The following is a 92,236-nucleotide window of genomic DNA, read 5'->3' on the forward strand; positions in this document are numbered from 1 at the left end:
TGCAATAATCTGACGCCTAATCAGGCTCATTTAGCCAGTGGAGCATTAAAGCGAAGATGGATCGCTAAAAAGAAGGTAAAAACAACAGAAATAGCAGTGTAAAGCTTAATTTGCACATCTGTAAAGCTTAATTTGCGCATCTGTAAAGCAAATAATGAATTATTTCAATAACCTGTAAAGTCAATCCTGAAACTTCTTGCAAAAACTGTAAAGTTTTTCTGTACTAAGACAGATACCGTCTTGATACCGCTTTGATACCCATTATCCTACGTTAATCCTACGTTTTAAAACGTAGGATTAACGTAGGATAATGGGTATCAAAGCGGTATCAAGACGGTATTTATAACCACAATAGAGAAAAACTTTACAGTTTTTCCATCGTAAAGGCAGGATTGACTTTACATGGTACGGTTTAACCCTAAATTACTCCGTTTTTTTAAAATGGTATTTTTCTTCGGAATATCAAAATACATTACCTTCGTAATCAAATAGCTATTAACGACCCCCAATTAACCACATTATTTCTTTTTTTGAATTTGCCAGGTAACCGTAAGATTGGAATACACCATTATCGCTCAATAACCAAATTTTTGCTATGTAATAAAAGCAGTGTCTTATTGTTCAAGTGATTTTGCAGTCAATTATCTATTCCCATGTCCATGAATGAACTTTCATGCCCGGTGAAGTTTTGTCTTGTATTTAGCACCTGGAAGGATTTACAACAAGTGTCAGTGTACTATTTCAGATAACCAGACATCCCTTTAAAAAGAATGCAATAAGTACTTGTGCAAAGCATGCACATAGATATTTATCGGCCTGACTTACTCCCCAGACGGCATTCCCGCTCTGAAAATGTTTCTTTATCCTTAATCTAAAATAAATAAAATGAAAAGAACACCTATCCTTTTCCTTGCTTCGTTCACTATGGCGTGCCTGGCAACTGCCGCACATGCACAGGAAACGGCTTCCGCAACGGCAACAGCTACTATTGTCACCCCCATCAGCATTACGAAAGATGTTGACATGAACTTTGGGAACGTAGCAGTGCAATCTACTACCGGCGGAACAGTGGTACTGACCCCTGCCGGTACACGTTCAGCTACAGGTGGAGTGACGCTACCCACTACTGCAACAGGAACAGTGACCGCTGCCTCTTTTACAGTAAGCGGTACTTCCGGTTATTCGTATGCTATCACACTACCAAGTACGGCGCTGACCATTACCAGTGGATCGAACACGATGACTGTCACTACCTTCACCAGCGATCCTTCCGGTACGGGCACACTGACAGGCGGATCTGAAGTAGTGAACGTTGGCGCCACACTGAATGTAAGTGCAGCACAAGCGGCCGGAACGTACGTATCAGCCACTCCCTTCGATGTAACGGTCAACTATAACTGACCTTGCATTATTTTCTCCCAAAGGCCCTCCCGGTATACTGTACATAGCCGGGTTGGGGCTTATTGGGCCCCAATTATCCAACATTGTTTATGCGCCATATCCATTATCTGATATTCGTTACATGTTTATCTCCCCTCCTTTCATCGGCACAGGGTAATCTCCTGATCACACCTATGAGGGTTGTTTTCGAGGGACAAAAAAAAGTACAGGAACTTAATCTTGCCAATACCGGCCACGATACGGCCCGGTATCTGATCTCTCTTATTGAGATCCGCATGAACAGCAATGGCTCTTTCGAAAGGATCAGTGAACCCGATTCGGGGCAATTGTTTGCAAGCAAATTCGTCCGTTTCTTTCCGAGAAGCGTTACACTTGCTCCTGGTGAGGCGCAGCTGGTAAAAGTGCAGCTCTCAAAAACAGGACAGTTACAGGAAGGAGAATATCGCTCACATATCTATTTCAGGGCTGTGCCCGATATCATCGTACAGGGAGACCTTCCCAGGGCAAAAGATTCTACCACTATTTCCGTAATGCTGACACCTGTTTTTGGGATAAGCATACCTGTGATCATCAGGATTGGTGCACCGGATCTGAAGGTAAGCCTGACCGACATTTCGCTTGAAACCAAAGAGAATGTCCGGCCCCACCTGAGCATGATTCTGCGCCGTACAGGCAATCATTCAGTATATGGCGATATCAACATTGACTACGTTTCAGAAAAGGGAAAAGTGACCTCTGTAGGTACTGTAAAAGGACTCGCTGTTTATACCCCGAATCCGTTCAGAGCATTCAACATGGAACTCGAGAAGAAACCAGGCATTAATTATCACCATGGCAAACTAAGGATCACATATACCGCACAGTCAAAAGGGGCTGTGACCGATCCACTGGCGCAGGCTGAGTTACAACTGCATTGATCAGTCGCGGGTGCTTATCCGGCACGAAGCATATGCCGTCAGATAATATTCAAACACATGAATACTGATAGACAATTTATACGTGTTTGTTTTACGCTCCTTATCTTTTTGTCAAGCCTGCCTGTATCCCTTTGGGCACAGACAAGCTGGAAAGGTACTGTCAGTACAGCATGGAACGATGCGGCCAACTGGACTGCAGGTGTTCCTACATCCACAATCGATGCGGTGATCGGAGACGCTTCTTTTACAGGCTCTTTTCAGCCTACCGTCAATGCTACCGGCAGTTGTAACGCTCTTACACTCGTAATGAGCGCCCAAAACCCCGTTTTGACAGTTTCGAAAAGCTTAACAGTAGCCGGTATACTCACCATCAACTCCGGTTGTACAATTTCGCAAAGAGGTGTTGCCCTTACTGTAAAAGGCAACTGGGTAAATAATGGCACTTATACAATTACCCAGAATAATGCGAAAGTTATTATGGGTGGCACCAGTCAGACAATCGGCGGCACCACTGCTACCGCTTTCAGGCGACTCACCATCGCTTCAGGTGCCGTCGTTACACTAAATGCTAACATCTCTGTAACCAGTCTTTTTACAGTAAACGGTACTTTTATACCATCAGAAAGCACCAACCCGATAGTGTCGGGCGCTGGCAATACCAGCGTAGACGCTACCGGTATCTTACATGTCAACGCTACGACTTTTGCAGGCAACTACACTTTATCAGGAACCTACACGTTCCTTGCAGGTAGTACGGTCGATTACAGTGCGACCCTTGCCAATCAAACCATCCGTCACGATCTTACCTATTCCACACTCAGGATCAGCGGGGCATTGGTCAAAACCCTGGCAGGTAACCTTAATGCGCTGAACTCAACTACCAGTACTGCCGGCAGAATTGATGTAACCGCCGCCACACTGGACCTGTCCACTTTTACAGCCAACCGGGGCACTACGGAAGCGGGTGGAGCAATCACCATAGCCAATGGTGCTACCCTCAGGATCGGAGGAACTAATACATTCCCCACCAACTACGGCACACATTCACTCTCCCTGACAAGTACCGTGGAATATAATGGTCTTGACCAGACAGTGTCGGCAGAGACGTATGGTAACCTGACCCTGACCGGTTCCAGCGGCGCCGTTGTGAAAACAATGCCTGCGACTGCCTTTACCATAGCAGGCACCCTTACCAGTACCTTAGGGTCGGCCACCAGTGTGAGCTATACTGCTGCCTCAAATATACTGATCAGTGGCGGTGTCAATATCGGCGCCTCCACTACATTTAACGGTGGCAGCTTTACCCACGAAATAACGGGAAACTGGGTGAACAATGGCACATTCACCGGCGCCACCAGCACCATTAATTTCGGAGGCCCCGGTTCGTCTATCAGTGGTACCGGTACACACAATTTCAATAATATGGGTTTCCTTGCTACCAATGTTACGGCGGCCGCCACCAGCTCCCTCACAGTATCTGGCAACATGTCAACTTCAGGACCAGGTACATTCAACCATCTGGCTGGCGGCACACTAACGATGACAGGAACATCCAAGACTATTACAGGCGCAGGTTTCATCTTTGATAACTTGACCATTTCGGGCAGCGTTAGTGTCAGCACGAGTATCATTGTAACAGGCAACTTTGCCGTCGGCGGTACCTTTAATGGCCTTGGAGGTACCCTTACCATGCAGGGAACATCCAAGACTATTTCCGGCGCAGGAAGTATCAGTTTCGGAACACTGATCATCTCAGGCACGGTCTCTACGGCGGTATCTTTCTCAGCGATCAATACTTCACTTGACGTCAGCGGTTCGCTTACAGCTACCGCTGGAACAGTCACCTTTACCGGTACCAGTACATTAAATGGAACGGCTAATCTGTTCAATGTTACCCTGAATGGAACATCCTTACAATTGTCTGCCAACTCGGTACTAGGTATTGCCGGCACCTTTACTGTCATCAGTGGTACGCTGAATGTGACTTCCACTCCCCCCAATACCGTCAACTTTAATGGTACAGGCGCACAGACAATCAACGCACTGACCTATGACAGACTATTACTATCGGGCGGTGGTACGAAAACAGCAGCCGGCGCCATTACTACCAGCTATTTTACGGTTTCAGGCGGAACTACCTTTGCTGCAGGCTCTTTCACCCACCAGGTGCAGGATGATTTTGTCAACAACGGTACATTCACCGCCGGTAGCAGTACGATATCATTTACCGGCAGCCATGCATCCACTATAACAGGTACTACAACCTTTAATATTCTTACGCTGAATAAAACTGCAACGACTACACATGTTGACATTAACAATAATATTCAGGTCGGTACCATTAACATGACCAGTGGCACCATGAACACCGGCAGCAATATCCTGACAATGACTGTTGACAGGACCGGCAACGGCGTTATACTGGGCAATGTCCGCAGAAATCACGCTTTCATTCTGGGTGTTGCCTATGCATTTGAAAGCCCTAACACTTCAATAGCTTTTTCGGTGGCGGTACCACTTACCAGTTCTATTACTGTTTCCGCCATTGTAGCGCCCGTCAGCGATTTCCCACAGGGTAGCGCCATCAACCGGGAGTATACTATCAGCGGCGTTTCAACATTAGGATTTAGCACCTTACGATTGCATTACGAGGATGCAGAACTGAATGGTAGCAATGAATCTACCATGGCGCTATGGTTCAATAGCGGCAGCAGCTGGAGTTCTTCAGGAAAAACAACTAACAGTACCACTTCCAATTATGTAGAACTGAACGGACAGACAACCGTCAATGGACGATGGACTATTTCTGACAATGCCAGTGTTGTACGCTGGAATGGTACTGTCAGCGGTGACTGGTTTACCGCTGCAAACTGGACGACCATTGCAGGCAGTCCTTCTCTCCCTCCCGGCGTTAATGACATCGTCGAGATCGGCACTGCCGCGTTTACCAATCAACCTGTGATCAACAACACCGCCAATGTAAAGGCCATACGATTTGGCAGCACGCAGGCAGGCACGCTGACGCTTACTACAGGCGGCAGTCTGACTACGCAAGGAAATATCAGTGGCGCATGGTCTGCCAATGCCACACACACCATCAATGCAGCTGATCAAACGCTGACAGTAAACGGTGACCTCGTGCTAAGCGACGGTACCAGCGGTCATGCCATCAACCTCAATGCAGGCACAGGCACGATCACAGTGGTTGGCTCACTCACCGAATCAGGAGGCGCCAATGTCACCTTCACCGGGGCAACCACACTCAATGTAGGCAACGACTATTCTTACACCGGTGGTACTTTTACAGCCGGCAGCAGCACAGTGATTTACAATGGCACAGTTACGCAAACAGTAGCCGGACTGACTTATAATCATCTGCAGGTAAATAAGTCTGCCGGCACCGCAGTAACGCACGATGCAGCAACGGTAGCCGGTAATCTGAGTATTACAACAGGGGCCATGACACTGGAGGCGGCTATGACAGTAAGCGGCAATGTCAACATATCTTCCGGCGCCACGCTGAACAGCGACGCCATTACACTGACAACAGGCGGTAACTGGAATAACAGCGGTACATTCACCGCCTCCGGCGGTACCGTCGTACTCAATGGCTCCGGCACACAAACCGTTTCAGCCACCACCTTCAATAACCTGACTATTGCGAAAACCGCAGGTACCGCCTCACTTACCGGCAACTGTCCGGTGAATGGCAATCTTACAATCACCAGCGGAACTATGGATCTTTCTACGTTCAGTGCCAGCAGATCATCGGCGGGGGGCACATTTACGCTCTCAGGTAGCGCTGCTTTATTCGCTGGTGGAGCCAACAATTTCCCTTCGGGATTTACCGTCTATACTGTCAGCACTACGAGTACCGTAAACTACAATGGTACCGTAGCACAGACAGTAGCTGGTATCCCTTACGGCCACCTCACCTGCACTAATGGCGGTACCAAAACACTCGCCGCCACCTGTACCGTAAACGGAGATCTCACCATCGGAAGCGGTGCTACCTTCAACGGCGCCAGCTTTACCATCAATCTATATGGCAACTGGAGCAATAGCGGTACTTTCACTCCTGCCAGTAGTACGGTAACACTAAATGGAGCCAGTAAAACAATTACTGGTACTACTACCTTCAACAGGCTCACTGTATATGGCAGCTATGCTGTAAGCGGTAGCGATATTACTTACAATGGCCTGCTCACCATCGCCACCGGCGGTTCTTATGATGGTGGAAGCGGTAATGCTACGGTGAACGGAGACCTTACCAATAATGGTTCTTTGGTCAGTAACGGCGTAACCACCTTTACCGGTACTGCAGTACAAACCATACGCTTTGTAAATGCAGTTGTCTCCAATTCGAGCGGTGTCATTAATTTTAACGGCACTGTGCCGCCTGTACTCAATTCAACCAGTACGCCCACCTACGCTACCTTAAACGTGAACAATACCGGAGGCGTCACCGCCAGTGTGGGGTGGCGGGTCTTCATCGCATTCAATATCGGCAGCGGCGCTACCTTTAATGGCGGTGTTTCTACCCATACTATATTCGGATCATTTACGAACAATGGCACGGTGACCAGCAGCGGCACCATGAACTTTACGCCGACAGCAGCGCAGACCATCAAGCTGACCGGAACCGGTTTTACAAGTACGGGGACTGTCACCTTCGGCGGAACCGGCGCCATCAGTGTAACAGGCACGCCTACCGCATTGAACGAAGTGATTATCAGTAATACCGCCGGTGTAACGCCAGGCGCCAACTGGAGCATAAATGGCGATTTTTCCATCGCCAACAATGCAATATTTAATGCCGGCAGCTTTACCTATACAATAGGAGACGATCTTGAAAGCAGTGGTACATTGAACGGAGGAACGTCCACCTTCACAATGACATCAGCTGATGGAACACTCGCAGGTACACCGAACACTACCTTCTATGATCTGACCATGACCGGAACAATAGCCGCACTCTCAGATTATCGCGTTAGTCACAATTTCACCAACAACGGCACCTATGACGGCACCATCGGTACGCTGATCATGACCGGCAGTCAGCCGTCAGTCATTACCAGTTCAGCTGCATCATTCGCTCTTTCCCAGGTAACCAACCTGAAAGATGCAGGCGTTACGACTTCACTTGCAAAGGCCATCACCGCGGTGGATGATATTACTATTACCACCGGTATATTTGATGCAGCGGGTTTCGCCATTACACATTCCGGAGCCAGTTCATTAACCATTGAGGACAATGCAAAACTCATCCTCAAAGGCACGCAGACATTACCCACATTCACCACTTACACACTGGATACTTTAAGTACTGTTGAATATGCGGGCAGTACACAGGCTGTCTCCTCCGCTACAACATACGGCAACCTTGTCATATCCACCACAGGTAGTAAAACAGCTTCTGCTGTATTGAAAATGCTGAACGACTTTACGTTGACCAACGGCACATTTGTACAGGGCAGTTTTACAGACACCATCGGCGGCAACTGGACAATGTCCAGTGGTACTTATACGAACACCGGCGCTACCGTTTACTTCAACGGTACAGGTACGCAAACCATCTCTTCGACCGGGGCTTTTAACAACCTGACGGTAAATAAGACTGCAGGTATCGTTGCACTCGGCACTAACATCACCGTGAGCGGTGTATTGAATTTCGTGCTGAATAAGATCCGCACCGGCGCAACATTTGCCGTTATACTACCATCAACAGGCTCCCTTACCGGTGCTTCTCAGGGTACGGGATGGGTATCCGGAAGACTGCAGAAAGCAGTGGCTACCGGCACTAATGTAACGAGAACATATGAAGTAGGCGATGATCAGTATTATACACCAGCTACTGTTACCATGGCGAGCGTCACCACTGCCGGTAACTTGCTGACAGGCGTCACCGCCGGAGATCATCCCAATATCAATACTTCCGCGCTAAGCGCTACCAGCACGGTGAACAGATACTGGTCTTTCACCAATACCGGTACTGTATTCACTACTTCGTCCGTTACCCTGAACTGGAATGCTGCCGATGTGGACGCAGGATCTACTACCAGCAATTTTAAGGTGGCCAGTTATGATGGCAGCACCTGGACAACTCCCACTACTGTCAGCCCGCTGGCCACTTCCATACAGGCAACAGGCCTGAGCAACATGAGCGTTGCTTTAGCGGTAGGTGAGCTCGTGTCAAATAACACCTGGACCGGCGCAGTAAGCACAAACTGGGCGCTGGCGGGCAACTGGTCTACCAACGCAGTGCCCACCAACACCATGAATGTCATCATACCAACAGGTCTGGGAAATTATCCCACTGTCAGCTCTACTGCTACTACCGCCAATATCACCATACAAACCGGCGCCGCTGTTACAGTAAGCGCCGCAACACTACAGATCTACGGTACCATCAGCAACAGCGGGACATTCACTGCAACGAATGGTACGGTGGAATTGGCCGGCAGTACGGCGCAGACGATACCTGCCAGTACATTTGCCGGTAATACTATACTGAACCTTACTATCAATAATGCCAGTGGCGTAACACTTGCCGGTGCATTAGATGTGTCAGGCATACTGAGAGTTACAACGGGAACATTTGCGACGGGCAATAATCTGACCCTGCTTTCAACAGCAACACGCACAGCATTGATCGACGGCAGTGGCAGCGGGACAGTAACAGGCAATGTGACGATACAGCGTTACCGGCCTACAGGCTTTGGCTATGTCTATCTCAGTTCTCCGTTCCAGTCGGCAACCGTCAATGAGTTTTCTGATGATATTGATCTCAGCGCTACCTTCCCTACTTTCTACCGTTATGTAGAGAACCGTACATCTTCAGGATGGACAGCGTATACTGCTACTTCCGGAGCACTCGCGCCAATGGTGGGATATGCGGGTAATCTTGGTACGTCTACCTCACCGGTAACGATAGATATGACGGGAGTGGTAAATAACGGCACTATCGTCACCCCTGCCCTCACAAACAACGATCAGCCGTATACGCTCGGCTTCAACCTGGTGGGCAACCCTTATCCATCTCCGGTAGATTGGGACGCTACCAGCGGATGGATACGCAACAATGTGGATATAGCCGTCTATTACTTTAACGCAGGTACCATCAATCAATATACAGGTACCTACAGTTCCTACATCAACGGCGTTTCCAGCGATGGTATAGCCAGCAACATCATACCGGCTATGCAGGGTTTCTTCGTACACGTCACGAATGGCAGCTTCCCCGTATCAGGTTCCCTCACCGTCAACAACACCGCGAGAGTGAATAACCTGACACCTGACTTCCATAGAGAAAGACCGCTGACAGAACCCCTGTTACGCCTGGGCGCCGGCTTTACTGATGAAGGATACCGTCCAGACATGGCCGTTATCTACTTTGGCAGCACCAGCACCAGGGATTTTGAGATAGAAACGGATGCCCTGAAACTACTGAATACAGATCCGACCGTTCCCAGTCTGTATGTACTGGCAGGCAAGCAGCAGCTCTCCATAGCTGCATGGCCGGACAATATAGACAGCACAGAAAGCATTCCCCTCGGACTGACCACGGAACGGGATGGATATGTCAGCTTCAGCATGCCGGTTATGGAGCGCATACCTGCCGGATGGCATGTTTATCTCTATGATAAGGAAGCCGCCATCACCCATGATCTGCATAAGACAACGCCTTACCGCCTGATGCTGCGTAAAGGCATTTATAACAACAGGTTCTTCCTTGTGTTTAAAGCTGATGATGATGTCATTAGCGGCAATACCGCCTCCTATCATGCATTTTATACAGGTAATAACCTGTACGGGCAATTTGACAAGGTACCCGGTGAGAAATGCACTATTGCGGTCAGCAACATGGCCGGACAGGTCATGTTCCGGAAAGACTTTAAAGGCAACGGACGCTACCTGCTCGGATCCAACTACAGCAGTGGGGTGTATGTCGTCACATTCCAGTCGGATAAAGACCGGGTATCGAAGAAAGTGTTTATAAGCAATCAATGATCATTACATGCGACCAGCACTGTTAAAATACTACCTCCTTTGCATCGGCCTGCTGGTCGTGCTACTCCATGCCCCATCACCAGTGAAAGGGCAAGAGCCCCCGCCCCGGCCTATATCGGTATATGTAAATCCTGCGCAGGGACTCATCTTTGGCGCCTTTTTCCAGGGAGCTACAGGCGGTACGGTAACGGTTTTCCCCGATGGTTCGCGCTCCGTTACGGGAAGTATTGTACAGGCCAACCTCGGATTTCCTTTCTCTCCGGCCATTTTCGAAGTAGATGCAAATCCGGGTACCCTGATCCAGATCCTGAACGGGCCCGATGTAACACTGACTGGTAGTAACGGAGGAACCTTGTCGCTGCACATCGGTTCTTCCAGTACCGGAAGTCCCTTCGTTGCTACCGCCACCTCTCCCGCCAGGACACTGGTACGCATTGGCGGCACACTCACTGTAGGACCGCCTCTGGCCAATCCTTCGGGAAGCTATAGTGGTCTATTCTCAGTCACGTTCATCCAGGAATAACAACTGATGACAGGCAGTACTATACATATCGCTCCTCTCCTCCGGCACTGCTGCAAACTAGTGTGTATCTTACTATTGGCCTGCTGCATCAGTCCTGTCTTCGCAAAAGACGGAGATAAGGATGGCGACAACGATGAAGATCCGAAATTTGACGAGACCTCTATCCTCGTCGTACTGCAGGGTCTGGGAGGCACAGAAATACCTGCGGTGGTAAAAGACGAAACAGCCTATCTGTCTATCACAGATGTATTTAACTTCCTGAAGATACGGAACAACCTGTCGGAGAGTATGGATACTCTTAGTGGCTTCTATATCAGTCAGGATGCGATTTTCCTGATCGATAAGAAGAATAACAGGATACGTTTCCGCGATAAGGTATTCAACCTTGGACCGGAAGATCTGGTGAAGATGGAAACAGGATTGTACCTCCGTACAGATTATTTCAATAAGGTATTTGATCTGAGTTGTCAGTTCAATTTCCGGAGCTTGTCAGTGAATGTGATATCTAAAGCAGAACTACCTGCCATCAGGGAGATGCGGCAACAGGTCATTTACCGTAACCTGAATAAGCTCAAGGGAAATATAGCAGCAGATACTACGATAGGAAGAAGTAAGCAGCTGTTTAAATTCGGGATGGCCAATTGGTCAGTCGTATCTACCCAACGCCTGCAGAATGTCAGCGACACCTGGTTCAACCTCATGATGGGCGGAACACTGGCCGGTGGAGAAGCCACGGTATCACTGAACTACAACAACTTCGCAAAGCAACAGCTATCAGCTACGCATCCGGATAGTAATATTGTCCGCCCCTTCGACCAGCGGCAGCAATATTACCGTCTACGCTTCGTAAACAACGACAGGCCATGGCTGCGGCAGATCATTGCAGGAAAGATATTTACACCCACGATTGCATCCCTCTTCGCTCCGATAGTAGGCGTACAGATCACCAATACACCGACTACACATCGCCGCGCTTACGGCACTTACACACTAAGTAACTTCACTGACCCCGGCTGGACGGTGGAACTGTATATCAACAATGCACTGGTGGACTATACGGTGGCAGATGCGGCAGGCTTTTATACGTTCCAGGTACCGCTGATGTATGGCAATTCCCAGATCAGGCTACGGTTCTATGGTCCGTGGGGAGAAGAACGATTCCAGGAAGAAAGCATCAACATTCCCTTTAACTTCCTGCCGGCCGGGGAATTTGAATATACTGCCAGTGCCGGCGTAGCGGAAGATACTGCACATAGTAAACTGGGAAGGGTCCAGGTCAACTACGGCCTTTCCGGCAAGCTCACTGTTGGCGCCGGGCTGGAGTATCTGTCCTCCATCCGCGGAGCCAATACATTGCCGTTTGTGACTACTTCGATGCGTCTTGTATCGAACCTGTTGTTTTCCGGTGAGTATACATACGGCGTCAGGGCAAGAGGGATCCTTAGCTATCGGACGCGTACAAACTTCCAGGCAGAACTGAATTATACGAGGTATAGAAGAGACCAGAAAGCCATTATCTACAACTGGCTCGAAGAGCGCAAGGCGATTATATCAAAGCCGTTCTTCAGAAAGAATTTTTCGCTGTTCGCAAGACTTACCGTTGATCAGATTATTTTACCCGGTTCCTACTATACCACCACAGAATGGCTGTTGTCAGGTTCTCTCTATAAAGTCGGCACGAGCCTTTCCACCTACGCCATTTTTATAAAGGACGAAAATCCTTTCGTATACAGTAATCTGGCACTCACATTCCCCATCCCTGGCAGGATCATGCTGACCCCGCAAGCGCAGTATGAATATAACAGCAACCGCTTTATAGCAGTACGCTGCGAGGCAGGAAAGTACCTGTTTAAAAACGGCTATCTGAATGTTTCTTATGAGAAGAACTACAGGACGGGCATTACAAACTATGGCATCGGATTGCGGTATGACTTTTCATTCGCACAGATCGGCTTCTCCGTTTGGAGGAATAACAATGTCACTACTCTGGTGGAATCTGCCCGCGGCAGTGTGATCCATGATGGGAAGGCAGGATATACCGGGGTTGACAACCGCAGCAGCGTCGGTTCCGGTGGCGTTGCATTTGTACCATTCCTCGACATCAACAACAACGAACGTTATGATGCTGGAGAGCCCCGTGTTGACGGATTACAGCTGAAACATAATGGAGGAAGACTGATCCGTAGTCTGCGGGACACCAGCATTGCTATTCTTGACCTGGAACCGTATGCGCCTTACCTGTTTGAGCTGGAGCCAACGGGTTTTGAAAGCGTGTCATGGCGGATCCGGAAACCTGCCATCCGGGTGATCATTGAGCCTAACCAGCTGCACAGAATTGATGTACCCGTCGCTGTTCAGGGAGAGGTATCAGGTGTTGTATACCTGAAAGAAGATACCGTGCTGAAGGAACAGGCCGGCATCAAGATCTGCATATACCGGTCAGACAGTACACTGGTAAAATGTATCCTCACAGAAACTGATGGATACTTTAACTACATGGGACTTCCTCCGGGCGACTATGTGATCCAGCCTGACCCTGCACAGTTGAAGAAGTTGAAATTAAAAACACTACAGCCGGCATATAACCTGCATATCAGCAGCAGGAAGGAGGGCGATGTGATCGATGATATTGAATTCATTTTGGAGAGAAAGTGACCATTACGCTGAGTAAGCGCTTTAATGTATAACACAGGTGCTTTACCAGAAACGGCAGCACGCCGGAAGTATATGCTGTAGAGGTATACGCTAGTCCATATGGAAGATCTGTATCAGCGGTGTTGTCACAGGTGAATGATCTTCATTCGTATCCATGATATCAGCCATATAAGCCCACCAGCGTTGCACGATAGGCAGCTTTCCCAGGTCCTGGGATGACTGTTCGCCGTCCTGTTGCTGCACTGCAAACAGGATATTTGTTTCCTCATCCAGGAAGATGGTATAATCGCTCACGCCATTATCCTTCAACAGCTGTTTCAGCTCCGGCCAGATCTCATCGTGGCGTTTACGGTATTCTTCTTTACAGCCCGGTTTCAGGCGCATTTTAAAAGCGGTCTTCATAACGGGAATATAAGTTTAGGACTTAGGAGTATAGAGAAAGACTGTCAGGCTTTTAGCGCCGTGCGCACCCAGTACCAATGACTGCTCAATATCCGCCGTTTTGGACGGCCCGGCAATGAAAACACCAAATCCGCCACCCGGGTGGGCGATACGTTCCTCGTACGCATCATGCATAGTAGATACGATATCCTGTGAGGAAACCACAATAGCAAGATGCTGGGTAATGAAGGGTAACACTCGTTCCTTTATTTCAAGATCTGTGATCCATATAGCGCCATTCTCCGCTACACCAAATTGTCCGGGGATAATAGCCAGGTCAACATCTTCCAACTGGCGGCCGCCGTCACCGGCTTCCCATTCGGTTATTGCGCCGGGCAGGTATTGTTCCTGCAGGGAAATGATCTTCCGTGCATCCGGTTGATGTTCCGCAACGAGCGCTTTTATTTCTGTATATGAGCTGATCTCGAAAACCTGTCCGCCGAGTGTTTCTATTACTTTCCTGAAAGCTGCAGCATCGCCGGGACCTGTACGCCTGAAAACGTTCAGATCAGGTAATGCCTGCTGTTCCGGTTGATTCTTTTTTATGGCGGCGAGAATACTTTCGCGGGACATATACGTTGGTTTGATATTGTTGAAACAACATGGTTTAACATGCTGCTGAAAATGTTGGTATTGTTGAACCGTTGTTATTGCCGACCCGGGGTTATCACCCCGGGCTACAAACACACAACTCCTAACGGAGTTGACCGGAAGTTGTTGTTAGTATTGTTATTGCTTTCTGTTCTTCCTGTACCAGTCAGCAAATGACTCTTTGGGCGGCGCCGGCATTTCACGTTGTTTGAACCATGGGTTCAGACCATTGTTCACAACAGCAGGGAATGTTCTCATCACCCAACGGCCCACACCTCCGGCGGTTTTAAACAAACCCGGTTTGGATAAAACAATATTCATGGCGTGCATGCCAGCAGCTTTAGTCTTCTTCGTATGTCCTTCCTGTGTAATAACCTGTCTCCATTTATAGAGCTGCTGGTGGATATCAATCTTCACCGGACATACATTCGAGCATGAACCACACAGGGTAGAAGCAAACGGCAGGTCTGCATACTCCTTCATATCGAGGTTGGGCGCTAAGATGGCGCCGATCGGACCGGCGATAGCGTTATGATAACTATGTCCACCACTACGACGGTATACCGGACAGGTATTCATACAGGCTCCGCACCGGATGCATTTCAGTGAATTACGGAAATCCTCGCGCCCCAACTGACGGCTACGACCGTTATCAACCAGCACAATATGCAGCTGCTGTCCTTTCTTAGGTGCACGGAAATGACTGCTGTAAGTGGTAATAGGCTGTCCCGTAGCACTTCTGGCCAGCAAGCGAAGGAACACACCTAAATGTTTCCTCTGAGGAATGATCTTTTCAATACCCATACAGGCAATGTGTACATCTGCCAGGTGAGCGCCCATATCAGCGTTTCCCTCATTTGTACAAACCACCATCTCTCCTGTCTCTGCCACGGCGAAATTTACACCTGTGATGGCTACCCGTGACTGAATAAATTCTGCCCTCAGGTGCTGGCGGGCGGCAGCAGTCAGGAACTTGGGATCTGCATTACCTGCAGGCGTGCCCAGGTGCTCATGAAACAAGTCGCCTATCTCCTCTTTCTTTTTATGAATGCAGGGTAACACGATATGACTTGGCGGCTCTTTCGCCAGCTGTACGATACGTTCACCCAGATCAGTATCGATCACTTCAATTCCATGTTCAGCGAGGTATGGATTCAGATGGCACTCTTCTGTGAGCATAGATTTACTCTTCACCATCCGTTTTACGCCCTGCTCCTGCAAGAGTTGCAGCACGATCTTATTGTGCTCTGCGGCATCAGCTGCCCAGTGTACCACCGCGCCATTAGCCTGTGCATTCTTTTCGAATTCAAGCAGGTAATCGTGCAGGTTGCCCAGCACATTATGTTTGATGCGTGAAGCAGCTTCTCTCAGATCTTCCCATTCGGGAATGGTCCAGGCCATTTTATCCCTCTTCTGACGAACCCACCAGAGTGTCTCATCATGCCAGTTCACACGGGGCTCATTGGCGTTAAATTCTTCCGCGAGCAGTGAATGTTCTTTATGTTGATGTTCCATACCTTAAAAATTGAACCAGGCGATCCCTGGGCTATCGCCGCTACAAACACAGAGGCTCCGTCAGTAGCCTATCGGGCATTTTGCTATGACCTTCTTAAATAGCATTCAGTATCTCCGCTATATGCAGCACCTTCACATTGCTTTTCTGACGGCGTAAGATACCTTCCAGGTGCATCAGGCAGCTGACATCATTTCCTGTAATATATTCCGCACCGTTATTGACATGATCCGCAATACGGTCTTTCCCCATCTTCACAGAAACTGCTTCCTCAAAAACACAGAAAGTTCCGCCGAAACCACAGCACTCATCTGTCCGTTTCAATTCCACCAGCTCCAGTCCTTCCACCAGCTGCAACAGCTGCTGGGGTTTGGAGAACGGAGCCGCCACCAGTTCACTCATCTGGGCAAGCCCTAATCCACGCTGACCATGGCAGCTCTGGTGTATACCTACTTTATGTGGGAATTTCGCTTTGAGCTTATCGACTTTCAATACATCTGTCAGGAATTCTGCCAGTTCGTATATACGCTGACGGATATGCGTAGCTGCCTGCTCTTTTCCATCCACATGCAGATGGTCTTTGATATGCAGCACGCAACTGCCGGAAGGCGCTACGATATAGTCAAAATCCTCAAAATGATCTACGAAAAGTTCATTGCAACCGTGGGTCAGGTGTTCAAATCCGGAGTTGGCCATGGGTTGTCCGCAACAGGTTTGTCCCTGTGGATATACCACATCACAGCCCAGTTTCTCCAGTAGTGATAAGGTGGCAATGCCTACCTGCGGATAAAACTGGTCTATGTAACAGGGTATGAAGAGTCCTACTTTCATCTTTTTCAAATATAAATCGAGCCGTGGCTATAATGTCTCATCTCTACGAGGTCGGCCGGTAAAGGCTGTGTATTCCAGTGGCGATGAATAGCGAGGGCGGCTCCTATAGCCGTAGCCTGTGCTACTGAGGCAGCATAGACCTCCATTTGAGGAAAGGCTGCTGCCAGCAGGTGCATATATACGGTGTTCCTGCTAAACCCACCATCCACGAAAATACGTTTTACCGGTGTACCATCTATTACCAGCGATGAAGAGAACTGCTGTTGTTCCATGATGTCCATCAGTAAACGATGATAGGCAATTTCATAGCTGGTAAAGTCGTTCAATGACCTTTCTGCAAAACGGGATGCCTGCAACAAACGGTTACCGGATACCGGCTCTTCCTGTTGCGGAACTTCCGCCAGCAATCTGGCAAATATAGCGGGGTCGAAGGCTACTTGCTGGTAGTAATTTACCGGTGTCTGATAATATTCTGCCAGCCTTTTCACCTGCTGCTCATGCTCATTGCCGGCAAAGAGCCTTGCGGCCTTCACAGGACGGTTTTCATAGGTCAGATAGCAGAGACAGTCAGACGCCAGTTCCCTGGCCGTTAAAGGGCTGTTATTAAACGGATTAAGGGTAATACACCAGGTACCTGTGGAAATGAGTGCAAAAGGCGCTGAGAAACTGGCAAGGTAAGGGATCAATGCGGCAGAGCTATCATGCAGTCCGACGCCTGCAATACCGGTATACCCGTCAATATTTGCTGGCAATACATGATTGCCGGGGAAAACAGGCGGCAATTTCTCTGCCAGTCCTTCTCTCAACACCCAATCATGGTAACATTGCCTGGTAAAGTCCCACAGCATCGTATGACAACCAATACTGGTAATATCAGACAGGGGCTGACCTGTCACCAGAAAACTGATATACTGCGGCAAATGCAGGGCATATTTCACCCTGTTGAAGAGCGCAGGCTGCAGTTGTTTTAACCGGTAGAACTGCAGACCGGCATTCAGGCTGCCCAATGCGGGAGAGGCAGTATCCGCACACAGTCTTTCAGAGCCGCCGGAGGCCTTCTGCAAGGCCTCCTCCATACCGGCGGGATAAGGTTTCAGATAGTTATATAAAGGCGCCAGCACCTGTCCCTGTTCATCCAGATATACCAGGCTGGCGCCATAAGTACTGAAATTAAATGCAACAACCGTATAGCCGGGCAGCTGCAACAGTTCACGCAGGCTGTCCTTCACCCAGTTCGTAAGCAGCTCAATATTCTCACAGGCGTCCCCGTCTTCATCAACCGTTTCTTCGAAACAGGCGCCTCTTTCCCATACGATCCGGTAGTGCTCGTCGATCAGGAATATCTTCTTGTTTGTCTTACCAATGTCGAGTATTGCAATACAGCGCATCCGGTGGAAAATTAGAAATTACAATCCCGTTGCTACGGTTTTCAGCCCTCTTTCCTTTATCAGTTGTTCTCTTACCTTGAATTGCCTGTAAAAAGCAACCGGCTGTAAAACACCCCCTGCCTCCAGGCGCGCCTGGGCTACCAGCGGACGAACGTCAGTGCGGTAAGCGTATTGCAATATTTCCTGTGCGGCCACGGCATCGTTGTTCTGCTGAGCCGCCTGCAAAGCTTTGGTATCTACCAGCAAGGCTTGTGCATAGGCAATCATGATCGCTTCTACTGATTGTAACAGGTCTTCCAGTGGATCCTTTACATTATGAGAAGCATCTATCATCCAGCCCAGGTCATTGGCATGGTTCATTCCACGGGCATCCATGCCTTCCACCAGTTCATTGAAAATAAGGAACAGCTGATAAGGATTGATGCTACCTACGGTGAGGTCATCGTCGCCATATTTGGAATCATTGAAATGAAATCCTGCCAGTTTTCCTTCCATTAACAGCAACGCCACGATCTGCTCGATATTGGCATTGGGTAGATGATGCCCCAGGTCGACCAGTGTATACGCTTTCGGACCCAGTTTATTAGCGAACAGCAATGATTGTCCCCAGTCTCCTATTGTGGTAGAATAGAAATTAGGCTCGTATGCTTTGTATTCAATGTAAAGCTTCCAGGCCTCAGGAAGCGCAGCATATATTTCCTGCAGACTGTCCAGCGTGCGTTTAAAAGCACCTCTGAAATTCAGCTGACCGGGAAAGCAGGAGCCATCTGCCAGCCAGAGGCTCAGCGCATTGGAACCTAGTTCCACCCCGTATTTAATCACTTCAATATTGTGCTCTATAGCCAATTTCCGCACGCCTTTATCTGTATGATGCAGGGAACCGAACTTGTAGCTCAATGCCTGACCTGGCTGGTCCTGGAAGGTATTGGAATTCACTGCATCAAAACGGATATCGTGTTGCGCCGCGAGGGCTTTTATGTTAGCCGCATTCTCAGGAATATCCCAGGGAATATGCAGGGAGATAGCGCCACTGCTCCGGTTCAGGGCATGCAGCAGGCCTATATCGGTGATCTTTTCCTCCAGGTTGCGGGGCTCTCCCCCACCGGAAAAACGGCCAAAGCGGGTACCACCTGTCCCTAAAGCCCAGCTGGGAATTGCCACCTGGAAGTCCTGCAATTTCTGTAGGATGTCTTTTACATGCGGGATTGTTCCTGCTATATATTCGAAGCTGCGCTCATGTGCCTGCCGGTGGGAATCATTGAATTCTGCTATCTGGAATTTCTCAATATTCATAACGGGAAATTTGGGTCATTAGTAAATTAGGAAAAGTTTTTGTTACTGACACATCTTCTTCACATTGTCAACACATGCCGGCCTGGCCGGAGCCAGGAGCATGTGTTGACAATGTGTAACTGGTATTTAACTGATGAAAGAATTTATCTATGAAAATCCGGACAACACCAGGCCAACATTGTTTGCCGGCTTTTAACTGATGATGTACTTATCTCACAAAAGCTGCAGCAACACCACCATCAACGTTGATCACGTTGCCGGTCGACTTACTCAGCAATCCTCCAGTAATGGCAAAACATGCATTGGCGATATCTTCCGGCAGGATCACCTGGTTCAGTAAGGTACGTTTTGCATAATAAGCAGGCAGCTCTTCTACAGTGACGCCATAGGCCTTAGCACGGCCCGCGGCCCAGTCGCCTTCCCATATCTTACTGTCAGCAATCACAGCATCCGGGTTTACCACATTGACGCGTATGCCATCCTTGCCCAGTTCTGCCGCATTCAGACGGCTGAGATGTAATTGTGCCGCTTTGGCGGAGCCATAACCCGCGTTATTCGGTCCACTCATCAGGGCGTTCTTGCTCACAATATTGATCACATCACCTCCCAGGTCCTGCTTGCGCATTACTTCCACACCCAGTTGTGTGACCAGGAACTGGCCTTTCACCAATACATCGTACAACAGGTCCCAGTCTTTTTCTGTATGTGCCTCGAGTGGTTTGGAAATAGACAGGCCCGCACAGTTGATCACCATGTCCACGCCTCCGAAAGCCAGGCTGGCCACATCATATGCTTCTTTTATATCGCTGCTTTTTGTAACGTCCAGAATAGCGGTTGTGAAAACGTCCTGTCCATATTGTTTTGCGAATTCCTCCTTTGCGGATTGCAGACGGGTGGCATCATTGTCGTTGATCACCACACAGGCGCCTTCATCTGCAAATCGCTTAGCGATCGCTTTACCGATACCACCGGCGCTTCCGGTAATGAGTGCAATACGACCGGATAAGGCCTTTGGCTTCGGCATACGTTGCAGCTTCGCTTCTTCCAGCAGCCAGTACTCAATGTCAAAAGCCTCCTGGCGGGGTAAAGCGGTATACTCAGAAATGGCCTCAGCACCTTTCATCACATTGATCGCATTGGTATAAAACTCTGCCGCTACCCTTGCGGTTTGTTTGTCTTTTGAGAAAGTGAACATACCAACACCGGGATATAAGATCACTACCGGATTAGGATCACGTAACGCAGGACTGTTCGGATGGCGGCAGGTATTGTAGTAGTCGGTATACATCTGCCGGTAGGCAGCGAATAAAGGCTCCAGTTGTTGTTTTACTGCGGCTGCATCATCCAGTACAGCCTGTGGTTCCAATGGCAATACCAGGGGACTGATCTTTGTACGCAGGAAGTGGTCCGGACAACTGGTACCCAGTGGCGCCAGTCTGTCAAGATCTTTGGAGTTAATAAACTCAAGCACACGGGGATCATCGGTAAAATGACCCACCATCCGCGTATGTGCAGAACATAATCCACGCAATACAGGCGCCAGTGCGGCAGCCTGTTTCCTGCGCACTTCAGGAGCCGGAGAAGTGATGCGCGCTCCGCCGAAAACGGGACCTTTCTTTCCGTAATGCTCTTCAAGGTAAGCAGCACAACGCTCTATGACCTCCAGGGTGTTCACATAACTTTCGTAAGCTGTATCGCCCCAGGTAAATAGACCATGAGAGCCCAGCATAATACCCCTGATACCCGGATTATCGCGCAGGCATTGTCTCAGTTGCAAACCAAGATCAAAACCGGGACGCTGCCAGGGTACCCAGCCGATGGTGCCGCCAAAGAGTTCTTTGGTAATACGCTCACCATTCCTGGCAGCAGCAATAGCGATGGCTGCATCGGGGTGTAAATGGTCGATATGTTTGAATGGCAGGAAACCATGCAGTGGTGTGTCAATAGAAGGTGCTTTGGAGCTGAGGTCAAAAATACAGTGATTGAAAAGCTCCACCATTTCATCTTCCTGTTCAATACCCTTGTAGATATTCTCCAGGCTGTGCAGCCGCTCTACATATAATGCCGCCAGACCGCTACGTTTCAAGGTGCCCAGATCACCACCTGAACCCTTGACCCACATTACTTCGGTTTGTTTACCCGTCAGCGGATCTTTCGCCATCACCTTACAGGATGTGTTGCCACCACCATAATTGGTGAGCCGGAGATCGGCGCCCAGCAGGTTAGAACGGTAAATCAGCAATGCTACCTCGTCACCGGCTAATGCAGCAGCTTTCTGCTCGTCCCAGAGATAACTTACATGTTTGAAATTTGTTAAGGAAGAAACCGACATATATTCTTTTTTAAATTTTTATAATGTTACAGGCACTGCGCTGCTAATAGGCACTGATCTGCTCCTACAAAGAGTTACCATAGCCAACCAGCATCACAGACGCCATGATCGTAGCCACGCCCAATATGATCGTTCCAAATGTCTTTTGGCTCACCCCTTTCCATTCCCTCAATGTGATACCCCACAGGCTTGAGATCATGATAATAAATGCCATGTGCAATATCCAGGAACTGGCTCCGTTACCCAGCTTGCTCTCGCCCATGCCATAAAAGAAGAACTGGAAGAACCAGGTCGTACCTGCCAGCGCAGCAAAGAAGTAATTGCCTGCCAGCGGTGTTTCTTTATTGACATAATCGCCGAATGTTTTGTTGCGGAAATTTAGCAGCAAACACCACAGGAGATTGGTGGTAAGTCCCCCCCAGAGTAATACAACAAATATCACGTTGTTCTGGAACAAGGGATTACTCCCCTGCTCTATCGCAATGGCCGCCATTGGTTTCCCTGCCTCTATACCGAAGTTGAAACAGGCGCTCAGGATGCCGGAAACCGTTGCTACTATCAGTCCTTTTTTAAGGTCAAATTCCTGTATGCTTTCTTTTTTCTGATCTTCGGATAATTCCCGTTCCTTCATCACACCCGCAGCACCGCAGATCGCGATACCAAGCAGACATACTATAACGCCACTCAGGACTAACAATCCACCGGGACTCTTCAGCATAGCTGAAAATGTATGTGTTGTATCAGAAGTGAACAGGTCTCTGTAGATGGGAGGAATGAGCGAACCAAAGGCGGAGGTGTATCCAAGCGCTACTGACATCCCCAGGGACATACCCAGGTAACGCATAGCCAGCCCAAAAGTAAGACCGCCGATCCCCCATAATACGCCCATAAAATATGTCCAGAAGATGGTAGAACTGTCTGTTTTACTGATGATGCTCAGGAAATCTGGTACAGTGATCCAGGCAGCCAGGAAGGGTACTATTAACCAGGAAAAAAAGCCGCCCACTATCCAATAACTTTCCCAGGCCCAGTTCTTTACTTTTTTGAAAGGGATATAAAAACTACCGGAAGCAAAGCCTCCAATGAAATGAAAAAAGACGCCTAAAATAGCTTGCATAATTGTGGAATTGTGTGTTTAATCGTGGAACCTTTCAAATTTAAACAAAGGCAGCGGGGCAACTGTCCTACACATTCCTATTGGGGCTAAAATAAAGAAAGGCCATCCGCATTACGGCGGACAGCCTTATTCTCTCTGCATAAATATCTTAATATCAGTACATTACTTTCACATCGGCAACAATATAATCTGCTGTTATTGCCGTCACCTTAATGATACCTTTCTTAGCGAAACCATTCTGGAAGAATACTACCAGCGGCATATCCGATGAAGCGAAGCTTTGATTATCCGTAGTAATGGTCAGCTTTTTAAGAGTAGAGGCGTGGGTGATAGTATCAAACGAATTAACGTTGAAAGTATCTGCGGGCACAAGGTTACGCACCAGTGTAGTCAGGGTACCCGGGATGTCCAGATCAAAACTCTCATCATTAGGGCTGGTAAAGAACATAGACATAGCGCCGAAGTTATTGAAGGCCACATCTATATATTTCCCCAGTGTATCAGGAATATCGTTATCCAGGTATACCTTCCCTTTAAAAGAAGAGAAAACGCGTCCGTAGCTTTCGCTTGCCGGCGTTAAAGAAAACTTCAGGTCTGTAAATGTAACGACGCTATCTGTTTTGTTGTTTCCGGATCCGGATCCAGGCGTTGCAGTAGTATCACCGGGATTGTTCGTTCCGCCGCCAATACCCGCCTCTTTGGAGCAGGCGATATAAGTCAGCGCTATGACTGCCATCAGCAGGAAGTATTTTCTCATAGGATAGGATCAGTTATTTCCAGCAAAAATATAAAAAAATATAATCAAGTGTATATCGTAAGATAACTGTAACGGCAACATCTTGGTTTTGTGTTGTTCCTGTGATAGTAATCTCCTGACACTGTCACCGTTCTCCGACTAATAGCGCTTCACAGCAAGGTATCAATCAATAAATTATGAGACATCGTAAGGCGTTAATGTTGCCTTAGTTTTCTGAAAGCGACACCCTGGCAGAGTCCTCATTAATCGTTACATGACAAGCCGAACTTCTCATTGGTTGCCGTTGGCAGAGTCTCTCTTTAAATTACCAATCAATCACTTACGATACAGGGCACACCGTTCATCTCGGTCAGCGCCTCCGGCAGACAATTCCACAGAAAATATCAATGAATAGTTATGAGATGTTACGGGGCTCCAGATGGAAGATCTCAGCCAGCAATTCATATGAGCGGAAACGGTCTTCCACATGTTCCGCCATGGTAGCGGCAACAATCTCGTCCACATCATAATCATCTGCCAGTTTCAGCATACGTTGTTTTACCTGTTCAGGCGTACCAGCAATCATACGTCCCCTGTTGGCCATTACCCGTTGCCATTCCATGTCTGAGTACTCGTAATCGCGTACTTCCTCATAGGAAGGGAATTCATCAAACTTACCCTTCTCGAAACTCAACAGGCGGTAGTCCATCATGGCCTGCAGTTCGTCTGCCTTTTCCTGTGTATCTGCACAAAAAACAAAGATCCCCACACTAGCAGCAGGTTCCTGAAGGAAGCGGGAGGACCTGAATTTCTCACGGTAGGTCTTTACTGCCTGCGGACCACCCACCGGATAAATAAAGTGCGCGAAAGAAAGCGCCCAACCCTGACGTGCTGCCAGCAGACCACTTTCTCCACTGGAAGTCAGCATCCATAGTTCAGGTGCTGTATCTATCTTTGGTATGGCCATCACTTTCTCATGTATGGTGCCGGCCTCTCTCGAGTCGGACAGATAACCTTCCAGGTCATTGATCTGCTGTACAAAATCTCTTGGTTCAAAAGTATTGGAAGGGTTCAGCACATGAGCGGTAAGACGATCGCCCCCGGGAGCACGACCGATACCCAGATCAATACGTCCCGGATATAGCGCTTCTAACAAGCGAAAGTTCTCCGCTACTTTCAATGTGCTGTGATTGGGCAACATCACCCCTCCTGATCCCAGTCGTATGTGTTGGGTGGCAGCCGCCAGCCGTGCGATCAATATTTCAGGTGATGCTCCCGCAAGTGAGCGGGTATTATGATGTTCTGAAAGCCAGTAACGGGTAAAACCGAGGCGGTCAGCAAGCTGGGCCAGCTTAACGCTTTCCTGCAGGGCCTCTACGGCATTGCTGCCTCTGCGGATGGGAGACTGATCTAATACGCTGATTCTTAATTTCCTGTCGGCCATGGGTAATCCTTTTTAGAATGTTCGTTCCAAAATTACAAAAGAATTACGAAAGTATCAGCATCGGACTTTGCTTAATACATTCTCTTTCCATGTTAAACCTGCGCCATGCGTTAATAGCTAACTATCTCTTCGGTATGCAACGGGCGCTATGCCCTCGTTCCTTCTCTATACCGGGTACGCCTCTAATCCCCACAGCTTTTAATTGCTGTATTTGCATGCGGTCGTCCCATCTTCACTCCAGTAGACCAGCCATCTCTACTCCATTGTCTTCCTGTAATACGCCTGTACCGCCCTGATCTCCGCCCAGCTCACACCTTCTCCTAATCTCGCCTTGACAGGCGCCGACGCCGTAGCACCGAGCTCTTTCACCACCGGCAGTATCAGCGCAATTTTTTTCTCATCGATAAACCTGTTAAGCTGCAATTCATCGTTTGCCACACAATCTGCCAGATGGCTCTCTACGGTGCTCATGGCCAGCCCACGTTCAGTGGCAATGTCCTGTAGCGTTTTACCAGCGAGGAACAGCTCGAGCGTTCCTCTTCTGCTATCACCAGCCTCTCTCGTCTTCTTCACAGGTTTTTCTTTAACCTTTTCCTCTTGCGCAGGCCGGCGTAAGGCTTCATAGTCAGGCAGCCCTTCATTGAACTTTACGTTACCGTAACTGGCATCAGCAAATAGCTGTAAGCGGCTCCACAGGAAATGTTCGAGGCCCGACAACTGCAGTACATATTTCTTTATCTTGGGAATATCCTTTACGATATCTCTTTCCCGGCGTACGGGTTGTATAAAAGATTCATAGATCTCATTAGTAAAATAAGCTACTGCCTTGCCAACACGCTCGCTGAGAAGGACGGTATTACCTGTTTGCAGCACTTCCTTCAGCAGAGGATCCAATTGCTGCCGAAATTTTAATCCAACCTCATGCAACTGTGCCGCCCGCTGCTGTAAGTTACGGCTTAGCGTGACCGCACTTTCCATCCCGACCATCTTTTTATCACGCAACCACGCAGCATGTAATTGTAACTCTGCCAGGATTTTTTCTGCGCTGAACAACTTCAGCAACTGTTCCGCCCAGAAAACCATCTTCTCACCTTCCAGCAGCATCTCCAGTTCCTCCTCTTTGTGAAAACGGGAAGAAAATGCAAGGACCTGTTCATCCGTACGGATCGCTCCCGGATGGATCCGCGAGTGCAACACCAATCCGTCCAGGGAGGTACAACGGCTCAAAGCCACGTATACCTGCCCCGGTGCAAATGCGTTCCCTGCGTCAATAATTGCCTTTTCGAAAGTAAGCCCCTGACTTTTATGTATTGTAATAGCCCATGCCAGGCGGATAGGATACTGTGTGAAACTCCCTATTTCTTCCTCATCAACCGATCCTTCCACTTTATTCCAGGAATAGCGGATATTACGCCAGGTCTCTTTTTCCAGCACCAGCGTTTCCCCACTGTTGGCAAGTGTTACCACGATCTTATCGTCAGGCAGGATCTCTGTAACCGTAGCCAGCTTTCCGTTGAAATAACGGCGTGGCTCTGCCACATCATTTTTGATGAACATCACCTGCGCGCCTGCTTTGATACGCAGGTCCATATCTGTCGGAAGCGCTTTGTCACTAAAATCGCCCTTGATTTCTCCCGAGAATGTATGGATGCTACCCGGCATTGCAGCGAGGCGTGCATTGTTGATCTCATCTGCCCGGCGGTTGTGGGTAGTTAATACGATATACTGATCTCCATCGCCGGTGAAATGTGGCAGGTAACGTTGATTTAAGGTCTCGAGGTCGTCCCAGTCCAGTGTGCTGTTACGCACACCATTCAGCAGGTTAATGAATGTCGCTTCATTCTGCCGGTAGATCTTATTCAGCTCGATGAACAAAGGGGGCGCCTGTTGCATCACTCTTGCATGAAAAAAGAATACACTTTCATAACAATCTTTCAGCAATTGCCATTGCTGATCGGGCATAACTGGCGGCAACTGAAAAAGATCACCTATGTACAGTACCTGTACACCACCAAAAGGCAATAAAGGTTGGTTACGGAAATGCCGGAGAATAGCGTCGATCGCATCCAGTGTATCTGCACGTACCATGCTCACCTCATCGATGATCAGCAATTCCATTTCACGCAGCAACTCTTTTTTGTCGTGATTGAAACGGATATTGCGGAACAGGGCATGTGCATCTGTCACGCCGTTATCTACGCCAAAAAGATGTGCTCCTGATGGCACATATGGACCAAAAGGCAACTGGAAAAAAGAGTGCATGGTCACTCCACCCGCATTGATGGCAGCGACACCCGTGGGCGCTACCACAACGGTGTTCTTGCTGGTATGTTGTCTGATATATTTCAGGAAAGTGGTTTTCCCGGTACCGGCTTTACCGGTCAGGAAGATATGGCGGTTGGTATGATTAATATAGTCTGCCGCCAGATGAAACATCCTGTTATTACTATCCGGTTGTGACATCTGAAAAATGTAAGATTAAAAAATGCAAACGTCGAAATTAGATAAAAATCAGCATTATTTGCTGACCGTCACAGACCATTCCGGTCCGCTTTTCACATGATGAGTCGTAGAGAAATCACCCATATTTACTGCAAACGACAAATTGAGCAAACTATTCAGGTAAGCGAGTTCCTTCCCTTCCGGAACAGCGGCAAATGTGTTGGCAAATGGTATGGCTCCGCTGTATACCCGCTCATTTCCCCGGTAAATACTTACTTTCAACAGATCGCCCGGCTGTACCTGCAGTTTGCTGAAAGTCTGCTGATCGATATTCGTCCAGATGTTGCCATATTGTACATCCAGTACCGGGATATTCCCCTTTACGGTGTCATTGGCAAACACCGGCGCCTGGAACGCAATACTTACTACCGAATCAGCCAGTTTTGGCCCCACCTGCTGAAAGGTGATCTTTCCGGCGGCCAGTTTACCAGCTGTATACGCATAAACATCCCTGCCATGGAAAGTATAGGATGCACCGGAATTCCTTCTTCGGTTCACCGCTTCATCGATTTCCCTGATCTCTGCGATACCCAGCTGCCTGGCCACAAGTGTAAGCGTGCCATTGTCGGGCGTTACAAAATAATGCCCACTCCTGGTTTTAAGCACTACAGACTTGCGGTCAGAACCTACCCCCGGATCTACTACAGACACGAACACGGTACCTGCGGGCCAGTAAGGAGCAGTCTGCTGCAGGCGGTAAGCGGCCTCCCAGATGTTGTATGCCGGTATTTCATGCGTTAGGTCGAACATCGGTATGTTGGGAGACAGGCTGTAAACTACGCCTTTCATTTCAGCTACAGCTCCGTCTTTTAGTCCGAAGTCCGTCTGAAAGACCAATGCATGCCGCCGTTGTGCAAAAGCGGAAAAGAAAATGAAAATCAAACAATGGAAAAGGAATACATGTTTCATCTCCGCAAATTAGCAAATTCTTCCGCAATATTTGCTGAGCATGCCTGATCAAATTTGTACGGTATTTGGTGGAATGTATCTGAGAACGTTTTATTCTTCAACACCAATACTTTAAGCACATGAACGGTTATCATTTCTACAAGGATTGTATTGACAATTGTCTGCGCTGCGCCGCTGTTTGTAATCATTGTGCATCCTCCTGCACACAGGAGAAAGATGTCACGATGATGGCCCGCTGCATCAGGTTGGATATGGAATGTGCAGCCACCTGTTATGCAACAGCGCAATTAATGAGTCTGGGTAGCAGCTACGCAGTACAGCTATGTTCCGTTTGCGCTGACATCTGCGAGGCCTGTGCAGCTGAATGTGGCAGACACAGCGAAAACGAACACTGCCGGGAATGTGCGGAGATCTGTAAACAATGTGCTGAGGCCTGCAGAAAAATGCTCGTTTCCTAATGGTCATACTTGCTGATATTGAAGAATTTGCCCGCCAGGCCCATGGGGACCAGCAACGGAAATTTGCGGATGAACCTTATATCCAGCATCCTATCCGGGTCATGCAGTTATGCAGGGAATATACATCAGATCTTCCGGTATTATCAGCAGCGCTGCTGCACGATGTACTGGAAGATACTGCTGTAACGAAAGAGGAACTTTCCAGTTATCTGAGGGATGTTATGAAACCGGAAGACGCCCAAAGGACACTTACCCTCACGGTAGAGTTGACGGACATTTATGTTAAAAAGAATTATCCGAACTGGAACAGGCGCAAACGAAAGAATGCGGAGGCAGCCCGGCTGGGAAAAGTAAGCGCCGCCGCGCAGACTATTAAGTATGCTGATATCATTGACAATAGTCTCGATATCAGCAATTCCTCTTCGGACTTCAAACCGAAGTTCCTGCATGAATGCCGGGCCTTGCTAAAGGTAATGGATAAAGGTAATCCTGAACTCCGGCAAAGAGCGATTGCGACTGTCAATAGTTTTCTTGAGAAGTGAAGATGAATTCCCTTATTCATACCGCAACGCTTCTATAGGATCCAGGCGGGAGGCCTTTTGTGCCGGATAATATCCGAAGAAAACACCTGTCAGCGCACACACCATAAAAGACAATACAATGGAAGACTCCGATACCATCGTAGGCCAGTTCAGGAAATATGTAATGAGCTTTGCCGATGTAATTCCTAACACCACTCCTATCAGTCCGCCGGTAATGCTGATCATAATCGCTTCTATCAGGAATTGCATGAGTATATCAATACCTCTTGCACCGATGGACATACGCAATCCTATTTCACGTGTACGTTCGGTAACAGATACATACATGATATTCATGATGCCGATCCCTCCAATGATGAGAGAAATACCGGCAATAGCTGTCAGTAATATTGTTAGCAGGTTGCTGGTGGAACTCAATGTATTGATCAGTTCCGCCATTGTCCTGACCTGAAAGTCATTTTCATCAGCATCTCTTAAGCGGTGCGTTTTCCGCAGAATGGTCTCAATTTCCTTGGTGGCGGCGTCCGTTGCTGCTTCGCTTACCGCCGAAACATATAACGTACGGAAATAAATAGTGGCCAGAATGCGCTTCTGTACAGTTGTATAGGGCGCCAGGATTACATCGTCCTGGTCCTGGCCGAAGGAACTCTGCCCCTTTGCTGCCAGCACACCTATCACCTGGAAAGGAATGTTATTAAAACGGATGATCTTTCCTACAGGATTCTCACCATTGGGGAACAGGTTACTGACCACTGTTTGCCCCAGCAGACAGACCTTCGCAGAAGCCCTTACATCCTCATCTGTAAAGGCAACGCCGTCCTGCAAGGTCCACTTCCGTATATCGAGATAAGCGGGACTCACACCCTGGATACTGGTAGGCCAGTTGAATGCGCCGTTGATAGATTGTCCGGTGGAAGTGGCCGCCGGAGAAATAGCACTGATATTAAGCGCCTGTTTCTGTATAGCCTTTACATCTTCAATGGTCAGCGTTTGTACGCTGGCACCTTCCAGTCTGGCGCCCCCGGTCACATTACTGGCGGGCAGGATAGTGATCATGTTGGAACCCATACTGGAAAGCTGCGACTGGATACTCTCCTTGGAACCCTGTCCGATAGCCACCATGGCGATAACCGCGGCTACCCCGATGATGATGCCCAGCATGGTGAGGAAAGCCCTCAGTTTATTTCGCTGTAAGGCTTTCAATGCAATCCTTATGAGGTTCAGAATGTTCATAATCAGTAGTCATCTGCCGGCGGCAATGCAGCCAGCGCTTCTTTTGCGGAACGTATATTTTCATTAACAGTATCCTTTACTACCTTTCCGTCACGCAGCATCACCGTACGGCTGCTGAAGGCTGCAATATCCGGCTCGTGCGTAACGAATACGATTGTCTTTCCCTGTTCTCTGTTTAACTCCTGCATCAGGGCCATGATCTCATAAGAGGTACGCGTATCCAGGTTACCGGTGGCTTCATCTGCCAGTATCATCACGGGTTCGTTGACCAGGGCACGGGCGATAGCCACACGTTGCTGCTGCCCCCCGGATAACTGATTGGGGGTGTGGCCCAGTCTTTCTCCCAGCTTCACAGCCTCCAGTGAGTGTATTGCCTTTTGTCTGCGTTGTTCATGACTAACTTCCATATTGTACAGTAAGGGCAACTCCACATTTTCCAGAGCTGAAGTCCGGGGCAGCAGGTTATAAGCCTGGAATACGAAGCCGATCTTCCTGTTGCGCAAACGCGCCAGTTCATTGCGGGACAGCTGTCCTATGTTGAAACCATCCAGCAGGTAGTTCCCGTCCGTCGGTTTATCGAGGCACCCCAATATGTTCAGCAACGTGGTTTTACCAGAGCCGCTGCTACCCATAATGGTCACAAATTCGCCTGCATACACATCGAAGGAGACGCCTTTTAGTGCACGCACTATCTCCGTGCCCATACGGAATTCCCGCTTGATGTTCTGTATTTCGAGGATCTTTTTGTTCATCGTCTTCTTCTTTGCGGCATGAAAGGACTGGCCTGTCCACCACTACCTGCAGCCTTTTTATCAGTTAGCTCCTGCATACCCGTTATAACATCGTCATCCGGCGACAGTCCTGAGACTACTTCAGCCCGGGTATTATCATTCAACCCTATCTCCACTTTTTTCTGCAGCAGGGTATCTCCTCTTTGCACCCATACATAGTTCAATGCCTCGGCAGTTTTTCCCTTATCAGGGCTCATACGCCTGGTAGTATCCCTGCTACCGCCGGTGACAGGCATTGCCCTTTTATGACGTTCCGCAGCCGCCGGTGCTATAGCGATGAGCGTATACTTCTTCGACAAGGCCGAATCAGGTCTGAACATCAAGGCTTTTGCAGGAATAAGCATGACATTATCTTTTTCAGCGGTATAAATGGTCACGGTAGCGGTCATACCCGGCTTCAGTTTCATATCTTCATTGGATGCACTGATCATCGTGGTATAAGTCACGACATTGGCTGATACCAGGGGTTTCAAACGGATCTCCTGCACTTTTCCGGCAAATTCCTGGTCCAGGTAAGCATCTACTGTAAATGACACCCGTTGGCTATCCCGTACATTTCCTATATCTGCTTCATCCACGCTTGCCTGTACCTGCATTTTGGTAATATCCTTTGCCAGGACGAAGAATGTCGGGGTATTGAAGCTCGCTGCCACGGTTTGACCCACGCTTACACTTCTGTTCAGTACAACACCATCTATCGGAGAATAGATATCTGCGAAAAACAGATTCCGTTGTGCTGTTCTCAGCGAGGCCCGGGCACTTTCCACACCGGCAATTGCAGCCTTATACAGATAATTTGCATTATCGTAGTCAGCCCGGCTGACAGCGCCGACCTTATAAAGCTGTTCCTCGCGCTTAAATTGGGCATCCTGATATATTTGCTGGCTTTGCGCGTTTGCCAGCAACCCTTTGTTCCGGTCTACCTCTGCCTGTAGCAATACCTTATCCAACTCCGCCAGCAACTGTCCCTTCTTCACCTTTGAATTGAAGTCTGCATAGATGTATTTCAGTATTCCGGAGACCTGCGTACCTACCGCCACGGTGTCGACGGGTTGCACGGTGCCCGTTGCTGTTACACTGGTGGCAATATGCCCATAAACGGGCTTCTGTGTGCTGATCACCACAGGATTCTCTTTCTTGCGGAAAAAGAAGTACCAGACTGCCACCAGTGCCAGCAGCACTAATATTGTAATTACAATCTTCCTGTTCATCCGTTGTTATTTTATACTATAATTTAACAGGCACTCCCCTGTAGAAATCATATATCCTTACGTACAAGGCCGCGCTATATTTAGCCTGAATGTATGCCTGCATGGACTGTACATACAGGTTCTTCTGCTGTAATACTTCAACAGTATTGGCAGCGCCGATCTTTAACTGTTCATTGGCGATACGGTAACTTTCCTGTGTGTAACGGAGTTGTTCTACAGCCGCATCGTACTGCCCCTGGGCATTCAATACATTAATGTATGCCCGTTCTACTTCCTGCGAGAGATTGATGCGGGTATTCTGCAAGGTCAGTTCCGCCTGTTCTACACCAATCTTTGCCTTTTCTTCATTCACACGATTGGCCCTGCGGCTGAAGATAGGGACAGACAGGGTAAGCCCCACCTGCTGATAAAAATTATTGTCCATCTGCTTCAGAAAGGTGTTATAATCGCCCTGCGCATAGCTGGTGCCAATACCCGCGCCGGCCGTCAGTGCAGGCAGATAACCCGCCCTCGCCTTCTTTACATCCAGCTCGGCTACCTGTACTCCCAGTTCACTGCTTTTTACTTCAGGTCGCGTAGCCAGCGCGGTTTTCTGCGCTTCCAGCAAGGGAGTGAGCAGTGCATACCCCATTAAAGTATCCGGTTCCACAATTTCGAAAGGCGTCTCTGTAGGCAGTTGCAGCAATTGCTTTAATACCAGCACATTCTGCCGGTGCGTGTTCTGTGCAGTTACCAGGGTATATTTATCGTTGGCCAGCTGCGCCTGTAGTTGTACAAGGTCTTTCAACGCAACCGAGCCTACATTGTAAAATTGCTGCTGTTGCTGTACCTGGGCCTCCGATGTAGCTACTACATCTTTTACATATACGATATTCTCTTTAGCCAGCAGAATGTTCAGGTATGCCTGGGTGATCTGAAGCGTTATATCATTGTCCACTGCTGCCAGATCCAGCCCTGCGACCCTTACCAGCAGGTCTTTTTGCACAATATCATTCTTCAGGTACCCTCCATTATATAATGTCACAGAAGAGTTGAGCGAAGTGTTTCCCGATACCCTGAGGCGTGACCGGAAATCGCCTGTAGTGGTATCTCTTTCTTTACCATGTGTTAAAGAAGGTGAAACATTCGCGGAAAGATTGGGCAATACCGCCGATTTTGACAATAACAGGTCCTGTTCACTGCTAAGACGACTCAACCGGTAGCTGTTGAGGGTAATATTATTAGCCTTTGCATAATCCAGGCAGGCTTGCAAGTCCCACTTCCCCGGCAATTGTCCGGGTAACGCGGTACTGTCCTGTGCATGTAAAGGATCAATCCTCAACATGAGTATCAAAAAAAGAAACCGATGAATATATCTGTTGACCATAAACTTGCTTTTCTGGTAACCGGTCTCTGATAAAGACTAAAAAGTATGCCACAGCAGGCATAGCAGCATTAAAGATGGCTTAAAATCCACCGATGGCTATTTGGGCCCGACGAGCAGGCATAAAAGCAACAGCATTATAAATAATCGGAATAAAATAAACTTCCCCGGGGGCCCTACAATATAAAGAAAGAAGACTAGCTTGAAATTTTCACTGTGTTATTGGAATTAACTGCTTGTCATTGGAATTAACTACACTGCTACCTTTCTTCCTTGTTTACCCCTTCTCTCTTTTAATATCCGCCGGATCAATCACAGGCAATATCACCTTTCCGATCAGATCATTCTTCCCTTTTTCAAACAGCAGCCCCCTGGTGCTGTTGTAAGAGATATCAATCAGAAAATCCTCCAGGTCTTTATCAACAGCAATATCGGATTGCTTCTTTCCTACCCTGACCTTCTTCCATTCATTTATAACCGAAAATACGGCCACAGTCTCGATATACCCCACAGGTGTCATATGCGAACGCTCTGAACGCTTCACATATACCTCTACCTTCATCACAACGGCAATGTTTTTCTGTTTAGCATTCACACTTACAGACGCCAGGACCTTCAATTCGCCACTGTACGTGTTTTTTTCCTCCAGCGGATTATAAGCCTTATAGTCTCTGATGTCAAGCGTTTCAATTGTGATGTTGAATCCGGGCATACCTGATAATTACTAATTTCCGTTCAAGGTAAATGGTACTGTTGCTTTCCGTTCTCCACTTTCTTTGTACAGAGACCATTGCGCCGGATCAGATGATCCAACAGCTGGCTTCAGCGACTTCATAGCAATGACTGTCGCATCTGAATTCTGCAGATGGCCATTCGTCGGCTGTACCACACGTCCTTTAGGCACGTAAATTAACTTCGTTCCCAACGCCATATTGATCTTGGCTATGGTTTCAAAAGTAAAATTGTGTGTACCGCGCATCCACTTGCTGATCTCGGATTCTGACTTGCCAAGGGCCTGCGCCAGATCTTTATGGCTCATGCCTTTCTTTTCAAGGATGGCGTGGATACGGTCTGCCACCTCAAGACTCATGGCGGCCCTTTCTATGGCATGCGCCGGTAATGCGTTTATCGCATCTTCGAAAATCTTACTCATAACAATCTCCTATTTTAAAATGTAAATTTCCTTCAAGTTGTCTGTTGAATATTCTGAGCTCTCCCTCCACAATCCTTTGTGTAATATGCCTGCTTAATGCATTCATAAATTCAAAATGAAACAGGCAATCTTCACTTTGCTGCACCTTCTGCGTTGTTTTAACACAGCCATTTCCCAATATCACAATGTCGGTATTGATCCTGCTGCAATAAAGCCTCACATTACCCGACCTGTATGGCGGCGGCAGTGCTTCTGCCGCTCTTTCATGCCTGAAATAGTGTTCCTCTGCACCAGTACACGTACCCATCTGTCTTATGGCAGACATGATGTTTTCATAATCATCTCTGTAGGCTGGGATACTGAACCTGGTTACAAACTTTTCCACCTCACATAGGTCATCTCCCTCAATATGGAATGAATAATATGTAATCTTATTCATCCGCATTATCCGTTTTAATTTACCACTATAACACTTCACTTTTAAGTTAAGTTCGAAGTTAACAAATAACGTTGTGTTTAATCAAAAAAAAACAACATTTTTTTCCTTAACTCTCTGTAGGCATAAATTATGACATAGAAAAAACCGCTTTACAATCGTAAAGAAATTCAATTCTAATGTTATCAAAAGTGACGGCCGAAACTGGCTAAAGGGGAGATAAGATCAACAACCAATAAAACTAATACCAAGTTACATCTTTTTCCTTGTCTCCAAATTTTTTTTCCTCTTTCAACAAAAAAAAACGCATACACCGAAATGTATGCGTTCCTATGATCTGAAATATATGCTTACCTGTAGGGTATTGTAATCACATTTAAAGAATTTGCCGCCAGCTGAACATCTACGTTATTCTTACCCGGTTTAAGTTGCTGTTCTACCGGCCTCACAACTGATGGATTATCCAACGTATTGAAATCACTTTTATTTTTTGCCGTCAGCACCTGTTGTACAGCTGCATCTTTCGTTGTAACAGCTCCGTCCAGTGCCAGCTTGTAACTTACTGCTTTACCGGAAGCATTTACAATCTTCAGCAATATCTTATGCGTTTGCTGGTCGATCGTTGCACTGGCATAAATGCTATCCTGTCCTGTTAAAGGCTGATCATTCAATGTAGCAGGGATCGTATGCGTCCCTTTGTTGTTTGCAAAAAGCTGCTGCACATAATAATTGGGCGTACCTGCTGAACGCAGATTATCAAACCATATCAGGTCCGGACGCCATTGCCAGGCCTCTACGTGGGCCAGGAGTGGTGCATAAGAACACATCTGCACTACATCCGCATTCCTTTCCAGCCCGGTCATAAAAGCTGCTTCAGCCAATGCACTTTCCCACGTATTACGGGTCTCTCCCTTTTCGCTGTCATTTTCCTTCGCCACCTTTATATGAGCCGCATATTCGCCTGCAAAGATCTTCGGTCCCTTCCGGTCATATTTATCGTAGCGGGTGGTATTCTTCAGGAACCACTCGGGTGGCATATAATAATGTTCGTCCACGAGATCAGCTTTTGATGTCCGTAACTTCGACCACAGATATTCAAACTGTTTCCCTCCGGAAAAAGGCCCTACGCTGGACACCAGTTTAATTTCAGGATGTTTCGTTTTCAGCTCCTGTTCAAAACGCTGATACCTGGCTATATACTGACTGTCCCATTGCTCGTTCCCTACACCGATCATCTGTAGATTAAATGGCTTAGGATGCCCCATTTCGGCTCTCAACTGCCCCCATTTGGTATCGGTGCCACCATTAGCAAATTCGATGAGGTCCAGGGCATCCTGAATATATACAGCAACATCCTCATCGGCAGCCACCTCACCGGTATTGAACTGGCAAGCCATACCACAATTGAGAATGGGCAATGGTGCAGCACCTATGTCTTCGGAGAGCAGGAAATATTCATAAAAGCCCAGACCATAGCTCTGAAAGTAATCGCCCGGCGCGCGGTGCGCAAATTCCGTATTCCAGCGGTTAACGATCAGTGTCCGGTCTTCCACTTTTCCCACCGTTTTTTTCCATTGATACCGGTTGGCCAGATCACGTCCTTCCACTATGCATCCGCCGGGGAAACGTACAAACCCGGGTCGCAGATCTGCCAGCTTTTGCACGAGATCATTCCTTAATCCGCCCGGACGCTGTTTCCATGTATCCTCAGGAAATAATGAGATCATATCGATATCCAGGCTGCCGTTGCCCGAAAACTGCAACAGTAATCCACCTTTGGCAACCGTACGCGATGCGGTTACAGAGGCCGTATACTTCTTCCATTCTTTTCCTGTCGGCGGAATAGTTACCTCCCCGATGCGCTCTCCATTCTCATCTAACAGTGCAAGTTTTAATGCGGGACTGCCGGAAGTATTGCCTGCCCAGAAAGAAAAGTCATAACGCAGATCTTTTTTAAAACCCATCCCTCTGAATCCTTCATTGAACAAGCCATAAGTGCTATCGCCAGTCTGCACTGTTACATGTGCGTACCGTGGGTTGGCGGTGTGTTCTTTTCCACGGTTGACGATCAGCACCCTGCCGGCGTCTGCTTTTCCCTTTTCCTTCCAGCCCATCAACGGGTCGGTGAATTCAAAAGAACGGTTCTTCACCAGTTCCGCATAAAGGCCTCCATCGGCTGAAAAATTAATATCCTCAAAAAAGATCCCCCACATAGTAGGCTGCACAGCAGCCTGTGGTTTGTTCACTTTTAACGTAATTGTCTGCGCAGAAGATATGCCTCCCGTCAGCGACAGCAATCCTGCTGCAATAAGATTAATTATGTTTCTCATAAAGGGAATTGACACAACAATATACATCCAAAAATCAATATCCAAAACATTTACAGGCACTTTTTGTGTTAGAATGACATTTAATTATGCAGCAAGAGAAGCACTACGAGATTCATCATCCGCAGGCTTAACTGACGACCGTAGCATTTGCACGCAGGAATCAGATTGTGCAACACTACCATCTCCTATCATTCGCCATTACATAGGGGAATATGTCATTTACTATTTGTCATGTGGCAATGAAATGTGAAAGCGTATACCCGGAATTGTTACCCGCGGTCTACAGATTGCTATTTCTCCCTCCTTACTTTTCTCAGTAAGGTTTAATCAATTCCCAAAAACTACTCAAAAAAGAAAAAGTTCACAATATTCTGAATATCAATAAATTAAAAAGAAATAAAATCACTTTAACATTTCGTTAGAGTATTCTCGCAAGGTTTTCGCATAATCGTATGTCAACCATCTTTTATTGAGATCTTTTATTTTTTAACCAGTTAAAATTGAAAAACCATGAAAAAGCAATTATTGAGATTTGGCCTCATGGCTGGCCTGGGAGCATTCGCACTGACGCAGACTAACGCAGTAAATGCAATGACAACTAAAGCGGACACCGCAAATTTTGCATTGGACACTGCAAGTTTCGTTAGAGATACGGCAAACTTTGCACCAGACACCGCTAACTTCGCAATGGATACAGCCAACTTCGCAATGGACACGGCTAATTTCAAAGCAGACACCGCCAATTTCTCACTGGACACAGCTGCTTTTACGAGAGACACTGCTAACTTCAAATTGGACACAGCAGCCTTTGTAAGAGACACAGCTGCCTTCGGCAAGGACACTGCCAGCTTCAGCTATGCAAAAGACACTGCATTTTTTAAAGACACAGCTAACTTTGCTTTCAAAGCAGATACTGTAGCTTTTAAATACGCAGATACTGCCGCTGTTAAAGCTGACACTGCTACTATGAAGGACACAGCCAGCTTCGTAGCGAAACTGGATACTGCCACCGCAGTAGCTGACACTGCCGCTGCAAAACGCGACACAGCAGTAATAAAGAAAGATACTGCTGCAAAAACGCCAGCTGACACTTCCGCAGCACGGAAGTCAAAAGCGGTGAAATTGAACAAAAAGTAATTACAGGTCTAACATGAAAAGAGGCCGTCTCAGCACATGAGGCGGTCTTTTTCATATTATAGATGTTCCTTATACTTCCAGTAGCGCCCAACTCATCAGAGGTTTGTTAATGCATCCCGTTATATTTTATCAGGCACCACTACAAATATTAGGAAAGAATTTAAAGCATGCTTAGACTATGCTACGAAGGCCACAATATGTCGCTATAAAGGCCCTACCCCCATAAGAGCTTTTCGTGGGTATACGGCAGCCGATACGTCCTTTTCGTTAGGATCCAACCGGCATATCGCTAGTCATATACTGGTTTAATCCAGGATATGACCAGGATGTAACCAGGATTAACTTCCGATAATCCTCCGATTTGATCGGAAGATTATCGGAAGTTAATCCTAGTCATATGCTAGTCATATGCAACTCAGACCGGGAAATGATAACATATTAACCTATTTCAGGAACGTCCACAGTGCTGATAAGGCAGCCAAACGAAAGAGCCGTCTCAGCAATCTGAGACGGCTCTCTTATAATAAAAAACCTTAATCAATTAGAAGTTGTAACCAGCTTTCAGACCAAAGAAACCACGGTTATCATTTTTAAACCACACCTCGTATTTTGCTTCTACGTCCAGGCCAAGGAAACGAATACCCAGACCCGGGGCGAAAATAGCCGCAGTACCTTTGTAATTGTCTCCATCCCCGCCTACGAAAGTGGCAGTACCACCTTCCGCCTTCACATACAGGAGCGGAAAGCCGAATTTGTACTTCAGACCAACCCTCACCGGTAACGCTTTCAGGGACTCTGCCTTTGCAGACAGCTCAGCACCACCTCCACTGAGGTAAGTATACGTTTTGCCCGGAAAATACATGAAACCTGCGGAGCCGGTTACGCCAAATCCTGCAATCAGCTTGATGTCAGCATTCAGGCCTCCACCAAAACCGGTGTTATGAGTGTCTTTGAAGTCCCCTACCGGGGTACCGGCTTCAACATATGGACCAATGCTGAATCCTTTCAATTGAGCTTTAGCCGTATTGCCAAACATGCAGGTGGCGGCAATGAACAGGCCAGCGGTGTACAAGGTCTTTAACATAGAGGATATTTTAAAATTTCCACAAATGTAAGTAATTCACATTAAACCAAACAAATGGAATAAAGGGGGGTTATTGTGGACGGACCTTGTAAACAGAATCCATACGCATACTGTCAACTGGTACAGCTTTTTTGGCGTCAGTTTTAACCGGCATGCCGCCGACTTTAGTACCTCCCGTTTCTGCGGGGGGAGCTGCATTGGGCTCTCCCGTAGGATATCCCATTTCAGCCAATTCCTTACGTGTCTTTTTATCGAAAAGATATTGGGGGTTCTTCTCTTTCCGCAGGCCTTCCTCAAAACGGTATTCGGCGCCTCCTCTTGGAGCAGGGTCATAACCACGTTCCGTTCTGCAGCTGCTCAGCGTAAAAATGCCTGCCAGCAAAAAGTAAGCTGATATTATGCTGGCAGGCTGTTTAATTTCGTTCCAGGTGAATTTCAACATATGCCTGGGGTTTACTGTCCGGTTTAATAACGTCATCATCAAGCAATTATTATACCGCTCATCTATTAGTAAAGGTCAAAAAGAACGGGCTGGTCATAGCCAGCCCGGTAAACTCAAAAAACTATCGCTGATTACAGTCTGCCTACTCAATAATGTTCTTTTGCCCGCATAAAAAGTAAGGCCATATCGTCATACCTTGTCAAGTGGCTTCCGGCTGTTCTCTTTCAATTGCCTGTATCCTGTTGGCGTAAGTCCTGTAACCTTTTTGAACTGCTGCGACAGGTGCTGCACGCTGCTATATCCAAGACTATCTGCTATTTCACTAAGGTTCATCTCATCATACTGCAACAGTTCCTTCACGCGCTCAATGCGTTGCAGGATAACATATTTTTCGATGGTGATACCTTCAGTAGAAGAAAAAAGCGTAGAAAGATAATGATAATCAACCTGTAAAGCCTCCTGTAAATAAACAGACAACTTTGTGTTGAGGGTTTCATTCTCGCTGCCATGGATCAGGCGGATAACTGTGGTCTTTAACTTCTCCACCAATGTAGTTTTCTTGTCATCCAATAGCTCGAAACCCAGGGAATGCAATTGTTTTCCAAGGGATTCCAGCTTTTCGGGAGCAGGCGCTTTCTCCAGTTCAACATCTCCCAGATCTATTTTTGAATAAGGGATATCCAGTTTCTCCAGCTCTTGCTGTACTACGAGGATACAGCGGTTACAAACCATATTTTTTATAAACAGATGCATTGATCGGCATTAAGGGGGCAAAGTTACGTGATAAAATGAACTTGTTTATATTTCTCATATCTTCGGGGAAGGGACTATTTTCGATATAATAATTTAATCTCTCTACCTTTGAAAAAATTAGCATTGTTGCTGCTCATGTTATCATACTTTGCAGCAGTCGCCCAGCATCCATTATCCCAGGGACGCCGTTCCAGCTTCTACGAGTACCTGTATGAAATCAGTAATGAAGAAACATTACAAATCTACAAAAATGGTGTACGCAGGATCAATGCCTCCTTCCTGCATACACTCAAAGATTCCTTTCCCCATGACAAGGGAGTGCCAGATAATCTACCGCCAGGCAATTACCTGAGGGTATTTGCAGAAAATGACCGGTTGCAGACTGTATTCATGCATATACCCTATGTATATGCAAAGATCGGCAGCAACAACCATGATCTCTTTGTAATTCTACACGACGCAAAAGGAAATCTTATAAAAGACGCAGAAGTCAAATTGCAGGGAAGGACACTTCACTTTGAAGCCCACACCGGCGCCTGGTGGCTCGCTGGATATCGCAATGCCAGTCTATTGAGAGTATATTACAAAGGTATGCTGAACTGTATACCTTTACAGCAAAGCCTTCATTACCGCAGAAAAAAGCTCCAACAATTTCTACGAAAATTAAACTTTGTAAAGGCTATACGTCGCAAGCAAAGCAGGAAGTATTACAGGTACCAGACTACACCGTATGAAAACCGGCATACCGGCTATATCGTCTTCAGTAAGCCTATCTATAAACCCGGGGACACGTTAAAATTTAAGGCATACATCACCGACAAAAAAGGGAAACCGGTGGACAGACCCCTCTTAGTGAGATTATCCGATCGGGATTTTATCGTCGACACTATTCTTACTACGCTACAACCTTATGCACCTGGTGGATATAGTTGTGATGTAGCACTGTCTTCCGGAATGGATATCGATCTGGATGAGACTTACATGATAAGCCTGGAAACATTAGACAGCCGTAAATACGACCTTAACAATTACAATGGAGACCTTGACGATGACGAATACGCAGCCAAACGCAAAATATTTATAAAAGGTCAGTTCAAATTTGAAGAATACGAACTAAATGCTTTGCATTTTACTGCCAGAACAGATAAAAAGTCATATACAAACCGGGAAAACACTACCGTATATCTCCAGGCGAAAGACGAAAACGACCTGCCTGTTATGGATGGCCAGATTCAGCTATTTGTCACAAAACCAATCGTAACTAAACACCATGCTACAGACATGTTCATCCCCGATACGCTATGGAGCTATACCGGGCCTATGGATGCATTAGGAGAGACAAAAGTCACATTACCAGACAGTATATTTCCAAGGGCTGATCTGCTCTATCAGATAGACTGTATCTTTACAAACAGCAACAATGAACGCCAGACAGAAACACTAAGTTTGGAATACCATTATAATAGAGGTAGTATTTCTTTCGATCTGCAGGCCGACAGTTTACATATCACGCCCGATAGACAATTCAAAACAGATAATAAGGTTTACATCTATGGTGTAAATGACAACGACACGATTGAGACTTACCTAAGCAGACTACCAGTCGCCATCAAGATCAATCCATTCCTTTCAGCATACCGGGTAGAAAGCGAAAATGCAAAAGGGATCTACTACTTAAAGAACAACCATGATATTCTTGACGCTGAAGTATCCTGGCATCATGATACAGCTGTCGTTTATGTAACGAATCCCCACAAATTACCCTTTTGGTATACCGCATTTGACGACGGAAGGGCCGTACATCACGGTTACGGCGACACATTAACCTGGACAGCATCCACGCGGAATAAAAAGCAATGTGAATTGCATCTCAATTATATCTGGGGTAACCAGCTTCACAGTATTCCTGTTTATCTTATTCGTGCCGAAGGCAACCTTAACGTAGCTATAGATGCTCCCGCAACTGTTTATCCAGGTCAAACCACAAAGATCACGGTGAATGTTAAAGACAAGTACCTGGAACCGGTTGCAGATGCAGACGTAACTGCGTATGCATACACAAGCAGGTTTAGCGATGAAGCGCCTCCCAGAGTACCTTCATTTACAGCACCCTACAGAAGAGGACCTAACTACTATGAGCTAGGGCATCTGCAACTACAAAAAACGACGCAGGCCCTGCCATTTCAATGGGAGCAACATAGCAGGAGAATGGGACTTGACACCATGTTGTACTTCCGGTTCACACATCCATCTCCGGTGTTCATAAACACTGAGCCTGCCAGGGACGGAACAACACAAGTAGCCGCGTTTGTATTTGCACGGGGAAGTATACAGCCGGTCCACATCTTATATGTGGATGGATTACCGGTCTATTGCAGTATGACTGATCCTGTACAACATTACAGCATCACAGTGCCGGCAGGCAAACATACAATAAGTATGCGTACACAATACCAGCGGATCACGCTGGACACAGTCATAGCTGCCGGTGTAAAAACTTTCATTAGTATTGACAGCGCCATCCATCAGCAAAACGTCATTGTTGAAAAGATGCCAAAAAAACTGACGGCACAGGAAATCGCAAACCTGGAAAAATATATGATCCGGCTGGAAAATACTTTTGGCAATTATCCAACATATATCAAACAAGAGAGCCAGATTTTCCAATTGAAGAATATCGTCGGCAATTACAGACTTCTTGGGTGGCAATATAAAGTAGGACCATTAACCGGTGCAAATGCATCACTCGTATCAAAAAACGACTTTACACAGGACTTTACACCTGAACCAGACTACGTTTTCCAGATCAGCAAAGGACTAATAAAACAAAAGCAGACAGGGTTCATTCATTATTACGATCTTCACTCCTATAATCCGGATACCAGTCTCGCAGCACAGGCATTAACTGAGACTCTCATTGATAGCCTTTTACAGCTTCGCCAGGATGATAACCTTAGAAATAAAGATATTGTCCGTCCTTTTCATCAGAGAGAGTCTTATAAAAGCCGTCTTGTGCTGCGCCTGGAACACCCGGACCTCAATCCTACGACCGATGTACTACGCTTTTTGTTCTTCAGATATGATGATCCATCTTTTACAAGGTCATTCAAAGGACACACAACAGAATTTCGATCTCTCGACACTGGCTATTACCGACTATTGGTATTACTTACAGGTAACCGGTATTTTGTCAAAGACAGCATCCTGCTAAAGGATAATCATCTTCATTATTCTGTACTGGACACGTTGAACATTTTACCTAATGACAGCCTGATTAATAACCTGGAAAAAAGAATGCGGCAATTGGTTGACCCATGGTTTATAGCCACGGAAGCGGCTGGCCATGAGAGTAAAATAGCTGAAAGCTTCAATGAAACAGCTCTAAACATGGCTCACCTCACCAGGGTAATCGGAGGAATAGTAGTCGATACAAAGGGAGATCCGCTTCCCGGCGCGACTATCATACTGAGGGGTACCCGATCGGCAACAGCGACAGATGTAGACGGCAAATTCTCTCTTCCTGTCACATCCAAAGGCACATTGAACATAATGTATGTGGGATTCGAAAAGGTAGAACTAGTCTTAAACCGTGATGATTTTTATAAAATCACTATGACCGAAAGCAGTAAGCAGTTAAACGAAGTGGTTGTAACCGCATCAGGCATCCATAGACAGAAAAGGTCATTGGGGTATGCAACGAGTCTCATCACTACATATAAAACATCCCGAGGCTATCTCAATTTTTCCCAGGCACTGGCCGGCAAAGCAGCCGGTGCAAGAGTAACTGCCGGAAACTATAAAATTTCTGATATATCTTTAACAGATAGTAACGACACTACAACAATAGCAGCCGATGAAATGGATCCACAGCTGTTATCTCCGCCATCCAACAGCCTCCGGACAAATTTCCGGGATGGGGCTTTCTGGCAACCGAGGCTTAGAACAGATGCTAATGGCAAGGCATCTTTCGATGTTACTTTTCCGGATGACATCACCAACTGGAAAACCTTTGCTATTGCCATAACAGGCAAACGACAGTCTGGTATACAGCAAACATTTATACGTTCCTTTAAATCGCTCAGTGGCAATCTGGGAATACCTACCTTCACAGTTGAGGGTGACTCCGTAAGTATTATTACCAAAGCATTAAATTATACGCAGGAGAGTATTACGGCAACACATACTTTCAGCATGAACGACAGCGTATACAAGAGTCGCACAAACAGCTTTAAAAACGCCTTTATTGATACTGTATCAGTGCTTATACCGGAAACCAGTCCAACAGATAGTATGAGCTTTAAATACGAAATCAATAAAGAAGGATACGTTGATGGCGAACAACGTAAAATTCCCGTGGAGAAAAGAGGATCCTTTGAAACAACAGGCATGTTTGCGGCTCTTTACGATGACACAACACTTGTATATACACCTCTCAGAAATGAACCATTACAGATACATGCTGAGTCTGCATTGCTTCCAGTGTTAATGGATGAAATCACACAGTTACAGCAATATAAGTACCTCTGCAGCGAACAATTGGCATCCAAACTGAAGGCTTATCTGCTGGAAAAGAAAATATGTACATACCTAAAGAAGGACTTTAGAAAAGAAAAGGATATCAGCAACATTCTTAAGCGGCTCAATGATAAAAAGACGAATGGACTCTGGGGATGGTGGGAGAAATCCCCGGTATCATTATGGATCTCACGTCATGTGATAGAAGCGCTTCTGATGGCACAGGAGCTGGGATATAAAACGGATTTTAACAAGCAGGTCGCTATTGATTATTTCGTATATGAACTAAACAGTGGCAAGGAAAGAGACAGCATAGGTTGTATGCAATTACTGGCCAACCTTGGCGGAAAGATCGACTACCGGGCATATACAGATCATTTCATCGCCCAGGCAGGCATCAATGGCTATGATACCATCAGACTGGCTGCTTTACAAAGATCCACCGGCCAACCGCTGAACCTATCACCCATCCTGTCCCGTCAAAAGAATACCGCTTTCGGCAACGCCTACTGGGGTAAAGAAAGTTACGATCTCTTTGACAACAGCATCCAGAGAACACTACAGGTATATCAACTTCTTCGCAAAGCAGGTGGCTACGAAACAATACTTCAAAGGATCCGCGGATATTTCCTCGAACAACGGAAAGACGGACACTGGCGGAATACATATGAATCATCGCTCATCCTCGAAACAATCCTTCCTGATATACTGGAAGATGAATCAAAAGGACCTGTTTCGTTAAGTATAAACGGCACAGCTATCACCCAATTCCCCTATACAGATACACTCTTACAGCCGGGAAAAATAAGTATCAGCAAGCAGGGAAAACGGCCCATATACTTCACTGCCTATCAGCAATATTTCAACAGGGAGCCGGAAAAGATCTCTGGTCTGTTTACGGTATCATCCGCTTTCGGCGATAACGGCATGACGCAACAGGATTTAAAAGCAGGTGTGCCCGTAACCTTAAAGGTAGAGGTAACAGCACAAAAACACGCAGACTATGTACTGGTGGAAATCCCTATCCCTGCTGGCTGTTCTTATAATAGCAAATCACAATCATGGGCCAGCCATGAAGTGCACAGAGAACATTTCAAGGATAGGGTCAGCATTTTCTGCAGCCGGCTGGAGGCAGGTAAACACACGTTCTATGTCTCTTTATTGCCCCGCTATTCCGGACGGTACTCCCTGAATCCCGCGAAAGCAGAAATGCAATACTTCCCCGTATTTATGGGAAGGGAGGCTTTGAAAAAAGTTAATATTCAGTAATTTTAACGATCATGAAACACTATTTATACATCCTGGCAGCGCTTACCCTTGCCGGTTGCGTTGAAAACAAACAACAGGAACAACAGGCCGACAGCACAGTTCAAACAGTAGAGAAAAACAACGAACCTACTTCTGCATCAGCAGCACCAGAAGCGCCAATAGCTGTACCGGAAAAGATCATCAGGGAAAGGGCGCAAGGCACGGTAACCCTTCTTGATTCCGTTAATGGCCGCCCTATTGTACAGGTCAATGACAACGTACAACTGGAGGCGGGCATTCCAAGGAAAGGCTGGGCAGCTACACTGGTTACAACAGAACTCAGTGATGCACAGACGGAAGGACAGCTGTTGAAAAAGGGCTCGCCTATTATAGCAGATGGTAAAACAGTAGGAAAAGTACTGGAAGATGTGGTAATAGAGATGACATTCAAAAATGACAAGGGTGTTAATACAGGTGTATTTCATGCTGCTGTGCAACAAAACAAGATAAAAAACGGTACTGTGATTGAAACAGTCCTCGCCAATTATCTGAAGGAACATACCGGCAGAACATTGTCTGATATGCAGCCTTTCATCAAACAGTTCCAGCTGGAGCCACTTGATAACAATAAGCCTTATAAGGAGTATTACAACTATGAAAGTGCAGCCGACGATCCATCTCCTGGCTACCGTACGGTATTGGTATTCCACCAGGATAAACTGATCGGTGTGGTAGATTCCAGAACATTACAACTGGCCGGGTCTAAGCATTATCAGCTTGACAGGGATTATCACGGTTATTTCTTTACAGATACGGACGAGCAACTCAGAAAAGACTATACTACCAAGTTTAACCAGTTTGTGAATGCAGCAGACTGAGTTGAAAGGAGGCCGGGAGTTAAGCATGTATTTACGTCTTAATTCCCGATCTTCTCTATTTGTTCCTCCATTAATCTTATCACAAGCAGGGATTCTTCCTGCATGGACTCCATCAGAAAACCAAATTCTGGTTCACGTTTGACCGTCAGCGTATCCAACTGGTCGGCTATACGCGCCAGCTTGGCCAGGCCAATGATCTGTGAGGTGCCACGTATCTTATGCCCGATACGGTTGATCTTACGGATGTCAACAGCCGCTGCCGCTGACTGTAGTTCTGCTATGGAAGACCTCAGCTCCTCTATGGTCAGTTTCAATAATTGTTTTAGTACTGATCTGTCCTCTCCTACCAGGTAGGCCTCCAGTGTACCCATATCAAAATGCGTGTCTTTCGCTTCCTGTTCGGTGGTGAGGGTAACAGGGCCTTCTTCAATAACCACTGTGAGCCATTTACGGAACAGCTGCAACAACTTATGTTGTGCCAATGGCTTACCAATGAAATCATTCATGCCGGCCTCTATGCACTTTTCCCGTTCACCCTTCAGGTTTCCTGCAGTTAATGCAATAATAGGCACACGCTGGCCACCTGGCATTTCCCGTATCTTTTTAGTGGCCTCATACCCGTTCATGACGGGCATTTGTACATCCATCAGTATCAGGTCGGGCGTCTTTCCGCGGCACATGCGAACAGCTTCAATGCCATCCTGCGCCTCATAGATGCGTGCGTCATGTGCGATCCTTCTTACGACGGTAGTGGCCAGTAGCATGTTCACCGGATTATCCTCAACAATGAGAATATTCAGCCTGCCACCGATCCATTGTTCCTCTTTTTCATGCTTATGACGTTTGGCCCTTTTTTCTTTTCTGATCAGCATGGAAAGGCTGTTGTACAGCTCATTGATCTTGATAGGCTTCACCATCCGCAAGCCTATGTCCAGCTGATCGCAGACCTTTATTATCCTTTCATCATCAGCGGAGCTATGCAGGAGGATCACGCCTTGTTCACCTGGTAGTCTGCCGAAATGATGTCTGATCTTTTTCACCGTCTCCAGTCCATCCATATAAGGCATATGGTAGTCCATCAGGATAACATCATAACGGTCGCCCCTGGCCAGTGTATCCAGGGCTTCAAATCCGCTGCGGGCCTCTGTACAGGTGATGTCTTTCAACGACAGCATTTCCTTGAGGATCGTGCGGTTATTATCATTATCATCCACGATCAGCACCTGCCGGATCTTTTCAAGACTTTCCCACTTATCGGCAGGAGCTTCGGCGGTAGCCAGGTCGATATCGAAGTAGAAGGTACTGCCTTCATTTATATTGCTCTTTATCTGCAGATGGCTCCCCATCAGGGCCAGTAGCTTATTGGAAATAGTAAGCCCCAATCCTGTACCACCGTACTTCTTGGTAGTGGAAGCATCTTCCTGGCGGAAGGCTTCAAAGATCTTGTATTGTTTTTCCGGTTTAATGCCAATGCCAGTATCTCTTACTTCAAACCTGATCCTGGCCCTGCCGTCCCCTTTCATTTCGAGCGGGGTGACTTTTAATTCGATCTCACCATTACTGGTGAATTTCACAGCATTTCCGAGGAGGTTGATGAGAATCTGTTTCAGGCGCACTTCGTCGAACCAGGCAAAGCGAGGCAGGTTGGTAGCAACATTCAACAGCATTTCAAGACCTTTGTGCTGAGCCTGATAACTTACAATATCACTTACCTGGCTGCTGAACTCATAAAGATCATATTTGTCAATATCAAGTTCCAGTTTGCCAGATTCTATCTTTGAGAAATCGAGGATATCGTTGATGATGCTTAACAGTGCATTGGCCGACTGATTTACAATAGAGAGATATTGATGCTGGGTTTCGTTAAGGTCTGTTTGCAGTACCAGCTCTGTAAAGCCGATTACTCCGTTCAGGGGAGTACGGATTTCATGGCTCATATTGGCCAGGAATTCCGACTTGGCCATATTGGCCTGTTCCGCCTGTTGCTTGGCGGCCGCCAGACTGGCCTTCTGGGAGATCAGCTCCTGTTCTGTTTCTTTGGAGACGGAGATGTCCTGGAAAGTACCGTATAGCCTTTTACATTTGCCGTTCTCAAATTCAGCATTACCGATGGCTCTTACCCATCGTTCCTTACCCATGGCAGTAACGATCTGCAATTCGAGATCCCAGGGTTGCCCCGTTTCAATGATGTCCTTGAGTGCAGCAGTGATCTTTTTACGGCTTTCCCCTTCTTTATAAAATCCCACTGCGGCTGATAAAGTAGGATTAAAATCTGCCGGTACCTCATGGATCTCTTTTGTAACGTCAGACCAGAACATGTCCTTGTTGACAAGGTCTGCCTCCCATCCGCCTATACGTGATAACTGGCTGGTGCGTTCCAGTATTTCCCGGGTACGCTTCAGGTCTTTCTCCAGTTCGAAGAAAGCGCGAAAATAGCGTTCGCTGTTCTGTAATGCTTCCCGTCGATTGTGATCGATGATCTCTGCAGTGATGTCACTGACGATGATCTTCATTAGCTTCTGCTGCCGGGCATTAAGGTGCCGGGGCGCCTTATCCATCAGTGATAAAGTGCCCAGTAGCTCTCCCGAAGAAGAAATCAGATCGTAAGTAATGTGGAAAGCCGCTTCCTTTGCCGTAATGGGAATGCCGGATGCAACGACAACGGACTGCTGTTGATCATCGATGATAGAGATCGTTGCTACCTGTACATTGCAAATAAGAGAGGCTAGTTCAGTCTGTCTATTCAGTTTTTCCTGTAGTATTGCATTCAAACACTAAAGCTTTTCACTGTGGATGAAATAAATGCTGTTCACTTTTTTCCTGTTCTGGTGTAAAAGCCTGTTAATGTAGTCTTATGAAGATACGTAAATTCCGTCTATGTGAGTAAACGAAAAAGATCCCCCTTTTGTGGCAGACCATTGGTTGACAAGCAGATGAGGTATTGAAGGGGCTGTTACCGGGCATAGAAGCCCAGGTGCATTAAGGAGTAGTACCTGAGTGGTACCAGGTCGTATACCAGGAGCGTCCATTGAAGGTAAACAGCGAAGCGTAGTAATACAACGGACGGGTTAAACACAATACGGGCAAAGGGTATGCTATGAGCAAACCCCTCACCCGTATAAGATTATATTATGAGTTTTTATGCTTTCTCTACAAATTCCTTGAGCAAAGTACCTATCAGTTCCGTCCAACCCATCGCGAAATTCTCCTTCGCGAAGCTTGAGATGGCAGGGAAAGTATCCAACCCTGCATGCGTCAATTTTACGCGTGTTTTTTCTCCTTCCGGGAACAGTTCGAACGTCACAAATGAATTCCCCTCATATCCGTCATAGCGCCAGCTATAAGTAAGTTTACGGTCTGGTTCCACCTCTGTAACCTTGCAAAGGTGCAGGAATTGTTGTCCCTCGGGATCGCCACCTGTAAAACTAAATTCTGCCCCTACCTCTGCCTTGAATTCAGGAATATCGAAATACCACTGTTTCATCTGGTCCTTATTGGTAATAGCATCCCAGATTTTTCTCACCGGCGCATCATAAGTTCTTTCGATTACAAATGGTTCGCTTCTCATTACTGTATGATTTAGAATTTTAGGGGAATAGATTATTATATAACCGATCGGTTACAAATATAAAGGAAACCTTTTGGTTACAGAAATATTTTTGTGCTTCCGGTTGGGTCAACAATATTGGTACCAGGCATGTCTGCCGGGACGGGCAACCGATTTACAGTTCCTTGATCATCTTAAAATGTGGGATACCCACCTCTGTGAACTGATCGCCCACTGTGGTATAACCGTTTTTCAGGTAGAACTTAACCGCTTCCAGGCGGGCATTGAGCTCGATACGGGAAAATCCCTTTTCACGGGCCACCTGTTCACTAAACTGCACCATTTGGGTGCCGGCATTAATTCCCCTGGCGGTTTCTGCTACGGCCACCTGCCGCATTTTTACGTATCCCTGGCCGGGCGTCAGGATTAACGTTCCAATCAGCTCCTGGCCACGGAACAGGCCAATATGAATATCGTTTACTTCTTTGCTCAGGTCTTCATTGAGCAGGTTCATACCAAGGGGCTTACGAAGTATCTCATTTCTCAGTTTGATCTCCTGGTCATAATCGGGTCCCGGACAGGCTATTATTCGTGCGACGAGCTTTTCTGTGAACATATCTTGTATTTATATCAGGTCTCCGCAAAATTAAATCTATCAGCGGAAGAAATAAGAATTTGTCGTCAATATGCGAAGTAGCGCATATATAATAAAGCAGCAATTTCAACTGGATGACTGTTATTTTACAAATAAACTGATAGACATTTCTTACTGAGTATTTCATTTACCGCCACCTGGAGTTCCTGTTCTGAACCGGCGGTAACATTGACCAGGGAATAGGGATGCGCTCCGAGGAGCACATCCCATCGCCATTGTAACTGGCTGCTTGTTGATACTAACCCATTGTCATACCACCACGCTGTATACAGCCTGTCTTTTTCCTGTTGCAGCAAGGCGGTATAGATGGTATGTTTCCCCATGAGTTTTTCCTCCACTTTGTAGAACTCATATCCGCTGCCTCTCCAACATATCATGGGATTATGTTCTGTATAGTAGCTGGCTGGAATATGTTTGATGTATACCAACAGTGTATCGTTCTGTAACTTGATAATATTGCCCGGTAAAGATTGTACCGCATACCCTGGCATGGCAGGTACATGCGATAAGACCTGCAGGTCCTTTTCTCTTGGTTTATTGATGATGAATACGATCAGCAGGCACGCAGGTAAGGATATGTTGAGCAGGAACAGCTTTACAGCCGAACGAAGCACATAACGCTTTCTGTGCAGCTGTACGGGTTTTCCATATTTGCGCACTGTCCATTGTGACAGGAACAACAGGGGTACAAGCACATAAAGCATCAGGCACATGATACCGGCTATATCATGCATCATCGTACCAGGCATGATACTGAACCATACCAGGAAGATAATACGGAGCAGATTGGACACTACATTCATCAGTATCATTCCCACTAAGATTAACAATACGAACCATACGCTCAGTACTTTTTTATATTGCTGCTGATAAAAACCTATGAGGATCATCCCACATAATGATGCGGTTACCATCATCTGCAAGCCCATACAGGCAGGATCCACGGAGAAGTCATTACCATTACAGGTGATCATATTTCCCTGTACACTTACCTCCTGCCCCGTTATACGAATGACATTTCCGGCCCAACCTGTCAGCGACAGACGGATAGGAAAACTGAATACATTCGTGGCGTATTCAAACAATGGTGACATAATCGCCAATACCAGCACCGGCAGGAAGTTCATACGTCCATGAAATGTCTCGATCATGAACAGGCAGCCGCACAAACAGGAGATACACAGGAATGTCTTGGCTGGTACAAGCAGATATAATAACAAGGACGCCAGTGCCATGAAAAAATAGCGTGTACTTCCCCGCTCACTGGTATTAAATGATGCAGTGAAAAACAATGCTGCAGTACCCAGAATAGCCTTTGTCGTATCCCAAACCAGGTAACCATGCAAACCGACGAGAAAAACAAGTCCATAACAAGCTGCTGCTATCAGTGGCCAACACCTGCACGCGCGTAATACGCCAATTATTAATGAAAAGATCCCCTTGCTCATATTTTGGCAGTACGTTTGAATAAAACAGGCCTGAATTTTAAGTATGCGATCAGTAAGAGTCCGATCACTATCAATGCCCATTCATGTGGTTCAGGTACGGCGCCTTTACCTTGCAGAGATGCATTCTTAAGGCTGTTGTTACTATCTTTGATATTAAACCGCTCATAATCTTCCTGTTTCTCCAGCACCACCAGACTCGATAATGGCGTCACGATATAAGATGCTGCTGCTTCTGCCACCAACGTATCGCTCTCCTCCCCTTTCGTCAACAGGCGTGGCCCCATAGCCTGCATGATATGGTTGTAGGCGAACAGGCGTTGCAGGTGATCAGGGGCTGTAGAAACCTCCGTACCGGGCGTTTCACTGATTGTCATACCTGCAGATTCTATCACTATACGCTGGTCGTTTTCTATGCTGGCCGGAAAACGGTGATCGTCCAGTAATCCTTTCAGGGCTGCGATATCTCCATGATCGTAGCGGAAGGTCCGGCATTCTTTTAGTGTGCGCAGATAAGGAGAAAGTTCCCCTCCCAGGTTGTACAGCATAACATGCTGACCATCTGCAAGCCATTTTTTCAATTCCTCCATGAAACGGGCATCTCCCAGATCGTCAACTGAGGGAGAATTAGCTACTCCTTTAGTAATGACCATTGCATTTGCTGGCTGGGAAACCTGGAAAAACGGAAACAGGCTGAATCTGCTTTCAGTAGCCTGTTCAAACAGGTCGGAACTATTTAAATCTGTTATCTGTTCCATCTTTTCGTCGACGTATGCCCAGACACGTTTATTCCCCAGTAAGGAGCGTACACTATTATACTCCTGTTTACTCCAGGCGTTATTGATATCCAGGTAAACATCCGAGATATCGGCAGCAGCAAGTTCTTTTCTATATTGAGCTACTGAAAACACATTACCATTCTCGCTGAAAAGCTGATGTGCCAGTCCTTCGTCTTTAAAAGAGACCTGCCAGTCGGCCCGGTAAGGACCGGAAGCAGTCAGCAGGCCGTCCTTCCCTTTACTGAACATACCTGATCGTTGAAGATCAGCAGGCGGCGTTTCGAATGAGATATCTACGTCTTCTCCTGTGCTGGCGGTAGAAGGACCATCGAAATAAATGTTGCGGTATATCAGGGTGCCATGTTCCAGGGAGAGAGGTGCTGTTATGCCCAGTTTGAACTGACGCTCTTCCCCACTCACCACAGGAAATACCCTTACCGTAACCGTATTTCCCTCCTGCCAATGTACCACTGAGGGGTCGCGGTTTTCCACTCCCACGATGGTTTTATATGCACTGTCTGCTTTTGCCTTTGTTGTGAGGATACCTTTTTCCTCCCTGTCATTGATCCAGAGGGACAATGATGATACAACTGCGCCTTCGGGGAGATGAAAGATGTAAATAGCCTCCTGACGATTTGTCCATCTTGTGATAAGACTATTTTTTACACTCACTGTTTTTTCAGTATACGCCATTCTTAAACGCGGCCAGATATGCGCTGAAGTCTGCACATGTGTCGTCTGCAGGTCCTCCCCTGACCATAAACGCTCTTCCGCCTCGTACCGGGAGTCGTACAGGGATTTCAGTATATGTATACGTTCTTCGCGATCCATTTGGGCGGTCCCTGCCAGTAATGATGCGATCGTTACAAGCGGATCATGTTTGCGTGCCTCGTTCCAGTTAAGTGAAGAACCGAAGTTGAAAAAGCTCCTTTCCCATCCGTCGAATGTAGTGTACACCATTTCTGCTTTGAGGACTTTCTCTGTAACCAGATTAGGGGTCATATTTGCTGCAACGTGTAACCAGGCGGGTAAATATTTGTCCCCACGCTGGTCGTTCCAACGGCTATATTCAGTATTCATCTGCACCACATTCATTCTCCAAAGTATTGTATATACCAGTACGACCAGCACCGTTATACTGATACCAGACCAGAAGGCCAGTTTATATGGCCGTCTTCGGGCATCTGTACGACGGAATAAGCGGATCGTGTATAAAAAAAACAGGAGAGGCACCAGTGCGTGCAGGGAAATCCCAAACAGAAAGGAAGCGAGCAGTCCAAGCCCTGTAAAAGGCGCGATATATATAGTCATGTACAGGTAACAGCACAGGGACAATCCTAACAGGAAGAACATCGCCATACGCACAGGAACAGGCACGATACGAATAAAGGCAAAAGCGACATAGTTGACAGAACAAAGGACGATTGTCACAGCATACCAGGTGGCCGATACTTCAAAGACCGGGATCAGGCGGTTCAAGGCATATGCACTGACCAGGAACATCAACAGGAAAAGAAAAAAAGGATGCAGCCCTTCCCTGCCCTTTCGCAGGCGGCCACTAATCCACAGGGTGAAAAAGTATCCGACTGTGATAGCATGGTTGAGAAAGAACCATGCTATCGGCTCTTCTATTGACAACAACTCGGGAATGAGAAATATGATCAGCGTAATGGCGAGGAGAATTAACCCTGTACGATAGATCCTATCATTAAGACGCTTTCTTATAATTTTCAAAGGTATAGTTTGTTTACCCATAAAATAAAGCACTTTGTATTACAAAGAATATAAGGATAAAAAAACAGGCTGTAGCCCGTTTAGCGATTTATCATATACTTTGAAGTACAAAGTAAACAAAAGAAAATGATTCATACAAATTCCATTTCAAAAAAAAGTGCTACCTTCTGACATCGCGACATACCTACCCGGGTATAATATTTGGTCTTGCAACTATAACACTTTAAACGACAACACGATGAAAGCAATCTGGCAGAATGAGGTGATTGCGGAAAGCGATAGTACTGTGGTAGTCGAGAACAATCATTACTTTCCTCCAACTTCAGTTAAGGCGGACCTGCTCAGCCCTTCAAAGACACATACTTTCTGCCCCTGGAAAGGGGAAGCTTCTTACTACGATGTTAACATTAAAGGCAAAATAAACAGGGACGCTGCCTGGTATTATCCTGATCCCATGAAAGCGGCGGAGAACATCAAAGGTTACATTGCTTTCTGGAAAGGAGTAGAAGTTGTAAAATAGAAAACCTGTAAACGCTCAGCTATGAGGAAATTTGATGCAATTGTCATTGGCTCCGGCCAGGGTGGTGTTCCGTTGGCGAAAAAGCTGGCCAAAGCCGGCTGGCAAACTGCCATCGTCGAGAAAAGATGGGTTGGCGGCACCTGTATCAATGATGGCTGTACGCCCACTAAATCAATGATCGCCTGTGGAGCTGCTGCCCATATCATTGCCAACAGCCAGGAATGGGGTATTACGGTCAGCGACTACAAAGTAGACCTGGAAAAGATCATTACCAGAAAAAATAAGGTGGTGCAGTCGTTCCGCGAGGGCGCGACCAAAGGCATGGAAAAGACACAGGGGCTGTCAATTATTTATGGAGACGCAGTGTTCAGCGGCCCGAAGACCTTGTCAGTGAAAGTTGAAGGCGGACAGGAAGAGATCGCCGCCGATCACATATTCATCAATACCGGCACCTTACCCAGTATTCCTCCTGTTCCAGGTCTTGACGCAGTCAACTATCTTACTAACACTACCATTATGGAACTAACCAGGCTGCCTACACATCTGATGGTGCTGGGCAGTGGTTACGTAGGACTGGAATTCGGTCAGTTGTTCCGCCGCCTGGGTTGCCAGGTGACTATCATTGACAAAAACAAACAATTGCTGCAGCATGAAGATGAAGATGTTGCAGTAGCTGTAAAGAAGGTCATGGAAGCTTCAGGCATCACCATGTTTAGCAACGCCAACGTTCAGAAGGCAGAGCAGACCGGCGATGTGATCAGATTACAGCTCGCTGCCAATGGAGAAACGCATGCCATTACCGGCTCACACCTGCTGGTAGCAACAGGGCGTACACCTCAGTCAAAGTCGCTGCAGCCCGAAAAAACAGGACTTATCCTCGATGAAAAAGGGTACATACCTGTCAATGATAAACTCGAAACGAACGTTCCCGGCATCTATGCGCTGGGAGATGTAAAAGGAGGTCCTGCATTTACACATATTTCATACAATGACCACCTGGTGCTGTACAAGAACCTTATTCACATGGAAAACATTTCCATCAAAGACAGACCTATTCCGTATTGTATGTTCACTGATCCCCAACTGGGACGTGTAGGACTTACAGAAAAAGAGGCCAAAGAGGCCGGTTACAAGATAAAGGTGGCCTGTCTCGATATGAGTAGAGTTGCAAGGGCCATTGAAACAGGCAATACCCAGGGATTTATGAAAGCGGTTATAGATTCAAATACGGATAAATTACTGGGAGTTGCTATCTTGGGGCCGGAAGGCGGAGAAGTGATGTCGACGTTACAGATGGCTATGCTGGGAGGCCTGACTGTCACACAGTTGAAGGAGATGATCTTTGCGCATCCATTATATGCGGAATCTATCAACAATTTATTTTTGACACTGGATAAGTAGCCAGCTCCGCAACAAAGTGCGGATTAAAATCCTCAATGAATCCCAACCATGATAAAACTTGAACATGTCAACAAATCTTTCCATCACGGCAAACCGGCTGTCAGGGATGTCTCCTTCGAAGTGAATACGGGGGAGACACTGGTATTGCTTGGCACCAGCGGCAGTGGAAAGACTACGACGCTGCGCATGATCAACCGGCTGATCGTGCCAGACAGTGGACAGATCTTCGTGAACGGAGAGCCGGTTAATACGCAGCAAATTGAAGCATTAAGACGAAATATCGGGTATGTGCTGCAGGATAATGGCCTGTTTCCTCACTATACTGTAGCTGAAAACATTGGCATTGTTCCCACTTTACTCAAATGGGATAAAAAACGTATAGAAGAGCGGACACATTCTCTGATGGAAAAACTGCATTTATCCGTCGCAGACCATTATCATGTATATCCGCAACAGCTAAGCGGCGGACAGCAGCAACGTGTCGGACTGGCCAGGGCGCTGGCGGCTGATCCACCGGTGTTACTCATGGATGAACCATTCGGAGCGCTCGACCCGGTAACACGGGCCAGTGTAAGAAAAGAATTCAGGTCGCTGGATGAGATCCATAACAAAACAGTGATCATGGTAACACACGACGTACAGGAAGCATTTGAACTGGGCAACCGCATCTGCCTCATGGACAATGGCGCCATACAACAAACCGGCACACCGGCAGAACTCCTCTTCACGCCGGCAAATGATTTTGTCAGCAACTTCTTTCATGAACAACGTTTCCTGCTGGAGCTGAATGCACTCCGGCTGGCAGACATCAGTCCATGGCTTGGCAACACCGTCTCAGGGCAAGATCATGCGCCTGTGCTGAAAGCAGACGACTCGTGCTGGGACGCACTCGAGCAGATGACTACGCTATCAACTCCTGTCAACATCTCATTTGAAGCTAAGCTCGTTCGCATTGATACCAGCGAATTGATGCACGCCTTTACACAATACAAGCAAACTGTCAGCGGACATGGAAGATCAACCAGGCTTTCCTGAATTTGTGCAACAACAGGCCGGCAAGCTGCTGGAGCAAACGTTGCAACATATCGGGCTTACTTTTATTTCTCTCTTAATTGCAGTGATCATAGGCGTGCCACTGGGCATTCTTATTACCCGGCGGCAGAAGCTCGCAGGCATTGTACTCGGCATTGCCGGCGTGCTACAGACTATTCCGAGCATTGCCTTATTAGGGTTCATGATACCTTTATTGGGCATAGGCGCTAAACCTGCTATCATGGCTTTGTTCCTGTATGCTTTGCTACCTATTATCAGAAATACTTATACGGGCATCCTCCAGGTTGATCCGGTTGTGATAGACGCTGCTACCGGTATGGGTATGAGCAAAAGACAGCTGCTGTACAGGGTACAATTGCCACTGGCCATGCCCGTATTGCTGGCAGGGATCAGAACGGCAACGGTTATTAATGTGGGTGTAGCTACGCTGGCTGCGTATATAGCTGCGGGCGGACTGGGAGAATTTATTTTCGGCGGTATTGCGCTCAATAATACCAATATGATACTGGCAGGTGCCATTCCGGCAGCCTTACTGGCTATCATCTTTGATTGGGTGGTAGCCCGTCTGCAGAAACTAAGAATGCAGAAGGTCAAAACGGCACTCTACCTCCTACCCTTCCTGCTGGTGATACTGTCATCCTTCTACCTGTTGCCGGCAGCCTATGGAAGCAGTCTGGTAGCGGGTTTCACACCTGAATTTATGGGTCGCAAAGATGGCAATCTCGGACTAAAACAGGTATATGGATTGAATATGCGGACTGTCGTGATCAGTGACATGATCATGTATAAGGCTGCCTATGAAAAGACCCTGGATGTCATCAGTGGCAGTACGACAGATGGCAGGGTAAAGGCTTTTGATCTTCAGGCACTTACAGACGATAAACATATTTTTCCGCCGTATTATGCCGCGCCGATCGTGCGTCAGGAGACGCTTGACAAGTATCCGGAACTGGCGCCTGCACTGAATAAACTATCTGGTATAATTAATGATAGTGTAATGACTGAGCTGAACTACAGGGTCGATCATCTGAAACAGGATCCGGCTGTTGTAGCGAGCGATTTTTTAAAAGCGAAAGGTTTATTGCAGGCAGCGAAACACGGCACTAAAGGAACTGTAGTAATTGGCGCTAAGATATTCGGGGATGGCTATATCCTTGCCAATATGTACAAATTACTGGTGAATGGGTACACAGAACTGGAAGCGGTCACTAAAACGGGACTGGGAGGCACTAAAATATGCTTTGATGCACTTACCAATGGTCAGATAGATCTTTATCCGGAATACTCCGGTACCGGGTTACTGGTTATCCTGCAGGCAGACAAATCCGTCGTTGATACATTGGTCAGCGACAACCAAAAAGTGTACGACTATGTTTCGAGAGAATTTATGCAACGGTACCGGATCAAGTGGTTACCTCCTATCGGATTCAATAACACATATGCCTTGATGATGCGCAGGCAACAGGCCGCGGATCTGCATATTACCTCTATATCAGACTTAAAGGAATATTTACTGCATCACTAACCACCAGTATATGCAATTGAAAAATGATTTTAATACCGTGCGGAAAAGATCCATGCATATCTGCGCACCTTTGAAAACGGAAGACTATGTAGTGCAGCCTGTCGTGGATGTCAGTCCGCCGAAATGGCACCTCGGACACACCACCTGGTTTTTCGAAACATTTCTTTTAAAACCACACTTTACCGGTTATAAAGAATTTGATCCAAACTACAATTTTGTATTCAACAGCTATTACGAGACCGTCGGCGCACGCGTGATCCGCACTGACAGAGGCAATTTAAGCCGTCCTGCCGTCGAGGATATTATGCGTTACCGTGAGCATGTCGACAAAGCCATGCAGTCGTTCCTGGACACGGAGCTGAGCGATGAAATACGTGCGCTGGTAGTACTGGGACTGAACCATGAAGAACAGCACCAGGAATTGTTGTACACAGACATCAAGTACATACTGGGCCACAATCCCCTGATGCCTGCCTATTCCGATACGGCTGTCACGAACTTTACCGCGCCTGCTACGGAGCAGCCTTTCCTGCAAATGCCGGCAGGGCTATATGAAATTGGCTATAAGGGCGATGGTTTCTGTTTTGACAATGAGCTGGGCCGGCATACGGTATACCTGCAGGATTACCAGATCAGTACACGGCTGGTTACCAATGCAGAATACCTGGAATTTATGGAGGCAGACGGTTACAGCGATTTCCGTCACTGGCATGCGGAAGGCTGGGACTGGGTAAAAAGAGAACAGGTGAAGGCGCCATTATACTGGCATTTTGTAGATGGCGAATGGAAGCATTACAACTGGCAGGGATTGCAACCTGTAGCTGGTGATGATCCGTTGTGTCATATCAGTTATTATGAAGCTACTGCGTATGCCGCATGGAAAGGCATGCGTCTGCCAACTGAATTTGAATGGGAAGCGGCAGCGCCGCAATTGTCATGGGGACAGCGCTGGGAATGGACAGAGAGTGCTTACCTTCCTTATCCCGGCTTTACCAAAGCGCCGGGCGCGATCGGTGAATACAACGGTAAATTCATGGTCAGCCAGATGGTGCTGCGTGGAGGCTCTGAAGTAACACCGCCCAATCATAGCCGTCTTACCTATCGTAACTTCTTCCATCCGTCTTTGAGATGGCAGTTTACCGGTATCAGACTGGCGAAATAAATTTATTCTAATTACACTAATAATTACATTATGGCCACCACCTCTGTAATGCATACGGTATTAGTTCCTTTAAAACAGGACCAACGGGAGCTCTTCTCCCAGGATGTGACCCGCGGGCTCAGCGCAAAAAACAAATACCTGGAGTCCAAGTATTTCTATGATGCGGAGGGCGACCGCCTTTTCCAGGAGATCATGCGTTGCCATGAATATTATCTGACCAATTGCGAAATGGAAATATTGCGGGAGCAGTCTGCCGTGATCAGTCAGACGATCCTGTCCCATACCAAACACTTCGACGTAGTGGAACTGGGCGCAGGAGATGCTACTAAATCCATTCATCTGCTGAAGGAACTACTGAAGACAGGACGGGATTTCACGTATTACCCGGTGGATATTTCCGGCAATGTGATTACTCAGCTGGAGCAGTCACTACCCAGGCAATTACCTGCGTTAAAGGTACATGGACTGCATGGCGAGTATTTCGACATGTTACAGCAGGCGGGGATATTGTCACGGAAGACGAAAGTGGTGTTGTGTATGGGTGGTAATATTGGCAATTTCACCCCTCCGGAGGCGAGGAAGTTTTGTCGCCTGTTGCGCAATTACCTCCAGCCTGGCGACATAGTGATCATTGGTTTTGATCTGAAAAAACATCCGCAGATCATCCTGGATGCTTATAATGATGCAGCTGGTTTTACGCGGGATTTTAACCTCAACCTGCTGAAACGTATAAACCGGGAATTGAGCGGTAATTTTGATATCAGCAAGTTTGATCATTATGCTACTTATGATCCGGGAACCGGGGCTTGTAAAAGCTATCTTGTGAGCCTGGAAGAGCAGGATGTAAAAGTCAGCGGAAAGACATTTCATTTCGGATTGCACGAGCCTGTATATATGGAGATATCGCAGAAGTATGACCTGGAATCCATAGAACAGATGGCGGTGCAATCAGGCTTCGAAACAGTAGCTGATTTCTTTGACAGTCGCAGATGGTTTGCCGACTGTATGTGGCTGTGCGTATAATGCCAGAGAAAAAATATGAGGCTGTCCGCTGGTATTCAACCAGGGGCAGCCTCACTTCTTTTTATGACTTCCAAATCCCGAGTACTCTTCTGATCAGGATAATCTGGCCGATGTGATAGCTGGTGTGATCGGCTATCAGCAGTGCCTCACGCAACAGATGTTGTCCGTCGCCATGCGGGAAAGGCGCATAAAGATCAGCGTGAGGATCTTTCAGCAGATCAATAAATTCTTTCAGGTCGCTTTTAATCTGTGCCAGACATTCTTTCCAGGCGGCCTCATTTTCAGGGGCTGTTTCTTTGGGCCAGTATCCTTCCGGCCAAGCTGGCGACTCATGTTTGGCGTTGCGTGAGAATTCCAGTATATCCCATTGTGTTATCCGGATGTGTTCTACTAATTGCCAGATACTATAAGGCATTCCTTCCGGTACTACGCCCCTCTGTTCAGCTGGCAGGCCCTTTAACGCGTCGTCGAAAGTAACGTGTGTAGGTCCGCCGGTTAATAATTGTTCCAGCGTTTTTACAAGTTCTTTATTGTGTGTTGTAACCATATTTTCAATTTACGACTTATTGCTCAATAAGAATGCCAGGGGAATAATTTGCTTACTTACTTACAAGTAAGTAATTTTGTACTATGCAGGATACTAAAGAAAGAATTGTTTCGCTGGCTGACCAGCTGATCAAGACCAGGGGGTATAATGCCTTCAGTTATAAGGATATATCTGACCCTCTGGAGATAAAGAATGCGGCTATACATTATCATTTCCCTACTAAAACGGATCTGGGGATGGCGGTCCTGGACCTTGAGCTGCAGCATTTTATGGCGGGTACTGCCAAAGTAGCGGCGCAGCCGGAGGATAAACAGCTGAAGTTCCTGTTTGATACGTTTGGTAAAAAACATAAAGAGGGGTTGGTGTGTCTGATGGGGTCATTGTCGCCGGATTATGACACGCTGCCTTCGCCCTTGCAGGAGAAGATCACTGATTTGTCGGGCGCTATTTTGAAATGGACGAGTGGCTGTCTTGAAAAGGGACGCGAGAAGGGGTTGTTCAGGTTTGAGGGGGAGGCGTATGACAGGGCGCTGCTGGTGATCACTAATCTCCTGGCGTCGTTGCTGCTGAGCAGAGTGATGGGGAATAAGGTGTTTGGCAGGATTACAGGGCAGTTGTTGAGGGATTTGGGTGCAGGAAAGTGATTGTTAGGATCGTGATGCACGTTGCGGTTTCAGATGGGACTGCGGTTGGCGCCTCTTTGAGTTGGATCGCTATTGGGCAGTGGAAAGCGTGTGAGCATTGGATCTTTATTTGGCTGCATCAAGCGTGTGTCAAAGAGCCGAAGGCCCGCAGTCTCCACTGAAACCGGCCGCTACTTCCCGGCTCCCAATGAGATTTAAGAAGTGAGGAGGATGAGGCGACTGTCAGTTCATGTGTTTCTATAACGATCATGTATTCCTGTGACAATGGGTATTATTGCTTTAAGGTGGAAAATGTGTTGAGAAAGAAGAGCGGTGATCATACAGGTATCCGTAGCAGCAAAGTCGCAGCCAACAACAAGATGAAGGTTTGCGTAAAAGGAACAGTGGTAACGCTTGCAAGCATCCGCAGAGAAAAATAAAAGTTATAATCAACAAGTATAATCAACGAGTATAATCAACGAGCTAATAAATAAATTACATGCAAACATTAAAAAGAGCAGTCATTACCGGGTTGGGTGCATTAACGCCGATTGGTAATAATGTAACTGATTTCTGGAACAACCTGGTAGCAGGTAAGAGCGGAGCTGCGCGTATTACAAAGTTCAATCCGGACCCTTTCAGAACACAGTTTGCCTGTGAACTAAAGGAATATGATCCGGCGAAATTTCTGGACCGGAATGATATACGCAAAACAGACCCATTCACACAATATGCATTGATTGCTGCACAGCAGGCTGTCACAGATTCAGGACTGGATTTCTCCAAAATGGACCCTTTTGATAGTGGCGTCATCTGGGGTTCCGGTCAGGGTGGTATGCTCACCTTTGAGGAACAGGTAAAAGAATATACTCTTGGCAATTTTGTGCCGCGTTTCAATCCTTTCTTTGTGCCTAAGCTTATCGCTAACATGGCTTCAGGAATGATCTCCATTAGATTCGGTCTGATGGGTATCAACTACACCACTGTTTCTGCCTGTTCTACTTCGAATACTGCCATTATGGACGCATTGAATTACATCAGGCTGGGTAAGGCAAAAGTGATCATTACTGGAGGTTCTGAAGCGCCTATTACAGAGGCTTCTGTGGGTGGATTCTGCGCGATGAAGGCAATGTCGACCCGCAATGACGATCCTGCTACTGCTTCCAGACCCTTTGATACCGAAAGGGATGGCTTTGTGATGGGTGAAGGTGCTGCTGCACTGGTACTGGAAGAATATGAACATGCAGTGGCCAGAGGTGCGCATATTTATGCGGAAGTGGCCGGCGCCGCTATGACTGCTGATGCCTATCATATGACTGCTACACATCCTGAGGGATTAGGCGCCCTGCAGGCAATGAAAAGAGCCTTGGAAGATGCAGAACTTACTCCCAGGGATGTTGATTATCTGAATGCCCATGCCACTTCTACTCCGGTAGGAGATCTGAGTGAGCTGGCAGCGATAAGGACATTGTTTGGGGAAGCACCGGAACACCTGCATATCAGCGCCACAAAATCCATGACGGGACATCTGCTGGGTGCTGCAGGCGCGATCGAAGCGATTGCGTCCATATTGAGTATTAACAATGATATCGTCCCTCCTACTATCAATACTTCCAATCCGGATCCCGCTATTCCGGCTGGGTTACAGATCGTGATGGGTAATGCTGTGCAAAAGAAAGTGAGTGTGGCTATGAGTAATACCTTCGGGTTTGGCGGGCATAATGGCATTGTGGTGTTCAGGGAAGTGAAGTGATGCGTGGGAGTTAACTATGAAAGTGATATCTCAGAGTAATTATGGGTTGACGTCATATATCAGCGTCGATGCGTGAGCTTCAATGTGTGAGCGTCACCTGTGGCAGTTAGCAGTGGGTGTAATCGGTGAGCGTCGCCTGTACCAGCTTGCAGTAAGTGTATCTGTGAGAGTGATCTGTGGGAGTGATCTGTCCCGTCAATTTTATGATCATTGCATTATTTCCCTTTCAGGGGAGTGAGCAGCCCCGTAAGGCCGTTCATCTTTATTTCATACAGGGTAGCGAGCAACATCCCCAACTTGCCCTCTGGAAACCCTTTACGCTGAAACCATTCCAGGTAAGAAACCGGCAGGTCACACAGCAATACATCCTTGTATTTACCGAACGGCATTTTCATGGTGACCAGCTGATTAAATATTTCCCTGTCCGGTTGTGCAAATTCCATTATAAGATTGATTTAAAATCGGATTCATTACAAATATAGGATGAGAACATCCGTATGGTGAAAAAAATTTAACTTTTTTTTTGATCTTTAAATCCATATAAGATTCTCCTACGTAAGTACCATCGTTATTAGAATTATTCTATATCTGTGCATGTAGAACAGCATTCAGTTTGGGGGACATTTTTTTAAGATAATATTTTCAATTTATGATGCATTCCCGTGTAACGAGGTCAATCTTGTTATGCTTTGCCTATACTTATTTCAAATAACACATTTTTCATTTTGCAGTTCCGTAAACTTTTTGATGTAAACATCCCCCCAGAAGAGTGGTTATTTCAGAACTCCGGTTACAGTCCTCCGTGGCTGTAACCTTTTTTTACAACCACCCCCGCTCCTTCCAGGTGCTGATCATTTTTCCCGGTACACCACATTCCCGCAGTACATCTTCAAAATCTTCCATTTCCATTCCCCAGTCAACCGCATATGCTGCAAATTCCTCTCCTACAGGCAGTCTGCCGAATAATTTTTCTGTCGTTAAAATATGCGCCACTTTACGCAGCAATACACTGCCCATTTCCCATTTCTCTTCTTTGCTGATGATCTGCATCAGTTGTGTAAAGGGACGTTCAAATTTCTCTGGCGCAACATCAAGATATGCGTGATCCAATTCTGTAGCCAGGAAGATGAGATCAAAAATGTCTTCGTCAGGATGTTGTTTTGAGATCTGCTTTGTGAATGCCACCGAACGGGGCGACAGTGAAGGAATGTAAACATCTGCATAATGGTAGCTCAGCTCCAGCAGTGAGAGGGGCACTTCTACTTTATGTTCCACCAATGCATCTGTAACGGCTACAGCCATGTTTGCTGCAACGGTCGCCATTAAGGTTTGGATGTTCAGCTTTTCTTCCGGGCGGACATAAGATAATTTACTCGCACCGGATACATTGACTGTTCTGATCTCATCCAGCATACCATCGCTGTTGTACTTGTAGATATTCTCGTATTCAGATTCTCCGGCGCCGGGTGTAATACTCAGACAATAGCCTTTTTCAATACGCCCTGCAACAACCTCATATTTTTCGATATTGCAAAACAGTGAATGCCCATTATCAGTAATACTTTCTATTTTCTCTTCCGGGTTCATGTCCACATACGCATCTCCTTCTCCCCTTCCAATCACCATTAAGGATTGCCAGGCCACTTTCTGTCCGTTTTCATCGTACTGGATCCTTTTGATACATGCCGGTATTTTTGTACCCGCATTATACTCCACATACTCGACCCATTCTTTGCCATAGAGATAATACCCTTCCCAAAATACGTTCTCAACCGCATTGCCATAGGAGGTATAGCAGGGCAATCCGTCAGCAGACAGGCCGTAAAAATGATAGTCGTTGATCTCCCTCACTGCAGCTACCGGAAATAATTTCTCTTCGGGCTGCAGAAAAGCAGGTGTGCCATAATCTTCAAGGTTATACCGGAAGCCTGGAATGTACTTTTCAGTGATGACGTTGGTTTTATATTCCTGTAAGCGATCAAACTCGTGAAATGCCTGTTTCCATCGGGATAGTAGGTTCTGCTTCAGTATTTCCAGGTACATTCTTCTACATTTTGAATAAAAATAATGTTTTAAACCAAAAGATGCTACTTGCTTTGTTCAATTGGTTTACAGGATATTATAAAGCCCGCCAAAAAGTGAAAATACCTCTGGCGGGCTTAACAGCAGTGATTATGAGTCCTATCTATTCAATCTTAATTGGTTGTGTGTAGATCTGTTCTCCTACTCCTGCCGTTTTAACGCCTATACGGGCGAAAAAGAACGGTTCTGCCGTCAAGGCGGGAGGAATAGTCGCGCTGATCGTAACAGGCGCTGTAATGTCTCCTAATGCGTCTGCATTCACTACTGTAGCTTTAAGGTTATTGACGGCATCTACAATATTCGTTTTTCCCAGGTACAGCGTTGCCGATTCCAGCGGTTGTGAAGCATTGATCCTTTCTATTGAAAATGTGGCAGTTACCGTTGTCCCGGCCTTACCGGCGGTAGCATTTCTGATAATGAAATAAGGCTGTACCGGCACTTCTACGGTCGTACCGCCTTTTACGGTAACATCAATAGAGTCGGTATTATTTACCCAGGGACCGTTACCGGGCAGTAATACCAGTTTGTAATTGCCGTCAAACAATGAGGCGGAGAAACTGCCGTCCTGCGCTACATGCACCGGGATCTTGGTAAACAGCTGGAAACCACGTTGCCAGAGTTCCAGTTGTACACCGTTGGAACGAACGCCCACAGCTTCTTTATTGTAGACCACCTTACCCGAAAGGATGGATGTCGGTTTTTCATAATTATCCTTTTTACATCCGGGCATCAACACGCATAACAACGCGGCGATGAAAGAAGATGATAATATTTTGTACATAGGATTATGTGTTAACGGGTTAATGAAAAGGGTTCTTGATGATCTTCGGATTGTTGTTCAACACCGTCTGATTGATAGCCGTATAATAATTTCCCAGCTGGAAGAAGCGAGGCGCTCTGAAACGCGGAGCGACCATTTTCACGAAGACATATTTTCCATCCCGGGCAGCATCACCGGGGCGTATTACACGGTAAGGATACAATGCATACACCATCGCATTGGGATTGGAAGCATCGCCATTCCAAACCTTATCCGCTATACGCCAGCGTTTCAGATCCCACACACGGTGATCTTCAAATGCCAGTTCCACCCTGCGTTCATTTCGTATCCTGTCTATTGACAACGATGTAAGACTGTTAGGACCGAAGCCAGCCCGCTCACGCAGTGCATTGATATAAAGCAGTGCATCTCCGGTCTGGCCCAGCTCGAAGGCCGCTTCAGCTGCATTCAGATATATTTCTCCCAGTCGGAACCACACCCACCACACATCACTCTGAATGCCTCTGGTACTTGTTCTGTCGTTAGGGTCTATATACTTCTTCAGGTAAAATCCCGTGTTGGATACTTCCTGTATAGAGCGGTGGGGACCGGAGGAACCGGTCAGCAGTTTGCCGTCGCTGTAGGTTGTACCAAGATCGCTTCCTTCTATCATATCGTACGCATTACGGCCGCCGTTCCACACCAGCACGCCCGCCTGAATAGCAACCGGCAGGCCTTTGAAAGAAGTACCGGGATAGATGATGGTACCATACAAACGTGCATCCTTATTGGCGAAGATATCAGACAGCTTGTCGTAGTATATATAGTCGCTGTTATCCGGAGTACGTGTTTTCAATGCACCATTTGAACCGTCTTTATATTCAAAGCTTTCCACCAGGTTCAGGGAAGGTGCTATGGAAGAAGATCCCAGGTTATCTTCCCTGATACCGCGTGCGATATTATCGTACGAAAACCAGTGTTTACGGGTGGGCAACAGGTAGTCTTTTACAAATATCACTTCACGGTTTGATGCTTTTTTAGTAACGGCCTCGAAGAAGTTTTCGCCGGCATCAGGGTTGCTCCTGTACAATGTGTAAGGACCGCTGTTGATGATCTCTTTGGAAGCATCGAGCGCTTTCTGATAATAGCTGTTCGCCATACTGCCCGGTATACCTACTTCGCCGCCAGGCGTTGTAATGGGCACGGGCATGAGACTGTTGTACTTTGCAATTGAACCTGCGTACAGCATGGCACGGCTCTTCAAAGCGAGGGCTGTGTATTTATTTGCACGGGAGATACTGCTGGCATTTCCCAGCTGATCTTTGATGGCATCTACCTCAGCGGCTATGAAGTCGTACACTTCTGATTCTTTGGCGCGTGCCTGTTGCAGATCGGTTACATTGCCGGAATAATCGTATATGAGCTGTTTGATGACCAGTGGCACGCCCCCCATTCTCTTCACGAGATTGAAGTAATTGAGCGCACGGAGGAAACGTAATTCGGCGGAATACTGTCTCTTTGCTTCATCGGATAAACTCACGCCGTATTTCTCAATATTTTCCAGTGCCAGATTGATATCGCGGATATAGCTATAGTTCCAGAGATACCATCTGCTGAAAGCATAGGAAGCAATGTTATTACGGCCATCCTCATTAGACTGTCCGCTCCACATAGCTTCATCATAATCAGCCATATTGCGCCACTGGAACAATCGTCCGTCAGCACCGTCGTTTATGTCGCCCAGTCCTGTTTCTGCCGGGATCCGGTCGTAGAGATTGACGAGTAGGGCCAGGATCTGTTTAGGGTCATTCCATACCTGTTCATCAGATAAGATAGTGCGTGGTTCCCTGTCCAGCCAGTCTTTCATACAGCCTGTGAGCAACAGGGTCAGGAGGGAAAGCATATATAGTCGTTTCATATAATAAGCATTATAGGAGTCTTAAAAGGATACGTTAAAACCAAAGTTGTACAGGCGTTGCTGCGGGTATACCAATCCGTTGGTAGAACTGATCTCAGGGTCAATTTCATATTCCTTGACATTATCAAGGGAGAACAGGTTGGTGCCGTTTACATATACACGCAAGGCAGAAAGGCCGACATGTTTAATGAGATCGCGCGAGAAGTTATAGCCCAGTTCCAGGTTCTTCAACCTGATGTACCGTACGTTGGTGATCCAGAAATCGTTTACCGCGTAGTTCACGTGTGTGGTATTATCCTTACGGATAGCGGGATACTTGCCGCTGATCCACCTGCTGGTCGGATTGTATGGATCTTCTCTACGCCAGCGGTCAGTCAGCATATAGGCTGGTGACGAGCCATTGTTCTGAAAAGGATAACGCAGTTCCCAGTCGCGCAGGAACGACTGCATGGTAGCGCCGGCAAAATCGAAGCGTAGTGTGAAGCTCTTCCATGCAACACTTCCGTTGATACCAAAGCTCACATAGGGTTGTGCGCCCTGTGCATAACCGATAGGACGCTGATCCAGACCATTGATGATCTTATCGCCGTTTACATCTTCATACTTAAAATCGCCCGGCAGTTCTGTACGGTTACCCCGGCCATCATTGTCGATATCATAGGTTTTTATCTCCTCTTCTGATTCAAAGCGGCCTGTTACGTGATAGCCCCAGGTAACGTTTGCCCAGCGGTCTTCAATGGAGCTGCGATATTGATCCCAGGCATTACCGAAGCGGGGCTTGTATGTGCTCTTAGACCTCAGTCTGGCATAGGTGGCATTTACCGCCAGCGAATAATCTACTTTACCTGATTGCCCGGTGTAAGACACCATTCCTTCGATACCTCGTGTAGCGTCAACATTCAGGTTAGCATTGGGCAATGAATACCCCACTTCACTGGGCAACAGCACGTCGTAACGGGCAGCAGGCAGACCTGAGCGGCGGCGTTCAAATACATCGAACTGACCGCTGATCCGATTGTTCAAGATCGTAAAATCTATACCAGCGTTGATAGACCTGTTCTTCACCCAGGATAGTTCAGTCACGGGCAATCCACGGGGCCGCAGACCAATCAGATAACTGCCATTCATGACTGCGCCTCCCTGGTTGAAGTTGTATCCTGAAAGATAGCTGAATGCGCTGGGCGGATTACCATCTGAAAAACCTATTTCACTTCCTGTCTCTCCATAAGAGGCCCTCAATTTCAGGTCGTTCAGCGTATTACCGAAACGGTCTTTCAGCCAGGGCTCTTCAGAGATCCTCCAACCCAGTGATACACCGGGAAAGAAGCCCCATCTTTTGCCACGGGCGTAGAGGTAAGAACCGTCATAGCGGCCCAGTACTTCAAGCAGATATTTTGATCTATAATCGTAGTTGACCCTGCCTATATAACCAGCTCTTGCTTCCAGCGACCATTCATCTGACAGGTAGTCCTGCTCCACCAGGTACTGGGTAGGCACATAATTATTGGAGGGAATCGTGTGTACTACATAGTAAGAGTTGTCGTAGTCAGACAATTCATATGCACCTACAGCGGAGATGTTATGATCGCCAAACTTCCTGGCAAAGCTCATCTGGAACTGCGCATAACGGGAGATTACATTTCTTTTATGTCTTTCCCTCCAGGGATTCTGGTTACCGAAACCTGGCTCTGTTTTGTAGGTATCTGTTGCAGCGTCATATCTGTACGCATTCCAGGTATATTCGAAACCATCAAACTCTTCATTGAGGAAATTGTACGAGTAGATGCCTTTGATACTTAGTCCGAAGGGAAGATCATATTGTGCATTCAGGTTGACGTTCATACCTCTCCACCATTCGTCAACATAACCGGTGATATCGTCCCTGTACGTGACAGGATTTACGTTCACGTTGTGCGTCTGGTTGATGTAGTTGGGATTGTCGTTCGCATATGGACTTTCCGTAGGCCACATACTAAAGATGCTCAGGAATGGATTGAAGTAATCGTCCAGTCCGGGGACACCCACATTGTGCCTCTTTTCCAGTCGCGCACTGATCTGTGTACCGACTTTCAGTCCTTTGGCCAGGCTGCTTTCCAGGTTTGCCTGCAGGTTGGTACGTTCAAAGCTGTAATCTTTGATCACAGCATCTTGTTTCAGGCGGCTGACAGACATATAATAGCTGGAGCGTTGTGAGCCTCCAGAGGCGTTGGCGCTAATGTAGTATTGCGGCACATTGGGGCGGAGTACTTCTTTATAGTAATCGTAGCTCTTGTATCCTTTCTCTGTGCCCGCTTCCCATTTTGCCAGTTGGTCCGGGCTGTAGAGCAATGAGGGGTCGCGGCCCAGGTTCTGTTCCGATTCCACCAGGGCGCGTACGTATTGTCCGGCGTTAGCGGGATACGGGTAACGGGTAAAATTCTGGAATCCGTAATAGCCTGACAGATTGATGTTGGGCTGTTCATTCTTCCGGCCTTTCTTTGTCGTTACAAGCACTACACCGTTACCGGCTCTCAAACCATAGATAGAAGCAGAGGCATCTTTCAGGATGGTGATATTCTCAATATCGTCGAGTCCGAGGTTATTGAAGATGTCTTGCCCTGAACCAGTGGTGAAACCAAATCCAGTTGTTGCTGTGCTACCGGTATATGGCACACCATCAATTACAAATAGCGGGCTACCGAGGTTACGGATCTGGATATTGGTACCGTTCCCTGGTCGCGAGTCAGTAGCGCGGGCGGTAATACCGGGCATTTTTCCCACTAAAGCCGCGGAAGTGGTAGTGGCGGGCGTTCGTACCAGGTCAGCCGATTTCACGGTACTGACGGCGCCAGTTACCGATGCTTTTCTTTGTGTACCATAACCCACTACTACGATGTCGGTGAGGTTACTGGCTTGTGAGGCGACTGTTATCTGCAATTTTGTTTGATTGCCGAGTAGTACTTCTTTCGGTTGGAAGCCTACGATGCTGACATAGATGGTTGTGCCGGGCGTGGCTTGAATGGTGAATGAACCGTCGTTCTTTGTTACAACTCCTTTGTTACTGTTCCTGACTGCGACGGTGGCTCCCGGGATGGGGATGCCTGTTGAATCTGTTACTGTACCAGAATAAGTGACTGGGTTAGCCTGCTGCGCAAACCCGAGAGTATGGGCAAAGAGCAGCAGCGCTAAGAAAGCGTGAAGCGTTTTCATAACGATGGGTTTTAGTTGAGTTTTCGGAGGTATGTTTATTGCACTAGAGGTCCGGACCGGTCAGTACTTCCGGTGTTTTTCATGCTAACAGTGAAATTCATAATGAATATAGTATAATTGTCATCATTACAGTTATTTTCCGCCTTCTTTTTTTTCACTTGTTTCTTTTACTTATGCGAAGTAGCTCGGGGGAGATTCTGTTACGCTGAGTAGCTCCGGTTTCAGTATGGGATGGCGGTCGGCGCCTCTCTGGAAGGCTATTGAGCGTTGTCAAGCGAATATGGTTCTGAATACGGATTAAACAGCACCTCTCGTGTCACCGGAGAGCCGAAGGCCCGCCATTCCCATCTGAAACCGGGTGCCACTTCCGCTGTCCTTACTGATGATGGGATAATGTCACGATATATCTTATGAACGGGGAATTTTTCATCCGAAGTAAGAGTTCGCTTACGGAGAAACGTGTGAAGCGTGATCCTGCTTTTGCAAGAACAGCGCGATGTGCTTAACTCAAACGCGGGCTGCCGCTTTTATATCATTGAAGGCTGCTATAAATTCGCGGAACTTATCCTCAGTAAATCCATACGAGGCATATACCTGATGAATGCACTTCCTACCTTCAAATACATTCAAAATCGCATCTTCGGGTTCACCTGTGGAGCCAGAATAAATAATCTCCAGGGAAATATTGTCGATTGGGCGGTTTAGTGTATGTCCGATGAAATATTTGCGCCATTTCACGGTAATTCCCGATTCATTCACTGCTATGGAAGACACACCAGGCTTAGCCAACACAAGAATCAATGACAAACCACCCATTACAAGAGTGCCTGCCTGAATGTATCCGAGACAGATGAGTATAATCGGCACTACGAAAGCCAGGGAAGACTGTAGCATTAATTGCCAGATAGAATAGCGGGATTTAATTTCCATTATACATTTTTAACTATTAAATAGTTGCCTTTTTTCTATTGAAGCGATCAATAAAAACGGACAGCTCTTTCATATCATGTTCTATCTGATGAAGGATCTTCCCTCCCTTTATAATATACATGGAATAAAATGCCCGTCCCTTTCTCACGGGAGGCCGAGGGATATAATAAAGCCGCAACTCTACTTCCTTAATATTAAAAATGGTCACCTTTTTTCCAAAGAAATTCATCTCCGTCAGAACCAATTGTTCATCCGCAATATCAATTGAAAGATAAACGCGGAAACATGCATAAGGTAGTAAGAGTGCTGCGGAAAGGATCGGTAAAAAATACCAGTTCATCCTGGTCTTCAAGGCACCTAATGACCCAGGAATGATAACCCCCAACACGATCCCCAACACGATCATATAAAAGGTATTGTAATGACTTCGGGCAGTACGGAACTCCATAGATATTTATTTCATAAGCAGCAGCTAAAATAAACAAAATAATCTGCCCACAAATTCCCTATAAAGTGTTACTATATCAGGCTCATGAATGCGTCCCTATCTCAAAAAAGCCTATATCAATTAAGACTACCATATATCTACAGCGAATTAATTCTGAAACGATTACGAATAAACCGGACGCCTGCACACGCCGTATTTTCTATATTTTCTTCTTACTACTTGCCCGTTTCGGCTGACTTCATTTCCTTTGATATTACCACGGATGAAAAACATTACCACGTTGTTGACTCGGAGAGGTCCTGGCAAATATCCACGTCTCTAAATACCTACAATAATGAGAAAACCCGTTTCTTTTCCCTCGAAAGCGCGGTATCGCGCGTCCATTACGCAGGCTGGTCCTGCCCGGTCTCAGTACCTCAGGAAAGTTCCCGGCTGGTACCAGCTCATACTTTTCATGTTGTTACTGACGCCCTGTATGGCTTCTTTTGCACAAAGCGACGGACTACCCCGCGGTGCTTATCAGTTGCCCTACACGCGTTATGAATCTGAGAATGCAACGCTGGATGGTGGCGCTGCATTACAGCAATCTCCCCAGTTTATTCAGACGGACATTGCATCGGAGGCTTCTGACCAGAAGTATGTAAGCCTCGGCAGCAACAATGCCAGCGTTGAATGGACACTGACACAGGCAGCCCAGGGTGTGACCCTGCGTTTTACCCTCCCCGACGACAACACCGGCGCAGGAAGAAGTGGCTCACTTGGTCTCTATGTGAACGGTACCAAGGTCAGGAACATCGCCCTCTCCTCTTACTGGGCATACCAGTATTTTCCTGCTGCTGATCCGGTGCAGACACCCGGAGGTAAAACCTTCATGCGCTTTGATGAAGTGCATTTTCGGTTGGACAATCCGCTGAACGCGGGCGATAAACTCAGTATCCGGAAAGACAATGGAGACGCTATTACCTATGGCGTTGACTTCATTGAACTCGAGCCAGTTCCCGGAGCATTGCCTCAGCCGGCCAATTATTTATCGGTGACCGACTATGGCGCCGTGGCCAACGACCAGACAGACGATTTTGCGGCATTTAATGCCTGTATCGCTGCTGCATCAGCACAGGGGAAACATGTGTATATTCCGGCCGGCCGTTTTATGCTGAGTGATAAGCTGGCACTGAATGTCAGCAATATGAAGATACAGGGCGCCGGTATCTGGTATACGGAAGTGTATTTCTCGACCGACAGGCAATTTTATGGTGGTTTTATGGGCCGCGCCAGCAATGTGGAAATCTCTCACTTTACGCTCAGCACCATCAACAACGACCGTCTGAAATATGATGAACCTAATCCGAGGCTGCCGGGTGAAATGTATAAGACCTATAAAGGTTTTATGGGTACCTATGGTACCGGATCGCGTATACATGACATCTGGGTCGAGCACTTTGAGTGCGGCTTCTGGATAGCAGGCTACGACCCTCCTTATCCGATCGATATTACCCGTGACCTGGTGATCTCCAAATGCCGTATCAGGAATAACTATGCTGATGGCGTGAACTTCTGTCAGGGTACCTCTAATTCCGTTGTAGAGCAATGCAGTGTGAGAAACAACGGTGATGATGGTCTGGCAGTATGGCCGGCTAATGTGGCTGGCAACAATGAAACCTGCCGCAATAACATCTTCAGGTATAATACGATCGAAAACAACTGGCGTGCGGGCAGTGTTGCCCTCTTTGGCGGTACCGGTCACGAGATCCATCATAACTACATCAAAGATGGCGTGGGCGGTTCTGCGATCCGTTTCACCAATGACTTCCCCGGGTTTACATTTGAATACCCCGGCGATGTTATTAAAGTGTATGAAAACACCATGACAGGTTGCGGTACCAGTTATGATCTGTGGAATCAGAAGAGAGGCTCTATTGAGTTCTATGCAGGCGGTAGCGGTATTTTCAACATGCAGTTTGACAACAATACTATTCTTCGTTCTCAGCGTGATGGCATTCAGATATATGGGAATAATCTTCATCACCTCGTGTTTAATAATACCACCATTGACGGAACAGGATTAGATCCTGTAGTACGTGACGTTCCTGCCGACGTATACGGCGGGTTCGGATTGTATGTGCAGGCCGGTTCGCAGACGGCGACGTTCAATAATCTGACAGTCACGAATGCGGAATCAGGTGCGTATATCAATAAGAATAACAGTTTCCAGCTGATCATTCAGAACATCAATATTCCGGTATCTGGTGTTACGATAAAACCCGCAAATGATACAACGCTGACGGAGGGACAGACCTTACAGCTGACAGCTGATATCATACCCGTAGATGCTACCAATAAGAACGTGACGTGGAGTAGTTCCAATCCATCCGTAGCCAGCGTAGATGCCACGGGTAAAGTGACTGCCCTTGGATTCGGTACGGCCAATATTACCGTGACTACTGCCAGTGGCAATTTCACCGCTACCAGGAAGGTGAGTATACTACCGGGCGTAAATGTACTGGCAACAATAGCCAATGCTTCCGAGAATGGAACTGCGGGTAGGTTTACTGTCAGCACGTCATCGCTGTCGCAGAGCATCAATGTGAAATATACTGTTGCCGGTACGGCCAGCGCGGGCGACTATACAGCTAGTCCTGCATTGAGTGGTACCATTACCCTGACGCCGGCGCAGCCTTCTGCTGTGATCAATATTACGCCCGTGAATGATGCTGCGTTTGAAGGGCCAGAGACGGTGCGTTTAACTTTACAGAAAGATGCTTCTTACAATCTGGGAGGTGATACCGTAGCAGTGATCACCATTGCAGATAATGATAATCCGCCTTGTATATCGCCGGTGATAGCACAGGTGTCGGGCACTCCTCCTGTGATCGATGCAACCATTGATGGCGCCTGGGCGATTGCTCCTGTGAGGAATATCAGCAACGTTGTACTGGGTAGTCTGCCGTCTGATTATGCCGGCAAATGGAGAGCACTGTATGACAATACTAATCTTTACCTGCTGGTGGAAGTGAACGATGCCACAAGGATCTCCGACTCCGGTGGCAGCTGGTGGGAAGATGATGTGGTGGAAATATTCATTGACGGTGATAATAGCAAAGGCACTACTTATGACGGAGCGAATGATTTCCAGCTGGGCTTCCGCTGGAATGATAATACGGTGCATCCTGGTGGCAATTCTGTAACCAGAACTACCGGTATTAACTTCAGGCAGTATGCTACAGCAACTGGTTATAACCTGGAGGTAGCTATTCCGTGGACGACTATCGGCACTACTGCTTCGCTGGGTAAACCATTGGGGCTGGACGTGCAGATAGATGATGATGATAACAACGGTACACGTGATGCACAGATGGCATCATTTGCAACGAATACGACCGCATTTTCAAATCCGTCTGTATTTGGTACTGTTTATCTGACTACTTGCAGTGGTACGCCTAATCAGCCTCCTGTAGCGAATGCAGGTGCAGATGTTACGCTGGCAGCTAATACGACAACTGTGAGCCTGCAGGGTACGGGGTCTGATCCGGAAGGGAATGCGGTTACTTACAGCTGGACGAAAGTGAGTGGTCCGGCGGCAACAATCAGCAACAGTGCAATTGCTAATCCGGTAATTTCAGGGCTGACCAATGGCAGCACCTATGTATTCCAGCTCACAGTGAGCGATGGCAGTCTGACGGCCAGCGACCAGGTGCAGGTGACGGTGGGTACGGTGGTCGATCCTAATCAGCCAGGAACCATACAGGCGCGCCCCGCTGCGGGTACGATTACGGTGAATGGCAGTCTGAGTGAAAGTAGCTGGAACTTATCGCAAACCATCAGTAAAGTGACGACAGGATCTCCAAACAACACTGCTACCTTTGGTGTGCTCTGGGATGCCAATAATCTCTACATTGGCGTGCGGGTGCTGGATGGAGCATTACATGCAGACTCGCCCGATCCGTGGGAAAATGATGCAGTAGAAATATTCATTGATGCGAATAATAACAAGCTGACGGTATTTGATGGACGTGACAATCAGTTTATCAAGGCATACAATAACAGTTCGCTGTTTACAAAAGCAGCTATTACAGGTGTACAGCATGCGTATGCAGCTATTACTGGCGGCTATAGTGTGGAGATCAGCATTCCATGGTCGCAGTTGGGCATTACGCCATCTGCAGGTGTATCGTTTGGTTTTGATGTTGGCTATGATGATGATGACAATGGCGGCACACGTGATGGTCAGGCCGTATGGTTTGGCAATCTGTTCAACTATGAGAATACATCAGCTTATGGTACTGTCATACTGGCCAATGCAGCGGCTGCGACTACCGCAGTTACGCATGGTGCAGTTGTGACGGAGAAAGCACCTGAGATCCGTATACTGCCTAATCCGGCACCAGACGGACAGGCTAAGATTATGATCTCCAATCATAGTGGAAAAGGATACGTGTTTGTGTATGACCTGAATGGCAATCAGGTATATACAGCGAAAGCACAGGCAGAAGTGCGGCTGAATCTTCCGCAGTTACCAAAAGGAGTGTATGTAGTGAAGTATGTATCGGGCGATAAAGTGATCACGAAGAAATTGCTGATACAGTAAGATCGTCATTGCTAAAAAAAGGAACGCCTGCTTCGTGAACGGAGCGGGCGTTTCTGTGTATGTATCGATATATATGCTGAAGGTGCCTGGCCTTTTGCCATAGCACCTGTTAGCGGGAAGTGTAAACAATAGAGAAGACCGGTATAGGGATAAAAGACAGACTCATGTTTACCCTTCTATTTTGGGAACAGATGCCAGCAGCAGTGATTTCGCCTTTGCCTTTCTTCTTCCGCGGAAGAACAGGTAGAGATTAAAGAACAGCATGATGCCGAGGTAGACGCAGAAGCCACCGATTTTTGCACTCAGCACTTCCAGCATGTCACGCTGGTCCACGATAGCAGCCGATATTTCCATTACCCAGAAAGCGAATCCCAGGTTGAGCAGGTAGAAACCTGTCTCAAACAGCTTGTTTGTAGCAGTAGCGATATCGGTTTTTCCATGGAATATATCCAGCATAAACACCTTACTATTTTTAAAAAGTGTATGCGCCACATACCATGTCAGGATGATCACTATGGGCAGATAGATCAGGTAAGCGATGAAGTTTAATTGCGATTGCATACAACAGTGTTTTATGGGTGAAGAATTGATTTATTACGTTTACTCATAAGATAGATGACCAGCATATTGCAATAATGCATGATGGCGAGTGTGAGCACGATCTTGCCGGTCATGACGGTTATGGATACCAGAAGTTCTGTCCAGCTAAGGATCGTCTCCCAGGTACTGATCATCAAGGTCGCATACCCCAGATTCACCAGGTAATAACCGACGAGTAATATGCGGTTAATGGCATCGGTAAGGGCGACGTCGTTCTTCAGCAGATCCAGGATAAAAATTCGTCCGTTACGGTAAAAAATAAAGCCCACGCGCACAGTTATCAGGTAGGTGATGAAGAGATAAATGATGTAAGCGAGTGTGTTCATACCGGGTACATTTTAGGTGACTGGCAGACGATTGCTTTTGTGATACAAACGTAGGTATTAATATTCGAACTTTCAAAATATTCTGAAAGTTTCAGTTTTAATAAAAGCACAAGTAATTGATATTCCGGTAAATATTTTTTTTGCGGGATGCTGCCTGTTGGAGCAGTTAGCTATTTTAAATACCTTGGCCGTAAATACAACGGTTATGTTATCGACCCGACATCTGGTATTTATGGAGGTAGCCCGGGAGAAAAGTTTTTCCAGGGCCAGCGAGGTATTATTCATTTCACAGCCGGCGGTGAGCGGGCATATCAAAAGTCTGGAGGAGCAATATCAGACGAAGCTGTTCGAGCGGAAGGGCTTACATATAGAGTTGACGGAGGCGGGCCAACTATTATACAAAAGGCTGCTGACAGTGAAGATGATACAGCAGGAAACGGAATTTGATATATCTGTCATGAAAGACAAGCTGCAGGCAAGCGGGGTACTTAACCTCGGCGCCAGTACGACCGCGGCTTTGTATATACTTCCCCGGGTGATGTCTGCCTTCAACCAGGAATATCCGCGGGTGGAGATTTCACTGTTGAACAGGAACAGTGAGATTGTACTGGATGCATTGATAAACAAAGAGATCAACATCGGCGTGACGGAGGAAAAAGGCAAACTGAGCAATGTGACCTATTTGCCATTTCTGAAGGATCAGATCGTAGCCGTTTGCAGCCACAACAATCCGCTGGTAAAAAAGAAAGAATACCCTCTCAAGGAGATCCTGAACATGCCTCTCGCTATACGTGAGCGCGGCAGCGGTACGCTTGAGGCCATTAAGCAGGGACTGAAGAAAAGCAAGATCGATCTGGACGATTTAAAAATCAATGCAAGACTGGGGGGAACTGAGGCGCTGAAGAATTTTCTGGTAGAATCCGGTTGTGTGGGATTCCTCTCCACACGATCAATTGTAAAAGAACTTCAACTCGGAGAATTGGCCGTTCTCAACTTTGAAGGATTGCGTATTGAGCGTAGTTTTTACTTCATACAACGAAAGGGGGAAACGAGTGAACTGAGTAAGCGATTTATCAGATTAGCGAAATCTATCTATAACTAAATCTTATGGATCATAAGATTTCTATATAGCTTTCATTATAGCCTAAGGCATACATTTGTCTTTCAAATGAGTGCATTATGAACATCCTTTTTTATTACGAAGAATTGTATAATACGACTACTGAAAGATTGAAAGAACTTGCCGGTATCTCTATACAACACAAGAATAACCTGCTGAAACAGATGAAGGAACACACGCCTTCTTTCCTGACTACCAGTACTGCTGATATTGATCTGCTGGCGAAGAAAGTAGTCGCTTCACTGGGTGCGGTTTTATGTCCCGAAGCTGCTGCTGAATATGCTGGTTTCAGTAAATTAACTGAACTGGATATGGCTGAAGAAGCCGAATAAGCTACAGCCGCTCCAGCTGTCGTTTATAGTCATACTGTAGGTCCTCGTGCTGTAGTGAAATAGACTTCTCGATCTTTTTCACCTGCTGTATATAAAGTTTGGTCAGAGCAACGCTCTCCCCTACTTTTATGCCTGCTTTTTTTATTTTCGTACAGTAATAAAGTAGTAATTCTACCTCGGCTTGCTTAGAGCCGGTGTATTTGATATGCTTATTCGTAGCGCGTAATATTTTCCGCAGATGCTTCTTAACGAAATAGATGTTTTGCCGGGGAGACTCGGCAAAAGCAGTATCCATTTCTTCTTTTACTGCTTCAATATAGGCCTGCAGATCGTGTGACTCGAACAGCAGGTAGTTGAGCAGTTCCTTGTTCTCTTTCTTAAACTTGGCCAGACGCAGGCATAATTCCACCAGCTGTGCTGGTGGGACTTCCTGTAATTCTTTCTTTAACTCAGCTATAGAGGCAGCTTTCATGGCTATTCGGTGTAGAAGTCGATTAAAGCGCCAAAGTAGGAATTGCCCCATCCTTCTACGATGTCGTCGTAGGCTTCGTCGGGGATGTTGGTATGTCTTAGCTCTACGTCTGTTCCCTTCTTATTCGGATGCAGGATGATGGTGACAATAGAAGGCTCTTCCTGTTCCCCAAAGTACCATTCCTGGACGATCTTTTTGTCTTCTTCGAATTCGAGGTTCATGCCCACGATACTTTCATCCCATAGGGCGAACTCAGTGCCGGGCTCAGTGGACATCTCGGCCGGCTCGCCGGTCCAGAGCTGGATGGTGGTTGGATTGGTGAGTGCTTTATATAAGTCTTCCGGTGGCGCCGGGACGATGAAGTGTTTTTTGTAATCTTTCATGTGGCTGTTTAGGGGGCAAAGCTAAATAATTAACTGCACTATTCTAGTGTTTCATCTTCTATCAGCTCAAAAGACACTCCCTCCGGAAAGCAATGCGAATATTGCTTTTCTATCGTTCCAATATAAGACGATGTCATTTTTATTCCTTCCTCATCCATTTTCAATATCTCCTCCAGGGCAGCCCTAATTGTACTTTTTGTTAGCTCCCTTACAATCACCATATCAGTTGCGAGAAAATAAGGCAGGTCATTCTGTTCCATCAATCCTTGAATATTAGCAATAGTAAATAAAGTCGCGACATAGACGCTTCCATCAGCCAGGATTAAATTAGCATCAATGTTATCATCTAATGGATCTTTGATGCAGTCAAGTTTTACGGGAAAATTGATTTTGAACGCTTGCATGGTTAGTATGATAGATATAGGATAATTTCTTTACTTCTCTTCCAATGTAGGATTTACTTATTAAAACCAGTTACACCGATAAGCTCGGCTAGAAATCAAGAATTCTATGGTCACTTACCACTTCCAAATTATTTCGAAACACAAACCCATCTTCACTTAGATCGTAGTACGGATCGTACGTATTCATATTGAGAATCTAAAAAGCTATGGGCATAAAATAAAATCTATACTCATTTTTGTATTGAATACATCCCACCAAAATACCCTTGTTCTAATTTTTCTTCTATAGTCATTTATCAAATTAATTCTATATGCAACTATTACTCATTGCTAGCCTCACCATATAAAATCAAAAATCCGTCTCTGACTATTACATTCTTTATATTATTAATAGTCCAGCATGAAGAGTTCACCTTATTTTCTTCAACGTATCCATTCTTTTTAAAGAAGAGAAGTAGATTCCATATCAGTCCTAAGGAAGTCCTCTTTTCGTCCTTTTCCAATATATTTCTGGCCAGCATATCATTATCAATGCCAACTTCGGCATATCGTTCTATTAAGCTCAATACTTCTTCTTCATCCAGTGAGACTGTCAGGCTATATGTATGCCCAGTGAAAGATTCGATTCGGTAATGATACCATACAGCATCTAAAGGCAATTTTTCGTTCTCAACCGTTAATTCTATCATACGCTATTTTCACTTATATATTTACTTTCCATTCTTAAGGCATGTACCAAATATTCCGTCATTTACTTACAATTCCCGCTGCCTTCTAGTAATTTCGCATTTTTGCCAATTAATTCCTCCATATTTTGCGGGCCATACTTTTTTAAGGTAGAAATTACCTTTCCATTTTTTATCCAATAAGTTTCTCCCCATCCATTTGATTGCAAACCCTGCTCATCAAAAAACTGTAGCGCTTCTTTTTCATCAATATCATAAACTAGCAACAGTATATCCTGATAGTTGACCAGGGAATCCATTAAACTTTTCAACTGTGTAATCGTAGGACTCCAACTGCAGTAAAGAAAAATAATTGCCCGTTCTGTTTTATTGATATCAATTGCGAAATCGTTTAGCTTAACCTTGGTGTGCCTGCTCAGGTTCTGCTTTAGCATGCTACATGTATTCATTTACCTGCTTTTTTATACGACGTTATGGTTCCCTTGTCTTTAAGGAATCTCTTAACTTTTTTTCCAGAATCTCCTCACACGTCAAATGCAGCTTAAACACCGGCTCCAGCTCCTCCATTTCTATTCTATACTTATCTAAGTATATACTTCCGTAAACATGCTTGAGAGTATCTGGAAAATTTTTTGCTTTCCAATCGCCATAATTCTCTACAATCGTATAATACAGGCACTTTTTATCATACCTAAAGGTTATCTCCAGCGCCAAAGCATAAAACCGCACATGCTGTCTAAAGGAAGCTAATTTAGCAATTACTTTCTCGTTTATATTATCGCACACAATGTTAGATCTATGTACGAATTCAACATTAATTACCGAGTCATTTAACGGCGTTTCGACAAAAAAGAGCCTAAACTGTTCATGGTACTTTCCAAAAACAAACGTGCGAACTGTATCCGAAATCTTTCCTAAGATTCGTAACGTACTGTCGCTAGACAAATGATCATCTTCCGGATGATTTTGAAAGAGAAAGATTCCATCTTTTCTGTAGATTATTGTATCGGAAAGAAGACGCTTAAGACTATCTTTGAAATCAACCTTTACAATATTTCCTTGCGAGTAGGTTACGTCTACCTTCAATGAAGAGTCAATGGTTGCAATAGGTTCAATGCGATAAAAATTAAATCCATTAAACGATCTCGTTCCTTCAAAGGGTTGGCATGCTGTGAGAAAAGAGATTGTAATAAGGAGAATAAAATTGACTTTCATGTAATCTAAAATTTGGCCATCTTCATTAATAGTCTAGATATAAGGGTTGTTCAATATCGTATCATGCATCATCCCTGGCATACGATAATAAGATGCTTGCTATTTCCGCATCAGTTATTGCCTGGTTTTCACTACTTTTCGATTCTTCAATGGTATCTAAAAAATAAAAGAAGTCAAACAGGTTAATATATTTAGTTCCGTTAAAGACACATTCAACCTTACCAAATGTCTTTTCAGTCTCAAAGAAAGCGATCTCATTATTTACATCGAACTGACCTTCCATATACACTTCAATTACCTCCGATTTCAATTCTAATGATTGAGAACGGCAAAATTCCTTATAGGAACCGCCATTCGTAAAATAGTGAACTAAGTCTACAAGTTTCATAATATTGTTCTTATGCCCGGAAATCAAAACTATCTCCACAAATTCCTCATTCAAATATATCGGACCAATGGACTCTGTTATGCTTTTTTTGAGGCCGCGGCTGGCGTCTTTGATACTCTTGCATTACACTGTCAGCATGACTTAATGGTCGGCTTAACCCCTTGGGATCTTCCTGCCATTCCGATGTTCCACCGATACTTCCGTCGCCTGAATTCGCGGTATTATTATCGTCACAAGCGAAAAAAAGCAAAAGCGCAACTAATGCAGTCAATGAATATATTCTTAATAAAGAAGACCCTTTTTTGTGATACCGCTTGTGCTTATCTGTCAGTACCATAATTCTGTTTTATACTAAATATTCTTTCTTTTCTCCAAATAATATTTTATAGCTAACTCCTGTGGACTCATAGCCAGTATGAAGACTAACACATGCAAGAGCCGGGACCTTCGGCAGCCTAATACATTTCAGAATCTACTTGTCCTTGTTTTTTTCTACAGCTTGAATTATCTGAAGTCCTACTTCTCCAGGAAAGAATGAATAAACAAACTCTATATGACTATCATCCAAAGACAAAGTCAGTACCCTTTCTAAAGTCGGTCCAAATCTCCATGACAAGTCATTTTCATCAAGATATTTAATTAACTGATCTAAGGTAAGCTCTCGCCATTCAAGAACCTCCCCGTTTAACGTTAAAGAATAAACTCCGTCTTGTTTATCAATGTGCACCACAGCATATGCGACCCTATCATCTTCAGTTGCCCCAACGTTAATAGTCACCCCATTAATAGTACACTGATAAAGCCGGCTTTTCCCGTTAGGGTGTATATCAGTTGAATGTAACCACTTGCTTCTTTTTGAAGGGACTGTACCACCTACAGTCAGCCCTTCAATGGTGCCGGATTTAACAAAATCAGCTAGTCTACTATCCATTTTTTTTGCTTTGGTATTGATAACTTAATTAGTCTGGTTAATCTATCTTTATCCGCCTAAAGTACTGTTCCATTTGTCTTACCCCTTCTACCATACCGTCGTCTCTAAAGCAATTCTCGCTGCCTCGCAAATTCAACAAATTCAATTGAGTTATTGGGTGGAGGCTCTTCCAATGTCATACAAGCAACCGCAGAATTAGTAAAGGCTTTTATATCGTTGAAGATCTTAATATTTTCCCTCATATCATCGACATCATCAAAAGTCCCTAAGGCAGAAATTCCTAAAATCATTTTGCCATCATCCGTATAAGCAACAATAGCAAAGGCAATCCATGACTTTTCGTCAAGGTTTTTTAAATATATATTATCGATGCCGGTTACATGCTCTTCATAAAATGATAATACGAGATCTATATTCTTTGAATCAATTTCCTCTTCACCTGCCTCCGTTGTAATCAGATAGGAATCAGTAACTGGTTCCCTTTCCGGCACATACTTATCAAGGAATTGTGTCACAAATTTTGCATCTCTTGTATCAACTAAAAAATATTGATCTATTAATTCCGGCATGTTGGAAATTTATGGGCTTAATATATTCGAAGAACCAGATGTATCTGCTCTAAACATCTTTTATACATGAACATTCGCAGTCTCAATTGAAATCTACAGAACTTGCTATGACCTCGATGTCTGATATTGTTATACCACTGTCCCGTATACTTGGCAGAATTCCTGATACCTTTGTGTAGTATGCCGACACACTGAGGGCTCCAATTACAAATTGTCTTCCTTCTGTTTTAACAGCGAAGAATTTACCATGTACACCTTTCCTTAGGTTTCGCATTGGCAAATGTTGAATCTCTTCATCGGACATTTTGCTTATACAGACACCGGACAATGAAGTAGGTATATTTAAATAGAACACACCCAAAAACTCAACCTCTACATAATTGTATGTATTCAACCCTCCTGTCCCTCCTCTTAGAACAAGCACGCGAAGCCCTTCCATAAAATCCCACAACTCGAAACGCTCTTTTGATTCATAAATTAACATATCTATGTTTATTTAATTCGCCCACATAATTTAAAACAAATGACATTGCCATATTTATACGGCAGCCGCCGAAACAACATAATCCCTACCGTTTTCACAACCACTAAGCAGACGCGATTATTTTAATCTTTTTCAAATCTTTTCTTATACTCGACACAAAAGAAGTATCCCGCACGTAATAAACGCACAGTCCAGAACAACCGATAACGTATTCAACATTCTCAGATTCAATGATAAATTGCTTAAAGCTCGGTGCATCATTAATGACATTAAATATTGGATCTAAAAATTGGTCTTTTACCACCTTCTTTATTTTGATACCATTTAGTGAGACAGGGATATCTATATATTTCACATCAACAAACTTAATATCAATGTGGTTTTCCTTTACGTTCAATGGCGCACGTCCCCTCAACAATAAGACCTTAGAATCAATCACAAAATCACGCATATTAAAAATGGCGTCAGATTCAAATATTATCATACCCATGAATTTATAATCGTAACCATGAACCTACTCTCAATCGAGTACTATCGAACTGCCGACCCGTATTTTATTCAATCACTACGAACTACAAACACCTATAAAAAACGAATCAGCAGATTTAAACAAAGATTTTTCATAAGCACATGCTTAATACGGCTACCAGGTAATTATAAATGCCTGATAGATACAAACAGATGACTCACCCTATAGCTATAAACTAACTTTCCATCCACAAAGAAAATACAATATCCCTAATATTAGGAATATTTGACAACCAAATTCTCTAATTTCCTTTCAATAGCTTTTTGAGTTCCATAATAACCAAAAGAGCACTATTTACATGCCGCCTTCTCCCCAAACGTATCCCCCTCCCCTCCCACCTCCCTACTCGTTTAAACAATAATTCCTTTACTCAAACTTAACACTTCCCTAAAACTCCCGTAATATTCGCTCACCACCTTTGCACATTCACATTACTCACCAAAATCCATAACGATGACGAATTGTCAAAGACGGATGTTCATTACCTTTTTTCTGTGTTTAGCGTCCATCTACTCATTCGCGCAAGCCAACCTCGCCGGTATCTCCGGTAAAGTGCGCGGAGCTGATGGCACACCTTTACCGGGTGCTATGATCCTGGTAAGAAACGAGTCTACCGGCTTTCAGACCAGGGCCGTTTCAAATGACAAGGGGGAGTTCTTACTGAAAGAACTGCCTTTAGGTACGCCGTATTCCGTTACTGTTGAAGCCATGGGAATGGTATCGCAAAAGCAAACAGGATATTCATTGAACCAGGGCGACCTGCTGACGGTAACTTTTAAAATGGAAGAGAAAACAACAGAACTACAAGCTGTTGTAGTTACTGCAGGTTCCAACAAAAACAAAGTGGAGAATATCGGTGCAGCAACCGCTGTAACAGCAAAGGATATTGCGAAACTGCCTGTGAACGGACGTAATTTCACGTCGCTGATGGACCTCTCTCCTCTAAGCAGTGGGTCAAACCTCTCCGGACAACTTGCTTCTGCTACCAATTTTACAATTGATGGTATGGCGGCAAGAGGCACTATTTCCGGCGGACAACCTACTGGTGCTTATTCCATCTCTATGGAGGCCGTAAGGGAATTCCAGGTGGTGACTAATCAATATGATGTTACCTATGGTAATGCTGGTGGCGGAACTGTCAGTACAGTAACGAAATCAGGTACGAATACACTGACAGGTAGTGCCTTTACATTCCTCAGAACCGACTGGCTGTCGAGCAAATACGGCCTTAACGGACAGAAACGCAATCAGCCATTCTCTACTTATCAATACGGTTTCTCTATCGGCGGACCGATCATCAAAGACAAGGCGCACTTCTTCTTTGCCTGGGACCATCAGGAGGACTCCCGTCCTTTGAGTATCGCCTATATTCAGTCGCCCGATGATGAAAAGAGATACAATATCACACAGGCAGGACTGGATCAGTTCCTGGCTATCGCAAGAAGCAAATACGGCGTGGCTAACAGTCCTCAGGTAGGCCAGTTCGACAAGAAGAAAAATACACATGCACTCTTCGGAAGAATAGACTGGCAGCTGAATGCAAAGAACCTGCTGACTATCAGAGATAACTTCATCTATGACATGGATAATCAGTCTGACGGAGACAATACTGCGATCAACATCTTCGAAGTATACAGCAACCGCAAAAGCATCAACAACAGCATTATGGCGTCGCTGCGTACTTCTATCAGTCCCCGCGTGACCAACGAATTAAAACTGCAACATTACTGGGAGTATAATAAACTGTTTGCCAACTCGCAGCTGCCGGCTGATAATATTCCGCGCGCTATCGTACAGAATGTGACATCTTCCAGCGCTGAAGGTACTACACTTAGTACCGCAATACAATTGGGAGGACAGCGTTATGGTGGCGACTACTTCAACAACCACCAGGTACAACTGATAGATAACGTTTACTGGAATGTTGGAAAATCACACTTCACCTTCGGTGGTGGTGTTACATTCACCAACCAGAACTCCATTTATGGTAGCGAGACAAACGGACGTTTTTTCTTCACCGGTCTTACTAACTTCGACAACCTGACGCCTTACCGTTATGCAAGGGACGTATATTTAACTGATGACCACAACATCAAATTCAATATACTCGTTCCGAATGCATATGCACAGGTACAAACAACTGTAGCGCCAGGGCTCGACATTACCGGCGGTATACGTGTGGACTACACCGCTTACCTGGACAGGGCTAACTACAACGCAACAGTTGACAGAACACTTGGACTCAATACATCCAATAAGCTCAGAACACTGCAGGTACAGCCACGTATTCAGGCAACATGGGACATCGGACAGAACAAACGCGATATCATCCGCGTTGGCGCCGGCATCCTGGGTTCTGCACTCAACCCGTATTCTATGATCAACAATATGCTGTTCGACGGTTCACATATTGTTGGCGTAGACCTGACAGGAACCCTGGTACCTACACCTGATTTCATCTCCTACAGAAAAAATCCGGCTACCGCTCCGGGTATGGATCTCATCAACAATCCAAATATCCCGAAGCTGGCTACCATTAACATGAATGGAAAGGATGCGAAAGTACCTACCGTCTATAAAGCCAATGCATCTTACTCCCACTTCTTTACAGAAAATTTCAGGGTGAGCATCAACGGCTACCTTACACTGGGACGGAACAACTATACGTATATTGACCGTAACATGGTGGATCAGCCTTACTTCCGTATTGCTCAGGAAGACAATCGCGGTGTGTATGTTCCTGCGAATACTATTACTACTTCCAATGGTGCTGCCGACTGGACACAAAGCCGTAAAACCACCGAAGTAGGACGTGTACTGGAATTACAAAGCATTGGAAAAGTAAACCAGATGGCGTTCGTACTGGATGGAGCGTACCGTTACTTCAGAGACGGTGAGATCGCCTTCTCCTACACATGGAATAGCAGTAAAGACAACACTTCCTACAACGGTAACGTGGCAAATACAGCAACACTGGTGCAATACGTTAAAGACGATCCGCGTGACCTGAGTAAGATGTCATACTCTGACAACCAGTTCAGAAATAAAGTAGTTGTATACGGTACTGCTCCAACATTCTGGGGTATCAGCGTAGGTGTGCGTTTCTCAGGTATCGGCGGTACCCGTTATTCACTTACCGTGAATGGTAACATGAACGGCGACTTCGTTGCTACCAACGACCTCGCTTATATTTACGATCCTAAAGCTGCCAGCACTCCTCAATACATCAAAGATGGTATCAACGCTTTATTGAACAATCCTAAAGTAGAAGAGAGCACCAAGGAATATATCACCAGCAGCTTTGGAAAAATAGCAGAAAGAAATGGTGGAGAAAACCCATTCTATGGTGTATTCGACATCCGGGTGAGCAAGAAAATAAAGACGTTCAAAAAACAGTTCGTTGAAATATCCGGCGATCTGTTCAACGTGGCGAACTCATTGAACAAATCATGGGGTGTGAATCATAACGTGGGTACAACCAGCCTGTATACCATTACGGGTTTTGATCCGACTACTAATACCTACAATTACCGTGTGAATACCAATGCCGGGGTTTCCGGATTAAGTGGTAATCCTTTCCAGGTACAGATCGGGTTGAGGTATGGCTTCTAAATTTCAGCAGAAATAGTAATAAAAAGGGCCTCGCATTGCAAGGCCCTTTTTTATTGAACATAGGTTCCTCCCCCCTTTTCCTGCATCAAACCAGGATATGACTAGCATATGACCAGGATTAACTTCCGATTATCCTCCGATCTGATCGGAAGATAATCGGAGGTTAATCCTGGTCATATGCTGGTTATATGCTAGTCACATCTGTATTAATTCAGGATTGGCTTTACATATTTGGTAAGAAGCGTAAGCTAAATTAAATTACTAATTATGAAAAAGAAAGCCATGGGCCGCCCAGCGGTGTATGAAGCGAGTTTTAAGGTAAGTATTGC

72 protein-coding genes are annotated in these 92,236 nt (G+C 46.2%); 23 read left to right on the forward strand and 49 right to left on the reverse strand.

The window, feature by feature from the left end; genetic code table 11:
- Nucleotides 1-885 precede the first annotated feature (885 nt).
- The 5 genes from L3C95_RS34320 to L3C95_RS34340 all read left to right on the forward strand — a co-directional run bounded on the left by L3C95_RS34320 (nucleotide 886) and on the right by L3C95_RS34340 (nucleotide 13,506).
- Nucleotides 886-1,401 (forward strand): DUF4402 domain-containing protein, encoded by a 516-nt coding sequence (locus L3C95_RS34320; RefSeq protein ID WP_236395189.1) that lies wholly within the window; start codon nucleotides 886-888, stop codon nucleotides 1,399-1,401.
- A gap of 173 nt (nucleotides 1,402-1,574) precedes the next feature.
- Complete coding sequence (locus L3C95_RS34325; protein WP_236395190.1) at nucleotides 1,575-2,318, forward strand: hypothetical protein; 744 nt, start codon at nucleotides 1,575-1,577, stop codon at nucleotides 2,316-2,318.
- Between the two features lie 57 nt (nucleotides 2,319-2,375).
- Complete coding sequence (locus L3C95_RS34330) at nucleotides 2,376-10,328, forward strand: T9SS type A sorting domain-containing protein (RefSeq protein ID WP_236395191.1); 7,953 nt, start codon at nucleotides 2,376-2,378, stop codon at nucleotides 10,326-10,328.
- 7 nt (nucleotides 10,329-10,335) lie between these two features.
- Nucleotides 10,336-10,851, forward strand: a complete 516-nt coding sequence (locus tag L3C95_RS34335; RefSeq protein ID WP_236395192.1) for a DUF4402 domain-containing protein — start codon at nucleotides 10,336-10,338, stop codon at nucleotides 10,849-10,851.
- Between the two features lie 6 nt (nucleotides 10,852-10,857).
- Nucleotides 10,858-13,506, forward strand: a complete 2,649-nt coding sequence (locus L3C95_RS34340; RefSeq protein WP_236395193.1) for a hypothetical protein — start codon at nucleotides 10,858-10,860, stop codon at nucleotides 13,504-13,506.
- 90 nt (nucleotides 13,507-13,596) lie between these two features.
- On the opposite strand, the gene rhaM is transcribed toward L3C95_RS34340, so the two are convergent.
- The 12 genes from rhaM to L3C95_RS34400 all read right to left on the reverse strand — a co-directional run bounded on the left by rhaM (nucleotide 13,597) and on the right by L3C95_RS34400 (nucleotide 28,603).
- Nucleotides 13,597-13,908 (reverse strand): L-rhamnose mutarotase, encoded by a 312-nt coding sequence (rhaM, locus tag L3C95_RS34345; protein WP_236395194.1) that lies wholly within the window; start codon nucleotides 13,906-13,908, stop codon nucleotides 13,597-13,599.
- A 15-nt stretch (nucleotides 13,909-13,923) separates the two neighbouring features.
- Nucleotides 13,924-14,520, reverse strand: a complete 597-nt coding sequence (locus L3C95_RS34350) for a lactate utilization protein C (RefSeq protein WP_236395195.1) — start codon at nucleotides 14,518-14,520, stop codon at nucleotides 13,924-13,926.
- 156 nt (nucleotides 14,521-14,676) lie between these two features.
- Nucleotides 14,677-16,053, reverse strand: a complete 1,377-nt coding sequence (locus L3C95_RS34355) for a lactate utilization protein B (RefSeq protein ID WP_236395196.1) — start codon at nucleotides 16,051-16,053, stop codon at nucleotides 14,677-14,679.
- Nucleotides 16,054-16,147: 94 nt separating this feature from the next.
- The gene (locus L3C95_RS34360) at nucleotides 16,148-16,882 is read right to left on the reverse strand and encodes a (Fe-S)-binding protein (RefSeq protein WP_236395197.1); all 735 of its coding nucleotides are present in this window, start codon (nucleotides 16,880-16,882) and stop codon (nucleotides 16,148-16,150) included.
- Between the two features lie 5 nt (nucleotides 16,883-16,887).
- The gene (locus L3C95_RS34365) at nucleotides 16,888-18,270 is read right to left on the reverse strand and encodes an FGGY-family carbohydrate kinase (protein ID WP_236395198.1); all 1,383 of its coding nucleotides are present in this window, start codon (nucleotides 18,268-18,270) and stop codon (nucleotides 16,888-16,890) included.
- A gap of 18 nt (nucleotides 18,271-18,288) precedes the next feature.
- The gene (locus L3C95_RS34370) at nucleotides 18,289-19,563 is read right to left on the reverse strand and encodes a TIM barrel protein (RefSeq protein ID WP_236395199.1); all 1,275 of its coding nucleotides are present in this window, start codon (nucleotides 19,561-19,563) and stop codon (nucleotides 18,289-18,291) included.
- Nucleotides 19,564-19,771: 208 nt separating this feature from the next.
- Nucleotides 19,772-21,895, reverse strand: a complete 2,124-nt coding sequence (locus tag L3C95_RS34375) for a bifunctional aldolase/short-chain dehydrogenase (RefSeq protein ID WP_236395200.1) — start codon at nucleotides 21,893-21,895, stop codon at nucleotides 19,772-19,774.
- Between the two features lie 64 nt (nucleotides 21,896-21,959).
- A complete protein-coding gene (gene rhaT / locus L3C95_RS34380; RefSeq protein ID WP_236395201.1) occupies nucleotides 21,960-23,012 on the reverse strand; it encodes an L-rhamnose/proton symporter RhaT in 1,053 nt (350 codons plus the stop codon).
- 154 nt (nucleotides 23,013-23,166) lie between these two features.
- Nucleotides 23,167-23,769, reverse strand: coding sequence for a hypothetical protein (locus L3C95_RS34385; protein ID WP_236395202.1), 603 nt, complete (start codon nucleotides 23,767-23,769; stop codon nucleotides 23,167-23,169).
- Nucleotides 23,770-24,163: 394 nt separating this feature from the next.
- Nucleotides 24,164-25,192, reverse strand: coding sequence for an LLM class flavin-dependent oxidoreductase (locus L3C95_RS34390; RefSeq protein ID WP_236395203.1), 1,029 nt, complete (start codon nucleotides 25,190-25,192; stop codon nucleotides 24,164-24,166).
- 255 nt (nucleotides 25,193-25,447) lie between these two features.
- Complete coding sequence (locus L3C95_RS34395) at nucleotides 25,448-27,655, reverse strand: helix-turn-helix domain-containing protein (protein ID WP_236395204.1); 2,208 nt, start codon at nucleotides 27,653-27,655, stop codon at nucleotides 25,448-25,450.
- 54 nt (nucleotides 27,656-27,709) lie between these two features.
- Nucleotides 27,710-28,603, reverse strand: a complete 894-nt coding sequence (locus L3C95_RS34400) for an S-adenosyl-l-methionine hydroxide adenosyltransferase family protein (protein ID WP_236395205.1) — start codon at nucleotides 28,601-28,603, stop codon at nucleotides 27,710-27,712.
- A gap of 119 nt (nucleotides 28,604-28,722) precedes the next feature.
- Here L3C95_RS34400 and L3C95_RS34405 point away from each other — a divergent pair, with 119 nt between their 5' ends.
- Together L3C95_RS34405 and L3C95_RS34410 are read left to right on the forward strand one after the other, a co-directional pair.
- Nucleotides 28,723-29,061, forward strand: coding sequence for a four-helix bundle copper-binding protein (locus tag L3C95_RS34405; RefSeq protein ID WP_236395206.1), 339 nt, complete (start codon nucleotides 28,723-28,725; stop codon nucleotides 29,059-29,061).
- Entirely contained in the window at nucleotides 29,061-29,603 is a 543-nt protein-coding gene (locus tag L3C95_RS34410) for an HD domain-containing protein (protein WP_236395207.1), read from the forward strand. Before L3C95_RS34405 ends, L3C95_RS34410 begins: the two co-directional genes overlap by 1 nt.
- Before the next feature lie 12 nt (nucleotides 29,604-29,615).
- Here L3C95_RS34410 and L3C95_RS34415 read toward each other — a convergent pair whose 3' ends face one another.
- The 8 genes from L3C95_RS34415 to L3C95_RS34450 all read right to left on the reverse strand — a co-directional run bounded on the left by L3C95_RS34415 (nucleotide 29,616) and on the right by L3C95_RS34450 (nucleotide 38,120).
- A complete protein-coding gene (locus L3C95_RS34415; RefSeq protein ID WP_236395208.1) occupies nucleotides 29,616-30,836 on the reverse strand; it encodes an ABC transporter permease in 1,221 nt (406 codons plus the stop codon).
- A 2-nt stretch (nucleotides 30,837-30,838) separates the two neighbouring features.
- The gene (locus L3C95_RS34420; protein ID WP_262916032.1) at nucleotides 30,839-31,588 is read right to left on the reverse strand and encodes an ABC transporter ATP-binding protein; all 750 of its coding nucleotides are present in this window, start codon (nucleotides 31,586-31,588) and stop codon (nucleotides 30,839-30,841) included.
- Nucleotides 31,585-32,838 carry an efflux RND transporter periplasmic adaptor subunit gene (locus L3C95_RS34425; protein WP_236395209.1) on the reverse strand — a complete coding sequence of 418 codons (1,254 nt, stop codon included), beginning with the start codon at nucleotides 32,836-32,838 and terminating at the stop codon, nucleotides 31,585-31,587. The genes L3C95_RS34420 and L3C95_RS34425 overlap by 4 nt, the downstream gene beginning before the upstream one ends.
- A gap of 16 nt (nucleotides 32,839-32,854) precedes the next feature.
- Nucleotides 32,855-34,162 carry a TolC family protein gene (locus L3C95_RS34430; protein ID WP_236395210.1) on the reverse strand — a complete coding sequence of 436 codons (1,308 nt, stop codon included), beginning with the start codon at nucleotides 34,160-34,162 and terminating at the stop codon, nucleotides 32,855-32,857.
- Nucleotides 34,163-34,478: 316 nt separating this feature from the next.
- Complete coding sequence (locus tag L3C95_RS34435; protein ID WP_236395211.1) at nucleotides 34,479-34,913, reverse strand: hypothetical protein; 435 nt, start codon at nucleotides 34,911-34,913, stop codon at nucleotides 34,479-34,481.
- Between the two features lie 12 nt (nucleotides 34,914-34,925).
- On the reverse strand, nucleotides 34,926-35,354 hold the full coding sequence (locus L3C95_RS34440) for a multiprotein-bridging factor 1 family protein (protein WP_236395212.1): 429 nt from the start codon (nucleotides 35,352-35,354) through the stop codon (nucleotides 34,926-34,928).
- Nucleotides 35,347-35,793 carry a hypothetical protein gene (locus L3C95_RS34445; RefSeq protein ID WP_236395213.1) on the reverse strand — a complete coding sequence of 149 codons (447 nt, stop codon included), beginning with the start codon at nucleotides 35,791-35,793 and terminating at the stop codon, nucleotides 35,347-35,349. The genes L3C95_RS34440 and L3C95_RS34445 overlap by 8 nt, the downstream gene beginning before the upstream one ends.
- A gap of 347 nt (nucleotides 35,794-36,140) precedes the next feature.
- Nucleotides 36,141-38,120, reverse strand: a complete 1,980-nt coding sequence (locus tag L3C95_RS34450; protein WP_236395214.1) for an alpha-L-arabinofuranosidase C-terminal domain-containing protein — start codon at nucleotides 38,118-38,120, stop codon at nucleotides 36,141-36,143.
- Nucleotides 38,121-38,630: 510 nt separating this feature from the next.
- Here L3C95_RS34450 and L3C95_RS34455 point away from each other — a divergent pair.
- On the forward strand, nucleotides 38,631-39,257 hold the full coding sequence (locus L3C95_RS34455; RefSeq protein ID WP_236395215.1) for a hypothetical protein: 627 nt from the start codon (nucleotides 38,631-38,633) through the stop codon (nucleotides 39,255-39,257).
- Nucleotides 39,258-39,798: 541 nt separating this feature from the next.
- Here L3C95_RS34455 and L3C95_RS34460 read toward each other — a convergent pair.
- The 3 genes from L3C95_RS34460 to L3C95_RS34470 all read right to left on the reverse strand — a co-directional run bounded on the left by L3C95_RS34460 (nucleotide 39,799) and on the right by L3C95_RS34470 (nucleotide 41,536).
- Nucleotides 39,799-40,341: a hypothetical protein gene (locus L3C95_RS34460; protein WP_223233294.1), complete on the reverse strand. Its 543-nt coding sequence runs from the start codon at nucleotides 40,339-40,341 to the stop codon at nucleotides 39,799-39,801.
- 70 nt (nucleotides 40,342-40,411) lie between these two features.
- A complete protein-coding gene (locus L3C95_RS34465; RefSeq protein WP_236395216.1) occupies nucleotides 40,412-40,783 on the reverse strand; it encodes a hypothetical protein in 372 nt (123 codons plus the stop codon).
- Nucleotides 40,784-40,972: 189 nt separating this feature from the next.
- A complete protein-coding gene (locus tag L3C95_RS34470; RefSeq protein WP_236395217.1) occupies nucleotides 40,973-41,536 on the reverse strand; it encodes a helix-turn-helix domain-containing protein in 564 nt (187 codons plus the stop codon).
- Between the two features lie 108 nt (nucleotides 41,537-41,644).
- Here L3C95_RS34470 and L3C95_RS34475 point away from each other — a divergent pair, with 108 nt between their 5' ends.
- A complete protein-coding gene (locus L3C95_RS34475) occupies nucleotides 41,645-47,320 on the forward strand; it encodes an alpha-2-macroglobulin family protein (RefSeq protein ID WP_236395218.1) in 5,676 nt (1,891 codons plus the stop codon).
- Between the two features lie 11 nt (nucleotides 47,321-47,331).
- The gene (locus L3C95_RS34480; RefSeq protein WP_236395219.1) at nucleotides 47,332-48,177 is read left to right on the forward strand and encodes a hypothetical protein; all 846 of its coding nucleotides are present in this window, start codon (nucleotides 47,332-47,334) and stop codon (nucleotides 48,175-48,177) included.
- A gap of 38 nt (nucleotides 48,178-48,215) precedes the next feature.
- Here L3C95_RS34480 and L3C95_RS34485 read toward each other — a convergent pair whose 3' ends face one another.
- From L3C95_RS34485 to L3C95_RS34505, 5 genes are all read right to left on the reverse strand, one after another.
- A complete protein-coding gene (locus tag L3C95_RS34485; protein WP_236395220.1) occupies nucleotides 48,216-50,948 on the reverse strand; it encodes a response regulator in 2,733 nt (910 codons plus the stop codon).
- 368 nt (nucleotides 50,949-51,316) lie between these two features.
- Nucleotides 51,317-51,745 (reverse strand): SRPBCC domain-containing protein, encoded by a 429-nt coding sequence (locus tag L3C95_RS34490; protein ID WP_236395221.1) that lies wholly within the window; start codon nucleotides 51,743-51,745, stop codon nucleotides 51,317-51,319.
- A gap of 154 nt (nucleotides 51,746-51,899) precedes the next feature.
- A complete protein-coding gene (locus L3C95_RS34495; protein WP_236395222.1) occupies nucleotides 51,900-52,340 on the reverse strand; it encodes a GNAT family N-acetyltransferase in 441 nt (146 codons plus the stop codon).
- A 125-nt stretch (nucleotides 52,341-52,465) separates the two neighbouring features.
- Nucleotides 52,466-53,827, reverse strand: coding sequence for an exosortase N (gene xrtN, locus L3C95_RS34500; RefSeq protein ID WP_236395223.1), 1,362 nt, complete (start codon nucleotides 53,825-53,827; stop codon nucleotides 52,466-52,468).
- Nucleotides 53,824-56,337, reverse strand: a complete 2,514-nt coding sequence (locus L3C95_RS34505) for an XrtN system VIT domain-containing protein (protein ID WP_236395224.1) — start codon at nucleotides 56,335-56,337, stop codon at nucleotides 53,824-53,826. The genes xrtN and L3C95_RS34505 overlap by 4 nt, the downstream gene beginning before the upstream one ends.
- 238 nt (nucleotides 56,338-56,575) lie before the next feature.
- Here L3C95_RS34505 and L3C95_RS34510 point away from each other — a divergent pair, with 238 nt between their 5' ends.
- The 6 genes from L3C95_RS34510 to L3C95_RS34535 are packed head-to-tail and all read left to right on the forward strand — an operon-like array spanning nucleotide 56,576 to nucleotide 63,021.
- The gene (locus L3C95_RS34510; protein ID WP_236395225.1) at nucleotides 56,576-56,857 is read left to right on the forward strand and encodes a DUF427 domain-containing protein; all 282 of its coding nucleotides are present in this window, start codon (nucleotides 56,576-56,578) and stop codon (nucleotides 56,855-56,857) included.
- A 21-nt stretch (nucleotides 56,858-56,878) separates the two neighbouring features.
- A complete protein-coding gene (locus L3C95_RS34515) occupies nucleotides 56,879-58,258 on the forward strand; it encodes a mercuric reductase (protein ID WP_236395226.1) in 1,380 nt (459 codons plus the stop codon).
- A gap of 48 nt (nucleotides 58,259-58,306) precedes the next feature.
- Nucleotides 58,307-59,293 carry an ABC transporter ATP-binding protein gene (locus L3C95_RS34520; RefSeq protein WP_236395227.1) on the forward strand — a complete coding sequence of 329 codons (987 nt, stop codon included), beginning with the start codon at nucleotides 58,307-58,309 and terminating at the stop codon, nucleotides 59,291-59,293.
- The gene (locus tag L3C95_RS34525) at nucleotides 59,268-60,836 is read left to right on the forward strand and encodes an ABC transporter permease/substrate-binding protein (RefSeq protein ID WP_236395228.1); all 1,569 of its coding nucleotides are present in this window, start codon (nucleotides 59,268-59,270) and stop codon (nucleotides 60,834-60,836) included. Before L3C95_RS34520 ends, L3C95_RS34525 begins: the two co-directional genes overlap by 26 nt.
- A 10-nt stretch (nucleotides 60,837-60,846) precedes the next feature.
- Nucleotides 60,847-61,998: an ergothioneine biosynthesis protein EgtB gene (gene egtB, locus L3C95_RS34530; protein ID WP_236395229.1), complete on the forward strand. Its 1,152-nt coding sequence runs from the start codon at nucleotides 60,847-60,849 to the stop codon at nucleotides 61,996-61,998.
- 30 nt (nucleotides 61,999-62,028) lie between these two features.
- Nucleotides 62,029-63,021 carry an L-histidine N(alpha)-methyltransferase gene (locus L3C95_RS34535; protein ID WP_236395230.1) on the forward strand — a complete coding sequence of 331 codons (993 nt, stop codon included), beginning with the start codon at nucleotides 62,029-62,031 and terminating at the stop codon, nucleotides 63,019-63,021.
- 61 nt (nucleotides 63,022-63,082) lie between these two features.
- Here L3C95_RS34535 and L3C95_RS34540 read toward each other — a convergent pair whose 3' ends face one another.
- The gene (locus tag L3C95_RS34540; protein ID WP_236395231.1) at nucleotides 63,083-63,568 is read right to left on the reverse strand and encodes a DinB family protein; all 486 of its coding nucleotides are present in this window, start codon (nucleotides 63,566-63,568) and stop codon (nucleotides 63,083-63,085) included.
- Nucleotides 63,569-63,651: 83 nt separating this feature from the next.
- Between L3C95_RS34540 and L3C95_RS34545 the strand changes: the two genes are divergently transcribed.
- From L3C95_RS34545 to fabF, 3 genes are all read left to right on the forward strand, one after another.
- Nucleotides 63,652-64,212, forward strand: coding sequence for a TetR/AcrR family transcriptional regulator (locus L3C95_RS34545; protein WP_236395232.1), 561 nt, complete (start codon nucleotides 63,652-63,654; stop codon nucleotides 64,210-64,212).
- Between the two features lie 284 nt (nucleotides 64,213-64,496).
- Complete coding sequence (locus L3C95_RS35055; protein ID WP_262916033.1) at nucleotides 64,497-64,631, forward strand: hypothetical protein; 135 nt, start codon at nucleotides 64,497-64,499, stop codon at nucleotides 64,629-64,631.
- 59 nt (nucleotides 64,632-64,690) lie between these two features.
- Entirely contained in the window at nucleotides 64,691-65,944 is a 1,254-nt protein-coding gene (fabF, locus tag L3C95_RS34550; protein ID WP_236395233.1) for a beta-ketoacyl-ACP synthase II, read from the forward strand.
- A 215-nt stretch (nucleotides 65,945-66,159) separates the two neighbouring features.
- Here fabF and L3C95_RS34555 read toward each other — a convergent pair whose 3' ends face one another.
- From L3C95_RS34555 to L3C95_RS34585, 7 genes are all read right to left on the reverse strand, one after another.
- Complete coding sequence (locus L3C95_RS34555; protein WP_236395234.1) at nucleotides 66,160-66,387, reverse strand: DUF3820 family protein; 228 nt, start codon at nucleotides 66,385-66,387, stop codon at nucleotides 66,160-66,162.
- Between the two features lie 376 nt (nucleotides 66,388-66,763).
- Nucleotides 66,764-67,987 carry a hypothetical protein gene (locus tag L3C95_RS34560; protein ID WP_236395235.1) on the reverse strand — a complete coding sequence of 408 codons (1,224 nt, stop codon included), beginning with the start codon at nucleotides 67,985-67,987 and terminating at the stop codon, nucleotides 66,764-66,766.
- 142 nt (nucleotides 67,988-68,129) lie between these two features.
- Entirely contained in the window at nucleotides 68,130-68,807 is a 678-nt protein-coding gene (locus L3C95_RS34565) for a DUF3823 domain-containing protein (protein ID WP_236395236.1), read from the reverse strand.
- A gap of 19 nt (nucleotides 68,808-68,826) precedes the next feature.
- Nucleotides 68,827-70,704, reverse strand: a complete 1,878-nt coding sequence (locus L3C95_RS34570) for a RagB/SusD family nutrient uptake outer membrane protein (RefSeq protein WP_236395237.1) — start codon at nucleotides 70,702-70,704, stop codon at nucleotides 68,827-68,829.
- A gap of 21 nt (nucleotides 70,705-70,725) precedes the next feature.
- Nucleotides 70,726-73,893: a SusC/RagA family TonB-linked outer membrane protein gene (locus L3C95_RS34575; protein ID WP_236395238.1), complete on the reverse strand. Its 3,168-nt coding sequence runs from the start codon at nucleotides 73,891-73,893 to the stop codon at nucleotides 70,726-70,728.
- Between the two features lie 507 nt (nucleotides 73,894-74,400).
- Entirely contained in the window at nucleotides 74,401-74,823 is a 423-nt protein-coding gene (locus L3C95_RS34580) for a hypothetical protein (RefSeq protein ID WP_236395239.1), read from the reverse strand.
- A 16-nt stretch (nucleotides 74,824-74,839) separates the two neighbouring features.
- Nucleotides 74,840-75,271 carry a hypothetical protein gene (locus L3C95_RS34585; protein WP_236395240.1) on the reverse strand — a complete coding sequence of 144 codons (432 nt, stop codon included), beginning with the start codon at nucleotides 75,269-75,271 and terminating at the stop codon, nucleotides 74,840-74,842.
- A gap of 334 nt (nucleotides 75,272-75,605) precedes the next feature.
- On the opposite strand from L3C95_RS34585, the gene L3C95_RS34590 reads away from it, so the two are divergent.
- Complete coding sequence (locus L3C95_RS34590; protein WP_236395241.1) at nucleotides 75,606-79,856, forward strand: sugar-binding protein; 4,251 nt, start codon at nucleotides 75,606-75,608, stop codon at nucleotides 79,854-79,856.
- 168 nt (nucleotides 79,857-80,024) lie between these two features.
- Here the strand turns inward: L3C95_RS34590 and L3C95_RS34595 are convergent, their stop codons facing one another.
- Nucleotides 80,025-80,417, reverse strand: coding sequence for a hypothetical protein (locus L3C95_RS34595; RefSeq protein WP_236395242.1), 393 nt, complete (start codon nucleotides 80,415-80,417; stop codon nucleotides 80,025-80,027).
- Nucleotides 80,418-80,428: 11 nt separating this feature from the next.
- Entirely contained in the window at nucleotides 80,429-80,782 is a 354-nt protein-coding gene (locus L3C95_RS34600) for a hypothetical protein (RefSeq protein WP_236395243.1), read from the reverse strand.
- Nucleotides 80,783-80,987: 205 nt separating this feature from the next.
- Between L3C95_RS34600 and L3C95_RS34605 the strand changes: the two genes are divergently transcribed.
- Complete coding sequence (locus L3C95_RS34605) at nucleotides 80,988-81,884, forward strand: LysR family transcriptional regulator (protein ID WP_236395244.1); 897 nt, start codon at nucleotides 80,988-80,990, stop codon at nucleotides 81,882-81,884.
- Nucleotides 81,885-81,961: 77 nt separating this feature from the next.
- Nucleotides 81,962-82,234, forward strand: coding sequence for a hypothetical protein (locus tag L3C95_RS34610; protein ID WP_236395245.1), 273 nt, complete (start codon nucleotides 81,962-81,964; stop codon nucleotides 82,232-82,234).
- Between the two features lies 1 nt (nucleotide 82,235).
- Here L3C95_RS34610 and L3C95_RS34615 read toward each other — a convergent pair whose 3' ends face one another.
- From L3C95_RS34615 to L3C95_RS34665, 11 genes are all read right to left on the reverse strand, one after another.
- Entirely contained in the window at nucleotides 82,236-82,706 is a 471-nt protein-coding gene (locus L3C95_RS34615; RefSeq protein ID WP_236395246.1) for a hypothetical protein, read from the reverse strand.
- A 2-nt stretch (nucleotides 82,707-82,708) separates the two neighbouring features.
- Nucleotides 82,709-83,089, reverse strand: coding sequence for an SRPBCC domain-containing protein (locus L3C95_RS34620; RefSeq protein WP_236395247.1), 381 nt, complete (start codon nucleotides 83,087-83,089; stop codon nucleotides 82,709-82,711).
- A 38-nt stretch (nucleotides 83,090-83,127) separates the two neighbouring features.
- Nucleotides 83,128-83,493, reverse strand: coding sequence for a hypothetical protein (locus tag L3C95_RS34625; protein WP_236395248.1), 366 nt, complete (start codon nucleotides 83,491-83,493; stop codon nucleotides 83,128-83,130).
- A gap of 320 nt (nucleotides 83,494-83,813) precedes the next feature.
- On the reverse strand, nucleotides 83,814-84,182 hold the full coding sequence (locus tag L3C95_RS34630; protein ID WP_236395249.1) for a hypothetical protein: 369 nt from the start codon (nucleotides 84,180-84,182) through the stop codon (nucleotides 83,814-83,816).
- Nucleotides 84,183-84,244: 62 nt separating this feature from the next.
- Nucleotides 84,245-84,613: a hypothetical protein gene (locus tag L3C95_RS34635; protein ID WP_236395250.1), complete on the reverse strand. Its 369-nt coding sequence runs from the start codon at nucleotides 84,611-84,613 to the stop codon at nucleotides 84,245-84,247.
- A 37-nt stretch (nucleotides 84,614-84,650) separates the two neighbouring features.
- On the reverse strand, nucleotides 84,651-85,394 hold the full coding sequence (locus L3C95_RS34640; protein ID WP_236395251.1) for a hypothetical protein: 744 nt from the start codon (nucleotides 85,392-85,394) through the stop codon (nucleotides 84,651-84,653).
- Nucleotides 85,395-85,455: 61 nt separating this feature from the next.
- Entirely contained in the window at nucleotides 85,456-85,782 is a 327-nt protein-coding gene (locus tag L3C95_RS34645) for a hypothetical protein (protein ID WP_236395252.1), read from the reverse strand.
- A 472-nt stretch (nucleotides 85,783-86,254) separates the two neighbouring features.
- The gene (locus tag L3C95_RS34650; protein WP_236395253.1) at nucleotides 86,255-86,713 is read right to left on the reverse strand and encodes a hypothetical protein; all 459 of its coding nucleotides are present in this window, start codon (nucleotides 86,711-86,713) and stop codon (nucleotides 86,255-86,257) included.
- Nucleotides 86,714-86,817: 104 nt separating this feature from the next.
- A complete protein-coding gene (locus L3C95_RS34655) occupies nucleotides 86,818-87,282 on the reverse strand; it encodes a hypothetical protein (RefSeq protein WP_236395254.1) in 465 nt (154 codons plus the stop codon).
- 82 nt (nucleotides 87,283-87,364) lie between these two features.
- The gene (locus L3C95_RS34660; protein WP_236395255.1) at nucleotides 87,365-87,766 is read right to left on the reverse strand and encodes a hypothetical protein; all 402 of its coding nucleotides are present in this window, start codon (nucleotides 87,764-87,766) and stop codon (nucleotides 87,365-87,367) included.
- Nucleotides 87,767-87,869: 103 nt separating this feature from the next.
- Nucleotides 87,870-88,250, reverse strand: a complete 381-nt coding sequence (locus L3C95_RS34665; RefSeq protein WP_236395256.1) for a hypothetical protein — start codon at nucleotides 88,248-88,250, stop codon at nucleotides 87,870-87,872.
- A gap of 498 nt (nucleotides 88,251-88,748) precedes the next feature.
- Between L3C95_RS34665 and L3C95_RS34670 the strand changes: the two genes are divergently transcribed.
- Nucleotides 88,749-91,907, forward strand: coding sequence for a TonB-dependent receptor (locus tag L3C95_RS34670; protein WP_236395257.1), 3,159 nt, complete (start codon nucleotides 88,749-88,751; stop codon nucleotides 91,905-91,907).
- Nucleotides 91,908-92,236: the final 329 nt, after the last annotated feature.

It is taken from the genome of Chitinophaga filiformis (assembly GCF_021646545.1).
Taxonomy (GTDB): domain Bacteria; phylum Bacteroidota; class Bacteroidia; order Chitinophagales; family Chitinophagaceae; genus Chitinophaga; species Chitinophaga filiformis_A.

Coding starts and splice junctions, on each gene's coding strand:
- L3C95_RS34320 (WP_236395189.1), top strand. CDS start 886: ATGAAAAGAACACCTATCCTTTTCCTTGCTTCGTTCACTATGGCGTGC.
- L3C95_RS34325 (WP_236395190.1), top strand. CDS start 1,575: ATGAGGGTTGTTTTCGAGGGACAAAAAAAAGTACAGGAACTTAATCTT.
- L3C95_RS34330 (WP_236395191.1), top strand. CDS start 2,376: ATGAATACTGATAGACAATTTATACGTGTTTGTTTTACGCTCCTTATC.
- L3C95_RS34335 (WP_236395192.1), top strand. CDS start 10,336: ATGCGACCAGCACTGTTAAAATACTACCTCCTTTGCATCGGCCTGCTG.
- L3C95_RS34340 (WP_236395193.1), top strand. CDS start 10,858: ATGACAGGCAGTACTATACATATCGCTCCTCTCCTCCGGCACTGCTGC.
- rhaM (WP_236395194.1), bottom strand. CDS start 13,908: ATGAAGACCGCTTTTAAAATGCGCCTGAAACCGGGCTGTAAAGAAGAA.
- L3C95_RS34350 (WP_236395195.1), bottom strand. CDS start 14,520: ATGTCCCGCGAAAGTATTCTCGCCGCCATAAAAAAGAATCAACCGGAA.
- L3C95_RS34355 (WP_236395196.1), bottom strand. CDS start 16,053: ATGGAACATCAACATAAAGAACATTCACTGCTCGCGGAAGAATTTAAC.
- L3C95_RS34360 (WP_236395197.1), bottom strand. CDS start 16,882: ATGAAAGTAGGACTCTTCATACCCTGTTACATAGACCAGTTTTATCCG.
- L3C95_RS34365 (WP_236395198.1), bottom strand. CDS start 18,270: ATGCGCTGTATTGCAATACTCGACATTGGTAAGACAAACAAGAAGATA.
- L3C95_RS34370 (WP_236395199.1), bottom strand. CDS start 19,563: ATGAATATTGAGAAATTCCAGATAGCAGAATTCAATGATTCCCACCGG.
- L3C95_RS34375 (WP_236395200.1), bottom strand. CDS start 21,895: ATGTCGGTTTCTTCCTTAACAAATTTCAAACATGTAAGTTATCTCTGG.
- rhaT (WP_236395201.1), bottom strand. CDS start 23,012: ATGCAAGCTATTTTAGGCGTCTTTTTTCATTTCATTGGAGGCTTTGCT.
- L3C95_RS34385 (WP_236395202.1), bottom strand. CDS start 23,769: ATGAGAAAATACTTCCTGCTGATGGCAGTCATAGCGCTGACTTATATC.
- L3C95_RS34390 (WP_236395203.1), bottom strand. CDS start 25,192: ATGGCCGACAGGAAATTAAGAATCAGCGTATTAGATCAGTCTCCCATC.
- L3C95_RS34395 (WP_236395204.1), bottom strand. CDS start 27,655: ATGTCACAACCGGATAGTAATAACAGGATGTTTCATCTGGCGGCAGAC.
- L3C95_RS34400 (WP_236395205.1), bottom strand. CDS start 28,603: ATGAAACATGTATTCCTTTTCCATTGTTTGATTTTCATTTTCTTTTCC.
- L3C95_RS34405 (WP_236395206.1), top strand. CDS start 28,723: ATGAACGGTTATCATTTCTACAAGGATTGTATTGACAATTGTCTGCGC.
- L3C95_RS34410 (WP_236395207.1), top strand. CDS start 29,061: ATGGTCATACTTGCTGATATTGAAGAATTTGCCCGCCAGGCCCATGGG.
- L3C95_RS34415 (WP_236395208.1), bottom strand. CDS start 30,836: ATGAACATTCTGAACCTCATAAGGATTGCATTGAAAGCCTTACAGCGA.
- L3C95_RS34420 (WP_262916032.1), bottom strand. CDS start 31,588: ATGAACAAAAAGATCCTCGAAATACAGAACATCAAGCGGGAATTCCGT.
- L3C95_RS34425 (WP_236395209.1), bottom strand. CDS start 32,838: ATGAACAGGAAGATTGTAATTACAATATTAGTGCTGCTGGCACTGGTG.
- L3C95_RS34430 (WP_236395210.1), bottom strand. CDS start 34,162: ATGTTGAGGATTGATCCTTTACATGCACAGGACAGTACCGCGTTACCC.
- L3C95_RS34435 (WP_236395211.1), bottom strand. CDS start 34,913: ATGCCCGGATTCAACATCACAATTGAAACGCTTGACATCAGAGACTAT.
- L3C95_RS34440 (WP_236395212.1), bottom strand. CDS start 35,354: ATGAGTAAGATTTTCGAAGATGCGATAAACGCATTACCGGCGCATGCC.
- L3C95_RS34445 (WP_236395213.1), bottom strand. CDS start 35,793: ATGAATAAGATTACATATTATTCATTCCATATTGAGGGAGATGACCTA.
- L3C95_RS34450 (WP_236395214.1), bottom strand. CDS start 38,120: ATGAGAAACATAATTAATCTTATTGCAGCAGGATTGCTGTCGCTGACG.
- L3C95_RS34455 (WP_236395215.1), top strand. CDS start 38,631: ATGAAAAAGCAATTATTGAGATTTGGCCTCATGGCTGGCCTGGGAGCA.
- L3C95_RS34460 (WP_223233294.1), bottom strand. CDS start 40,341: ATGTTAAAGACCTTGTACACCGCTGGCCTGTTCATTGCCGCCACCTGC.
- L3C95_RS34465 (WP_236395216.1), bottom strand. CDS start 40,783: ATGTTGAAATTCACCTGGAACGAAATTAAACAGCCTGCCAGCATAATA.
- L3C95_RS34470 (WP_236395217.1), bottom strand. CDS start 41,536: ATGCATCTGTTTATAAAAAATATGGTTTGTAACCGCTGTATCCTCGTA.
- L3C95_RS34480 (WP_236395219.1), top strand. CDS start 47,332: ATGAAACACTATTTATACATCCTGGCAGCGCTTACCCTTGCCGGTTGC.
- L3C95_RS34490 (WP_236395221.1), bottom strand. CDS start 51,745: ATGAGAAGCGAACCATTTGTAATCGAAAGAACTTATGATGCGCCGGTG.
- L3C95_RS34495 (WP_236395222.1), bottom strand. CDS start 52,340: ATGTTCACAGAAAAGCTCGTCGCACGAATAATAGCCTGTCCGGGACCC.
- xrtN (WP_236395223.1), bottom strand. CDS start 53,827: ATGAGCAAGGGGATCTTTTCATTAATAATTGGCGTATTACGCGCGTGC.
- L3C95_RS34510 (WP_236395225.1), top strand. CDS start 56,576: ATGAAAGCAATCTGGCAGAATGAGGTGATTGCGGAAAGCGATAGTACT.
- L3C95_RS34515 (WP_236395226.1), top strand. CDS start 56,879: ATGAGGAAATTTGATGCAATTGTCATTGGCTCCGGCCAGGGTGGTGTT.
- L3C95_RS34520 (WP_236395227.1), top strand. CDS start 58,307: ATGATAAAACTTGAACATGTCAACAAATCTTTCCATCACGGCAAACCG.
- L3C95_RS34525 (WP_236395228.1), top strand. CDS start 59,268: ATGGAAGATCAACCAGGCTTTCCTGAATTTGTGCAACAACAGGCCGGC.
- egtB (WP_236395229.1), top strand. CDS start 60,847: ATGCAATTGAAAAATGATTTTAATACCGTGCGGAAAAGATCCATGCAT.
- L3C95_RS34535 (WP_236395230.1), top strand. CDS start 62,029: ATGGCCACCACCTCTGTAATGCATACGGTATTAGTTCCTTTAAAACAG.
- L3C95_RS34540 (WP_236395231.1), bottom strand. CDS start 63,568: ATGGTTACAACACACAATAAAGAACTTGTAAAAACGCTGGAACAATTA.
- L3C95_RS34545 (WP_236395232.1), top strand. CDS start 63,652: ATGCAGGATACTAAAGAAAGAATTGTTTCGCTGGCTGACCAGCTGATC.
- fabF (WP_236395233.1), top strand. CDS start 64,691: ATGCAAACATTAAAAAGAGCAGTCATTACCGGGTTGGGTGCATTAACG.
- L3C95_RS34555 (WP_236395234.1), bottom strand. CDS start 66,387: ATGGAATTTGCACAACCGGACAGGGAAATATTTAATCAGCTGGTCACC.
- L3C95_RS34560 (WP_236395235.1), bottom strand. CDS start 67,987: ATGTACCTGGAAATACTGAAGCAGAACCTACTATCCCGATGGAAACAG.
- L3C95_RS34565 (WP_236395236.1), bottom strand. CDS start 68,807: ATGTACAAAATATTATCATCTTCTTTCATCGCCGCGTTGTTATGCGTG.
- L3C95_RS34570 (WP_236395237.1), bottom strand. CDS start 70,704: ATGAAACGACTATATATGCTTTCCCTCCTGACCCTGTTGCTCACAGGC.
- L3C95_RS34575 (WP_236395238.1), bottom strand. CDS start 73,893: ATGAAAACGCTTCACGCTTTCTTAGCGCTGCTGCTCTTTGCCCATACT.
- L3C95_RS34580 (WP_236395239.1), bottom strand. CDS start 74,823: ATGGAAATTAAATCCCGCTATTCTATCTGGCAATTAATGCTACAGTCT.
- L3C95_RS34585 (WP_236395240.1), bottom strand. CDS start 75,271: ATGGAGTTCCGTACTGCCCGAAGTCATTACAATACCTTTTATATGATC.
- L3C95_RS34590 (WP_236395241.1), top strand. CDS start 75,606: ATGAGAAAACCCGTTTCTTTTCCCTCGAAAGCGCGGTATCGCGCGTCC.
- L3C95_RS34595 (WP_236395242.1), bottom strand. CDS start 80,417: ATGCAATCGCAATTAAACTTCATCGCTTACCTGATCTATCTGCCCATA.
- L3C95_RS34600 (WP_236395243.1), bottom strand. CDS start 80,782: ATGAACACACTCGCTTACATCATTTATCTCTTCATCACCTACCTGATA.
- L3C95_RS34605 (WP_236395244.1), top strand. CDS start 80,988: ATGTTATCGACCCGACATCTGGTATTTATGGAGGTAGCCCGGGAGAAA.
- L3C95_RS34610 (WP_236395245.1), top strand. CDS start 81,962: ATGAACATCCTTTTTTATTACGAAGAATTGTATAATACGACTACTGAA.
- L3C95_RS34615 (WP_236395246.1), bottom strand. CDS start 82,706: ATGAAAGCTGCCTCTATAGCTGAGTTAAAGAAAGAATTACAGGAAGTC.
- L3C95_RS34620 (WP_236395247.1), bottom strand. CDS start 83,089: ATGAAAGATTACAAAAAACACTTCATCGTCCCGGCGCCACCGGAAGAC.
- L3C95_RS34625 (WP_236395248.1), bottom strand. CDS start 83,493: ATGCAAGCGTTCAAAATCAATTTTCCCGTAAAACTTGACTGCATCAAA.
- L3C95_RS34630 (WP_236395249.1), bottom strand. CDS start 84,182: ATGATAGAATTAACGGTTGAGAACGAAAAATTGCCTTTAGATGCTGTA.
- L3C95_RS34635 (WP_236395250.1), bottom strand. CDS start 84,613: ATGCTAAAGCAGAACCTGAGCAGGCACACCAAGGTTAAGCTAAACGAT.
- L3C95_RS34640 (WP_236395251.1), bottom strand. CDS start 85,394: ATGAAAGTCAATTTTATTCTCCTTATTACAATCTCTTTTCTCACAGCA.
- L3C95_RS34645 (WP_236395252.1), bottom strand. CDS start 85,782: ATGAAACTTGTAGACTTAGTTCACTATTTTACGAATGGCGGTTCCTAT.
- L3C95_RS34650 (WP_236395253.1), bottom strand. CDS start 86,713: ATGGATAGTAGACTAGCTGATTTTGTTAAATCCGGCACCATTGAAGGG.
- L3C95_RS34655 (WP_236395254.1), bottom strand. CDS start 87,282: ATGCCGGAATTAATAGATCAATATTTTTTAGTTGATACAAGAGATGCA.
- L3C95_RS34660 (WP_236395255.1), bottom strand. CDS start 87,766: ATGTTAATTTATGAATCAAAAGAGCGTTTCGAGTTGTGGGATTTTATG.
- L3C95_RS34665 (WP_236395256.1), bottom strand. CDS start 88,250: ATGATAATATTTGAATCTGACGCCATTTTTAATATGCGTGATTTTGTG.
- L3C95_RS34670 (WP_236395257.1), top strand. CDS start 88,749: ATGACGAATTGTCAAAGACGGATGTTCATTACCTTTTTTCTGTGTTTA.